Source organism: uncultured Tateyamaria sp., assembly GCF_947503385.1.
Lineage (GTDB): Bacteria > Pseudomonadota > Alphaproteobacteria > Rhodobacterales > Rhodobacteraceae > Tateyamaria.
Map to the genome: position 1 here is coordinate 734,840 of NZ_CANNDO010000001.1, position 111,844 is coordinate 846,683.

Consider the following 111,844-nt stretch of genomic DNA (forward strand, 5'->3'; position numbering starts at 1 on the left):
ATGGGGATCGTGGCCCAGACCCATATCCTAGGCCTGCGCGATAACGTGGCTGGCGCGCGGCTGGACGCCGTACTGGGCCGTGACCCGGCCCGGACCACGACCTTTTGCACCGCGGCTTCCGAAACGCTGGGATACAAGGTGGCCGCCGTGACCGACACGGTGCAGGCATTGGCCCGCAACCCCGACATGGCTTTGCTGATCACACCGCCTGACACCCGCCTCAATCTCGCCCGCACATTGGCGGAGGCGGGTGTTCCGACTTTGATGGAAAAACCGGTGGAACGCGGGCTGGATGGCGCGCGCGCTGTTGTTGCGGCCTATGCGGATTGCGGCGTGCCTTTGGGCCTGTGCTTTCAGCACCGGACGCGCGCGGCAGCTCGGACGTTGAAGGATCGGCTGCACAGCGGCAGCCTCGGCGATGTCGTACACGTGGAGGCGCGTGTGCCGTGGTGGCGCGATCAGGCCTATTACGATGTGCCGGGGCGCGGCACCTATGCCCGCGATGGCGGCGGCGTCATGATCAATCAGGCCATCCACACGCTGGATCTTGCCCTATGGCTGGCCGGGCCAGTCGCGCGGGTGCAGGCGCTGATGCGCACCAGCCCGCTGCACCGGATGGAGGGCGAGGATATCGCCGCCGCTCTCCTGCACTTCCGATCCGGCGCAAGCGGCGTGTTGACCGCCAGCACTGCTGCCTATCCGGGTGCCGCAGAAAGCATCGCAATCACCACAACCAAGGGGCAGGTTCACCTGCAAGGCGATCACATGCAGATCGATCTGACCTCTGGTCACAGCGAGGCAACCGCGCCTGAGGCCAGCACTGGCACCGGGGGTGGGGCCGACCCGATGGCGTTCACCCACGCTTGGCATCAGGCCATGCTGGAGGATTTTGTGACTGCGGCGGCACATGGACGGCCGCCCCTCGCCCCACCGGATGAGGCGCTGCATGTCCACGCGGTGATCGACGCGATGGAACATGCGGCCCGCACCGGTCACATTACGGATGTCGGCGCATGACGCTTGCCTTTGTCGCCCTCGGGCTGGATCACCGCCACATCTACGGCATGACGGAAAACATGATTGCACAAGGTGCGCGCTGTCTCGGGTTCTGGACCGACGGGACACCTCAACCGCTTGCCGGGTATCTTGATCGATTTCCAGATATACGCCGGTTCGATACGTTGGGCGCGGCGTTGGGGGCGGGTGCGGACCTTGCGCTGATTTCGGCCATTCCTGCGGATCGCGCTGACCTTGCGGTCCGCGCCATGCAGTCCGGTCACGATGTGATGACGGACAAGCCGGGCTGTACGAATACAGAGCAACTCGACGCAATCAAAGAGTGCGTGGGCGAGACGGGGCGCATCTGGTCGATCAACTTTTCAGAACGGTTCGAAGTGCCCAGTGTCACCATGGCGGATCAATTGGTGCAGGACGGCGCCATTGGCCGCGTTGTACATACCACTGGCCTTGGCCCGCACCGGTTGAACCGCGCGACGCGGCCCAATTGGTTCTTTGACCGGGCGCGTTATGGCGGCATTCTGACGGATATCGCGTCGCATCAGATTGATCAGTTCCTGCATTTCACAGGCTCTGAAACGGCGGACGTCACGATGGCGCACATTGCCAACCACGCAAACCCTGCCGATCCGGGCCTTCAGGACTTTGGTGAGGTCTCGCTGCGGTCGGACCGGGGGTCCGGCTACATCCGGGTGGATTGGTATACGCCGGATGCACTGCCCAACTGGGGAGATGGGCGGCTGACGTTGCTGGGCACTGACGGCTATATCGAGTTGCGAAAATACGTCGATGTTGGTGGGCGCGCGGGGACGGATCACCTTGTGCTGGTGAACGGAACACGCTGCGAAAACATCGACGCGCGAGATGCAGGCCTGCCCTATTTCGAACGGCTGGTGCGGGACATTGCCCACCGGACCGAAACGGCCATGACGCAGGCGCATTGCTTTAAGGTCGTGGAGCTTGCGTTGCGCGCGCAAGCGATGGCCGAGCGCACGCCATGACCCGTGTCGCGATCCTTGGCGGTGGTATCGGTGCGCAGCATCTGGCCGCGTATGACGCGGTTGCCGGTCTTGACGTGGCGCTGATGGTGGATCAGGACCCCGAACGCCGCACGCAGGTCGCGGCACGAGGCATCGCCACTTCGGACCAGATCGACGCAGCGATGGATGCGGATATCGACCTTGTGGACATCTGCCTGCCCCCACACATGCACGCGCCCGTCGCTTTGCAGGCGCTCGCCGCAGGCAAGCACGTGATCTGTGAAAAACCGCTCGCTACATCGCTTTGGGATGTGGACCGGATCATAGCTGCTGCGACACAAGCGGAGCGACACGTTTTCCCGGTGTTCCAATACCGTTATGGCCCCGCCTTTGATCAACTGGCCGCGCTACAGGCGGCTGGATTGACTGGTGCGCCAGTGGCTGCTGCGCTGGAAACCCACTGGAACCGTGGCGCTGACTACTATGCAGTGCCATGGCGCGGAACATGGGAGGGGGAGCAGGGTGGCGCGGTGTTGGGCCACGCGATCCACGCCCATGACCTGATGTGCCACTGGATGGGGCCGGTGGCGCGCGTACACGCCACGCTGGCCACCCGCGTGAACCCAATTGAAACAGAAGACACCGCCGCGCTCACCTTTGAGCTCGCATGTGGTGCTCTGGCGACCAGTTCTGTCACGCTTGGTGCCGCTGCTGACGAAACGCGCCTGCGCTTTGTCTTTGAGCATCTGACCGCAACGTCGGATACGAACCCCTATGCGCCGGGTGACGGTCCTTGGCGTTTTGTCGCCCGTGACCCCGCCCGTCAGGCTGATGTGGACAGCGTGGTGACGGACGCGGCTATTGGACCCGCCGGGTTCAACGGATTTCTGACCGAAGCTGGCAAGGCCATTTCAGGTCAGCCCAACCACGCCGTGACGCTGGACGACGGGGCGGCCTCAATCGCCTTGGTTACGGCGATCTATGCGGCGGCGCGTTCCGGCGCACCAGTGGACCTGCCCTTGCCCCCGGACCACCCAATGCGTACAGGCTGGCGCCCATGATCGAATGCTGGCGCTGGTTCGGGCCGAACGACCCAACAAGACTTGAGGACCTGCCACAGGTCGGGGCCACAGGCGTGGTGACGGCGCTCCATGACGTCCCGCCGGGAACTGCATGGCCAAGGTCCGACATTCAGGCCCGCAAAGCGATGATCGAGGGCGCAGGCCTGCGCTGGGAGGTCGTGGAAAGCGTCCCGGTTTCCGAGGCGATCAAGACCCAGAGTTCGGGTTGTGCGGCTCACATGGACGCTTACCGCCAAACCCTTGCCGCACTCGCAGCCGAAGGGGTACAAACGGTCTGCTACAACTTCATGCCGATCCTTGATTGGACCCGCACGGAAACCCGCGCTGTGCAACCCCATGGCGGCACCGCCATGCTGTTCGATTTGCCGACATTCGCCGCCTTTGACCTGCACATCCTCGCCCGCGAGGACGCAGCGGCGGACTACACGGAGGAAACGCGCGCGGCTGCCGCCTTGATCCATGCGCAGATGGAGGATGCGGACAAACGCGCGCTGACCAACATGGTCATTGCGGGCCTGCCGGGTGCAAATGATGGCTGGACGCTGGATGACGTGCGCGCGCGGCTCGCCGCCTATGACGACATCACGGCGGACCGGTTGCGCCAGAACCTGATCGACTTTCTCGCCGAAGTGGTGCCAGAGGCCGAACGGCTGGGCATCCGGCTGTGCTGTCACCCGGACGATCCGCCTTTTTCGCTGTTGGGGCTGCCACGGGTCATGTCGTCGACGGATGATTACGCCACTGTGCTGGACGCAGTCCCGTCTGAGGCAAATGGGGCCACGCTGTGCACCGGATCGCTGGGCGTGTCGGCGCGCTTTGACGCGTCCGAATTCGTGGAAAGGCTGGGGCCAAAGATCCATTTTGCCCATCTGCGCAACACGTCTCGGCTGCCCTCTCCGGACCCCGCACGCCCCAGCTTTTTCGAAGCGCCTCACCTCGAAGGAGACACCGATATGGTTGCCACCATCCGGGCCTTGATGGCCGAAGAATCGCGCCGCCGGGCCGAGCGGCGTACAGACCACGCCATACCGATGCGTCCGGACCATGGCCAGGAACTGCTATTTGACCGCACGCGCGACAGCCTGCCGGGGTATCCGCTGATCGGGCGGATGCGTGGGCTGGCAGAGCTGCGCGGGATCATAGCCGCCTGCGCGGTGCAGGCATGATGCGGATCGGTCTTGCCGGTGCAGGCCTTGTGGGCCGCCGCCACCTCGATGCGATGGCGCGGGTGCGGGGTATGGCGCTGTCGGCGGTACTGGATCCGGTCATGGCCGATGACGACCCGCTGCCACGTGTACAATCGCTGGCCGATCTGATCGCGCAAAGCGATGGCATTATCCTCGCCACGCCCAATCACACCCACAGACCAATGGCCGAAGAGGTGCTGCGCGCAGGTCTGCCTGTGCTGGTGGAAAAACCACTGGCCGACACAAGTGACAACGCCCGGCACATTGCAAACACCGCTGCCGAGACGGGGACACCCGTGCTCGTCGGTCACCATCGTCGTCATAACCCACTGATCGCGAAGGCAAAGGAGATCGTGGACAGCGCAGCCTTGGGCGCAATCACGACGGTACATGGCAACTGCTGGCTGCCAAAACCGGACAGTTACTATGATCAGGCGTGGCGGCAGGCGGCGGGGGCCGGTCCATTGTTCATCAACCTGATCCACGATGTCGATGTGCTCATGTATCTCTGCGGCCCGATTGTCGCGGTGCAGGCGTTCGAGGCCAACGCGCAGCGGCAGGCCGCGGCCGAAGAAGTCGTGGCCGCCACGGTGCGCTTTGCCAGTGGCGCGCTTGGAACGCTCAACCTGAGTGATACTGCCCTTGGGCCATGGAGTTGGGAGCTGACCGCAGGTGAGAACCCGGCCTACCCCAAGACTGAGCAAAGCAGTTACCTGATCGGTGGCACACACGGGTCACTGGCGTTGCCAAACTTAACCGTATGGTCACAGGAGAACGGCCCGGATTGGTGGGCACCCATCTCGACCACGCGTTACCCGGTGGACAGTATTGATACGCTTGTGGCGCAGCTGGAACATTTTAGTCAGGTCATCGCCGGACGTGCCCAGCCGCGTGTCAGCGCTCAGGACGGCTTGCGCGCCGTCTCGGTGATCGAGGCGATCAAGCAGGCCGCGCAGACCGGACAGACGGTAACCCTCGAATAAACCTCTCGCATCGCACGTAACTCGTGCTAGCCTGCGGCCATCGCCATAGGGCAGGGGGTGTCTTCTGGACCTGCCCGGCGCCTGCGTATGGCGTGAAACCCCATCCTGAAAACTGAAGAGCCAAAGGAGGCGCGCATGACACAGGTCGGCGTGATCGGCATTGGGGATATGGGCAGCGGGCTGGCCAAGAACCTGATTGCCAATGGATTTGAAACATGGGGTATCGACCTGCTGGCGGCCCGGCAACAGGCTTTTGGCGATATGGGCGGGCGGTCGGCGGCGTCCGTGGCTGATGTGGGACGCAACGCGCAGATTGTTTTCGTCATGGTGATGAAAGGCGCAGAGGCGCATGAGGTGATCCTTGGCTCTGGCGGGTTGGCCGAAACCATGGCGCCGGGGGGCGTTGTCCTGCTGACGGCCACCATCAAACCGTCCGAGGCGCGCGCCATTGGCGACGCGCTGGACGGTCGTGGCCTGCACCTCATCGACAGCCCTGTATCTGGCGGCTATCCCGGCGCGCAGGGCGGCACCCTTACGATGATGGCAGCGGGCACCGACGCGGCGCTGGCGCAGGCCCGACCAGTGATGGAGGCGGTGTCGGCCAGCATCCACCGCGTGGGCACCGCCCCCGGCGACGGGCAGACGGTCAAGGCTTGCCTGCAATCGCTCATCGGCGCGCAATTCTCCGCCACGTTCGAAGCTGCGGCATTGGCGGCCAAGGCGGGCGTGCCGGGTCAGGTGATCCTGGACGTGTTTTCCACCTCATCGGCAGGCTGCGGCGTCGTGAACAACGCGCTGGAAAAGATCATCGACCGGCAATTCGAAGGCACCGGCAGCCACATCAACACCATGCACAAGGACCTGACGATTTCGATGTCGCTGGGCGAGGAACTGGGCGTCCCGCTCCACACCGCAGCCGCTGCCATGCAGGTGTTTCACGCAGGTCGCACGCGATACCCGGACGGCGACAACTGGACCTGCACGCGCGTTATCGAAGAGATCGTGGGCGCAGAGTTGCACCGTAACAGCGCCAAGGTGACCCGATGAAACTGGGCGTGATCTGCGACGGCATCAGCCGCAATCTCGACCATGCAATCGACGTCATGGACGAATTTTACCTTACCTATGCCGAACTGCAATTTGTCTGGGATCACGAGGTTGGCGATCACAGCCGCGAAGACATCCAAAGGATGGATGAGCGCCTGCGCGGGCGTGGCAAACACGTCTCGTGCCTGTCGCGCCACATCTTTGCCGGTATGACATCCGACAACCGCCCCGGAGACGCGTTGCACACGCAGCACATGGACGCGCTGAAACGCGTGATCGACATGGCGCATGTCGTGGGCAGCCCCCTTGTCCGCATCATGACCCAGAAAAAGGAGCAGATCCTGTGGGGCAGTCACGGCGCCGAGAAATGGAACGTGGCCCATGGCGCATGGGACACGGTGGCCCCGATGATCGCTCCGGCCGTGGAACTGGCGCGCGCCGAAGGCGTGAAGCTGGTCGTCGAGACGGGCAATGGCACCATGGTCAATTCCAACTACACCGCGCGAAAGCTGATTGACACGCTGGACGCCAAGGACGTGCTCAAGGTTCTGTGGGACCCGGCCAACAATTGCTGGTGTCACGAACTGGCCTACCCCGATGGATATGCCGAGGTCAAAGATGGCTACCTTGGGCACGTGCATATCAAGGACGTGCAGGTCGATACGCCCCGCGCCACACTTGAGGTGCGCGAGATGGGCAAGGGCCAGCTTGGGCCCCTGTTTCAGCCCATTGCAGATGCGATGCGTGCCGACGGATATGACGGCGTAATCAGCTTTGAATCCGTCTACCATCCGGGAAATGGCGACTTCGAAGCAGGCTTCCGCGCTTCGGTCGGGACGTTCAAGTCCATCTTTGGCCCTTGAACACACTCGCATTTTCGTGTGCAGGTCTGACAATAGCGGAGGGGCGTTCCCATATGCCCCTTCACGCCCATCGCATTAGGCCACGCCCATGACCACGCCCGCACCGCTGCCCGCCCTTGATGACCTGAAGGTCGCTGTGATCGGATTGGGTTATGTGGGCCTGCCGCTTGCGGTCGCGTTCGGAAAACAGCGGGCCACGGTGGGCTTTGACCTCAACACTGATCGCATCACTGCCTTGCGTGCGGGCACTGACACCACGGGCGAGGTTGAGGATATCGCCGCTGCCACGCAGCTGACCTATACCGACACGCTGACCGACATCGCCGATTGTTCGGTCTACATCGTCGCCGTGCCGACCCCCATCGACAACCATCGCCAGCCAAACCTTGCCCCCCTGCTTGCCGCGTCGCGCGACATCGGCAAGGTGCTCAAACGCGGTGATATCGTCATCTTTGAAAGCACAGTCTATCCCGGCGCCACCGAAGAGGACTGCCTGCCGGAGGTAGAGGCGATTTCGGGCCTGACCCGCAACGTGGATTTTTACGCAGGCTACAGCCCCGAACGCATCAATCCCGGCGACAAGACACGGCCCCTGCACAAGATCGTCAAGGTCACCTCTGGCTCCACGCCCGAAGCGGCGGACCTCATCGACGCGCTTTATGGCACCATTATCACCGCAGGCACGCACAAGGCCCCGAGCATCCGCGTGGCCGAAGCCTCCAAGGTGATCGAAAACACCCAACGCGACGTGTCAATTGCGCTCATCAACGAATTGTCGATCATCTTCTCGCATCTCGACATCGACACCAACGCAGTTTTGGACGCGGCCGCGACAAAGTGGAACTTTAACCGGCTGTCTCCGGGCCTTGTCGGAGGCCACTGTATCGGTGTGGACCCTTATTATCTGATCGACCGGTCGATCACCGCAGGCCACATCCCCGACATCATCCGGATGGCGCGCGAAATCAACGACGGCATGGCGCGCCACGCCGTGTCCATCCTGATCAAGAAGATGATCCAGAAAGAGGCGCGTGTGCACGGAGGCCGCGCGCTGGTCCTTGGAGTGACGTTCAAGGAAAACTGTGCCGACACCCGAAACACCAAGGTGGTGGACATGCTGGGAGAACTGGCCAGTTACGGGCTGGACGTTGACCTGTATGACCCGTGGGCCGACGCCGACGAGGTCGCAGCGACCTACAATGTGCGGATGCTGGCGCAATTGCCGGTCATCAGGGGCACGTACGATGCCGTCATTCTTGCCGTGACACATGACGATCTGGTGGCGCTTGGCGTGGACACGCTGCGTCGCCATCTGACGCCAAACGGTGTATTCTTTGACATGAAGGCGGCGTTTGCACCCGAAGACAGCGACCTGCGGCTTTAGGCAGCCCGGCGCGCGGCGGTCAGCAGGGCCTGTGCGGCGGCTTCGCCTGTCTCGACCGCACCTTCGATCAGGCCACCATTGTCTGCCGACAATTCGGCCCCGGCAAAAAACACCCGATTACCCACCGGTATGGACAACTCTGGCAGGCCGTAAGGTGGATGACCTTGCGGCGCGGAACGGTCGGCGTCGGTTGCGGTAAACGGCTCACTTGCCCAGTCTAACAGGTGCAGCGCACGTGGCGTCGCGGCCTCGGTTCCGAACAGGCGGATCAACTGGTCAATTGCGGCGTGTTTCAGCGCCTTTGTGTCCTGACGAAGCATATGGGGCCACGATACAAATCCAAAAACCGCGAAAATGCCTGTGTCCGGATCGCTTTGGTCCGTCACTTCGGCAAGTGGTCCCACATGGCTGATTGCGCTGCCCGACAGACCGGCGTCGCGCCAGAAGGCGCGGTCATACCGCGCCACGACCTTGGCGTGAGCCGCCATCCATGTGGGCCAGCGCGTCATCGCCGCACGCCGGTCTGTGGCCCAATCGGGTGACACCGCCCACGTGGCGAGAATGGGCGCGGGGACGGCCACGATCAGCCGGTCTGGCGTCAGGACCGCGCCATCCGAAAGGGTAACGAGGGGCGGAGCGGTCAGATCCAACCCGGTCACCGGCTGTTCGTATTGGATAGTACCATCGGGCAAATCCTCCGCCAGCCGTGCGGCAAGCGCGCCAATCCCGCCCCGCACACGCGCCGCATCGCCATAGCGTTGCGGGAACGCACCGCGCCTTATCCCGTTCTGCGCCTCATAGACAAAATCGCCTGTCTCGTATTGTGGCAACAGTTCCAGTCCCAGGGTCTGCACCAGCGCGGCCACGCGCGGCTGCATCGCAGGCCAGATCCATGCGGGCCCCAGATCAATGCCATCGCGGGTCAAGGCGCGTCCGCCCAGCCGGTCGCGCGCCTCAATCACTGTCACGTCCTGTCCGGCCCGGTGCAAAACCCGCGCCGCCACCAACCCGGCAATACCGGCCCCGATGACGAGCGCGCCGGTCATTCGCCTGTCATCTGTCCCAGATGCCCGGTCTTGATCCAGAGCCGTGCGCCGTCAGCCCCGGCGCGCAGCGTGACCGATCCGCCCGGCGGCACCCGCAGCCAATCGCGCGGGCCCAGTTCCGTGTCTCCGTCGAGCAACTGCCCCTCCAGCACCAGCACTTCCGCCCCGGATGGTGCGTTCAGCATGTGCGTGATGCCGCCGTCCCATCGTTCAAGCTGCACATGCTCCTGCGCATCCTGAAACAGCGTCGCTTGCGCCACGCCCGCACGTGAGGGATCATCGTGGAGTGTGACGGTATTCATGTCGATGCGCACATGTTCCCGGTCGTCCGGATCGAATTGCCACAGTTTGACAAAGATCGTGGCCCCGGGTTCCGAGGATGGCGTGTGCCGCGACGTGGGCGGGTTGCGCACATAGGTGCCTGCCGGAAAATCGCCTGCTTCGTCCTGAAATACCCCGTCAAGGACGATGTATTCTTCGCCGCCGTCGTGGGTGTGAGGGGCAAAGGCGCTGCCGGGGGCAAACCGGACGATGGTTGTGGCGCGCGCCACCTCGTCCCCGATCCGGTCGAGCATTTTGCGTTCAACCCCAGCAGACGGGGAGGCGCGCCATGGGTTTTCCGCGTCTGCGACGATAACCTTTTTGGTAAAGTCTGCATTCAATTCCATGAGGCGCTCCATTTCAGATGTCTACCAAAAGGTAGGTATTTTTTGATCAACTGCAACAAGAAGTTTGCAGAAGTCAGGAATTAAGACTATATCTCGCCTACTTAATAGAAGGCAAACCTATTGAACACCAAGGCTGCGCTCCTCGACAATGCCGAAACACTTGCCCGCCAGCGCGGGTTCGACGGGTTCAGCTTTGCCGACCTCGAAGCGGCTGTCGGCATCCGCAAGGCCTCGGTCCACTATCATTTCCCGACCAAGGGTGATCTCTCCTTTGCCCTGATGGTGCGCTATGCACAGCTGTTTGCCGATCGTCTTGACGCCATCACGGCCAGCCACAGCACAGCGGCTGCCCGGCTACTGGCCTATCTCGATTTGTATCGCCAAGCGCTCGACGGGGGGCGCAGCCTGTGCCTGTGTGTGGCGCTGAGCGCTACGCAAACGGCGCTGCCCGACACCACGCGTGACACGCTTGACCAATTTCATCACACGGTCACCGCATGGCTCGAAGCGGTGTTCCGCCTTGCCCTGACCGATGGCACGATTGCTGCGGTGTCTGACCCCCGCGCCGAAGCGGCCGCGGCGCTTGCGCAAGTCGAGGGGGCGCAGATCATGGGCCGTGCGGCGCGCGGCCCCGCCGGATTTGAGGCGGCGATTTCCACCTTGCGCGCCCGCGCGCTCTGACGGGAAACCGCCGCCTGAAAATTGTGATGTGCTTTGCGCCCCCGCCTGTGCAAGTCTCGGAACACAAGACTGAATTTGGGACAGATATATGCAAAAAGAAGTTGTTGCGCAGCTTTCCACGCTGCCCGACCGTAGCCCGGCATACGCCATCGTGGGTGAGGTCGATCTGGTGGTTGTCCGTTTTGACGATGAGATTTCCGTGTTCTATGGCCGCTGTCTGCACCGCGGCGCGCTCATGTCAGACGGGTTCGTACGTGGCGACAACCTGATCTGCGGCGTGCACGACTGGGATTACCGCCTCGACAGTGGTGTCAGCGAATACGCCAATGACGAGGCGCTGCCCAAGTTCAAAAGCTGGCTCGACGGCGACGACATCTGCGTGGACGCGGACGAGATCAACGCATGGGGTCACGCTAACCCGCAGCCCTTTAATCGCGACGCCTATCTGGGCCTCTACGCCGACACGTCCCACGGCACCGAGGAAGAGCCGTATAACGGCCTGATCCAGCAATATGCCCGCGACGGCCTGTCGAAAACCGGCCATCACGGCAAGGTCGACGCCATGGGTGTGCCGCGCGACCAACTGCCGGACTGGGACGATATTCAGATCCTCACCGCGCAATTGCACAAGGCCCCGCTGCTGGACGATGACCCTGTTGGCACCGACGTGGTGATTGGCCCGAACGCACAGAAACCCTTGCGGCTCGACATCCCGCTCTTTGTTTCTGACATGTCCTACGGGGCACTGTCCGAACCCGCCAAGCTGGCATTGGCCCGTGGCGCGGAACGCGCTGGCACGGGCATCTGCTCGGGCGAAGGCGGGATGCTGCCCGAGGAGCAGGAGGCCAATTCGAAATATTTCTACGAACTCGCCTCCGCCCGCTTTGGATTCACCTGGGACAAGGTGCAGAAATGTCAGGCCTTCCACTTCAAGGGCGGGCAGGGGGCCAAGACCGGCACTGGCGGACACCTGCCCGGCAACAAGGTCCACGGTAAAATCGCCGAAGTGCGCGGCCTCGATGAAGGGGAGGACGCCATCTCGCCCGCGCGCTTCACCGATTGGACCGATCCCGCGCAGATCAAGGATTTTGCCGACGAAGTCCGTGACCGCACGGGCGGCATTCCCATCGGCTACAAACTCTCCGCGCAGCACATTGAAAAGGATATCGACGCGGCACTTGCCGTGGGTGTCGATTATATCATCCTCGATGGGCGCGGTGGCGGCACCGGCGCCGCGCCGATCATCTTTCGCGACAATATCAGCGTGCCGACCATCCCTGCGCTGGCCCGCGCCCGTGCCCATCTGGACCGGCTGGAGCGGTCCGACGTCTCCCTTGTTATCACCGGCGGGTTGCGCAAACCGGCGGACTTTATCAAAGCGTTGGCGTTGGGTGCAGACGCCATCGCGCTATCCAACTCGGCCATGCAGGCGATTGGCTGTATCGCCATGCGCGCCTGCCACACCAACAACTGTCCCGTGGGCATCGCATCGCAAAAGCCACATTTGGTGAACCGGCTCGTGGTCGAGAAATCGGCCCTGCAACTCGCGAATTTCTTTGAGGCCAGCACCGAACTGATGCAGGTCATGGCCCGCGCCTGCGGCCACGATCACCTTTCCAAGTTTCAGCACGCGGACCTCACCACATGGAAAAAAGACATGTCCGAAGTGGCGGGCATCGCATTCGGAGGTGTCGCATGACCAAAGACCTTGATTGGATTTCCGTAGGCCATACCGGCGATCTGCCCGAAGGGCGTGTGAAAACCGTGACCGCCCGTACGACCTCCATTTGCCTCTCGCATTTTGATGGCAAATGGGCGGCGATGAACAACCACTGCCCGCACCAGCGTGGGCCGCTGGGCGAGGGCTCCATTGAACGCGGTGAAGGTGGCAAATGCTGGATTCGCTGTCCTTGGCACGGCTGGGATTTCGACCCTTTGACGGGCAAACCGCCCGGTGGGCACGAGGACAGCGGTCAGGACATCTACCCGGTCAAGATCGAAGGTGACGAAATTTTTGTGGGTCTCGAACCGGAGCCACCGCACGAACGCACCGTCAGCGACCAGATGGCGGAAAGCATGGTCAACTGGGGCCTCAAACACGTCTTTGGCATGGTGGGGCATTCCAACCTCGGTCTGGCTGACGCGATACGGATGCGCGTTGAGGCGGGTGAACTGAAATATGTCGGCATCCGCCACGAAGGGGCAGCCGCCTTTGCGGCCTCGGCCTATGGTAAGCTCACGGGCCATCCTGCCGGGTGCCTGACCATCGCCGGGCCGGGGGCCACGAATCTGCTCACCGGGCTTTGGGACGCCAAGGTGGACCGCGCGCCGGTGCTGGCGCTGACGGGGCAGGTGCAAACGCAGGTCTTTGGCCCCGGCGCGTTTCAGGACATCGATCTGGCCAGCGCCTTTGACGCGGTCAGCCGGTTCAGCCAAACCGTTCTCAGCACGTCGAACCACAGCGAGCTTGTCTCGCTCGCCATGAAAAATGCGCTGGTTGAACGCGATGTGGCGCACCTGATCTTTCCGGACGACATGCAGACAAACCTGTCGGATGCGCCAGCGTCCAAACCAGAGGGGCGAATGGGGCGGGCCGTGGTCAAACCGTCCGACGATGATGTGGCCGACGCGCTCAAGATGTTGAACAGCGCCAAACGTCCGATCCTCGTGATCGGTCATGGCGCGTGGGACCATATGGGCGCGATCACGGCGCTGGCCGAAACGCTTGGCGCGCCGGTCCTGACGACGTTCAAGGGCAAAGGGTTGATGCCCGATAGCCATCCCAATGCCGCTGGTGTGCTGGGCCGCTCTGGGACCCCCATCGCAAGCTGGTTCATGAACGAGGCTGATCTGATCCTGACCCTCGGCACATCCTTTTCCAACCACACCGGGATCGAGCCGTCAAAACCGATCATCCAAGTGGATTTCGAACGGATGCAACTGGGCAAGTTTCACCCGGTGGATCTGCCTATCTGGTCCGAGATCGGCGCTTTCTGTGATGCTGTTTCGGGCGACATCGAACGGCCCGGCGACGCCCCGGACCAGATCACCGAATTGGCCGACCGTTGGGACATCTGGCGACGCGAGAAACGGTCCCGTATGGAAGAGGAAACGGCCAAGGGCATCCACGCTTACGCGATCTTCGATGCCCTGTCGCGGGTGGCACCGGCGGATGCAATCATTGCAGTGGATGTGGGCAACAACACGTATTCCTTTGGCCGTTACTTTGAGACCAAGGGCCAGCGTGTGCTAATGTCAGGTTACCTCGGCTCGATCGGTTTTGGCTTCCCGGCGGCCATGGGGGCGTGGGCCGCGACGCAGGATTTCGACTGGCTCAAGGGACGCAAGGTGATCTCGATCTCGGGTGATGGTGGGTTTGGCCAATACCCGATGGAACTGACCACGGCTGTGAAATACGGAATGGATATCACCCATGTGCTTTTGCACAATGGCGAGCTTGGCAAGATCACCAAAGAGCAGAAATCCGGCGAATGGCCCGTTTGGGAAACATCGCTACACAACCCGTCCTTTGCGGCGTTCGCCAAGATCTGCGGCGCCCACGGAGAAAAGGTCGTGTCGTCCGATGCCATCGAAGCCGCGTTGCAGAAAGCGTTGCACGTTGATGGCCCGGCCTTGGTGGAAATAATGACGGATGCCGAACTGGTGTAGGACGGGCGGTTTTGCCCAGCCTACGGGTAGCAACTTCGCTCTTTTACATCAGCGCGTTCGGCCTTTGAACGTCTGAACAGCGATCCCTTCGGCCTCCAGAGTGCGCCGGACGCTTGCTGCAATCTGTACGGCTTCAGGCGTATCGCCGTGGCAGCAGATGGTGTCGATGGGCGTCTCAATCCGCTTGCCGCTGTCGGTGATGATAGCCTGCGCCTTGACCATTTCGACCATCCGTTTCCCCGCCAGATCAGCGTCATGGATGACCGCGCCCGGCAACCGCCGGTCCACCAGTGTCGCATCGTCGTTATAGGCGCGGTCTGCGAAAATCTCGGTTGCAAAACGCGCACCAAGACTGCGCGCTGCGCGCTCCTGCGCTGTGGCAGCCAGCACCACGAGGATGCTGTCGGGATGCGCTGACAACGCTGCCTCGTAACAGGCGCGCGCCATATCCTCATCCTCGGACGTCATATTTCCCAATGCGCCGTGCAGCTTGATATGCCGTACTTCGGCCCCCAGCGCTGCCGCCATCCCAAGGCTCGCGCCCACTTGGCACCGGATCGAATTTTGCAACGATGCCAATGGCATCTGGATGCGTCGCCGCCCGAACCCCTGAATATCTGGAAAGCCGGGATGCGTGCCGATGCCCACGCCTTTTTCCAGCGCGATGCCCATGGTCGTGGCCATCACATCGGGATCACCGGCATGTGCCCCACAGGCGATATTGGCGGATGTGACCGTGTTGAGCAGCGCCGCATCGTCGCCCATTTTCCAAGGTCCAAAGCTCTCGCCCATATCGGCGTTCAGATCGACTTGCATGTCCTCATCCTTCATCCATGGCGGAGACGACGCCGCCAACCAGTTGATAACTCAGCAGATCCTGCATGTCCGCCGGGTCGCGCACCAAAGGCGTCACCAGCTTGCGCAGGCTCGCCCATGCGGCATCCGCCCGCGCCTGTATCGCGATTCCCTCGTCCAAGGTGACAAAGGTGAACCGCAGTTCCGCCCCCGCAGGGGCCTGCACCACACGCGGCAAATCGCAGGGCAACACCGTTCCGATGCGCGGATACCCCCCCGTTGTCTGGCTTTCGGCCAGGAGGACGAACGGCGCGCCATCACCCGCGATCTGGATGTCGCCCGGCACAATCACCTCGCTTACCACGCTAAGCTGTTCGGGGTTGGAAAAGCCCTGATCGCTGTCCATGCGCACCCCTTGGCGGTTGGCCCGGGGGTCGCGGTGAAACACAGTGTTTGCAAAGCGCTCGCGCGTATCCGCATCAAAATCGTCGGTTTGCATACTGGGCACGATCCGCACGGTCCCGCCCGCAAAGCGTGCGTCACGCGGCACGGTCATCCCCACCAATCTCGCGCCGGGTCCCACAGGCAGGTCGTCGCCCGCGGCGATCAACGCGCCGAGGCCTGTCGACTGGTGCGTCGCCCGCGCGCCCAGCACCGGTTCGGTCGCGAACCCGCCGCTGACGTGCAGGTAACCATAGGTGCCCTCGCGCGTGGGTCCGATCACCAGCACGCTGCCTGCGGGCAGCGCATGGCTGGCATTCCAAACCACGGCATTGCCATCAATGCTGGCGGTCATCGCGGCTCCGCTCAGGGCGATACTCATGTCTTCGGTCGCTTCGAATGTACCGCCGGTCCCGACCATTTCCAGCACAGCAAGTTCGGGCGATTGGCGCAGCAATGCAGACCCTTCGTGTACTGCCAACAGGTCCGCCGCACCCCCGCGTGTCAGCCCCTTGGCCAAGTATCCGGGCCGCCCGAAATCCTGCACCGCAACGCCGGGGCCGACCTGATGAACGCGCAACCCTCTCACGTCAGCACAGCCCGCTCGGTGCCATCGACGCCGTACGCCTCAAGACGTTCAAGCTCTGCCGAGCTGATATCGGCAAACCGAACCTCGTCCCCCGGGGCCAGCGGAAACGGCTCTTCCGCGCTGGGACGGAAACACCGGAACGCGGATTGCCCGACATGCCGCCACCCGGTCGGCGTGTCCTTGGCGAACAGGCAAATCTGTCGGACCGCCGCGACCACCGCCCCTTGGGGCACGTTCGGCGTCAAACCCACCTGCCGCGGGATGTTCCAATGCGGCGCGAGCGTGCCCAAATAGGGCTGACCGGGGGCAAACCCGATGGTCAGAACCCGCAGCCGTGTGTTGGTCAATTCCGCCAGCGCTTCGGAACGTGTCAGGCCTGCCGCCTCAGCGGCCTCGCCGAATTGCGGGGCGCGGGGGCCATCAAACACCGCCGGAATGGTCCACAGCGTACGCCCGGTTGGCAGAGGTGCGGCCAGCCAATCCCGTTGTGCCAATACCTCTGCGAGGGTGTCGCGCAGCGGGGCAAACCCGTGCACGGCCAGATCGACGCGAAAAAAGGCGGAGACCAACGTGCTGCTGCTCTCTTTGATCTGCGGCAGCGCCAGCGCATCCACTGCCCCGCGAAAGGCAATCGCCGCACGGTTTGCGTCATCCGTTGCCCGGTCACCAAAGGTGACCAACACACCGCCCAGCCCGACAGACCGTATCTTGGGAAACTCCGTCATGGGCACCAGCCTAGACACTCCGCAGGCGTGCGCAATCGCTTAGACAGGCGCACGCAGCCAGCCGTCCTCAAACACCACGTTGCGCACCCCGGCCAAACGTCTGATCCGTTCCAACTCACCTTCCAAAGCCCGCGTGCGCCCCTTGCCCCACCGCACCTTGCGCTCGGGCCACAGCGCGCGGACCCGCAACGTATCCGCGTCGCGATGGGCCTTCATGTCGATGCGCCCGACCAACCGATCCCCCTCCAGCAGGGGAAAAACGTAATAGCCATAGGTCCGTTTCGCCTCCGGTACGAATATCTCGATCCGGTAGTCAAAGCCGAACAGGCGTTGTGCACGGGTCCGGTCGCGCAATGCGGGATCAAATGGGCTAAGGACGCGCAAGCGCGAACACGGCGTGCATTCCAACGCAAGATCGTCCATCAGGTCGGGTTGCGCATAGACGGCCCGTATCGTGCCATCAACGCCGGTCACCTGCGCTTCGATGATGCGGCCATTGGCCCCTGCGCGGGTGCACCAGTCCTTGGCCTCGGCGGGTGAGATATGATCCCAGAACCGTGCCAATTCGCCGGGTGTGGCAAAGCCGAGGCGCGCCAAAGCCTCGCGACAACACCAGTCGATGGTTTCCTCAATATCCGGTGCATTGCCAATCTGAACCCGGTCCAGCGCGCGCTCTGTCAGATCGTAATACTTGCGGAACCCTTCCCGTTTGACCACGGCCAGCGCGCCGCTGCGCCACAGATATTCGAGCGCCGTCTTGGACGGGTGCCAATCCCACCACCCGCCAGAGCCGCGCGCCTCCCCCTCGCCCACATCGGCTGAACAGACCGGCCCCCGTTCGCCGATCATGTCGAGCACATCTTGAAACTTGGCCTCAAAGCCTACGCGCCGCGCGGCGCCCCAACGCTCGCGCAGCCGGGCGGCATCCCGTTCGCGGCGCAAATGCCAGTAGGGATAGTATCCCATGGGGATGACGGCGGCGTCATGTGTCCAGTGTTCGAAGAGCGCCCGTTCCCGCTCATACAGATGCTTTAGCGATTTCGGGCGGTAACGTGGCCTACGCGAAAACAGGATCAGGTCGTGCGCGCGGGCAACGGTGTTGATGCTGTCCAACTGAACAAAGCCCAGCCGTTCAATCAGCACCAGAAGGTCGCGCCCGTGTGCTGTACCTTGAGGCGTTTCGCTCAGGCAGTGGCGATCCAGAAACAACCGCCGCGCCTGTGCGTTGGTCAGACAGGGTTGGCTCACGTCCTCATGGTACGGCGCAACGTGTCGCCGTAGGAAATTTTGGGCGTGAGGGTGATGTGTTTGGGCGTCGGGTCTGCGTCCTGCAGCATCCGGTCGCGGATAATTTCGGCGGCGGCGCGCCCGATCTCAAGGCGGCAGGCATCTGTCGTGGCCAGTTGCCGGGGCAGGCCCTGCAACAACTCGACCCCGTTGAACCCGGCAAGGCCGATCTGGCCAGGCACGTCCACCCCTTTTTCCAGCAGGTACAGCAACCCGCCCGCGCCGATCATGTCATTGGAGTAGTAGAGGAAATCCAGTTCCGGATTTTCGTCCAGCATCGCAGCCGTCATCTCGCGCCCTTTGGCCAGCGCCGAACCGCCGGAATAAAAATCCCGCGCTTCAATCTCAATTCCGGCCTTGGCGAGCCCTTCGGTCAGACCTTCGAAGCGTTTGCGCGCGCGGTGGTCACGCGGCATCGACGTGCCCATGAAGCCGATGCGCGAATAGCCCTGTTTCAGGATCGCCTTGGCCATGTCGAGCCCGGCCTGACGGTGCGAAATCCCCACCATGCTGTCGACCGGATTGCCATCGGTGTCCATAATCTCGACCACTGGAATGCCGGCGTTGGTCAGCATGGCACTGGCCGCATCCGAATGTTCCAGACCCGCGATAATCACACCCGACGGGCGCCACGACAACATCTCGTACAGTACGCGCTCTTCCTTGTCGCGCATGTAGTCCGTGACGCCAAAGACCGGTTGCAGCGGCGTGTCCTCCAACACCTGATTGATGCCGGTCAACACTTCGGGAAACACCATATTGCTCAGCGAGGGCACAATCACCGCGACGAGGTTGACGTGCTGTGATGCCAGAGACCCGGCAATTTGGTTGGGCACGTATCCCAGCGCCTTGGCTGCTTCGAGCACCTTTTGCCGCGTGGCTTCGGACACATCTCCCCGATTTCGCAGCACGCGGCTGACAGTCATTTCGGACACACCCGAGGCGGCAGAGACATCGCGAAGGGTGAGCGGGCGTTGGGGACGTTCTGTCACGTGCAGTCCTTGTTCTCGTTTGTCCGAGTTACCGCCAAAACGCCCGAAACTGCAAGCGCGCGCACGGTCGCACTGGATGCTTATGTGGTGACAAGGGCCGTTGGTGAAAGTAAGTCAGTGCCCAAGCGGCCCCGTGGCTCAACTGGATAGAGCAGCCCCCTCCTAAGGGGCAGGTTGCAGGTTCGAATCCTGCCGGGGTCGCCATTTAGGGCGCGACTTTAGGTGTTTAGAGCCAAGGCAGCCGGACCCACGTGCCGCCCAAGGGGCGTATATTTGCACCGGTTCCGATCTTGAAGCGGGCGAGGCCGGGGGCGTTCACGGTGTCGACGGATCCAAGGTCCAGCCGTACAATTCCATCATGGGCGAACTGATTGCAGGCGTGGGTCAGGATGGCGTTGTGCGATGCACATGCTCGGCCTGTCGGGCTGGTCCAGCCCAAATGGTAAGTTGCGACCATGCCGTGGGTCAAAAACAGCATCGCGGCAATTGGGTCCTTGCCTGACCGCGCGACGAAAACCGATGCGCTCTCGGGCTGCACAGCCGCAAAGGCGTCGAGGACGGCGTGCGGCAAACTGCGGAAGCCCTTGGCGCGTTGTTGGCGCGCGTCTTCGGCCAATAGCCATTGGTGACGCGTCTTGCTGTATCTTTCTTTCTGAATGCGGAATGGCGCGTTCTCGGCACGGCGCAAGGCATTGCGCCATTTGCCCGTCATCCGGGCGCGGCGTGTGTCCGGTGAGCCGTCAAGCGACAGTTCGGCGACATAAGCGGGCGTGTGCGCTTGGACAAAGCCAGCCGCGCGCAATGTCGCGCGGTCGTCCCCGTCACTGTTGATCAGGCGCAGCCCGGAACGGCGGAGCGCGGCCGCCCCCTGCCGGTCAGGTGCGCCGTGCCAGATCGGCCCGCGCATCGCGCATGTCAGCCCAAATCGTCGGATGGTTTGCACTGGCTCTGCGCCGGGCAAGTGCAACACCCGGATGTCGCACCCGATGTGGCGCAAGGCCTCGGCGTAGTGGGGATGTTGTTGAAGGGGCACACATGTCTCACTTTTCATGACGCATTTTAGGACATCTTAAACCTAATCTGTGGTTAACCTCGGCCATGCAAAGCAGACAACCCCCCCGACATACCGTTGCAGGCCAATACGCGCCGCCCTCCAAACCCACTGTGATCGGCGCTGCCATCGTCGCGACATTGGTCACAGCACCTTTTGCGCTTGTGGCGCTGGTGTTCGTTTTGATCTGAAGGCGGCGGGCAGGCCTGCCTCAAACACTGCGCGCATAGGCATTGAAGGTTGCGATTTCTTCAGGCGAGGCGTGTTGACCCGTGAAGCTGAGCAGGTAATCGGGCACAAGGCGCAGCCGTTCCTCAAGGCTTTCGTCCAGTCGCGCGTCCTCGTATCCCATCTGCATGTAGTACAGGACACGTGCCCGCGCTGTGGCGTTCTGCGCGGGGTATCCGTGGCGCGCGAACATGTCTGTCAAAGCGGCGATACGCTGCGCATCGCTGGCATCCAGAATGCCGCGCACCTTATCTGACCGGCGCGCCCAATCACGGATCGCGAAATCCAGTTGGGTGTCATACAGGCGGGTATCGATGTTGCAGCGAAAAACGTTGCAGCACGCCTCGGTTATGGTTGCGGCGGGGGCGTTGGCTTGCCCAATCAGGGCCGCTGTGTTCGTCGCTTGCCAATGGGCCAGCAACGCATCCAGCAGGTCGGTACGGTTTTTGAAATACCAGTAAAAGCTTGAGCGGGAGACTTGCATCTGCATGGCCAGATCGACCACTTTGACCGCCTCGACGCCTTCGGATTTCAACGTGTCCAGCGCAGCGTTCAGCCAATCCTGTCGGGTCACCTTTATGTTGCCCACCAACGGATCTTTGGCCGGATCGTCCCGGTGCAGCAACATCAGCTCACCGGCGGGCAACCGCCCGCAGCCGCACGTCTGGCGATATAGGTCTCCAGCGCCTCCAGCCGGTCATCATTGCCTAGGGGTGGGATAAAATCGCGCAGGATACCCTTCCATATGTCGGTGGCGCGCGTGGTGGCGTCGGCACTGCCCCGTTCTGTCCATGTGCCGAAATTGGCAAAATCAGCCACCACGGGTTCATAAAATTCGGTGGCGTATCGGTCCATCGTGTGGCTGGCCCCGAAAAAATGGCCGCCCGGTTGAACCTCTTCCAACGCCTCAAGCGCGATGTCCGCATCCTCGGCAGAGGTGTCCGCACACAATTCGGCGATCATTTGCAGCACTTCGACATCCGTGACGAGTTTTTCATAAGACACGGTCAGGCCGCCTTCGAGCCAGCCAGCCGCGTGCAATGTCACTGTTGCCCCGGCCATCAGGCATCCCCACGTGCCAAATTGCGTTTCGTTGGCGGCCTGCACATCGCCCAGATTGGCGGCGGACCCAGAGGCACAGCGCCATGGCAGCCCGATATGGCGGGCCAGTTGCCCCGCCGCAAGTGACGCCTTGAAATGCTCGGGCGTGCCAAACACGGGCGCGCCGGATTTCATATCCACGTTCGACGTGAACGTGCCGTAACACACCGGTGCGCCCGGATTGACGAGTTGGCCCAAGGCAATGGCTGCCAGCGCTTCGGCATGGCTCAGCGTCATGGCACCGGCCACGGTGATCGGCGCCATCGCCCCCATGAGGGTGAACGGTGTGATGATCGCCATCTGGCCTGCGCGGGCGAAATCCATGATCCCCAGCGCCATCGGTATATCCAGCTGGCGCGGCGAATTGGTGTTGATGATGGTGTAGCAATGAGCGTGCGCGGCAAATTCCATATCCGAGATGCCGCGAAAATCCCGCAGCATCTCAAAGCTTTCGTCCACCTGCCCGGTCCCGCGTGAATAGATGAACGGCACCTTGTCGGTCAGTTCCATCTGCCCGCGGGTCATGGCGTAATGGCGCAGGTGGATGGGCACGTCCTGTGGCTCGACCAGCGGCGGGATCATGTGCAGCACGTCGAAATGCTGGGTCAGCGTGATCAGTTCACGAAAGGCCTGTTCCGTGCCGGGTCTGCGCCCCCGTTCAAGGTCGGTGGCGTGCGGACAGCCCGCGCCGGGCTGAAACACCATCGACCCCAGTTCCATGACCAGATTGCGGCTTGGGTTGCCTGCGATCAGTGGGAAAGACTTGGGCGCAGAGGCCAGCGCGGATTCCACGATCTCGCGCCCGATGAAAACCATGTCACCTTTGACCGTCGCGCCAGCACCCTCGAAAACGACCCGTGCTTCGGGCAGCAGCACCTTGATCCCCAGCCGCTCCAGCACATCCAGTGCGGCGTCGTGCATCGCTGCGATACGGTCTTCGGGAAACACCGCCATCGGCGGGAATGGGTTGCGCAGATTGTGGTAGTCCACCTGCCGCTTGGCGGCGGGTGGGGCGCCGCGTCCACGTCTGCGTCGTGGCTGATTGGTCATCCCCGCATCGCCTTGCCTGTGGGGTCATAGGGTGAGGGCGCAATCACCCGTGCCGCGCGTTCGACCCCGACCACATGCACCTTCAGATCGGTCCCTTCGGACGCGCAGTCGCTGTCGACCAGCGCCATGGCCAGCGATTTCTGCACCGTGTGGCCGTAGCCACCCGAGGTGACAAACCCGACGCGCCTGTCGCCGCTCCAGATGGGTTCGTAGCCGCTGGCATCCGCATCGACCGCGTCAATCTCCAGCGTGACAAGACGCTGGGCCGCGCCGTTGCCGTCACGCTCGGCCATGGCTGCTGCCTTGCCGACAAAATCCTTGTCCCAGTCGATCCAGCGATCCATGCCGGTCATGCCGGGCGTGTAGGCTTGCGTGAATTCCGCTGACCAGATCCCAAAGCTCTTTTCCAGCCGCAACGACAGCATCGCGTTAAAGCCGTACTCTTGCAGACCAAATGGCTTGCCCGCTTCGAGCAATTGGCGCCGCAGCTTGACGTGATCGCCGTAGCGGCAGTTGATCTCGTAACCCAGCTCACCCGCCACGGACATACGCGCGACACGCGCCCGGACCATGCCCACGTCAAAGTCGCCGCAGCCCATGAATTTCAGCGCGCCGATATCTTGGTGGCACAGTGCTTCCAAAACCTTGCGGGCGTTGGGGCCGGTCAGGCCAAAACCACACATCTCCTCGCCCAGATCGCGCACGGTCACGCCATCGGTCATATGGTCGTCGAACCAGCGCATGTGCCAGGCTCGCAAGTAGTAGCTGCCCATGATCCAATAGGTGCCGTCGCCCCAGTTCAGCACGGTCAGATCACCCTTGAGCCGCCCGTCCGGCCCCAGCATCGGGGCCAGTTTCGCACGCCCCGCAGCGGGCAGTTTCGACGCCATGAGGTGATCCAGCCATGCGGTTGCCTGCGGCCCCGACACTTCGAACCGCGAGAACCCTGTGATGTCGACCATCCCCACATTCTCGCGCGCGTTGCGGCATTCGGCCCCCACGATGTCAAAGGCGTTTGAGCGTTTGAGCGTCAGGTTCTCCTCAAACTCCGGCGACGGCGCAAAGTACAGCGGCGTTTCCAGATCCCAGCTTGAGCCCCAGCGGCAACCGGCGGCAGTCATCGCGTCATGGGCCGGAGCCATCTTCAGGGGCCGTCCGGCGGGCAGTTGTTCGTTCGGGTACGACATCACGAAGCGGCGCGAATAGAACTGGCCGGTGGTTTCCTTGATGTACTGCTTGTTCTCCGCAAACTTGCCATAACGCGCCACGTCCATGCAGTAGACATCCGCCTCCGGCTCGCCCTCGATCATCCATTCCGCAAGCGACTTGCCAACGCCACCGCCCTGAAGGAACCCGGCCATGACCGCGCAGGCCGACCAATAGCCGCGCTTGCCCGGCACCGGCCCCACCAGTGGGTTGCCATCGGGCGAAAAGGTGAAGGCCCCGTTCACCCATGTCTTGATCCCCACATTCTCGGCCGATGGATAGCGGGCAAAGCCCAGCATCAGCTCGTTCTCGATCCGGTCGAGGTCTTCCTGAAACAGCTCCATCCCGTAGTTCCACGGCGCGCCGTCCATGGCCCAGTGCTGGTGCTCGATCTCGTAAATGCCGATCAGAATGCCCTTCTGGTCCTGTCGCATATAGGTGAACCCTTCGAGGTCCACGGTCATGGGCATTTCAAAGTCGTGCGCGGCGACCTCGGGGATCTGATCCGTGATCAGGTAGTGGTGCTTGAGCGGTGACACGGGCAGTTCAATCCCCGCCATGCGCCCCGCCTGCTTGGCCCAGAGACCTGCGGCATTGACCACATGTTCGCAGCGGATGTCACCCTTGTCGGTCTTGACGATCCAGCCGTCATGGACCTGTTCCAGCGCCTCGACCTTGGTGTGTTCAAAAACGCTTGCACCGCGTTTCTTGGCGGCGGTGGCATAGGCGTGGACAGTGCCAGTGGTGTCCACATACCCTTCACGGTCGGCCCACATCGCGCCCAGAACGCCGTCCGTGGACATGATCGGGCAGCGTTCCTGCGCCTGCTGCGGTGTCATCAATTCGCAATCCTCAATCCCGATGGACTGGAACACGCGGTAAGCCGATTGCAGCCATTCCCAGCGTTCGGGCGTGCCCGCCAGTGTCAGACCTCCGGTCATGTGCAGGCCGATGTTCTGGCCACTTTCCTCTTCGATTTCGGACAGAAGGTCGATCGTGTAGGCCTGCAACGCGGCCATGTTGGGATCCGCATTCAGCGCGTGAATGCCGCCCGCCGCGTGCCAGGATGATCCGGCGGTCAGCACTGACCGTTCGATCAGGGCGACATCCGTCCACCCCATTTTGGCCAGATGATACAGCACCGAGGCCCCCACCACGCCGCCACCAATCACGACAACCCTGTACTGATCTTTCATGTCCGTCCCTGTCCCCGATGAGTCGCTTACGGGGCAAGCGTGCAAGCCACTGGACAGCTCTGTCCAGTGCTTTCGCGACATGGGGCCGCCTCGTGGCGACCCCTGGGTGCCACCACGCTCACCCGGCGGGGATCACATTTCCGATCAAGGCCGGGTCAGAGACGGAGGATGCAAATTCGTTCGTTCCGCGGTAGTGCGCGACCACGCTGACCTCGTGGCTGCCCACCACATCCGAAGTGTCCACATGGGCCTGAAATGCGCCGCCGGGCAAAAGGTTGGTGCCGACCCAGAGGGCCGGATCGCCATTCTGAAAGTCCAGCCGCAGCCGCATCCGGCCCACACCAATGGGCGGATCAATGGTGCCGGTCAGCGCAAGGTTCGCACCGTACCACGTGCCCGACACAGTAGACGTTGTGCGACGGCGCAGATGCAGTTTGAACATCGACGCGCCCCACAACTCTTCGGAATGCTCTTCGTGGCGCAGGCAGCGCAGCAGCACGTCCATGTCGCGGCGGCAAGGATCGTCGATCATCTCTTCGTCGAATTCGAACCGCAGATCAAAGACCCGCGTTGAATAGGGCGGAACATCCAATTGCGCCGGGCGCACGCGCAGCCGCGCACCCGGTGGCAGGCCCTCTGGCACAAGGTGCGCGGTTTCGGTGAAGGGTCCATTGTTCGTCACCGAGAACTTGGAGGACAACGTATCGGGCGGGCTGGCATAGGCCACGTCCGTTTCGAATATGTTTTGTTGTGCCCAGTTGTTTGTGATCGTGCCATCCGACACAATAACGTCACCGTCCCTTTCGAACCGCCCGATTTCGGCGCGCCAGCAGACATGCGGGTCCTGCCCCGCCGGGACGTCCCAGCGCACCCGCACCTCGTGCGGACCTGCATCCGCCACGGGCAAAATCTCGTCAATGATTTCATCGTGATAGGGCTCGTTTCCATCCAGTTCACCCCCGCCACCGGGATCGCGCAGATACAGGAAAAACTCGACATTCTGCACGGGATCGTCCCCGAAATTGTGCACCCGAACCACCACGTCATGCGGTTCTGTACCGCTTTGCGGAATGATGATCGTGTCGCCTGCCCCCTGCGGCTGTCCCAGCGGAAAATTGGTCACACCGGATTCCGGGTTGCCGGGATCATCGCCCACATAGTCGATGCCGATATCGGAGCTGCGCCATTCTTCGTCATTGTCGGCAAAGCCGACATCCGCAGCGAGGCCACCGGTCCAGACCACGCGCATATCGTAGACGGGCACAGAGGCACCAGAGAGCGAGATGGTGGCGGACGCGTCCACATGCACCTCGATCCCGTCAAACGGAAACCCCGTGGCGTCCCCCGTGTCAAAGCTGTCGCCGGGTTGCAGGTTGTCGGCCAGCTTGTGCAGCCGTCGCCGGAACCGCAGCAAACCTTTGACCGCGTCATCCGGCACAGTCACCGGATCGCCCGTGTTCGGGTCCGTGTCGGTGATCACCGAGCCATAGCGTTTGTGGTCCCCGTAATCGAGCGCGTTCAAGACGATGACCTGCCCCGGCGCGCCGTTCGGCGCGATGCCAGCCGAAAAATCGGCACCCGGTGCGCGCGCCTCAATCGTATTGAGAATGCCACCCGTGCCACCAAGGTTGCACAACGCAGCCGCGACCACAGGCACGTCGCCGGGCACATTGCCAAGCGCATTCCGTGCGGCATTCGCCTCGTTTCCGGTCCACCATTCCGTCGGCACGAGAACAAAGCGGGTTGTGTCGGTGTCACCTTGCGGCGGCGGCAGAATCTCCAGCCGGTCGGTGTCCTGAAACCATCCCAGCGCCAGCTTGTGATAGGCGCAGAAATGCGGCCAGTTGCCGCCGGACGACCCCATGATGTCCAGCTCTCCGACATAGGCGACAGACGGATCATGCTTGGTCGAACTGTAGAGATCGGCAAGGCCCAAGCTGTGCCCCAGTTCGTGGGCAAAGGTCCGTGCATCCGCTTCGAACCGACTGGTGGAGCCGCCTGCGGGTACATTTGCGTCAAAGCTCTGGAAATTCATGCCGTAGCCGGTTTTGACCGGCGCGCCGATGCCATTCGGGTCCGAGATGTGTTCGCCAAGGCTGGCGACAAAAGCCCTGAGCGATCTGGCTGATCCTTCGGCATCCACAGACCAGCCCGCGCCGCCTGCGGCGGGGGGATCAATGGGAAAGACATAGACGGTGTTGAAACTCTGAAGGTAGTCGCGGAAATCGTGCCAATCGGACTCAACAGGTGCGCCGATATGACCGTTCACAGCCAAAACCATACGACCATAGAGCATTTCGAAGAATGCCGGTTTGTCATCCATCGTATTGCTTTTGTCGGCGGCAAAGGGGCTGCCCTGCTCTACCACGCCAGAAGCAAGCGCCAGCGGATCGGGCCCTGATCCGCCCCCCGGTTGGATGATGCCCACCTGATCTTGCCCATGAGTTTCGGTCAGGCGCAGCCGAACGACGGCCGTCAGGGCATTGCCGCCCCAGGCCAAGTCAATTGATCCGGTGCCCAGAATGGGATCAATCACCGTCCGACTGTCACTGGCCGCCGCTTCGGCATGGTGCATCACCCAAAAGAGATAGGCGGCCACCGCCTCGCGTTCGGTTGTTTCTGCGGCGTTGGATTGTCCGACGGTAAACTCTGCCCAGCCCCGGACAAAAATCATGCGCGAGTCCGTCAACCCAAACGTCGCGTTGAAGTTGATCGCGTTTGCGTCTTCAAAACGCGGAATGGCACCGGGCGCATCGTTGAACCTGATGATGATCGACACGATGCCGAGGCTTCCGGTGCCGATACGGGTCCAGACGACTTCGACGGGGGCAAAGACGGCGCTCGCATTGGACGCGTCGATCATCGTCTGCAACGCTGCGCGCAGTTCTTCGCATTCGGCCTGATACTGGCTGGCAAGGCCGTTCTGGTTGAACACGATCGTCACATCAGACGGTAATGCTCCGGGATCAAAGGCCGTAATCCGGTCATCGTCCGCAGAATCGTAATAGTCGACGTTCCACGGATTGTTTTCCCTGAGCAGGTTCAGCGTCATGCCGTCCTTGAGGTCGAGGAGGATGATCGCAGCCGGAAAGTCGAGGGTGAAATCAAATGGTACACCTTGGCCGTTTTCTGCATTCACAGAGGACAGCGCGGTGATGTCGCGTGTGCTGTCACCGCGAAATCGAAAGCCCGCCGGGCTGCTGCCAAGTGACGGTACGCTGGCCATGCCGCCCGGAACGAAATCCCCCAGATAATAGTCCATGACGGGCCCATCGATTTCGATGGGCCCACCTTGGTAATGCGGCGCACTGTCGAGGCCAAAGACCTCGAAGCTGAGCGCTTGCTGTTCATCGCTGCATTCGTCGAAATAGTCCTGAACCCACGAAATCGGGCCGTTCGGGGCAGGGGCGAACAGGGCATCCCTGTATGCAGCAAGACTGCCGGAAAAATCCTGTGCGCCGTACACCACTGGCACGATGAGGATGGATTTGTCCTCTAGCGCGAATTGCGGCTGGGGTTCGCTGCCAAAGGTCGGGGTGCCCTCGTATATCCGTTCGGAGATGCTGGCCTGCAAGTTGAGATCCGGCACCAGAGCCTGCGGGTTGAATTCCAGTGTAACGATGTCCGACAGGTCGTTGGATATGGCCAACATTCGCGCGGCACGCGGCGCCGCCAACAGCGTTGCGGGTCGGCGCAATGGCATTTCGGTCCGTATCGCAAGGGAACCGGGGTCCAGCTCGCTCACCAGCTTGCCGCGCTTGGTGACAACGACCAGTGCATCGCCGAGCTTGTCCAACCGTTCGATCCGTGAGTGCATGTCGCGGCGGCAATCCGGGCGACCGGGCTCGCAAATGTTGCGTTTGACGATGGTTGTGCCCACTGCCACGTAAAGAAAACATCCGTCTTCCACCCCATCCGATCCGGGATCGCACCAATTGCCATTGGGCCGCTCCGGCGGGCGTCGCCCGGGGTCACGGTCCGGCTGTTCCGGCACGTCGCAGCAACAGCAACCGCATTTCTCGTCCTGCGGGGGCCTGTCCGGGCGCGGACGCTCCGGGCGAGGCTGACCGACGCATCTTCCGTCCGGGTCGATGCGGTGGACCCGTTGCGCCACCGGATCAATAGCCAGAACAGAGCGCCCCTGCACCCGCAACCGCGCCGTGCCATGCGGCACGTTATGCCGCGCTTTGGTCGCGCCGTCCCGGGTGTTGATTTCGTCCAATGTTGCCGGTTCACCCGCGACGCCGGGATACAACACAAGCACGTCCTTGCCGCGCGTCGCCAGCGCCAGCGGCGCACGCGCCAGCTCTGTTATGCGGTGAAATCCGTTCGACACCACACGGTGCAATTCAACCCGGCCTGTCGCGCAATCGACCGCGCAGATCACGCTGCGCTTTGTTTCAGCCAGCGCGAGAATGTCCCCATCGGCCTTCAGGCTGTCCTGAACCTCCAGCATCTGGTCATCGCCATCACCCTCAAGACGCAGGATGTGCAGATGTGAACCATCCGCAACCGCAACCTCCGTGCCGGAGCCAAGCGCGAGAACCGGCAGATCAGCGAGCGGTTTCGACAATTTAATGCGGGAGGGGGGCGCACACTGTTTTACATACATGAAATGTTTTACATACATGAAATTGCTCCGGAAAATCAGGAATTGGCCCGCCAAAACGACAGAGTGGACGCGGCGGATAAAGAAATAGCTTCGAAGGTAATTGATGCTGAGCCTACCACATTTCCCCATGCCGACGAAGCGGCAGGAGCGGCGCGTGCCACCGTGCGCGGCATTCTGCCCAAGTGGCTATTGAGGTCAGTTTATACCGTCATCCAAGTGCTTGCGTTCAACGCCAATGCATCCCCGTGGCCGATGTCGTCACGGTTCGGGGACGCGCAGACCATATTCCACGGCGCGCGTGATGCCACTGCCTGACGACGTCAGGCGGCTATGCAAAAACGTCTGCGAACTGTTCTCTCAGCGCTTTCTTTTGAACCTTGCCCATCGTGTTGCGTGGCAGTTCGGGCAGAACGACCAGCTTTTGCGGTTGCTTGAAACGGGCAAGCGACGTGCCGATGGACGATCTTATGGCATCCAGATCCGGCGTCTGGCCCGGTGCCGCCACCAGAACGCCCACAACGCTTTCGCCGAAATCCGGATGGGGCACGCCGATGACCGCGCTTTCGAGGATGCCGGCTTCGGCGTCCAACAGCAGCTCAATCTCCTTGGGGTAGATATTGTACCCCCCCGAGATGATCAGATCCTTGTTGCGGCCAACAATGCTCAGATAGCCATCGGCATCGATTTGCCCCAAATCACCGGTGATGAAAAACCCATCAGGCCGCAGTTCTTCGGCGGTCTTGTCCGGCATCTGCCAATAGCCCTGAAACACGTTGGGGCCGCGCACCTCGATCTCGCCAATCGCGCCGCGGGGCAGGGTCGCGCCTGTGGTGCTGTCGGTGATTTTCACCTCCACGTCCGGCAATGGGAAACCCACCGTGCCAGCGCGCCGCTCCCCATCATAGGGATTTGACGTGATCATATTGGTCTCGGTCATCCCGTAGCGTTCGAGGATGCGGTGGCCGGTCTGCCGCTCGAACTGAACGTGGGTTTCGGCCAGCAGGGGCGCGCTGCCGGAAATGAACAATCGCATATGCCGCGTCAAAGCGGCGTCAAAGCGGTTGTCGGCCAGCAGCCGCGTGTAAAATGTCGGCACGCCCATCATCGTCGTCGCACGGGGCAGGGCGTCAATCATCTGATCCACGCTGAATTTGGGCAAAAAGATCATCTGCCCCCCGGCCAGCAACGTGATATTGGTCGCCACAAACAGCCCGTGCGTGTGAAAAATCGGCAAAGCGTGGAGCAACACGTCCTGCGCGGTGAAACGCCATTCTGATTGCAGCGCGCGCGCGTTTGACAACAGGTTTTTCTGGCTCAGCATCGCGCCTTTGGATCGACCTGTGGTGCCGGACGTGTAAAGAAGCGCGGCCAGATCGTCTTCGGACCGCGGAACGGTGTCGTAATGCGGCGGGAAGCCCGCCGCTTTGGTGGCAAAAGAGCCGGTTCCATCAGCATCCAGCGTTTCAAGCTGCGCGCGGCACCGGTCCGCGATGGGCAGGATCGCGTCGCGTTTGCCACTGTCGACCAACACGACACGGGCACCGCTGTTTTCCAGAAAATACGCGACCTCGTCCGCAGTGTAGGCCGTGTTGAGCGGCAAGAACACCAACCCGGCCTGCGCACAGGCGGCATAGATGACCAGCGCATGGGGGGATTTGGCAATTTGGACCGCGACGCGGTCGCCGGGTGCCAGGCCCATATCGGTCAAAGCCGCCGCATATTGCGCCGCCATGTCCAAGAATGCCGCGTAAGTCAGGGTCCGTTCGTCCGGCAAGTGCAGGAACACTGTGTCACGTCCGACATGCTGCCCAAACAGGCCGTCATAAAGCGGGTTGGCCATCTCTTGGTTCCCTATTTCGTTGCCGAAACCGATGCACTGAGGGCACGCACCTCGGGCGAGGCGGCGATGGTCTTGTCAGTGACGAATTGTTCGTGGTTGGCGGTGATCTGCGTCAGGTCATAGAGATAATTGACCATGGCGCCGCGCGATTGGCGCATCCCGTTCTCTGACACATCCGCGTCGGCATGGACGGCATGAACCGCCGCGCCGTTGCCCAGATGAAAGCGCGCGACAGGATCGACGGGCAGCTTGTCCGCCCGCTTGGCCGCAAGCAAATAGTGGGCGGCCTGGGCCGTGATGTCCGCATTGCGCAGGGCAGGATCCTGTGCCGTATCCAGCCATCGCGACAGGCCGGGAATGGGCGACAGTGTGACAAAGGTCTGCAATCCCGCCAAGTCACGCGACAGATCCGCAACAACCTGTTTTATCAACGAATTGCCAAAGGAGATGCCCGCAAGCCCGGCCTGACAGTTTGAGATTGAATAAAAGACGGCTGTGTCCGCCTCGTCCGCGTCAATCGGTGCGCGCCCGTCTGCCAACACGGTCTGGACCGAATTGGGCACGCCCTTGGTCAGTGCCACCTCGACAAAGATCAGCGGTTCGTCCGGCATCGCCGGATGGAAAAAGCCAAAGCACCGCCGGTCCGTGGGCTGCAATCGCCGCCTCAGATCGTCCCAACTGCCGATGGCATGGACGGCCTCATACGCGATGATCTTTTCGAGGATTTCGGCAGGGCTGGACCAATTGATCGGTCGCAGCACCAGAAACCCACGGTTGAACCACGACGCAAAGAGGTGTTGGAAATCCACATCAAGCGGCCCAAGTTTCGGGTCCTCGCGCATAAGCCGCAACAGATCCTTGCGCATCGCAACGAGGCGTTCAGTGCCTCCTTGGACTTGGTTCAGCCGCCGCAACAGCTCTTGCCGGTCGGGTTCGCTTGCCATCGCATAGCTGCGGTAGCTGTCTTTGGTCGGCGTCTCTTTGTAGTGCTTGAGGCTTTCGACCACAGCAACGGGATCAATTTCGAGATCATGCAGCATGAATTCGAAAAATGCGCGTTTCTGGTCGTCATCGGCTTGCCCGTAGTGGTGCAGGATCATCCGGGCCAACGTGCTGCCGGACACCTCGCCCTGTGCGCCCAGCAGGTCCTGCGCCAGCTCATGGATATTGCGGCCTTCGGCGTCCGATGTCACGGAGCGCGCAAACCGACGCTCGAACACGGTCGAGATCAGTCCGGCAAAGTAGCTCATATCGCCGTACCCATGACCGCGTTGGGCAACCATGTGGCCAGCCCCGGAAAGATGCACAGCAGGATGATCGCGATGATCATGCAGGCCACAAATGGCAGTGATCCGGCAAGGATGGTCTTGAGAGAAATGTCAGGCGCAATGCCGTTGATGACATACAGGTTAAGGCCCACCGGCGGGGAAATCAGACCGATTTCCATGTTGATGGTCAGGATCACCGCGAACCAGATCGGATCAAACCCGGCTGTGGTGATAATCGGCAGCAGGATTGGGGCGGCCATCAGGATCACGGCCACGGGCGGCAGAAAGAACCCTGCGATCAGCAAGAACACGTTTACCGCGCCCATCAGCACCCAAGGGTTTACGTCCAGCGTACCAATCCAGGCCGCGATGGATTGCGTGATGAACAGGCTCGACAGCATATAGGAAAACACACCGGCAGCGGCGATGATGAACAGGATCATCACACTTTCCTTGGTGCTGTCTCGCAGGACGACCCAAAGGTCCTTGGGGTTCCACAGCTTGTAGATGATCATCGCGATGAGCAAACACAAAAGCGCGCCAACGGCGGCGGTCTCGGACGGGGTCGCAACACCGCCGTACATGGCGTACAGAACGCCGACGATAATGGCCAGAAACGGCAGCACGCGGGGCAGAATTTCCAGCTTTTGCCGCCAAGTGTAGGTGCCATGTGCCAGCAGGGCACGGTCTCCCGACCGCCATGTGGAATAGAGCGACCACACCATGAACAACCCGACCAGCATCAGCCCCGGAATGACACCGGCAAGGAAAAGCCGCCCAATCGATTGTTCGGTGGCGATGCCGTAGACGATCATCGTGACCGAAGGCGGGATCAGGATGCCCAGCGTGCCACCTGCTGCGATGGAACCTGCGGCCACACCGTCAGGGTATCCGCGTTTGCGCATCTCCGGGATGCCCAATTTTCCGATCGCGGCGCAGGTGGCCGGGCTCGATCCGGACATCGCCGCGAACAACGCACAGGCCCCGAGGTTCGAGATGACGAGGCCACCGGGAACGCGTGTCAGCCACCGCTCCAACGCCTCATAGAGGTCGGCGCCGGCGCGGGTCGACGCAATCGACGACCCCATGATGATGAACATAGGAATGGACAGCAGGGCAAAATTGTCCAGCTTGCCAAACAGGATTTCAGGCAGCAGTTCCAGCGACCGCATCCCGTCGAAAATCATGATAAAGCCGGTGGAGACGATCAACAGCCCAAGGGCGACGGACACACCGGAAAAGAGGACAAGAATGGTGCAGACGGCGACGATGGCGCCCAATGTGAGCGGGTCCATTAGACGTCCTCCAGTCCGAACGGTGTTTCGATCTTTAGCAGGATCGCCACCATGTCCGCGATGAGCTGTAGCAGGAACAAGGCGAATCCAACCGGCAGGGCAAGGTATGGTATCCACAGACGGACGCCCCAAACGGTGTCGGATTTCCAGTTCCGTTCCCACGTCAGGTGCCAGAATTCATAGCTGTACCAGAGCATGATCGCGACCATCACAATGGACAGGGACAGCGTGAACATCGCCAGCACAAACCGCGCACGCCTGCCCAGAGCAAGCGGGATCAGGTCTACGTTCACGTGGCCGCGCAACCGCTGCACATAAGGCAGGCCGATCAAGGTGGCACCGATGGCAAGATAGATCACCGCCTCGGTCTGCCACACGGTCGAGCCGTTCAGGACGAACCGGATAAAGATCATCTGGCACGTGATCGCCACAGCCGCGACGATCATCGCAGCCGAGCACCAGCCCGCAAGTGTAGAGAGGGCAGCGACCAGACGCAGGAACGGATTGTTCCCGGTGCGTGCAACCGCCACGGAGCTTTGGCCCGCCATTACGATGTCCTTGAATGAAAATTGGGGGGAAGGGCCGCCGGAGTTTGGCAGCCCTTCGGACGTCAGATTTATTCGACGGCCAGCGCCATATCGAGCAACGCTTGCCCGTCATCCACTTCGGCGACGAATTTCGCGTAGGATGTCTCCTGCGCCAGCGCGCGCCACGCCTCGAAATCTTCGGGCGACATTTGAGCGATCTCGACACCTGCATCGCGGAACACCTGTTCCGACGCCGCGTCCTGCTTCTTTGCTTCTTCGAGATAGAACGCCTGTGCTTTGGCTGACGCGTCCCGCAGCGCTGTTTGCTGTGCTTCGGTCAGACCATCAAAACGCGATTTGTTCATCAAAAGCGGCTGGTACATGAACCAAAGGGCAACGTCGCCCGCCGGAGTGTAGCAGCTGACCTGTTCATAGATGCGGTAAGACACAAAGGACGAAGACGACGTGTTGGCCGCCGTCAGAACACCGGTTTGCATTGCATTGTAGATTTCGGAGGACGCCATCGACGCAATGGACGCACCGGCACCGGCAAGCATCTGTTCGAAGGCCTTGCCTGCGGCGCGGGTCTGTAGGCCTTTTACGTCATCGGGCTTGGTGATGCACTTGTCTTTGCCGACAAACCCACCGGCGAGGTAGCCGTGGACAAGGACCATAACATCGTCATCTGCCATTTTTTCTTCGAGCGCGGCCATGAATGGCGATGCACTCAACCGTGCCGCGTGGTCGTGGTTTTTCACCATGCCGGGCATGAGCGTAAGGTTGTAGGCAGGCTGCTGGCCACCGGCATAGCTGAGCGGCAGTACCGTCATGTCCAACTGTCCGCGGCTGAGCGGACGATATTGTTCACGCGGCTTGAACAGCGATTTCGACCCGAAAATCTGGATTTCAAGGTCGACACCTGCGGCAGCGACCTCATCGGCCACCATTTGCGCCACTTGATGACGCACGTCCTTGTTCGACCACTGATGCGACAGGCGCAGCGTTTCCGCGCTCGCGGCTGATCCAATGGCAAGGCATGCCGCCACTGCGGTGGCGGTAAGTCTGGCAAATTTCATGTTTTCCTCCCTGGGGTGTGAATCAACTGCTTGAGTTGACGCGACGTTGCCCAGCGTTCCATGGCGCGCATATCAAGTCAATCATCTTGTATACAAAAACTCTCCCATTGCATTTATTGGGTCCGGGATAGTACGCTCATCCCATGAACATCAGACGCGCAAATCAAATCGCAAAGACGCTGGAACAATCGGTCGTCGCGGGGGAATTCCGCGATGGCGAGCGGCTGGACGAGTTGAAACTTGCAGAGCAGTTTCATGTCTCGCGCACCCCCATCCGCGAGGCGCTTCAGGTGTTGGTCACATCCGGCATGGCCGAGCAAATTCCACGGCGCGGCGTGTTCATCCGGCAACCCGGACCGGTCGAACTGATGGAAATGTTCGAGACGATGGCAGAACTGGAGGCCGTCTGCGTCCGCCTTGCGGCAACACGTATGACCGACGATGATCTGGATGCGCTGGCACAGGCCAACGAACGCTGCCAGCAAGCAATCAATGACGACGACCCCGACCGGTACTATGCCGAGAATGAGACCTTTCATCAGATTATCTACCGGGGGTCCGCCAACCGTTTTCTGGAAAAGCAGGCCCGCCATCTTCAAAGCCGCCTCAAGGCCTATCGCCGCATCCAGCTCCACTTTCGTGGTCGGCTAAAACAGTCCATGAGTGAGCATTCCGACATCCTGTCAGCGCTCAAAGCCGGAGACGCCGACCGCGCCGCAGAGGTGTTGCGCGACCACGTCGCGATCCAAGGCGAAAAGTTCCACCAGCTTGTTTCCAGCCTCAACCGTTAGGTTTTGCCGAAACGCCCTGACGGGTCGCGCAGGCCCAAATCGCCAGTGGCGGTACAGGCCATGCAGGTTCAGCCCAAGCCGATACCGCGCGACCCATATTCCAGCCAAGCCCGATCCTCTGGCGCAAGCTCCGCGTCCATAATGGCGTCATATGCCGCCAGTTCTCTGTCTGACAATGTGCCGTGCCACTTGCCACTTGTGCCACTGTGAAAGAAGTCGGAATCCGACTTCATGAACCCCTTGCCGCCAGATGGGGCATACCGTTCGGCATGGGCCTTCATGTTGTCAAAAGTCGCGGCCTGAACCAGTTGCTGCATGACCGTGGCAGAATGGCGAATGCCCAGCAGTCCGGCCACTGTTTCGAACGTGCCTGCCAAATCGCGGCTCATGTCGGCATAGTGGAACATCGACACATTGTCCCGGTCCGCCAGCGCGCTGGCGGCCTTGTAATGTCGCAGAATATGCGCCAGCGGCATGGCGTCGCCGTCAAACCCTTCGGGCCCGCCATCAAGGAAACGGCGGAACGTGACACCCTCCTGATCATCCTCGGGATACCACAGGTCAAACCACGGCAATGGGATGTTGCGCAGGTGTTTGCGAAAAGAAAAATGCGCATCGAGCGGATGCCGGAACACGCAAATGTAATGCGCCTGATCGTGCAGCGGCAGACCGTCCATCGGCGTGTGGCTTTTCATGCTGCGCCTGTGGGTCATCGCGTCGAGCCGGTCGGCAATCTCCGGCATCTCGCGGATACGGATGTCGACCCACGGCATTTTGACAGACAGTTCCGTTTCAACATCCGGGTCGCCTGAAAACAGCAGGGCCACGATCGTCTGCATCCACGTCGTGCCGCATTTCGGGGGCGTGACAACGCACACGTCGTCGGGACGGAGGTCAACCATATCCCAGCGCCGGTTGTCGGTCAGAGGGCCAAGGTAGAACTTGCGTTGGGTCATGGCTGATCGCTCCTGCGTGCGCGCATCTTCAGCAGAGGCGGAGCGCGCGCAGAACGCAACGAAAAAGAAACAGCGCCGCCGCCGCGCCAGTCTGCGCGCACCCGAAACCAACCCATCCCTACAAAAAAGCTGGGCCCAGGCCCGTTTTGGAATTGACCCGCAGCAGACTATTCGATTTTGTCCAGCCGATGGTTCCCGGAGGCCGGTGGCTGACGGGATGAAAAGGGAACACGGTGCGGCCTGCCCGCAAGGCACCAAATCCGTGACTGCCCCCGCAACTGTGAGCGGTGAGCGACCCCGATAGGAACCACTGGACGAGACGTTCGGGAAGGTCCGGGAAAGCTGCGACCCGCAAGTCAGGAGACCTGCCATCACCGGCGCATCTGCTGCGTCGGCCTTTCAACTCGATGGAGGCGGGGTGCCTCGTCAGGAGCATATGATGACTAAGCGGATCACACCGCCACGACATGGTTTTGTTTCCGTCTGCCCCCCGCATGGCGGAGGCCTCGATGGAACACAAAATCACGATCTGCACATCCTGTCGGCACAAAGGCACCGAATGCCGCCCCGGCTATGAACTGATCGAGCGTCTGCGCAAGGCCATCGCGCTGGCGGGGGAGACCGTCACCGACGGCTTTGAGGTGTCCGGGGTCGCCTGCATGGCCGGTTGTGATCGACCGTGCACCGTCGCCTATCATGGCACCCGCAAGGCGACCTACCTTTTCGGCGACATTGATCCGGACACCGATATCGACGACCTGCTGTCATTTGCAAGGCAGTACGCGGCCTTGGAGGACGGGTGGTGCACATCTCTGGACCGTCCGGGCAAATTGCGCACGTCAACGCTGGCCCGTGTGCCCGCGGCCATCTTGGCCATCGAAGAGACAAAGGTGCGGGCCTCGTGACCGCAGCACGCCTGACCGTCAAGGACCTGTCATGGTCCCCCAAACGTGGCGGCGATACGCTGCTGCACCGCACCAGTTTCGATCTTGGTGCCGGGCGGGTTCTGGGCATTGTCGGCCCCAACGGTGCGGGCAAGACAACGTTGCTGCGCCTGCTCTACCGCTTTCACCGGCCTGTCACTGGAACGGTCTGTGTTGATGATGTCGACATCTGGACCGTGTCGGCGCGGGCCACGGCGCAACGGGTCGCCGCCGTTCTGCAGGAACAGCCCAGCGATTTTGCCCTGACGGTTGGCGAAATCGTCTCGCTTGGGCGTACGCCGCACCGACAGGGATTTGCCGGAACAGGCGGGGCCCATGACGCCACGGTTGTCCACGCCGCATTGCACCAACTTGATCTGCACGGGCTGGCCCACCGGCATTTGGGCACGCTTTCTGGCGGTGAACGCCAGCGGGTGATGGTGGCCCGCGCCCTCGCGCAAGAGCCGCGCCTGCTCATCCTTGATGAACCGACGAACCACCTGGACATTCGCCATCAGTTGGAGGTGCTTGACCTCATCCGTGGTCTGCCCCTGACCATCGTCACATCGCTGCACGACCTCAATCTGGCGGCGGGCGTTTGCGATGACGTGCTGCTGCTGAAGGGCGGGCGTCCCATCGGATTTGGCCCACCCGCGACCGTGTTGTCCGAGACTGCCGTTTCTGACGCCTTCCGGGTCGATGCCCGACGCGAACGGCTTTTGCCCAGCGATGTAGATCACCTGACATTCCACCTGAACGCCAATCGGAGCTGACCCATGAAAAACACGATCCCGGCCGCCGTCCTGGCCCTGCTGCCAGCGGGCATCGCCGCAGCCGACACAGTTGTAGAAAGCTGTAACCGGACCGTCACTTTTGACGCGCCGCCGCAGCGGGCCGTGTCCCACGATGTGAACCTGACAGAAATGATGCTGGTGCTGGGCCTTGCCGACCGCATGGTTGGCTATACCGGCATCTCAGGGTGGAAGACGCTGGATGAAGGGATGCGCGCCGGGGTGGCGCAGTTGCCGGAACTCTCTGCCAAGTATCCATCCAAAGAGGTGCTTGTCGGTGCCGATGCTGATTTTTTCTTTGCCGGGTGGAACTATGGCATGAAGCTCGGCGGCGAGGTAACGCCAGAGACGTTGGCCCCGTTCGGCATCAAGGTTTACGAGCTGACCGAATCCTGTTCGCACATTATGGAAAAGGACAAGGCCAGCGTGGACGACATGTATGCGGATCTGATGAACCTTGGTCGCATCTTCGACGTCGAGGACCGGGCCGCCGGTTTGGTGGACAGCTACCGCGCCGAACTGGACAGCTTTGGCCGCCAATTGGAAACAGGCGATCCCCTGCGGGTCTTTATCTATGACAGCGGTGAGGACACGCCGTTTACCGCAGGCCGATACGCGATGCCCACGGCGTTGATCGAGGCTGCGGGTGGCGTGAACATCATGGACGACTTTGAAAAAAGCTGGGCCACGGTCACATGGGAAGAGGTGGTTGAACGCAATCCGGAGGTTGTCGTCATCGTCAACTACGGCGATGTCACCGCCGAAGAAAAACGGGCGTTCATGATGTCCAACCCCGCATTTGCCGATCTGGACGCGGTGAAAAACGACCGCTTTGTGACCCTCGAATATGTCGAAGCCACCCCAGGCCCCCGCAACATTCAGGCGATCAAGACATTGGCCCAAGCCTTTTGGGGGCAGTGAACGGATGAACGACACCGCGGCGCATCCGAGCCAGACCAAACGCGCCCGCGCGACCGTTGCGCTGGCGTTGTTTGGACTGGCTGCACTTGCCGTTTCGGTGTCGTTCGCGATTTCTGTCGGGGCGGTTCAGGTGCCGCTATCGACGGTGTGGAGCGTCCTGCTCAACAAGGTTTCGCCGGGTCTGATCGAACAATCCTGGTCGCAGGGGCGCGAGGCCATCGTCTGGGAAATCCGCTTTCCCCGGGCTTTGCTGGCGATGATGGTTGGGGCCGGGCTGGCCATGGTGGGGGCAAGCCTGCAAGCCGTGACACGCAATCCGCTGGCCGATCCGCACCTGTTGGGCATTTCTTCTGGCGGTGCGTTCGGAGCCATCCTTGCGCTGCTGCACACGGGGCTGTTCCTTGGGTTGCTGACGGTTCCGTTTCTGGCCTTTCTGGGGGCTTTGGGCGCAACCGCCATTGTTCTGGTCGTGTCCCGCTTTGCCGAAGCGACCAGTGCAGACCGGCTGGTGTTGGCGGGTGTTGCGGTGTCCTTTATCATCATGTCAGGGGCCAATGTCCTGATCTTCCTTGGTGATCCGCGCGCGACGCATACGGTCGTGTTTTGGATGCTGGGCGGCCTTGGTTTGGCGCAGTGGAGCCAGTTGATCTATCCGTTGGCAATTCTGCTGGTGTGCGGGGTGTGGCTTGTTTCGCGCGCCAGCGCGCTCAATGCGATGACGGTGGGGGACGAAACCGCATCGACGCTTGGCATTCCGGTCGCCCGGTTTCGTCTCACGGTCTTTGTGATCGGGGCGATGATCACGGGGGTGATGGTCGCCTTTTCCGGGATCATCGGATTTGTCGGGCTGATGGTGCCCCATGTGGTGCGGATGTTTGTCGGAGGCGACTACCTGCGGGTCTTGCCGGGGTCGGCTCTGGTGGGGGCCATTTTCCTGCTATGGGCAGACATCGCGGCACGCACTGTCATGGCACCCGAAGACATCCCGATTGGCATCGTCACCGGTCTGGTGGGGGGCGTATTCTTTATCTGGCTGCTGGGACGCAAAAGGGCCACGTGAACCCATGTTGGCGCAGGTCTCGACAGCATTTCCGAGACGGGACCGACCCGTGACCACATCGCGCCAGATGTCCCGCAACTGCACCCGCCACGGCCCGGACTGTCGCCCCGTGCCGGTTCCAAGTTTTCGACTACGCCGCCCAATGGGTCCAAGGTCGCGTCATCCGAAAATCAGCAGGTCCACCGTGTTGTGACAAAGCTGTTCCCGCCGTCGGCATGACCCGTGACGGTGATGCTCTGCGCCACAGACAGCACGATGCGGATATCGCGATTTGCCAGATGCATGACATGGGCGCTGACCCAAGCGTCCCGGTCCGTAATGGCGACCGTCAGGCCCAAGCCAGACAGGTCGATGTGATCCGCACTGGCGCCATAGGCGTGAAAATCTGTGCGTCCGGATGAACGGCAAGCATGTCGCTGTCACGGGGCGTATCCGCCTCTGTGCCGTTGGCATCTGCGCCCATCCTGCCGTCGACACCGCAGCCAGAGGCCGCGTTACAAACGGGCCAAAGCCGGGCAAACCCAACCCGCTGAATACAGGGCCCGACGCGTGCGATACCAGACTTTTGGCACGCGTCGGCGCCGATACGCTGTTGGGTGAGGACGACCTGTCGCTGGCTGACGCGGATACGGGCAGGCCCCCCCCACGCTGAACGCGACCAAGGCGACAATTCATGTCAGCAAATAGATTTGGACGGCGATCGTATTTCGTCCGCCATGCACAGAAAAGACCCAGTCGCGGTTTGGAAAAATTTGGGCGACGCTGTCGGCATTTCCCACCCACAACTGAATTTTGGCCAACGCGGTGAACAGGGCCAGCGTCTTCGACGCCGACCAAACGAATTCGTAAAACAAAAACCCCATCAGAACGCAAAGAGCGTTTCAGGTCGGGCTCAAGCAGATAGCGGTGGAATTGATGCCAAGGCGTCGGGCCCGCGCGGCTCAGATTTTACTTCATCTTGAAGCGCCCAGAGCAGCGATAACTTTGTCGGGCGTCAGCAACCCGCATTCCGCCCCATCGCGATTGCGCCGACCCTTCGGATCAAGACCGACAGATGGCCTTTCAGGGTGTTAAGCCCCCTGTGGCACCGCGCCACCAATACGGCCCGAGGTTGAGCTATTCGGTTGCGCCACAAAAGGTTCAAGCCGTGCGGCATCACCAATGCGCGAACCAAGGCTGTTGGTAAAATCTGCGGAAATGGCTGAATTCTAATGGTCGGAGTGAGAGGATTCGAACCTCCGGCCCCTGCCTCCCGAAGACAGTGCTCTACCAGGCTGAGCTACACTCCGACCGATGCCGCGAATTACTCGGACGTTTCGTCTTTGGCAAGGGGCTTGTCGCGGTGGCGGCCTGACGTCATCAGGTCGCCAATGCGCATGATCGACGGCGTGCCCACGCGGCTGCGGGTGCGCAGCACCGGCGTGTTGTCGGAATTGCCACCACGGCTTTCGCGGAACACGATAAACAGGCCCGACGCGATGATGATCGCCGCGCCCACGCCCGTATAAAGGTCCGGCGTTTCGTCGAAAAACAGCAGTCCATAGCCCGTTGCCCACAGGATTTGTGAATACTGCATGGGGGCAACAATTGCCGCTTCGCCCGTCTGGTAGGCGGCGATGATGAACCGCGCCGCGATCCATGCCATGACCGAAATGACGGCCAGCATCCCCAGATGCTCGATCGGCATCGGTTTGTAGACAAAGGCCAGCGCCGCCCCCATCACGACGAAATTCGCAACCATCGGATATAAGAGCATGACCACTGTCCGCTCTTCCGCGCCGATCTTGCGCACCACGATGGACGCAAAGGCACCGCTGAACGCAGCGAGGATCGCAGCCAAATGGCCCAATGTCAGGTCCGTCTGGCCCGGTCGCAGGACCACCATGACGCCTGCCAGCCCGACCATCACCGCAACCCAGCGCGGCAACCGCACCTTTTCGCCAAGGATCGGGATCGACAACAGAGTGATCAGCAGCGGCGTGGCGAAAAGAATTGCATAGGTTTGTGTCAGTGGCAGCAACGTGAACGCAAAGAACGCAGAAACGCCTGACACGACCGCGCCCACGGTGCGCACAGCCATCCACCACGGGTGCACCGGCAACAGCGTGCCCGGTGTGGCGTCACGCATCAGCATGATCGTGGCCAGCGGAAAGCTGAGCAAAACGCTGAAAAACACGATCTGGACCGGGGAATAGGTCGCACCGAGTGTTTTGATGAACACGTCATGCGTGGAAAACAGGGCAAAGGCGATAAGGGCGAAAATCGCCCCTTTGGCATTGGGAGACATGGCATTTGCCCTGAAGGTTGCGGCCCGCCGTGAATAGCGGGCCTGCGCAGGGAATGTCCACCGGTCCAGCCCGTCAAATAGAAAGCGCGGCCTGCCCAAAAATGAACTGCCACTGGCTGCCATCGGTCATGGTCACCGTGCCGGACCCTGTGGTGGGTGATTGGAAAAATGCGGTGCCAACGCCGCGCAAGCCGTTGTTGCACACGACCGGAAAGCTGACTGTGCTGATATCGGCAAACTTGTCATAGGTGCCGGTGCAGACCGCCGTGCCATTGGTCGCCTGAAAACTGCCACCGTGCAGGAAGGTGTCCGTGGCCGAGCCACGAAAGGTCATCCCATTCTCGCCAATCACCGTCACCGGATAGGCAAGATCGCAGGCGCTGACCGCAAGCATTCCAAGACCGCACAGGGCGGCACGCATCGAAAAAACTGTCACGTCGTATTCCTTTCAGGAGTTATGAACGCTGTTCAAATTTGGCATGAACGACGTTCACAACAAGTAAGGAATACCCGCCGTGACAAATAGGGCGTGATGTGACTGAGACAGATGCGCCTTGGGCGCGGACAGTCTCAAAGCGTCCGCATCATGCGCGTGGCAGACTGAAAACCCAGCAGGCGGCGCAGCGGCCACACCGAATGCGCGCCCATATCTTGGAACCCAAGCCTCAGGTACAGGGCCTTGGCCCGGGTGTTGCTGTCGATAACGTCAAGCTGCACAGCACGGTATCCGCGCGTCTTTGCCATCTCAAAGAGTGCCGCGAACAGGGCCTGTCCGACGCCCTTGCCCCGGGCCTCCGGGGCGACACAGATGCCGTCCATTTGCAGCACGGCGCGCGGCGCCTCACGCTCCAGCATGGCAAGCGGGATCAGGCGCCAGATCGCACCGGTTCCATAAGCGTGCCACAGGTCCGCGACACCACCTGACGAAAACCCCTGACCGTTATGTTTGAACGCCACCATGCCCAACAGGGTGCCATGTTCTGTCGCCGCGATGACCGCATCGGAGTTTATCGTGTCTGTAAAAAAGCGACGGGCCCGGTCATCCGGGCCCATAAGCGTCGTCAATTTGCCCTTGAACGCGTCCCAATAGAGTGCGGCGGCCTGCGCTTCGTATCCGTCAGGCAGGCGCGCGTGCATCTCCATCGGTCAGAGGCTGGCGTCCAAAGCCGCGATGATCGCATCGCCCATTTCCGCAGTGGACAGCGGCGTGCCGCCTTCGGGGCCCATCAGGTCGCCGGTCCGCGCACCAGAGGCCAGCACCGCCTCGATCGCCTGTTCCAGCCGCGTCGCTTCATCACCCTGATCAAAGGAATAGCGCAGCGCCATTGCAAAACTGAGGATGCAAGCGATGGGGTTCGCCTTGCCCTGACCGGCGATATCCGGGGCGGAGCCATGGACGGGCTCGTACATCGCCTTGGGCCGACCATTGGCCATCGGCGCACCCAGCGAGGCCGACGGCAACATGCCGAGGCTTCCGGTCAGCATCGCGGCGCAGTCGGAGAGGATGTCGCCAAACAGGTTGTCGGTCACGATCACATCGAATTGCTTGGGCGCGCGCACCAACTGCATCGCACCATTGTCGGCATACATGTGGCTCAGTTCGACCTCGGGGTAGTCCTTGGCCACATCCGTCACGACCTCGCGCCAGAGAATACCGCTCTCCATCACATTGGCCTTCTCCATCGAGCAGACCTTTTTGTTGCGACGCATCGCAAGCTCGAACGCGGCGCGGGCTGCACGCTCGATCTCGCTTTCGGTATAGCGTTGTGTGTTGATGCCAACGCGTTCGTTGCCTTCCTCGATGATGCCGCGCGGCTCTCCGAAATACACACCGGATGTCAGTTCGCGCACGATCATGATGTCGAGACCGGCCACGATATCCTTTTTCAGCGATGAGAAATCCGCAAGCGCGTCAAAGCACTGGGCGGGGCGCAGGTTGGCGAACAGATCCATTTCCTTACGCAGGCGCAGCAGGCCACGTTCCGGCTTAACGCGGAAATCCAGATCGTCGTATTGCGGGCCGCCCACGGCCCCCAGCAGAACGGCGTCCACCTCCTGAGCCTTGGCCATCGTATCGTCGTGCAGAGGCACGCCATGCGCGTCATAGGCGGCACCCCCCACAAGGTCGGTGGACACGTCGAAAGGCATGTCGCGCTTGTCCCCGAACCAGTCGATGACGCGGGTGACCTGATCCATAACCTCTGGGCCGATACCGTCTCCGGGCAGGATCAAAAGGGTGGGGGTGGACATGCGCGCGCTCCTTCGTTTGTTCGGGATTTCGCCTACTCGGACGGGGCCGGAATGGCAAGGTCCACCCAGACCAACCGGTGGCGGCTGGCGGTGGCTGCAACATCGGCCAGCGCGGTGCCGGGGGCAGGCCACATCACACCGCTGTCCACGACGCGCAGATCGGTCGAGGGCAGCACATAGCTGACCCTCAGATCACCCGGCACCGGGTCGCGCCAATCCACCGTGTCGGTGCCGGAAGAGCCGCTTGGCGTCGTGGCGTGCAGGCGCGGGTCCGCCAGCAGCGCGCGGATCGCCCCCTTGCGGCCCTGCCCGTCCTCGGGGTCGAGGTTGGCATCCCCGGCCAGAACAAAGCGGGCCGTGGGCGCGGTGCCGAATTCCCCGTCCAGTATCATCTGCCACAGGCGGATTTCATCATGGTTGCGGCGACCATTGCGGTCTTCGGGTCCGTCGAACACCGGCGGGGACGCATGAAAGGTCATCAGGCTCACTTGTCCCGCAGGCAGATCAACGGGAACGATCCAATGGCCGGTGGTCGACAGCCGTTGTGCTGCGCGTGCCGCAGCGCTGGGAAAGGGGGTGCCATTCACCTCCGGCAGCAGCGCGCCGGGCACGTCCTCCCACAGCAGGGCGGAAAAATCTTGGACTGCATCGCCCAATATGGGAAAGCGCGACAGCACCGCCATGCCACCTGCCCCGGTGAAACGGCCATAGCCCTGCGCATCCCGAGGCCCACCCAGACGGCCATCGCCGTCCATGTCGAGGTCGGTCGCCATGCCGGTGTTCGGGCGCAGGGCAAAGTGGAACGGATACCCGGCGCGCTCGGCAAAAAGGGCCAGCGCAGCACCGGTCAGGTCGTAGTCAAAGCCTTGCAGGGCGATCACATCCGCATCAGCCTCTGCGAGGATGGCAAGCACCGCCGCGATCTGATCATCCTCACCGCGCGCAATGTCGCGCAGCAACAGGCCCGGACCCTTGCGCGACAATTCAGTATTGAAAGTCGCAAAGCGGTAGGTGTCGGCGGCGGCACCCTGCGCGAACAGAGCGCAGAGCAGGAGGCTCAGGCCGCCTGCAAATCGCCGTCCACGTTGGCATAGGCCCGTTCGCGTTGCTCGCGGATCATCTCGCCGATGCGGTGCATCGCGATGCCGCGCATGATCATGCTGGCGGGAAGAAAGGCCCATGCGGTCATTGTCCAGATCAGCGTTTGCGGGTTGTCCAGCGTGATCGGGTTTAGCAGGTCCGACGCCGCCTTGACCACAGCCGGGATCATAAAGGGCAGCAGGAAGCCAAGCGCGATGTTGATCCGCGCATCCCGGTGCAGCCGGTGCAACACGTCGCCACCCGCCGTCGGGTCAAACAGGGGCATGTTCACCCACACGTTGAACGCCCCGTGGCGCATTGGCCAGCCGAGGATGCGCACGAGGAACAGGAACCCCGTCATCGCGCAAAGCGAACTGAAATAGGCCATGCCCGCTGCGGTCCGCACCGATTGCACCAGCTCCTCTTCGGAACTGTCGGGCAACATCAGCACGACCATGCGCACCGGGCTATAGGGGAAGTCGATGCTGTTGCCGACGATGGTGCCGATTGCGGTCAGCGCCTGCGTCATCGGGGTGGCGTCCACCTTGCCCTTCAGGATGTAGCTCAGAGCAAAGACGGTCACGAACAGCGCCGCAAAGCGCAGCCGGTTGAACGGCGCAGCGTCGCGAAACTCAACGATACTTGGGCTTACGGCGTTATATTCCATAAAGGTCAGCACAGCGGCGATCAGTGCGATCAACACGGTGATCTGCGACGTGTCCATAGACACATCCGGCACCACGAGAGACGGCGTCGCAATCAGCAAAGCCACCAAGATAGCGCGCGCAGTGGCGCTCGTCATACGTGCAATCACGTTTCGATCCCTTCAAACTGGCCAACCACGATACGTCGCCGTGGTTTGTTCCAACTTGATCCCACCGGGTCAGGCGGGTGCCTCAATTTGGCCTTATTTCTGCCTTGATTGACCCGGTCGCTCAAGCCTTGTGGTTAATAAGACTTAAGAGCTGCGGCATTTTGAGGGAGCGTGTGGTGCGTTTGTGCATCATTTCTGAGGCGGGATTCAGGCGCGGCGCAACATGTAGTGGAACGCGCCTGTGTGGGGCATACCGATGGACCAATCAGTCTGCCCCAAATGGGTTAACCGGCTGTCACACCCAAGGCCGCGCTTGGGCGGCCTGCGCTTCATAGGTGTCAATGCTGCCGACTTTTTCCATTGTCAGACCAATATCGTCCAGCCCTTCGAGCAGGCACCGCTTCTTGAACGCGTCCACCTCGAAGGAAAAACTTTCGCCGTCCGATGTCGTCACCGTCTGATTTTCAAGATCAACGGTCATTCGCGCGTTGGCGCCTTTTTCCGCGTCCTTCATCAGCACGTCGACCGCCTCGGCGGGCAGGGCGATGGGCAGGATGCCGTTCTTGAAGCAGTTGTTGTAAAAGATGTCGGCAAAGCTGGTGGAGATCACGCAGCGGATGCCGAAATCCTTGATGGCCCATGGCGCGTGCTCGCGCGAAGAACCGCAGCCGAAATTGTCGCCCGCCACCAGAATTTCCGCTGCGCGGTAGGCATCCTGGTTCAGCACGAAATCGGGGATTTCGTTGCCCTGACGGTCAAACCGCATCTCGTCAAAGAGGTTGGCCCCAAGGCCCGAGCGCTTGATGGTTTTCAGAAACTGTTTCGGGATGATCATATCGGTGTCGATATTCACCAGCGGCATCGGTGCCGCGATCCCTGTGAGTGTCTCAAACTTGTCCATTCCGCACCTCTTGATCCGATCACCGCGGATAAAACACCTCGTTGGCGCCGGTGCAAGTCCTTGTGTCGCGCGGCGCCTCTACTGCGCCCAGCCTGCCAGCATCTTGCAGGCCTGTGACCACGGTGTCTTGCTGTGCATCGCCGCAACCACGTTGTTCATGACGCCAAAAATCGCGCTGTCCGTCGAATCGAGTTTGATGCTGGCCGGGACAAACGGGTTGAGCCGCACAAGGTTGTCCTTGAACAGCGCCTGCGCGATCCGGGTCTGGTTTTCCGCTGACGCGCTGAGCGTCAACTCCAGCAGGCCCGCGGTCGGCGCGATCTCCCCTGCGCCGAACCACTCCAGCACGCCGTAATAATCCGGCCCCCAGTCGTTTGCGTCAGCGTTGGTGATCGCAAGTGGCTGAAGCCCGGTGCCCACAGACAGGATCTGAAGATCACCGATATGTCGTTTGGAATCGGACGCCAGCGCGATTTCGACCGCATTCATCACCGGGTTGTTGGCAAAGGTGCCGCCGTCGGCAAAATACATCGAATGGCCTGCGCTGATCTCGATGGAATGCGGCGGAAAATAGGTGGGCGCGGCGGAGGTGGCCAGCGCCCCGTCCCTCAACTTGAGGCCCAGCGTATCCTGTCCAAACGCATTACCTACGGCATGGTTCGACAGCGTGACAGGACCCCAGTTGCGCAGGTCGGGCTTTGCCGGGTCGCGCGCGTCGGGCGGCAGTTGCATGGCCAGTGCAGCGGTGTTCACCGCCAGCACGAGGTCCTGCGGGATCGAACCAAAGGTGCGATCCTGCACCAGACTGTTTGCAATATCATGGACACCATCGGGGCTGTATTGCGCCGACAGAATACCCGCGCCCCCCGCAAGCCCGAGAGCCTCCAGCAAATCCTCGACCGCGGTGCCGAATTTGGTTGTCGTCAGCTCTTTGAAGATTTTACCCGCATCATGGCGGTAGATGCCGACAATCGTGTCGATCAGCTTTGTCATGTCCTTGCCCTGCGCCCGCCCGTCGGCCAACGCGATAGCAATCAGCCCTCCGGTCGAGGTGCCGGCAAAGCCGTCCACATGATCAAGAAACCCGGTTTTGGCCTGTAAGTCCTGCATGATCCGGGCGCTCAGAAACCCACGGATACCACCGCCATCGCAAGACAGAATATTGAACGTCATGAAATCACACCCCTCAGATAATACCTAACTTAAGGTAGCGGGCGCATCGGCGTGTGTCTTGTGTGAAAACCAAGGCCGCTGGTGCGACGCCGCGCACGCGCCGTCTCGGACGGAGGGTGCCCGCGTTCAGAAAGGTGAACGCGGGCGATGCTGCGTGCCAGCAGTTGCAGACCTTACATCAGGTCGCGCACATCCGTCAGTTTGCCGGTGATCGCAGCCGCCGCAGCCATGCCAGGCGACACAAGATGCGTGCGCCCCTTGTACCCCTGACGGCCCTCAAAGTTGCGGTTGGACGTCGAGGCACAGCGTTCGTCCTCGGCCAGTTGATCGGGGTTCATGGCAAGGCACATGGAACAGCCCGCCAGACGCCATTCAAACCCGGCCTCCTTGAAGATGTCGGCCAGACCTTCTTCTTCGGCCTGCGCGCGCACAAGGCCCGAACCGGGCACAACCATGGCGCGTTTGACCTTGACCTTCTTGCCTTTGAGGATCTCGGCGGCGGCGCGCAGATCCTCGATCCGGCCATTGGTGCAGGAGCCGATAAAAACGGTGTCAATCTCGATCTCGCTCAGCGGCGTGCCCGGCGTCAGACCCATATAGTCAAGCGAGCGCTGGGCCGCGCCGACCTTGCCGCCTTCGAAATCGTCCGCCGACGGCACTTTGGCCGTGATCGGCAGCACGTCCTCGGGCGAGGTGCCCCATGTCACGACCGGCGCGATGTCCTCGCCCTTGATCGTAATGACCTTGTCCCAATGGGCGCCGTCGTCGGAATAGAGCGTTTTCCACCAGTCCATCGCCGCCTCGAACTGTGCGCCTTTCGGGGCGTGCGGACGCCCCTTCACGTAGTCAAACGTCTTTTCGTCGGGTGCAATGAGTCCCGCCCGCGCGCCGCCTTCGATGGCCATGTTACAGACGGTCATCCGTCCTTCCATGCTCAGATCGCGGATCGCTTCGCCGCAATACTCGATCACATAGCCGGTGCCGCCTGCGGTGCCGGTCTCGCCGATGACGGACAGGGTGATATCCTTGGCCGTCACGCCGGGGCGCAGCTTGCCCGTGATCTCGACCTTCATGTTCTTGGATTTCTTCTGGATCAGCGTTTGCGTCGCCAGCACGTGTTCCACTTCGGAGGTGCCAATGCCGTGGGCGAGCGCACCGAATGCGCCATGGGTCGCCGTGTGGCTGTCGCCACAGACCACGGTCATGCCGGGCAGGGTCCAGCCCTGTTCCGGGCCGACGATATGCACAATGCCCTGACGGATGTCAGACACGGGGTAATAGTGAATGCCGAAATCCTTGGCGTTCTTGTCGAGGGCGGCGACCTGAATGGCGCTGTCCTCGGTCATGTTTGCGGGGTCCTCGCGACCGGGCGTGGTGGGCACGTTGTGGTCCGGTACGGCAATGGTCTTGTCGGGCGCGCGCACGGGACGATTTGCCATGCGCAGTCCTTCAAAAGCCTGCGGGCTGGTCACTTCGTGTACCAGATGGCGGTCGATATAAAGCAGGCAGGTGCCGTCTTCGGCCTCGTGGGCCACGTGGGCGTCCCAGATTTTGTCGTAAAGCGTATTGGGGGACATTTGTCCTCTCCCTTTGTCAGCAGGTGTTCGGGTGGATGATCGGGGCGCGGCCCTATAGGCGCGCCAGCACCGTGTGCGTGGCCCCAAAGAAGCGTTCGCGCAGCCGGGCGCGGTCATCCATGTTGATACGGCACGTCATGGCGATGCTGTTAGCGGGATTCCACGGGCCGATCAAGCAAAGCGCCGCGATTGATTGCTGCGGCAGCGCGGTGCATGTTGTGGGGCAAATGGAGCGTACATGAGCAGCCACACCAACGAGACCGGAACAGGCAATGAGGTCGGCAATGCCCTGAACTCCGCCGCCGAAGCGGCCGCCTTGGGTGAACCCGTGGGCGAAAAGGATCTGACCGAAACCGTCCTGTCCGTCGGCCAGATGTTGCTGGCAGAGGGTGAATTGGCGTTGCAGTCTCTGTTGCGCCCGTGGGTGGGCTATCAGTTGCTGATCGCGCTGGGTCTGTTGATCACCGCCCATCTGCTGCGCGCGGTGCTTGGCCCACGTATCCGCAGCTGGATGGCCAGCCGCGAGGGGTGGCCCAAGTGGCGGATGCGGGTGCTGGTCGTGGTGCATCAGCGATTGCGCGCGATTTTCTTTGTGCTGCTTGTCTGGACCGTGGTGCTGGTGATGCGCGAGGTCACGTGGCCCTCGCGGTCCTACGTGCTGGGCCTCATTGCAACGCTGGCCACCGCCTGGCTCATGGTGGTCTTCGCCACACGGCTGATCCGGTCGATGTTTCTGCGCCGTGTCGTGCGGTTCGGAGCGTGGATTTATGTCACGCTCTACGTGCTTGGGATCGTGGAGGAGACGGCGGAAATCCTCGATGCAGCGGCATTCAGCATAGGGGAGGTCCGCCTGTCGCTGCTGCTGCTGGTGCAGGGCGCGGTTGTTATCGGCATCCTGCTGGCGCTTGCACGCTTTGTGACCAAGACGACGTCGAGCCGGGTGCAGGCGAACGAAGACATCTCACCCTCAATGCGGGTGCTGATCGTCAAGGTCGTGCAGATCGTGTTCTACGCCATCGCTTTCTTTGCAGGTGTGCGGGCGCTGGGGATCGACCTGACGGGGCTTGCGGTGCTGTCGGGTGCCATTGGTGTGGGCCTTGGCTTTGGTCTGCAAAAGGTCGTGTCGAACCTCGTGTCGGGCGTCATCATCCTGCTCGACAAGTCGATCAAGCCCGGCGACGTGATCAGTCTGGGCGACACGTTTGGCTGGATTCAGACGCTGGGTGCGCGGTACGCCAGCGTGGTGACGCGGGACGGCAAGGAGTACCTGATCCCAAACGAAGATCTGATCACCAGCCAAGTGGTCAACTGGTCCCACTCCAATGAATTTGTGCGGCTGGATATCTATTTCGGCACCTCCTATGCCTGCGACCCGCACGAGGTGCGGCGCTTGTCGATCGAAGCGGCCAAGGGGGTTGAACGGGTCCTATCTTCGCGTCCGCCGGTCTGCCACATCGTGGGTTTTGGCGACAGCTCGGTCGACTACATCCTGCGGTTCTGGATCACCGACCCCACGGGCGGTCTGACCAATATTCGGGGCAATGTGTATCTGGCCCTGTGGGACGCGTTCCAGGAAAACGGCATCTCGATCCCCTTCCCGCAGCGCGAGGTGCGGATGCTGGGCGACGATCAGCCGGCCTCGGGCGATACCGCTTCGAGCAAGTCACCGGGCTGACAGTCCAGCGCGGCACAGAGCCGGGCCAATGTCTCGAACCGGACACCCTTGACCTTGCCCGATTTCAGCAGGCTCAGGTTCTGTTCCGTGATCCCGATCTGTGCGGCCAGATCGCGGCCCCGCACCTTGCGCAGCGCCATCATTACGTCGAGGCGCACAACGATATGCGTGGTCATACGAAACCCTCGTTTTCGGCAGACAGGCGCGCGGCCTCGGACTGGATCCAGCCAAACAGGGTCATCAACCCTGCCGCCAGCAACAACAGCACCTCGGTGCTGCCGAACCCAATGGCCAGCGACCGCTGGCCCGCCGGGTTGTTCCACGTCAGCGCCGCGATGATGATGGTGTTGCCCAGCACGTGTGCCACTGCCAGCATCAGGAGCCCGGTGCCGATCCTTTGCACGTGTCGCGCGGTCTGCCCGGCAAAAACCTGCCCCCGACCGCAGGCCGTAAGCCAACCGCGCACACACCACAAAATCCACAGAAACAGGCCAAGGCGCAGCGCCTCGACACCAAGCCAGACCATGGTTGGCCCCACATCCGGATCGTCCGGCATCACCTTGATTCCATAAGCCGTCCGCAGCGCCTCTGCATCGGCGCCAGCGCTCGCCAAAACGATCAGCACGGCCAATGGGACAACGCCGATCAGGACCGTGGTCACGGCAGCCAGCACACGCGCCCGACGCGCAATTCGCTCAGTTGTCATCGCAAGTTCCTTTTCCACAGTGTAAAATTACTGTAAAACAATAAAAAATGATTCTAAAGGGAAAAGTTGAATGAGAGAAATCATTCTGGCCTGCGCCATATGTCTCGGGGCTTGTGACGCCCTCGTGCCAAGCACATTGCAGATGCTGCAAGAGTTCGATCCGCTGTCCGCTGACCCGGCGGATATCGCGCTGCGCGTTGAGTTGCCCGATACGGTTGGCATCCTGCCGGGGTCAGGCACGCTGAACCTGCGCGCACAGCACCGCGATGGCACCGAAGTGGGCCGCAGCTTTGCCGTGGCACAAGTGGGTGACGTGCTGCAGGTTGATCCATCGGAACGGGCTGAGCTGCGCCAGGTTCAGGCGCGAATCCGCACATGGGAAGCGGCGGACCCAAATGGCACGCACGGCAGTCTCGGGGTCGATCTCGAACCCTGCCGGACAGGAGCGGACGTGCCGGACGACGCAACATTTTCAATCGGCATCCGGGTTGTGGCGGACGGGCCATTCCTGCCGCTGGTACAAAAGGCACCGCTGACGGACTTGCTGGACAAACAGACAGTTGCCGACATGAGGCGCTGTTCCTGAGCCGGTTTCATTGAAATGTCACCGCCGGGTTGTTACACTGGTGGTATCCCGGCGCCGGGGCAAGCGGCGCGTTGTGTTAGGAGGACAATGTCCTGTCAATTTCTGCTGACGCGGTTCAGACCGCCGATGGAGCCGCGGCGATGAAGGCCGCATCCCACAGTCAAGCCACAAGCGAGACGCTGCTTGAGGCTGTGCTGTCTTCCCTCTCAGACGACAAGGCCGAAGACATCGTGCAGATTGATCTGCGCGGCAAAACGGCGTTTGGCGACTACATGGTGATCTGTTCGGGCCGGTCGTCGCGCCAGGTTGCGGCGATTTCGGAAAAGCTGGCCGAGCGGATCAAGTCCGCGTTCGGGCGCGGCGTCCGGATGGAAGGCAAGGACACGGGCGATTGGGTGCTGATCGACACGGGCGACGTGATCGTCCATGTGTTCCGTCCCGAAGTGCGCGAGTTCTACCAGCTTGAAAAAATGTGGCAGCCCGGGCTGACCACAACCAACTGACGCGGCACTGTGCGCGTCACCATCTGCGCTGTGGGCCGCTTGCGCGGCGGCCCGGAGGCAGATCTCATTTCCGACTATGTGACCCGGTTCGACCGGACCGGGCGGTCCATTGGGCTTGGCCCGGTGACCACCCATGCGGTTGAGGACCGCAAGGGCGGAGGCATCGCCGCCGAAGGCGACCTGCTGCGCCGTGCGATCCCCAAGGGCGCGCTTCTGTGCTGTCTGGACGAGCGGGGGCGTGTGGAACCGTCGCCTGCCTTTGCAAAACGTCTGGCGGGGTGGCGCGATGCGGGGCGCGGCGATGTGGCCTTTGTCATCGGCGGCGCGGACGGGATTGACCCGTCCCTGCGGGACAAAGCGGATCACCTGTTGTCCTTTGGTGCCATGGTCTGGCCGCACATGCTGGTGCGCGTGATGCTGACCGAACAGCTTTACCGCGCCGCATCCATCCTGTCAGGCGGTCCCTACCACCGCGCCTGATCCAATTGCCGCTTGCGCGATACGATTGTTAGGGGGCGCTGCCCCCATCCTTCGGATTCCCCCGGAGTATTTTCAAAGAGAAGAAGGGGTCCCTGTCTCTGTCCCGAAAAAATCCCGGGGGTGAGGCCGCAGGCCGAGGGGGCTGGCCCCCTCGTGTTGCAAGGGTTCAGTCTTGCGGCATGTCCACGACTGTCGTGCTGTCGTTCCAGCCTGCGGGCAGGTCGCGGGCCTGAACCTGTACTTGCTTTGTGCCTGCGGGAATTTGCACGCCGTCGAGGCTTCGGGTGAAGGGTTGTTCGTTCACATGCGGGTGGAACAGCACGCGGACTCCCAATTCATTGCCGTCCATGTCCAGAATGCGCCAACCGTCGGCGTAGTGGTCCCAGCCGGTGTCGGGGTGTCGGATCGTGACCGAGAAGCGGTAGGTGTCGTCGCCCGTGTGCGTGATGGTGACAGTCTCGATCACGGGGGCTTCGGCAAGGGCGGGGCTGGCAAGCAGCAGCAGGGCGGCGAGGTGTTTCATATGCGTTATTTTAGGCGTTTGGGTACGGCTTTGTCGCCTCACGTCTTCGTGCCCAGCAGGATGTTGCGCGATTTGGATGCAAACTCGCGCCGCCAGATCACTGCGAGGGTAAAGACCGTCGCCGCCATCAGCGCCCACGGTCCGGCCAGCCACGCGGCGCAGGCGAGGCCAAAATAGACCGCGCGCAGGCCCCGGTTGAAGGAACGCGCGGCGGCCACGTTGATTTCGGCGGCCTGATCGGCGCGGGGGCTGCAATCGGGGTGGCTGGCGTCGTTGGGCACGGCGGCCATGACCACGGCGGCATAGCCAAAGAGCCTGTTGGCCCAGACGAATTTCAGAAAGGCGTTGGTCAGGAACAGGACAAGCACCACCAGCTTGGCCTCCCACACGAAGGTGGGGGCTTCTGTCAGTACCAGGTCATTGGCGATCCCGGTCAGCCGTTCGGCGTTGCCGATCAGCGCCAGCGTGCCGCCAAGCGCAATGACGGCGGTGGAGGCGAAGAATGCAGTGCCCTGTCGCAGGCTGGCCACGATCTGCGCATCGAAGATGCGCGGTTCGCGGGTGATCATCTGGCGCATCCATTCGCGGCGATACCCGGCCATGATCTGCGAGGTGGAGGGGTGTTTGGCGGTGGCGTGTTCGATCCGCCAGCCGATCGCCAGCCACGCCAGAACAAGCAGGCCGAGGGCGGCGGCATCCAGAGGGGTAAAAAGCGCAAAGCGGTCGAGCCATGTCATGCGCGTTGCATACACTTTGAGGAATCAGATTGCATCCCGGTCAAATTGGTAATATATTTTTACCAATTCTAGGAGGTGCCTCATGCAAATGCCAGACCCTGATCCGCAAATCCTGTCGCGCAAGGCGCGCGTCGTTGCGCGGTTGCGCGACGTGTTGCCGTCTGGTGCGGTCATCGACGATCCGGCGGAAACGCGGGCCTACGAATGTGATGCGCTCACCGCCTACCGGTGCCCGCCCATGGTGGCGGTCCTGCCCGCCTCGACACAGGAGGTGGCGGATGTTCTGCGCATTTGTCATGCCGAAGGCGTACCGGTGGTGCCGCGCGGGTCGGGCACGTCACTGGCGGGCGGCGCATTGCCCACGGCGGATTGCGTGATCCTTGGGGTGGCGCGGATGAACGCGGTGCTGGAGACGGATTACGACAACCGCTTTGTCCGGGTGCAGACGGGGCGCACCAATCTGAGCGTGACGGGCGCTGTGGAAAGCGATGGGTTCTTTTATGCACCCGACCCCTCCAGCCAGTTGGCCTGTGCCATCGCGGGCAACATCGCGATGAATTCGGGCGGGGCGCATTGCCTGAAATACGGGGTCACCACCAACAATCTGATGGGTGTGACGCTGGTGCAGATGGACGGCACCGTGGTCGAATTGGGCGGCGCCCATCTGGATGCGGGCGGGCTGGACCTGCTGGGCGTGATCTGCGGCTCCGAAGGGCAGCTAGGCGTGGTGACTGAAGCCACGTTGCGCATCCTGCACAAACCCGAGGGCGCGCGGCCCGTGCTCATGGGCTTTGACAGTGCCGAAATCGCGGGCGCCTGCGTCGCAGATATCATCAAGGCGGGCGTACTGCCCGTGGCGATTGAGTTCATGGACCGGATGCTAATCGAGGTCTGCGAGGATTTCGCCAAGGCGGATTACCCGATGTGCGAGGCGCTGCTGATTGTGGAGGTCGAAGGCTCGGACGCGGAGATTGACGCGCAACTGGCGCTGATCACGGATATCGCCAAGCGCCACAACCCGGTCGCCCTGCGCGAAAGTGCCGGACCAGAGGAAAGCGCGCGCATCTGGGCGGGCCGCAAGGCGGCGTTTTCGGCGATTGGGCGGGTCAGCGACTATATGTGCCTCGACGGGACGATCCCGGTGTCGGAACTGCCTTACGTGTTGCGCCGTATCGGCGAGATGTCCAAGGAATACGGCCTGCCCGTGGGCAATGTGTTCCATGCGGGCGACGGCAACATGCACCCGCTCATTTGCTACGACGCGAACAAACCTGGCGATCTTGAGACATGCGAGGCGTTTGGCGCGGAGGTGCTCAAGCTGTGCGTCGAGGTTGGCGGCTGTCTGACCGGTGAACACGGTGTGGGGATCGAAAAACGCGATCTCATGTCCGTGCAATATGCGCCAGCCGATCTTGAGGCGCAGATGGCGGTAAAGGATGTGTTTGATCCGGCATGGCTGTTGAACCCGGCCAAGGTCTTTCCTCTGGACGTGTCAGAGGCCCGCAGGGTCGCGGCGCTGGCGGCGGAATAGGCGGGACAGCAAACCGGACCGGGGACCTTGGTGGCCAATCGGCCCTCCGGGGGGGATTTTTTTGGGACAGAGACGATGAGCGGTTTGAAAACGGAACAAGAGATTGCGGACTTTGTGCGCGTTGCCAGTGGGCCCCTGACCATCCGTGGTGGTAGGACGCGGACCCTTGGGCTGGCGGCGCAGGGCGATGTGCTGGACGTGTCCGGGCTGTCGGGCATCACCCTGTATGAGCCGGGCGCGCTCACGCTGGTGGCGCAGGCCGGAACCCCGGTGGCCGAGATCGAGGCGGCACTGGCAGAACAGAACCAGCGCCTTGCCTTTGAACCCACGGATATGACCGGTCTGCTGGGCCGGACGGGGACGTCGACCATTGGTGGGGTGATTGCGGCCAATGCCAGCGGCCCGCGCCGGATACAGGCCGGGGCGGCGCGCGACTTTGCACTGGGCGTACGGTTCGTGGACGGGGCCGGTCAGGTCATCAAGAATGGCGGGCGGGTGATGAAGAATGTCACCGGCTATGATCTGGTCAAACTGATGGCCGGGTCATTCGGCACGCTTGGTGTGTTGACCGAGGTCAGCCTCAAGGTGTTGCCAGCGGTCGAGGCGGAACAGACGCTGGTGCTGCGCGCCTTGTCGGCAGAGCACGCGGTGCGGGCCATGAGTGCGGCACTGGGGTCCCCGTATGAGGTGTCGGGTGCCGCGTGGGTGGACGGTGACGTCTGGCTGCGGCTCGAAGGGTTCACGGCGTCCGTCGCCTACCGCGCAGCGTCGCTGCAAAGCGCGCTGGCGGCCTTTGGCGGCGCGGACGTTGTCGACGACGCGGACTGGACGCAGGTGCGGGATGCCGCGCCGGTACACGGATCGCAGGCGGTCTGGCGCATCTCGGTCAAGCCCAGCGATGGGCCCACGGTTGTAGCAGGGTTGCCCGACGGTGTGCGCAGCCTGATGGATTGGGGCGGGGGGCTTGTCTGGGTCGGCCATGACGCCTCCGAGGCGCTCCACCACGCGCTGCAACATCAGGCGGCCAGCCTTGGCGGGCACGCAACGCTGATCAAAGGCCCAGAGGCCTTGTGCAGCGCCGTGCCTGTGTTCCAGCCGGAACCGGCCCCGGTCGCCGCGCTGAGCGCGCAATTGCGCGCGCGGTTCGATCCGCGCGGTATCCTCAACCCCGGACTGATGGTGGCCTGACAGATGCAAACAACTTTTTCCGACGCGCAGCTGCAAGACCCGCAGATTCAACGGTCGAACGATATTTTGCGCAATTGCGTGCATTGCGGCTTTTGTACCGCAACATGCCCCACCTATCAGGTGCTGGGGGACGAATTGGACAGTCCGCGCGGGCGCATCTACCTGATCAAGGACATGCTCGAAAACGACCGCGACCCCGACGAAAAGGTGGTCAAGCATATTGACCGCTGCCTGAGTTGTCTGGCCTGTATGACCACCTGTCCGTCGGGCGTGCATTACATGCATTTGGTGGATCACGCGCGCGAGTATATCGAAGACCGTTACAAACGGCCCCTCACCGACCGCGCGCTACGCTGGGTGCTGGCGCGTATCCTGCCCTATCCAATGCGGTTCCGGGTGGCGCTGCTGCTGGCCAAGATCGGGCGGCCCTTTGCGCCGCTGATCCCCGATGCGCGGCTGCGTGCGATGCTGGACATGGCGCCGAAACATATCCCCCCCGTCAGCCGCAACGACGACCCGCAAAGTTTCGCGCCCGCGGTGCCGCGCAAAAAGCGTGTGGCGCTGATGACGGGCTGTGCGCAAAAGGCACTGAACACCGACATCAACGACGCCACGATCCGGCTGCTGACGCGGCTGGGCTGCGAAGTGGTGGTGGCCGAAGGGGCCGGGTGCTGCGGCGCGCTGACCCATCACATGGGCAAAACGGCGGAAAGCCATGGCACCGCCGCGCGCAACATCCGCGCCTGGGTGGCTGAAATGGACGGCGACGGGCTGGATGCGATTGTCATCAACACCTCGGGCTGCGGCACGACGGTCAAGGACTATGGGCACATGTTCCGCACCACCGATCTGGCGGAAGACGCGGCGCGCGTCGCTGGCATCGCCATGGATGTGAGCGAGGTGCTGATGCAGCTTGACCTGCCCGACGGCGGCCCGCAGGACCTGACAATCGCCTATCACGCGGCGTGTTCCCTCCAGCACGGCCAGCAGATCAAGACCTATCCCAAGGACCTGCTCAAGCGCGCCGGGTATCGGGTGGTCGAACCGGCAGACAGCCATCTTTGTTGTGGTTCTGCGGGGACTTACAACCTGATGCAGCCCGAGATTTCGGCGCAGCTGAAGGACCGCAAGGTGCGCACGCTCGAGGCGACCAAGCCGGACATTATCGCCGCCGGAAACATCGGCTGCATGATGCAGATCGGGTCCGCTGCGGGTGTGCCCGTGGTGCACACGGTTGAACTGCTGGACTGGGCCACAGGCGGGCCGCGGCCGGCTGCGTTGGACCGGGCGCAATCCGACGTGCCAATTTTGCGATAAATTTGCGGATTGCCCTAATTTTGCCGCCATTCACCTGTAGCTAACCAGAGACAGTTTGGTTCCGGGGATTTTGAACACGATGCGGCGATGGATGGCCCTTTCGCTCATGGCGCTTGTTGTGACGTCGACGGCCTTTGCACAAGATTCAAAGCTGCGCCGCCTTGCCTCAGGAATCGAGGCCAGCGAGTGGGAAGCGGTTGGGCGTCTCAATCTTGGCGAAACGGGCTTTTGTACCGGCGCGCTGATCGCAGACGATATGGTCCTGACCGCAGGACATTGCCTGTTCGACAAAGAGACCGGCGAACGCATTCCCACCGACCAGATCGAATTTCTTGCCGGGTGGCGCGATGGACGCGCCTCGGCCTACCGGTCGGTCAAACAGGCCGTGCTGCATCCCGATTATGACCGCGATGAACTGACCCGCGCGGCGCAAATGCGCTATGATCTGGCGCTGCTGCGGCTGGACCATCCGATCCGCGACGGGCGGATCAAACCCTTTGCCACGGCCACCCGTCCGCGCCGTGGCGCGCATGTCGCCCTTGTCAGCTACGGCAAAGGGCGGGCCGAAGCGCCGTCGATGCAGGACATGTGCCGCGTCATCGGCCAGCAGGATGGTGTGCTTGTCACCTCCTGTTCGGTTGAATTCGGCAGTTCCGGCGCGCCGATTTTCGTGATCGACCGGGGAGACGTGCACATCGTGTCCGTGGTGTCGGCCAAGGCCGAGGTGGACGGGCAGGCGGTGTCGCTGGGCACCTCGCTGGGCACGCCGCTGGCGCAGTTGCAGGCCGAACTTGTCGCTCAGGCGCAACAGGGCAACGTCCGCGTGGGAGCCCCGCGCAAGGACACCGGCGCAAAGTTCGTCAAACCATGAGGGCGCTGATCGCTGCCCTGTGCCTTGGCCTGTCCGGCATGGCGTCGGCCCAGACCACCGATCTGCGCGCGCTCGACACCGACTATGCTGCCGCCAGTTGGAAGGCCGTGGGTCGGATCGACTTTGGCCGTGGCGCGTTCTGCTCCGGCACGCTGATTGCCCCCGACCTCGTCCTGACGGCGGCGCATTGCCTCTACCGTCCCGGCTCGGACCAGCTTTGGCCCACGGACAATATCCGCTTTCACGCGGGTCTGCGCGATGGCCGCGCGGTGGCCAGCCGCCCGGCGCGCGCCGCCGCCGCCCACGCCCGCTTTGCCCCGACAGAGCCGCTCTCGGCTGAAAACGTGGCCTATGACGTCGCGCTGATCCGGTTGGCAGAGCCGATCCCCACCTATGACGTGCCGCCGTTCTACGTGCATGACGACCGCATCCGCCCGGGGTCGGTCAGCGTCGTGTCCTACGGCAAGGGCCGCGCCAACGCGCAGTCACGGCAAAAGGAATGCCAGATGCTGGCCCGGCAGGGCGATGCGATGATCTTTGACTGCGACGTCACCTTTGGCTCATCCGGCGCGCCGGTGTTCTCGCACCTCAACGGGCGCGGGCGCATCATGGCAGTGATCTCGGGCATGATCTCGATCGGCGGGCAAAAGCGGTCCGTGGGCATGGTCCTGCCCGACCGCGTGACCGAACTGAAACAGCAATTGCGGATGCAGGTCCCCACACCCGCAGCCAAGGTGCGCCGCATCACCGTTGGCGGTGGCGGCAACCGCAGCGGCCTCGGGGCCAAGTTCGTCAAACCCTGACGCGGGGGGGGTCTTGAACCGCCCGAAATCCTACCCACATGAACAGCATCGGATGCCCAGCAGGGGTCCGACCATAGCAACCCAAGCAGGCCTGTCCACGTTGGAAGGTCTGCCGTTAATCGCTCAAAAGATGAGGATGACATGCGTACATACGACTTTGCACCGCTTTACCGCGCAACCGTTGGTTTCGACCAGATCGCCGACCTGATGGACCGGGTCCTGACGACGGACACGAACACCAACAGCTACCCGCCCTACAATATCGAAAAGACAGACGATGATGCCTACCGCATCTCGGTTGCCGTTGCCGGGTTCTCGGACGCGGACCTGAATGTTGAGGTCAAGGAAAAGTCGCTCGTGATCTCGGCCAAAAAGGCGGATGAAGAGAACAAATCCTACCTCCATCGCGGCATCGCAACCCGCGCGTTTGAACGCCGCTTCCACCTTGCGGACCATGTGGTCGTGACCGGTGCCTCCCATGTGGACGGTATGCTGCACATCGACCTCGTGCGCGAAGTGCCCGAAGCGCTGAAACCCCGCCGGATCGAGATTGCCAGCCAAAAGGCAATCGAAACCGACGTGGTCGAGGCCAAGGCCGTCAATTAAGGTCTGACCTCCCCGACCTCCTCCCCCCGGTCGGGTGGCCCCGGATCGCACGCGCGGTCCGGGGTTTTTCATGTTCACGTATCGTGATCGGGGTGCTGGTACGACACGACAGATGCGTTCCAATCGTCGTCCGCGTCGCGCAGGTCGGCGGGCTTTTCCGGCAGCGCCGCCAGTCCGGCAAAGCACCTGCGCTGATACCGGGCATTCACCTGCACCTGCGGTTGCGCTGCGTCCGGGTCATCCAGCGCGCCCACCGCAATCTCTATATGACCGTCAAATTCATAGGTCAGGGGGGTGCCGCAATCCTTGCAGAACCCACGCCAGTTCCTGTCCGAACTGCGAAAGATCGACGGCGCGCCGCGCGTCCACGTCACGTCCCGCGCCTCGATCAATGTGGCAAAGAGGTTGCCAAAGGCTTTCTGGCACATCCGGCAATGGCAAATGCTGGCCGGGCCGGGCGCGCCGATGGAAAACCGTACCGCGCCACATTGACAGCCGCCTGTCATCGCTTGTGCCGTCATGCTCTGTGCCCCCTCGCAATGACCCCAGCATAGCGTCGGGCGGGGCGCGATCAATCGCCTGACGTCACCGGGCCGCCGCCATCGCCAGCCCATCCGCCACCGCCGTGAACACGTCGGCAAAGCTGTGGCGCGCGTGGGGGAATTGCGCCTGCATCGTGCCCGACACCAACCCCATCAGGCTCGACCCGCCCACATAGATCACCTGATCAATGTCCCGTGGCGCACAGCCTGCCATCTCCAGCCCCTCCTGCACGCCGCGCTCAAGCTGTGCGGCAAACGGTGCCAGCACCGCGTCCAGCCGTGCCGCACCCAGCGGTGCGGTCAGCCCGGTTTCGACGGTGCTCAGGTCAATGACGGCGTCGCCCGCATCCGTGTTGGCCGCGATCTTGCCCGCCTCCACGGCAAAGGCCACATCGTGGCCCAAACAATGTTCCAGCACCGTGGCCAGCCGCGCCAACCGCTCCGGCGCTTCGGCCTGCCGGACCATGGCCTGCACGTCGCGCAGGGTCTTGGCGGTATACAGAAACGGGATTTTTTCCCATGTGGCCATATCGTGAAAAATGGCCTTGGGCGCGGGCAGGGTGCCGGGACCAATCGCGTTGCGCAGGGGCGACCCCATCCCCATCAGTGGCATCACCTGCGCGATGCTGATCGCCCGGTCGAAATCCGTGCCGCCGATGCGCACCCCGTGATTGGCAAGGATACGCACACCCTGATTGCCGGTTCGGAACACCGAAAAATCCGATGTCCCGCCACCGATATCGACGATCAGCCCGGTTGCGCCGGGATGATCCAGCGCGCCTGCGGCAATGGCCGCCGCCTCCGGCTCGGGCAGGAAATCGACATGCGCAAACCCGGCAGCGCGATAGCAGGCGCGCAGGTCCGCCTCGGCTTGCGCCTCACGCGGGTCATCCGTGCCATGAAACACCACCGGTCGCCCCGATACTGCGTGGTCAAAGGGGTGGCCTGCCTCGGCCTCCGCGCGGGCCTTCAGATGCGCCAGAAACCGCGCGATGATCTCGACAAAGGTCACGCGTTCGTTCAGGAGTTGCCGCTTTTCATGCATCAGGCCCGTGCCCAGCACCCGCTTGAGCGCGCGCATGAACCGGCCTTCGGCCCCTGTCAGCAGGGCGTCATTCGCCGCGTGCCCCATCAGCATCTCGCGCGCGTCAAAGTCAAAAAATACCGCCGTCGGCAGCGTGGTTTCGCCCGGTGCCAACGTGACCAGATGCGGTGCGCCATCCCGCAGGTATCCCGCCGCCGAATTGGACGTGCCAAAGTCGATGCCCAAAGCCTGTGCCATGTCCCGCGTCCCAAAGCCGAAAGGCGCCGCACCTAGGCCACGCACCCAGCCGCGTCAAGGCCGCGCGTGGTTGACGGCGCAGCATGGCCCGCCGATAGTTCCGGCAGACAACAAAAAGATAGTTCAAGGGATTGGAATTGGGTCATGGCCGACGAAAACAAGCTGCTGATGTTCTTTGCCGAGGCGATTGCGGGGATCAGCGATGACATCCCCTTTCCCGCAGGATCTCCCCACGCGCTGATGCTGTTCGCCAGTGCGCCGAATTTTGTCGAAGGGCAGGACATCGCCGTGGGCGGGGCCACCGAGATGGGGTGGCTCGAGGTCAAGGTGGTCAAGGCCGGCGAGATCAAGGAAGGGCCGATGAGTATCGACGAAGAGGCGCTGCGCCTCGCCGCCGAAGACGCGGTGGAATACGGGTTGGGCCTTGTGGTCTATGACAGCGAACTGCCGCCCGAGGGGCTCAAGCTGACGCCCGGGATCGGCGTGCAGCCGGATCAGGTCTGACGCAGAATTCGAACAGATCACCCCGGACATAACCGGCCAAGCCCGCGGCATGGCCGATTGGCCAACTCAGGTTGGTTCAAGGCGCGTCAGACGTGCGGCGTCTCGCCTGCCAACACCTGCCGCATCCAGCCGGTGTCGATATTGCCGCCGCACAGGATCACGCCCACGCGCTTGCCGCGCATGGCCTCGCGTTCCTGCATCAGCCCGGCCAGCGGGGCTGCGCCAGCCCCTTCGGCCACGTTATGCGTGGCGGTAAAGTAAAGCCGGATCGCGTCGGCCACCGCGTCGTCGCTGACCGCGACGATCCGCTCGGCCCCCTTGGAATAGATGTCGAACGCCTCTTGCACCGGCACCCGCACCGCCATCCCGTCGGCAAAGGTGTTGGCGGAGTTCGTCTCGACCAGTCGTCCCGCCTCCACCGACAGTTTGGCCGTTTGCGCGCGGTCTGACACCACGCCCACAACCTTGGTCTTCAGCCCCAGCGCATCGCGCGCCATGATCGTTCCGCAAATGCCCGATCCGCAGCCAATGGGCACGTACACCGTGTCGAGGTCGGGCTGCGCCGTGAACAACTCATAGGCATAGGTCGCCACACCGCGCACCAGTTCCGGGTGATAGGGCGGCACGATAAACAACCCCTGTTCGCGGGCCACACGGTACGCCTCCAGCCGGGCGGTATCGAAATCGTCACCATGTTCCACCAGTTCCGCGCCAAAGGCACGCATGGCCGCGTTCTTTTCCACTGAATTGCCGCGCGGCACATAGACCAGCGCCCGCAGGCCAGCGCCGGTCGCAGCCCATGCCTGTCCCTGCCCGTGATTGCCCCGCGTCGCGGTGCAGATGCCCGGCACATCCGGATGCGTGCGCACCAGCCAGTCCATAAAGGTCAACGCGCCGCGCACCTTGAACGCGCCCGTGGGCGTGTGGTTCTCGTGTTTCACCCAGACCTCGGCCTCCGTCGCAGCGCTCAACAGCGGCCAGTGGTGCTGCGGCGTGGGGGCCATGCGGGCATGGACAAAATCGGCGGCGGTCTCAAGATCAGAGCGTGTCAGCATGGCCCGCATCTCAATGAGAAACGCAGGCCCCCGTCAACCACATCAGGCGGCAAAGCCCAGCTTGGACACGTGAATTTCAAATGTCGGATGCATCTCGGCCCCCACGACGCCCTCGCGGTGGTGCCGGTAGATCGCCCGCCAATAGGGTTGCACGACCACACCTTCGTCCTGCATGATCTTTTGCAGCTTGGCCATGACCTCGGACCGCTTGGCGGCATCGGCAATCGACATCGCCTCGGCCAGCAGGGCGTCGAACTCCGCGTTGGCAAAGGCGCTTTCGTTCCACGCCTCGCCCGACCGGTAGGCCAGCGCCAGCACCTGCACACCCAAGGGCCGCTGTGCCCAGTCGGTCGTGGACAGCGGATATTTGGCCCAGTCGTTCCAAAAGGTCGACCCCGGCAGCACCGTGCGCTTCACCGGAATGCCCGCGTCCCGCAGCATCGCGGCAGCGGCGTCCGTGGTGTCCTTGCGCCAATTGTCGTCGATGGAAATCAGGTCATGCTCAAAATCAGCCATGCCTGCCTCTTCCATCAGCGCCTTTGCGCCCGCAGGGTCAAAGACGGGCGGCGGCAATTCCGCATATTCCGGGTGGATGGGCGACACATGATGGTTTTCGCCCACACGCCCGTTCCCGGAAAAGCCCAGTTCCAGCAGGACGGCATTGTCGATCGCCATCGCCAGCGCCCGGCGCACCCGCACATCGGCATAGGGTTTGACCCCGTTCACCTCAGCCACCTGATTGGGCCGGATCACCACCGTGTTTGCGGTGATCGCGTCGGATTTGGTCCACCCGATATCGTCGAAAATCTCGATAAACTCGCCCAGCGATTCATAGATCATATCGACCTCTTCGGAATCGACCGCTGTCAGGATAGAGGATTGATCGGTGCCGTAATCAAGGAACTCAATCCGGTTCAGATACGCCCCTTCGCCCCACCAGCTATGGTCCGGGTTCTTCTCCAGCACGGCGCGCACGCCGACCTCGAACTCCGCTGGCATATACGGCCCGGTGCCAATCGGATCGCTCAACGGGTCGCCACCAAAGCTCTGGTGTACAATCGCCGCCGGATAGTCGGAAAACCCGGCAATCAGCGTGATGTCGGGCTGGTTCAGCACCAGTTGTACCGTGGCATCGTCCACAACCGTGATCGCACCCGCACGGGAAGAGCCTGTGGCCTCATCGACCAGCGACGCCATGCGCGACGCCATGGAATTGCCCTCGACCGCCTTTTCGCACCAGCGCGTGATGTTGAACGCCACATCCGCAGCGGTAAAGGCGTCGCCATTGCTCCACGTCACGCCGGGGCGCACTTTGAGCGTATATTCGGTGGCGTCTTCGTTGATCTCCCAGCCTTCGAGCAGGGCAGGTTCAAAACTGCCATCAATCTGATATTCCACCAGATATTCCAGATACCCACGGGTGAAATTCGACATTTGCGGCCAGTCATAGGTGCGCGGATCCTTCAGCGCCTTGACCGTGGATTCGATGCGCATCGTGCCGCCCGCAGCGGCATGACCTGCCGCACGCACCGGGCGGGTCAGACCCAGCAGCCCATAGGCCGCCGCCGCGCTGACACCCAGCGACGTCGCGCGGGTCAGGAATTCGCGCCGTGACATGGTTCCGTCAGCCACTTCGGCGGCATAGGCGCGGGCGGCGTGGTGTACTGTCTGTGGCATGATTATCTCGTTGGCTTGGGCAATCGGGCGGGCACCCGTCCGTGCCGGGGTGGCAGCCTGCGCGCAACAGGCCTTTGGTTCAAAAGTAGCTCAAAAACGACGCATTCAATTGAAAACGACATGCGCAGACCCGCGCAAGCGCCAATCGCGTCCCGGATCGGCCTCTGTGTTTGCCCTGCCTGATTTTGTGGCGGTTGCCCTGTCGCGACGTGAAACGGGCGGCCCTGCAAGGCCGCCCGAATGGTCTGGTTCAAACGCGGGTGCGCCTGCGGTCAGGGGCCACCGTCCGGCAGCTTGATCCCGCCATCGCCCGCCCGTTCGACCGACGGGCTGTCTTCCAGCGCAAAAGGATGGGTGCGCACCGCGTCCTGCGCCCATGTGCGACCGTCGACCGTGCTTGTCCCGATCTCGCCCGCGGCCAGACGGGCCACTTGCGGCGCCGATGCGCTGGTGCCCGAACCGCGCACCCATGACCCGCTGCGCGAGCCTGCGGAATAGACACCGCGCAGGACCCAACTGTCGTCGCCTCTGGCGGCAAGGTCCGGCCCCTCGCGGGGCGGCGGCGTCATATGGGGTGACGGGTTCAGCGGACCGGCGGCGGAATAATCCGACAGCACCGCTTCCTGTTCTGTATAGGCGGCCACGACGATGGGCGACGGGCCACAGGAAAAACCGCTGATCGTGGTCGAACGCCGGACCGGACAATCGGTGCCGGGCGGATCGACCGGCAGTGGCGCGCCAAAAGGCCCAAACCGCACATAGTCCGGGTTGTCAAAGAACGCCTGCCGCCCGCCGGGTCCGTGTCCGGGCAAGGTGTCGTCCCGGTCCACCCAGATGTGGATCGGATCGTCCCCCGCCGGGGCACGGCGGCGCACCTTGATTGTCCAGATACCGGCAGGAGCCAGATCGCTGATCTCTTCCACGCTGGCCGTGGGCGTGATCGACAGGGTCACCAGACCGCGCTGGGTTGTGCCGCCGACATATCGGTACGCCAGCCACGCCACGCGCGCGCCGTTGTCATTGGTGATTTCTGCCGCCTGACCCGGTTGTGCCTTGATCGAAATGGTGCTGGTGCCAAACGGCGACCGCACCTTGATCTTGGCAAAGTTGGGCGGGTTGGTGGGGCCGCTGCTGGGCATCCAGAACTGCACGTGGGTGGGTGTCGTGTCATCCGGCAGCACCACCAGATCCAGCTTGATCCGTGTGTCGGTCAGGCCGCGCCCGTTCACCGCGTGCAGGCGGGACAGGTTGGCGTTGCCCGCAGGCAGGGTCAGCCACGCCTTTTGCGGCTGCTCGGCGCAGGCCTGTGCATCAGGCCCGAAATACCGCTCGAACATGGTGGCATAGATGCCGGTGCCGTCATGCGGTCCTTCGAGGTTGCCGTAGGAAAAATTGAACACCACCGGCGCCAGCCCGCCATCGGGCAGACGGAACCGGCGCGCCTGTTTCACCAGAATGTGGAACGACAGGTACACCAGCGGCAACAGGTCCACACCGGACGTGTCCTTGACCACCCGTGACGGCAAGGCGGCACAGATGATCGGACGATCATCCACGCCACCGGACATCTCGTGCCCGGCCCCCAGCCCCATCACATGCGTTCCGTGCGACGCCCTGTTGGCGACGGTGGAAAACACGTCTTCGGCAAGGTTCACCTGACCCGAGCGGGTGTAAAACAGCTCTTCGTCCAGCACGCCGTTATAGGTGCAATCGGTCAGCAACGCGTTGATGTCGTCCCGTTCCAGCGTCCGCCCGATGCTTGTCGGCGAGGCGGGCAGGGGCACCGCGTCAAAGATCTGCGCGAAATAGACCCGGCTTGAGGTCGGCCCCGAGCGAAACAGGTCATGCGCAATGCCCATGCCGTCATCCACAAAGGCCTGCACAACCGTGCCCGCCGCCACGTCGATATCGCTCAGCGGAGCACTTTGCGCGTCGGGGTTCAGAAACATCTCGTCGATAATGCCACCCACGCGCAGCGTGGCCACACCCAGATCGCTGCGGTCATCGTTCAGATACTGGACCAAGTCGGTTGTCGCGAACACGGTCACCGGCTGAAACGGTAAAACCACCGACCGGTCGTCGCTGTCATACGCCGCCGGAACTATCAGAAAGGTGTCATAGTCCCTCTCCCTGATCCTATCCACGAACTGGTCGATGCTGATCCCGTCCAATTCGATCAGAACCGACCACCACACCGTCTCGGACCGCACCACCGACTGAATGCCAGCGGCGTTGAGCCTGAAGAAGGTGACGTGATCGACAATTGTCTCGGGGTCGAACCCGTTGTCGTCCTTATGCTGTGCCATGCCGCGACCTATTCACAGTCACACGGACCAAAGTCCTGCCATTCAGCCAGCGCCTTGCCCCACAGCCACGCCAGCGCGGGGGCGGCGTCGATCTTGTTATCGGTGCGGACCTTCGAGGTGGCCCAGACCTTGCCGTTGGTCTCGGCGGTCTCGGCCTGTTTGTCGCCGTCCGGGTCGTACAGCTTGTGCCAGTCGAAATCCTGCGTGGCATCGAAATTCGGACCGTCAAAGGTGGACGACACCCAGTTGCCACCGCAGCACATGGAATAGAAGTGCTCGGCCAGCGTCAGGCCCAACTGCTCGCCCGCGACGCTGTCCACGGGGAAATGCACGCCCGCAACAGTCCGGTTCGTGGCGATCCGCGCGGCCTGCCGCATCAGCATGGTGCCCCACAGCGCCCGGTCATTATATTGCGGCGCGCCACTTTCCATCAGCAGCTTCCACAGGACGCGCGCCATGACGAACACTTCGGTCGAATGCCCCGAGGGCAGCGAGCCATGGGTGGGGGTCGGGATCATCGGCTGCACCTGCGGCGAGAACTCGATCGGTCGCTTAACCGCCAGCGCGTATTTGACCCGCTGGATCACCGGAAAGGCAAAGCCCAGCGCCGTCATCAGCAACTCCATCGTGTAGGGCGTGCGCTGCTGGTCCATAAACTGGATCGAGGAGAAAAACGCCATCGGCACACCCACCTGGCTCAGCACTTCGGCCCCGCGGTCGGGGCGGATGCGGGCATATCCCAGCACCAGTTTCAACTGCTGCGACAGTTGCGTGACCGTCGGGCGGGTCATCGTGACCATCGGCTCAAGGCAGAGCTTGCGCGTGGCGCCGCCATTGTCCTCGATCTTGCGCCACACCGTGGCCACCGGCAGGCATGGGTCGTCCATGTTCACGGTGATATCGACCGTCGGGCCCAGTTCGGCCTGATACACCGCTCCGCGCACCCGGCGCGACAGCCGCGACAGGTTGCGCACATCATTGCCCGCGCCAATCACGGGCTTCTGAATGTCGCCCATGCGCGCGCCCACGATGCCGTCGCGGTTGGTGATAAGCGCTTCTGTCGTCAAAGGCGATTTGCCGCCCCCGCCGCCCAACGCATCATTACCGCTCAGCGCGTCCAGCGCATCCAGAGCGTCCAACGCATCAAGTGCGTCCAATGCGTCCAGCGCATCCTCCCGACCAATACCCATAAATATCTCCCATTCTGAAAGTGTCTGACGGCTAGTCTGGAATACCCACGCTTCTCAGTTTCTCAGCCGCGGATTGACCCAGCTCGTACCCCGAGCTGGGTGAATTTCTAAGCCAGTTGCTCACGCGCATCGACGGGTGCAGGCGCAGCAACTCCGTCGCAGTCTTCTGCGCATCCTCAATCTGCCCGGCACCCACCTGCGCAATGACCAGCGTGCGCAGCGTGGACACATGCGTCCGGTTCAACCGCAACGACTCCTTGGCCAGTGTCACGGCCCGGCTGTAGTCCTTGGCCGCGATGTTCGCCGCCGAGGCTTGGGCGAGGAAAAAGAACCGATGCGGGTGCAGCGGCGACAGATGCAAGGCGCGTTCAGTGTCGCGCTTGCCCTCTTCGCCGTGGTCCTGAATGGCAAGGAACATGCCGCGCAACCCAAGGCCACGCGCGTCATTGGGGTTGAGCGCCAAAGCCGCGTCATAGCGGCTCCGGGCTTCGTCCAGCCGGTGTTTGAGATGCGCCAGCACCTGACCCTCGCACACCAGCGCCAGCGTGTGGTTGGGGTCGATGTCCAGCGCGCGCGCGGTGAAATCCAGCGCGGTCTGCGCTTCCTGCTGCGGATCGTCGGCCCAGCCCTGCACCGTGCGCAAGACGTGCCACCGCGCCAGCCACGCCAGCGGGGTGGGATGGTTCGGCGCGTTGGAAATCACGTAATCCAGATAGTTTTGCGCCCGGTCGAAATCCGTCAGATCAAACCGGTGCATCAGCCCCACGGCCCCATGCAGCACGCTGAACAGCTTGAGGTCGCTCAGCGGTGCGGACCGCGCCCGGCGCACCTCGTTGATCATGATGGCCCGGCGGACATGGATCACGATCTCGTCGATGTTTTCCGCCTCGGACAGCCATGCTTCGGCGCGCAACGCCACCCGGTCCGACCACAGGACCAACTGCGAATCCGCCTCGGCAAACTCCAGCATCAGGATGATCGTCTCGCCCATCTCCAGCACGCTGCCCGACAGGATGAAATCCGCGTTCAGCAGCCGCCCGGCGTCGCGCGCGCCGCCGTGGTTCGACAAATCCAGCGTCGACAGGCGCGAGATCACGTTCATGTCCTCGGACCGGCTGATCGCCCGCGCGATCTCGTCGCCAAGGAACATGCTCATCATCGACCCGTTGCTGCTGCCCGGCTGCGCGCGGAACGGCAGCACCGCCAGCGTGGGCAGTACGTCGCGCGGGTCCAGTTGCGGCATGATCGACGGGCCGGTCGCCTGGGTGGCCGGGTCCTGCCAGTCCGACACCCGGCGGGCGGATGCGGGCGCGTCACCCGGCAGGGCTTGCAGTGGCCCGGCGGTGGGCGCGGGCGAGACCGGTGCAACGGCCTCTCCGTGCAGCATGTAGCCGCGCTTTGGCACCGTCTTGAGGATTTCGCGTTTGGTGTCGCCAATGGCCCGGCGGATATCGGAAATGCACTGCGTCAGGCTGTCATCGGTCACGGCCACGTCCGGCCAGACCTCTGCAATCAGGTCGTCACGCGGCGTCAGCTGGCCCAGATGGTCCACCAGATGCCGCAACACCAATGCGGATTGCGACCGCAGCAATACTTCGTCACCAGACGCCGTGACGATACGTTCCGTCCCGACCTGATATGTCGCATCGCCAAGTCGGATATGACCCAAAGCCGAGCTCATGTGTCCTGACGCAAACACCTTCCCCAATGCGTCGCTGATCGCATCCACCTGCACCACGCCTTTCCCGTCAAAGGCGCTGGGCTTGCTCGCAATCAGCGTTCCAATAGGCTGATTTCTAACGGCAAGACCGGAACTCGTGGATAACGGCAGCGACTGTTTACCATCGTCACAGTAGTGGTCATTTTCCGATCCCGATAGCAAAAACATCACTGGACCTGCCGCAGAAACAGGGCTGTGTCCTTGGCGCTTACGCAGCTCAGGGAATCGAGGGTGATGGATTGCATTGTGCGCACCGACCGAGCCGCGATCACGATGTCGTCGGACCCTTCGCAAAACGCCATGGGCAGGACGGCGTCACTGACCAGAATGCCCATCATGGATGGGCAGCCCAGCCGGGTCATCACCAGCCAGCCCGACGCGCCGATGCGTGCCTGCGATACACTGCCTTCGGGACCGGAGGCCGGGAACAGCGCCACGATATCGGTCAACTCCTCGACCTGCACCAGAACGGAATCGATTTGCGGCAGCACCGGCGAAAAGCATTTGGGATCGGACCAGTGGCGGCTGATCCCAAAGGTGATCGCGTCACCCACTGACGTGCAGAACAGCCAATGCGTCGTCATCCGGCTGTTCGATCCACCGCTGAGCGCGGTGCAGCTATACGTGGCACCCACGTGCAGATCGCCCGAAACCTCCGCCCGGTCGACAACCAGCGTGTGATAGGCCTGCCCCGCGAAATGCCCAGACTCGTAGCGCCCCACGCCGCCACGCGCCACGGCATCCACCTCCAGCGCAAGACCCTGGTAATACGGGAAGATGCTGATTTCGCTCAATTCTTCGACCTGGACTGTCATCATTGTGACGTCTTCCAATGCATCCAGCGCGACCTCGTACCAAAAATTTAAACCATTATCATGTGTCGCAGACTGGCCCATAGCCGCCCGGAATGACCGAAGTCTTTCCGAAATTTATCCGAAAATGCGCACGCCCCCGACCGTCGCGGGTTTCGTGGAAACTTCGCCCGGTTTTCGGGACTCGATTCAACCATCGCGGGCACCATCATCCCCGGAAGCGCACCAATTTACGGGGATGTTTCCAGATCAATAGCGCTCCTTTTTGAGCGTCAATTTTCAAGACAGAAAATTTGAGGAACTCAACATGACACACGATATCGCACCGATCAAACAGGCGTATTACAATGCCTTGGCGAAAAAGGCGGATGGCCCGGTCCAAGCGGCTCTGAACGTCCAGAACTGGTCGCCCGTCGACAGCGCTGGCATGGGCGACCTGTACTGGTACTGGAACAACGCGGCGATCTTCAACACGGACACGTGGAACCAGTTCAACAACGTCATGCAATACAATGACGACGGCTACCTCCAGATCACCGACGGGGCCGCGCTGAACACCGGTCTGTTCAACCTCTACACCGCCATGGCCTATGAACTGACGGCAGCGGACCAGACCACGCTGAACCAAGCCAATACGCAGGCCGCCGGTATCCTGAACACCGTCGTGGGGGATTACACGTCGATGTTCGGCGCCATTCCTGCGGCCAACAGCGCCACCGCCTCGGCCAAGCTCAGCTACATCACGGACAAAATCATGTCCTGGGGCGACAGCGGGCTGACGCTGGCCACCTTCCGGCAGTCGACCAATCCAACCTCGCTTCTGCCCAACGCGCCGCTGGGCACAAGCAAGCTGATCAGCGACTTTATGACGTATCTGTCGCAAACGGCGGCGGCGGCCACGGTGCAGAACGCGGTCAACTCCTACAACAACCAGATCCGCCTCTGCGCGCTCAACCTGTCGCCCACACCGGCACAGGTCAAAGCAGGCTGGATGTCGGCCGCCGATGTCAACGGCACCGCGTCGATCCTGCCCTACCTGTCCATCGCCGAAGCGACCAGCACCATCCAGAACGGCCTGAGCGGTTCGCAAGGCTTTTCGGTCAGCATGTCGGTGACGCAGGTCGATCAGAACACGACCAGCGTGTCGGTCGAAGGCGGCGCAGGCGCGTCCGGCTGGATCGGCTGGTTCGGTCTGGGCGGTGGCGCATCGGCGGAATACAACGCCTTTTCGTTCGACAGCAGTGTGACACAGGTCGACATCAGCCTTGAATTTACGGGCGTGACCAAATTCACACCGCAACTGTCCGCCAGCGCCTTTGACATCGGCACCGGCACCGGATGGTGGAACCCCACCCTGATCAAGGATGCCGCAAACCACGACAGCAGCGTCAGCGGCGTGGCCTTCACCACACCGCAGCACTACAACTTTGCCAATAATGGCGACTTTGGCGTGCTGGACGTGCTGGCGATCTGCGACATCCCGACGATCACCATGGTGTTCCACAATGCCGACGAAAAATCGTTCCAGTCGCATTTCTCGCAGGAATCGCACTGGAGCGTCAGCTTCCTCGGCATTCCGCTGGGTGGCGGGTCGCAAAGCTACACCAGCTCCGTCTACAAATACGACAAGACGGCGGGCACCGTGACCGTGACAATGACGCCTCCGCCCTCTGTCATTCCGGGCAACCTGCTGACCTCGCAGGCCTACGTCATCGGGGCAGATTGCGCATGGCCCGGCGCAAAGTAAGCTAAAGGCGCAGGCCCACCCGGCGATCCAGCACGGTCGCCGGGTGGTTTTTGCTATGGTCTGATCCCAACATATCGCATGGTCGGACCCAAGGCAGACCCATGTCAGACCCCTATGGCGCATTCAAACAGACGCTCGTGTCCGCCCTCAACGCATCGGCACGCAACGCGCTCGACCCGCCCGTGGCGGGTGGCCTGCTGGGCGCGCCTGTCGCCGCAGATCACAGCGGCATTGACGACTTCCTGCCCGTGGACGCCTCTGGCGTGGGGGATTTTCCGTGGCAGTGGAACGACTTTGAAAACTTCAACGCCGAGACGTGGAATTACCTCAACACCATCGCCGCCAAGTCGGATCAGGGCTTTGTGTCTTTCACCGCCGGGCTGACCACGTGGTATTACAACGTCATCAGCGCCACCGCCTATCTGTGGACAGAGGACGACCACAAAACCGTGGACGCCCATCTGGCCAAGGCCCGCGCGGTGCAACAGGACATCGTGTCGGCCTATGTGGTCATGGCGCAACCCATCTTGCCGCAGGACCGCACCGCTGCGGCTGCCGCGCTGGGCGTGACCAGCCTCAGCGCGCTCAGCTACGTGGTCGATTACCGCATCGCCTATCAGTGGAGCGGGCGCGAGGCCGCAGGCCTGCCGCCGCTCACCTCGTCGCAAATCCGCGACGCGGACCTGTCGGCGCTGTTTGAACACGCGCCCGCCGGGGCGCGCGACAGGCTGCTGCCGCTGCTGCATAACGCCCTGACATACGAGGCCGCATGGGCTGCCGCTATCGACGTGTTGTGGAACCGGTCGCGCGCCATCCGTGATGCGGCCAACAACGCCCACGACCCCAGCGCCGCGAACAAAAGCGGGCGCATGATCTTTTGGCCCGATGGCCGGGCCGAGACCAAGCATGAATTTCATGTCGCGCCCTCGACAAACGACATCCGCGCGCATCTGTCCTCAGCTGATACGTTGCAGGTGTCGTTTTCTGCGGCGCAGGCTGCGGGGGATCAGGCCACTGTGGCCGTGCCGGGCGGGGCGGTGTCGCATGTGCCTGCCGATGTTCTGTCGCTCAAGCCCAAATCCGGTGCGCCGCGCGGGCTGTTTGCCCATGACGGCACCGGCGACAGGGCGGACATCCACATCATCTACCACGGCCCTGCCGAAATCTCGGTGTCTGCGGCGCAGTTCGATCCCGCGACGGCAACCGGCTGGTATTTTGAACACCCGATCACGCAGGCGGCGACCAATCTGGTGCAGAACGTGCCCTCCGGCTACCAGTTTCAGGTGCCGATTGCCGTCGATGATGACAGCTGGGCTGAATTCGGGCTGCTCAGCACGCTGCTGGTCTGTCGCAAGGTCGAGATCAAGGTGGTCTACCCCAAGGGCGATCTGACCCGGCTGGCTGCCAGCGTGCCGCAATCCCCCGGCGGCTCTGTCGCGCTGATGGGCAAGACGCATCTCAAAAGCACGTCGGATCAGCCCGTGACCGCGCGGATCGAAGCGGATCAGGCGACAGGTGCGCCCGCCATGGTCCTGTCGGCAGGCCCGCCCGGTGTCACCGGCACCCCCGGCCCGCGGGTCCATGTGATCGGGGCCAAGCTGTCGCATCCCTTCCCGGATATCGAGCCGCTGACCGCCCCCGCGTCCGCGCCGCAGATTGCGTTGATGTCCAAACGCGCGCCGCATTCATATCTGTTGTCACAATTGGCGGGTGACGGTGGCGGCGCGGGTAGTGGCGGCGCGGGTGGCGGCGCAGGTGCGCCGCTCCTGAACATCGCGGATGTCATGGACCTGCTCGATCCCGGTGCTGATCTCGTCGCGGCCTATGAGCGGGTCTTTGGCAATATTGACGCGGCCCGGTTGCAGGCCACGGGCACCACGACCAAGCTCGACTTTGTGCTGACCCACGTCTTTGGCCACGAATGGAGCGGTCGTGCAGCGGACCAGCCGCCCTTGTCGGTGGACGCGATGCGCGCTGCGCCGAACCTGCGGGCCGCCTTCCCGGATATGCCGCTCGAAGGGGCCGAAATCCTGACCGAACTGCACCAGTATCTGAGCGAAAAGACCTGACCTCGCGCGCCCCTGCCGGGCAGGCGGGGCAGGGCCGTGGCGGTGGTCAAACCTTAATGAATGGTAAAACCGCCGCTGTAAGCCATTGATTTCTCGTCCCAGCATCGGTGTCCCATGCTGGGACACAAGCGTGGTCAGACGCTCATGCAGATATATTTCATCTCAAGGAATTCCTCGATCCCGTGATGCGATCCCTCACGGCCCAGCCCCGATTGCTTGACCCCGCCAAAGGGCGCAACCTCGGTCGAAATGATGCCCGTATTGACCCCCACAATCCCGTATTCAAGCGCCTCGGCCACCTTGTAGACCCGGCTCAGATCGCCCGCATAGAAATAGGCGGCAAGGCCAAAAATCGTGTCATTCGCCATCTCGATCACCTGATCGACGTCATCGAATTTGAAAAGCGGGGCAAGCGGGCCAAACGTCTCCTCGTGGGCGACTTTCATGTCCTGCGTGACCCCGGTCACGATGGTGGGCTGCAAAAACCCGCCGCCCAGTTCGTGGGCCGCCCCGCCGGTCAAAACCGCGCCCCCATGTTCCACCACATCCTCAAGGTGGTTCTGTACTTTCTCGACCGCCTGTTCCGAGATCAGCGGCCCGGTGGTCACGCCGTCCTCGAACCCGTCCCCGACCTTGAGATTTTCCACCGCCACCTTCAGCTTGGCCGCGAAAGCGTCATAGACGCCTGCCTGCACATAGATCCGGTTGGCGCAGACACAGGTCTGGCCCGCATTGCGAAACTTGCACATCATCGCGCCATCGACGGCCGCGTCCAGATCGGCGTCATCAAACACGATAAAGGGCGCATTGCCGCCCAGCTCCATCGAACATTTCATGACCTGATCGGCGGCCTGCTTCAGCAGGATACGACCCACTTGGGTGGAGCCGGTAAAGGTCAGTTTGGACACCGCCGGATTCTCGCAGAACTCCTTGCCCGTCTCCGACGCGTTCGAGGTGGTCACCACCTGAAAGATGCCCGCGGGCAGCTCCGCCCGTTCGGCCAGCACCCCCAACGCAATCGCCGACAGGGGCGTCAGTTCGGCAGGCCGCGCGACAAAGGCGCACCCGGCAGCCAAGGCAGGCGCCGCCTTGCGGGTTATCATCGCATTGGGAAAGTTCCATGGCGTGATCGAAGCCGCAACGCCGATCGGCTGCTTGATCACCAAGATGCGCTTGTCCCGCTGGTGGCCGGGGATCGTCTCGCCATAGACGCGTTTGGCCTCTTCGGCGAAAAATTCGATGAACGACGCGCCATAGCCGATCTCGCCCTTGGCCTCGGCCAGCGGTTTGCCCTGTTCGGCGGTCAGGATGGTGCCCAGATCGTCCACGTTCTCCATCATCAGGTCGAACCAGCGCCGCAGCACGGCGGCACGCTCCTTGCCGGTCCAGCTGGCCCACTCCTTTTGTGCGGCCTTGGCCCCTGCGATGGCTTCGGCCACCTGCGCGCGGCTCAGGTCGGCCACCTGCGCGATCACGTCGCCGCGCGCCGGGTTCGTGACGTCAAAAGTGCCGTCATCCCCATCCACCCAGCCGCCGTTCACAAACGCGCGGGTTTCAAGCAGCGACGGATCGGAGAGCATGGATTTCAGGTCGGTGATCTGGTCGAGCATGGCATGTCCTTTCGGGTCTGGCGCATCTGAACCAAGCGCGGTTACGCTTGTCCAGCACCAAACGACCGGAGGCGATCATGCCAGATCTCGACGACGCCTATGCCAACGGCGCCTACATTGACGGGGCCGAAGGCTTTCCGCCGCGCTGGCAGGCGCAGGCCGCAGCCTATCGCGCAGCACGAGGGGACCGGGCGCGGCTGGCGGTCAGCTATGGCCCATCCGAGCGGATGGCCTACGATCTGTTCCAGCCCGAAGGCCCCTCGCACGGCACGCTGATCTTTGTGCATGGCGGCTATTGGCTCAAGTTTCACCGGCATGACTGGTCCCACCTTGCCGCCGGTGCCAATGCGCGCGGCTGGTCGGTTGCGATGCCGTCCTATGATCTTGTGCCCCGTGTCAGCATCGCGGGGATTACCCAACAGATTGCCCAAGCGGTGACGCATATCGCGGCCAATACCTCTGGCCCGATCAGCCTCGCGGGGCATTCCGCTGGCGGTCATCTGGTGTCGCGGATGCTGGCACCCGGTATGCTGCATCGTGACGTTATGGCGTGCCTGACCTGCGTGGTGCCGATTTCACCGGTCAGCGATCTCGAACCGCTGATCCGCACCTCGATGAATGCTGATTTTGCGCTCGACACGGCCATGGCCCGCGCCGAAAGCCCGGTGCATCAGCCCACGCCCGACGTGCCGGTGACCGTGCGCGTGGGGGCCGACGAACGGCCCGTGTTTCTGGATCAGGCGCAGTGGTTGGCGCAGGCGTGGGGTGCTGCGCATGATGTCGTGGAGGGCCTGCACCATTTTGACATCATCGATGCCTTGCAGGACGACACCAGCGCCCTGATCCACAGCCTGACTAGCGTAACGCGCTAGGCGCGCAGGCGCGGCCCTTCAGGCATTGGCGGACCTTTTTGATGGTCGCCCTGTCGGGCGCGCTGAACACGTAGCCGCCACAGGGGCCACTGCCGAGCGTGTAGGCGTCACCGTCCTTGCGCAGAAAGGCCAGAACCTTGCCCGGCGTGGCCCCGCCGCACCAATGCGCGGCGCACTCGACCCTTAGCGTCAGATCGGTGGCAAAGGGCGCGTCTGCCCCGCGCCGCACCATCGCCAGCCCGTCGAATGTGGCGGGGATGGTGGTGTCTTTGGGCAGGTCATCAGGGTTTTTGAGACGCGCCAGAGGCAGCGCGTTTTCGTCAAAATCCAACGTGCCGATCACCGGAATATAGGACGCATCGGATCTGTCCGCCTGCAGGTACGCATCCGTTACGCCCCATGGCAGGCAGGACAACGCTTGGCCCAGCGACGGCATTACACACAGGCAAAGCGCCAGCATACGCATCACAAATGCCCCTCGAACTCGGCCAGCACCTGCATATAGACGTCGCGCTTGAACGGCACGATGGCGTCGGGCAGGTCGGCGGGCGGCATCCAGCGCCACGACGAAAACTCCGGGTCGTCAGTGTCGATGTTGATCTGATCGTCCGAGCCGAGAAACCGCAGCAGGAAATATTTTTGCTCCTGCCCGCGAAACCGCCCCTTCCACAGTTTGGGGATCAGGTCATGGGGCAGTTCGTAGGGCAACCAGCCATCCGTTTCGGCAACAACCTCCACGAGGTCAGCAGTGATCCCGGTTTCTTCTTCCAGCTCGCGCAGGGCGGCGGCGCGGGCGTCCTCGCCCTTGTCGATGCCGCCTTGGGGCATTTGCCACGCATCTTTGTAGCGGTCCTTGCGCTGGCCGACCCAAACATGGCCATCCGCGTTCAGGACCATGACGCCCACATTGCGGCGGTAGGGCAGTTTGGCGATGTCATCGGGTGTCATATCAGCGTCTTTTCCATCTCGGCCCGCGACAGGATTTCTCCCCGCCGCTCAATGTCTTGGTGCCGGATAACATGAAAGCCCGCCTGCGCAAATGCGGGCTGCGCCATGAGGCTGGCATGGGTCCAGAGACGGCGGGCACCCTGATCGCGCGCCGATCCTTCCAAGGTGGTCATCAACGCGCCAAAGATGCCGCGCCGCTGCGCGCCGCCACGGACATAGGCGAAATCCACATAGCCGCCATCGCCCAACGTCACAAAGCCCAGCAGCGCGCCCGCCTCCTCCGCGACCCAAATCTGCTGATCCCCGAGCCGTGCGGCCCATGTCGGCCCGGATGGGGCGCGCGGCACCCATGCGGCCCGCTGCGCCGCGGTGTAAAGGCTGGGCCCGTTATGAACCGCATCCCACATGACCGCACCCAGCGCATCGGCCTCGCCCGTCTGCGCTTGCCTGACGTGTACCATTGCGAAATCTCCCTCTGACGCCGCGTTGCACGTGACATCGCGCGCTCTATACCTGACACCAAGAGCAAAGACCCGTCGGGAGGACATTATGACAGCCTATCCAAACATGCTTGCGCCGCTGGACCTTGGGTTCACCACGCTCAAGAACCGCGTCCTGATGGGCTCCATGCACACCGGTCTCGAAGAGACCAAGGACTGGAACCGGGTGGCGGAGTTCTACGCCGAACGGGCGCGGGGCGAGGTGGCGCTGATGGTCACTGGCGGGATCGGGCCGAACCTCGAAGGGTCCGTGCTGCCCGGAGCCGCGATGATGACCACGGACGAGGACGTGGCGAACCATTCCATCGTCACCCAGCGCGTGCACGCGGCCGGTGGCAAGATCGCCATGCAAATCCTCCATGCGGGCCGCTATGCCTACGGGCCGATGTGCGTGGCCCCGTCGCCGGTGAAATCCCCCATTTCGCCCTTCCCGCCCAAGGAACTGGACGAAGAGGGCATCGAAAAACAGATCAGCGACATCGTCGCCACCGCGGTGCGGGCCCGCGCAGCGGGCTATGACGGGGTCGAAATCATGGGCTCCGAAGGGTACTTTATCAACCAGTTCCTCGTGACCCACACCAACAAGCGGACCGACCGCTGGGGCGGCAGCTACGAAAACCGGATGCGCCTGCCCATCGAGATCGTGCGCCGCACCCGCGAGGCCGTGGGCGAAGACTTCATCATCATCTACCGGCTGTCGATGATCGACCTTGTGCCTAACGGATCGACCCATGACGAGGTGGTGCAACTGGCGCAGGAGATCGAAAAAGCCGGTGCCACCATCATCAACACCGGCATCGGCTGGCACGAGGCGCGCATTCCGACCATTGCCACATCTGTGCCGCGCGCCGCCTTTGCCTGGGTCACGAAAAAGCTGATGGGCAAGGTCAACATCCCCGTCATCACCTCCAACCGCATCAACACGCCCGACGTGGCCGAAGAGGTGCTGAGCACCGGCTGCGCCGACATGGTGTCGATGGCGCGGCCCATGCTGGCGGACGCGGATTTTGTGAAAAAGGCGATGGACGGGCAGGCGGGTCACATCGCGCCCTGCATCGCCTGCAATCAGGCGTGCCTTGACCACACCTTCTCGGGCAAGATCAGTTCGTGCCTCGTCAACCCGCGCGCCTGTTACGAGACGGAACTGACCATAACCCCTGCCGAGACGGTGAAAACCGTGGCCGTCGTGGGGGCCGGACCCGCGGGCCTGTCCACGGCCATCACGGCGGCACAGCGGGGTCACGCCGTGACCCTGATCGACCGCGCGTCCGAGATTGGCGGCCAGCTAAACCTGGCCAAACAGGTGCCCGGCAAGGAAGAATTCTGGGGCCTTGTCGACTGGTTCCGCACCATGGTCGCCGACGCGCGCGTCACCTTGCGCCTCGAAACCGAGGCGACGCCCGAGATGCTCAAGGACTTTGACGAGGTGATCATTGCCACCGGTGTGCTGCCGCGCGATCCCGAAATTCCGGGACAGGACGCGGACAACGTGCATTCCTATATCGACGTGCTGACCAAGGCGGCGACGCCCGGCAAACGCGTGGCTGTGATCGGCGCGGGCGGCATTGGCTTTGACGTGTCCGAATACCTCGTGCACGAAGGCGAAAGCCCGACCGAAAACCTGCCCGAATGGATGACCGAATGGGGCGTGACCGACCCCGCCGACCATCGGGGCGGCCTCGCACCGCAAGGCCCGCAACCCGAAGCGCCCGCACGCAATGTCACGCTGCTGCAACGCAAGGCCGAGAAACACGGCAAGCGGCTGGGCAAGACCACCGGCTGGATTCACCGCGCAGCGCTCAAGATGAAAGACGTCGAATTTGTCGGTGGCGTGAACTACGAACGCATCGACAAAGACGGGCTGCATGTCAGCTTTGGCGAGGCGCGCGAAAACCCGACGACGATCCCTGCGGACGATATCGTGCTTTGCGCAGGGCAGTTGCCCAACCGCAGCCTTGCCGACGCGCTTGAGGCGGCGGGCAAGACCTGCCACGTGATCGGCGGTGCGGATGTCGCGGCGGAACTGGACGCGAAACGCGCCATTGATCAGGGCACGCGGCTGGCCGCGACACTGTAGTTGCGGATACGGGGTGCCGCGGATAGCGTCCGACCATGCCAATCTGTGCCTTTGATATCGACGACACCGGACAGGCCGCCCCGGCGGGCACAGGCCCTGTAACGTCCGGCTACCGCTGGCTGCATTTCGATCTGGCGGACCCGGACCTGCCTGCCTTTCTGTCCGACCATGTGGCCGACATCCCTGCGGCAGGCCTTCTGGCACCCGAAACGCGGCCGCGTTGCGACCCTTACGCGGATGGGCTGATCCTGAACCTGCGGGGCGTCAATATGAACAACGATGGCCCGGTGGACCAGATGGTCGCCGTGCGCATCTGGGTGACCAAAACGCTGTTGATCACGGTACAGGCCCGCCACGTCGTCGCCGTGGACGAATTGCGGCACGAGGCCGAGGCCGGCGCCGCACCAGCCAATGCGCTGACAATGGTGGGTCAGTTGGCGCGCCGTCTGATGCGACGCGTGCGCGATACGGTCTTTGACCTCAGCGACCGGGTCGACGTGATGGAGGATACGGTTGTCGATGATGACGCCCCGTTGCCGCACGAACTGGCCGAAGAGCGCCGAATGGCCATCCGTCTGCGCCGTTATCTTGGGCCGCAGCGCGACGCGCTGGACGCGCTGGTGCTGACCGACAGCGCGCTGATGACCGACCGCCTGCGCGCGCAAATGCGCGAACAGGCCAACCTCGCCAAACTCGCGGTCGAAGAACTGGACGCGCTGGTCGCCCGCATGACCGCCGTGCAGGATCACCACACCGCGCAGGCCGCGCTCAAGCAGGGCCACAATGGCTATGTCCTGTCCATCGTGGCGGCGGTGTTCCTGCCGCTGGGATTCATCACCGGATTGTTCGGCGTGAATGTCGCGGGGATGCCCGGGGTCGGAACCCCGTGGGCCTTTGCCGCGCTCTGTGCTGCGATGGTGGTGATTTCAGTCGCCGCATTGTGGTTGATGCGGCGGCTCAAATGGATCTGACCGGCGTCACTCGACCGTGATCGTGATCACGTCGCTGGTGATCGGGGTGGCGTGCGGCACGTGGTTCAGGTCCCCCATCACCAGCTGCATCGTGTGCTGGCCGGGATCAAGGTCCAGCGTCACCTGCGTCTGACCACCGCCAAAGTGGATGTGGTTTTCATCGGCGGGCAGGCCGTATTCAAGCTCTTCCGCGCCGTCGGGACCATCGCCCAGCGGCGGGCGGTTCAGCAACAGGTGGTGGTGGCCGGTATTCTCGCGCTCGGTGCCCGCAGGGGCCACGCCCATGTTCTCAAGTCCAAAGACCACCGTCACCGGAGAGCTGACTGTCGCGCCATCCTCAAGGTTCACAAAATAGACGCGGGCGCCGTCCGGCGCGGGTGTGCCTTGTGCAAAAACGGCGGAAGCCAGCCCAAGAGCCGCGCACAGGCCGATCACGAATTTTTTCATTTCCCATTTCCTCCGAAACATGGTGGTTTGCCCCAAGGTAACACGTCGAGGGCAGTTTTATTCGCACAACTGCAAAAGATTCCGTCAGCGAGGTTCGGGACGGCATGAGCGCGGTCTTTCCGCGCCTGTGGCGCTATTCCGTGGCGCTCACCGGACGACGTGACTGGGCCGACGATCTGGCCCAGACAACCTGCCTGCGCGCGCTGGACAAGGCCGACCAGTTCGAGGCGGGCACACATCTGGACCGCTGGATGTTCCGCATGGCCCAACGCATCTGGCTGAACGAACTGCGATCGCGCAAGGTGCGCACCGGTGGCGGCCTCGTTCCGGTCGAAGAAATCGACCTTCCGGATAAATCTCCTGCCGCAGATACGAATATTCTCGCCCGTGACGTGTTGAACAGAGTGAACGCCTTACCCGAGGCACAACGTCACTCCGTCTTCCTCGTCTACGTGGAAGGCTATAGCTACAAGGAAGCGGCCGAGATTATGGACATCCCCATCGGCACCGTCATGAGCCGCCTGGCCGCCGCCCGCAAACGGCTGGGCGAGGACATGGCGGATGCCAAAGGTCAAACATCATGACCCAGACACACACATTCACGGACGAAGAGCTGACCGCCTTTCTCGACGGTGAGGCGGACGACGCGCTGGCCACTGCCATAGGTGAGGCGCTGGAAACCGACACGGCTCTGGGTGAACGGCTGGCGTCGCTCGACATTCCGATGGCCGAACTGGCCGAGGCGTATAACGCGCTGCTTGATGATGCGCCGCCCATGCCCGCATTGCCCGCCGCACCCTCCGCCGCAGATGCCGCACCGCGGTTCGGCTGGGGCTGGGGCATCGGCACCTTCGGCACGGGGATCGCCGCCGGACTGGCCATGGCGCTGTTCACCGGCTTTGGCCAGCCGCAGCCTGCGCCGCCTCCGGGCTGGGCGGCCTTTGTTGCCTCCTACCAATCGCTCTATACGCCGGAAACGCTGGCGTCTGTGACCACGACCGACGCCGAGCGCGCCGCACAATTGCAAACCGTATCCGCTGCGCTGGGCCTCGACCTCACGTCGCTGCCCGATGCAGAAGGTCTGACCTTCAAACGGGCGCAGGTGCTGGGCTTTAACGGCAAGCCGCTGGTGCAACTGGCCTACCAACGTGCCGACGGCACGCCGGTGGCGCTGTGCATCATCCCGGCAGGCCCCGACGGCAAACCGGTGAGCATGGGCGCGGCACAGGGCATGGAACTGGCGCGCTGGAACACGCCCGGCTACGGCTTTCTGCTGATCGGAGGCCAGGACCAGGCGCCGCTACAGACCGAAGCCGACACGTTCCAAAGCTGGAGCGTCGGCGACACCATCTGATTGCAGGATCACAGGCCCCGGTCGTTTCCGTGCCTTCAACGATCCCTACAATCATCCCGATATTATCCCATCCCTGCCCCGATCCTGCCCAGATTGGTCGGCATACCTGCACCTCGAGTAGATTAACGAAAGGGCCGGCAATGGACCGCCTCACAGAAATGGAAGCCTTCGCCACCGTGGTTGACCAAGGTGGTTTCACCGACGCGGCCAAAAAGATGGGGATTTCCAAATCCGCCGTCTCCAAACACGTCTCGTCGCTGGAGGCTCGTCTGGGTGCGCGCCTGCTGAACCGGACCACACGCCGGGTCAGCCCGACCGAGATTGGACTTGCCTATTATGACCGCGCCCGCCGCGTGCTGAATGACGCAGGCGAGGCTGACGCGCTGGTCACCTCAATGCAATCCGCGCCTTCGGGGCTGCTGCGCATCTCCGTGGCCACGGATTTCGGCGTCAATCACCTGTCACCGGCGCTGTCGGAATTCCTTGAGGATTTCCCCGACATCACCGTCAATATGGTGCTGAACAACCGCTACGTCGAACTCATCTCCGAAGGGTTCGACATGGCCGTGCGCATCGGCGAACTCGAAGACAGCACGCTGCGCGCCCGCAAGCTGACCGAGACGACGAAACGCATGATCGCCAGCCCCGAATATTTCCAGAAATTCGGACGGCCCGAAAAGATCGACGATCTGAACGAACACAAACTGCTGCACTATTCCAACCAATCGTCGGGCAATGTGTGGAAACTCACCGCACCGTCGGGCGAAAAACGTCAGGTGCGCACCGCTGGCTGGCTCAGCGTTAATGACGGGCAGTCACTGCTGAACGCGGCCATTTCGGGCCTCGGCATCGCCTATCTGCCCAGCTTCCTCTATGCCGACGCGATGGAAAAGGGCTTGGTGCAGGACGCCATCCCCGATCTGCCGATGGAAACCCAAGGCATCTACGCCGTTTACCCACCGGGCCGGTTCACCCAGCCCAAGGTGCGTGCCTTCATCGACTTCCTCGTGCACGCTTTCGCGGACAAGGGTCCGTCAGACTGGTAACGACCTTCCAACCAACCTCCCCTCGGTTGACCTGCCCCGGTGTGCCTCTGCGCATCGGGGCATTTTTTGCTGTCCTCCACCGCCGGTCCGCACCGGCAAACAGGGGATGATGCAGGATAATGCTTGGCTTGACGCGCCGCCGCCCTAATTGGCCTATCAGGCGCAATGGCCTGTCGCGACACAGCCATCGGCTTTTCCGGGCGCCGGACGACAAGATCAACGCAAGGTTTCACCCTCATCCTGTGTAGCCGAGCGCTGAGAGGAGAGACTATGACCAAGGTGATCACCCGCTATTTCGACAACGCCGAGGCGGCCCGCAAGGCACGCAAAGAACTCTTGTATATCAAGCGTTTGAACCGGCGGATCGTTCATTTGTTCGAAGCGGAAACCGGCAGTGCCGACGCTCTGGAGGCGGCTGGCGTCGCATCCGCAACGGCCAAGGCCTATGCAGATCGTCTGGCCAAGGGCGGCGCGGTGCTGCTGGTGCGCGCGGGCCACAAGCCGCTCAGCGTGGCGCAGACGTCACGCGATGTTATGGCGGATATGGGTGCGGCGGACCTTGGCGATCTGGTCGAAGAGGTCGAATACAAGGACAAGGTCGAACGCGGCCTGAACGTGCTGCGTGACCATCCGCTGATGCTGTCGCGCCCACGCGATCCCGAAGCAACGAATTTCTACATGGCCGATTGGCCGATCCCGCTCATCAATCGGAAAAAGCCGTTTACGATGGCGGTGTTCCCGCCGCACGCGCGGATGGCCAATTGGCCCATCCCGCTCATCAATCGGCGCAAACCCTACACCAAATCCATCTTTTCGCGCCATGCCCGCATGGCCAATTTCCCGATCCCGCTGATCAGCAAGCGCACGCCCAAGGACAAGTTTGCCTTTCCACGGCACGCACGGATGGCGGATTTCCCGATCCCGCTGATCAGTCGCCGCAAGCCCTATACCGGCACCATGATCGGGCGTCACACGCGCATGGCCAACTGGCCGTTCCCGCATCTGATCAACGGCAAAACGGGCACCAACGCCCTGATGCCCGGCGGGCCACGGATGGCGAATTTCCCAATCCCGCTGCTGAGTGATCGTGAACCCTATACGGGTTCGGCCTTTTCGCGCCATGCCCGGATGGCCAATTTCCCGATCCCGCTGATCAGCAAGCGTACGCCCAAGGACAAGTTTGCCTTTCCACGGCACGCACGTATGGCCGATTTCATCCTGCCGCTGGTGATCAAGGGTGGGGACAGAAAACGTTCGGGCAAATCGGGCGGGTTTTCCTTTTCGGAGATGTTGGGCATTCCGACCCTGTCCCGGCGCTGAACAGTATGACAGCTGATCCGGCCCCGTTTGGTTTGCCACCACCGGGGCCGCATTGCCGTCGTGGCGGCGTCATGTGCCGTCGCGCACCACAATCACCTCGACCCGCCGGTTTTGTTCCCGTCCTTCTTCCGTGAGGTTTGATGCGCGTGGGGCAAGGTATCCCATGCCCGCCGCTTCCACCCGCGCAGGGTCCACGCCATAGGTCTGGGTCAGCCGGGTGCGCACCGCCGCCGCGCGGGCCCGCGAGACGCTGATATTGGCATCCAGTCCGCCCACGGTATCCGTGTGACCGACCACCGCAATTTGCAGGTTGGGACGCTCTTCCATCAGCGCGGCAAGGTCCGTCATCTCGGGCGACGGGATGTCTGACAGGGTGGTTGTGCCCACGGCAAATTCGATGCTTGTCATCACCGCAGACCCGGTGCGCAGCAACCGTTCGACAAAATCGGTGGGTGGTGGCGCGGGCGTGTCGACCACCCTGTCCCCGGTCAGCGGTACAGGCCGCGCCTCTGCCGTCTCACCCGCCGCGATGATCTGGAGGTAGCCCGCGCTCTGCGCGGCACTGGCCAGCAGCATGACCGCCGCAGCCCCGTCCGCGCTGCGCGCGGTGACAAAGTGATAGGCCCGGATGTTCACATACATGTTGGGCGCGGGCAGCACCTCTATGGCAAAGCGGAAATCGAACCCGCCACAGCTGTCCTGATCACAATCGAGGATCACCTCGTAGCCCGCCGCCTGTACCTGTTCGCGCAAAGGTGCCAGCAATTGCAGCGGCGTCAGCGCCTGACTGGGCACGCGGTAGGTGCTGCGCTGCACGGGTCCTTCGAACGTGGCCGTCTCCAGCCCCTGATCGCCAAACGGGGCCACCGGCACCGCCACTTGCGCCAGCGCGCTGTCGCGGGACGCGGTCTGGCGCGCACCGGGCGGCAGTTCCAGCTCCAGCGCAAGGCCCTGCGTGGCCGCCAGCAGCGTCAGCGCGCGGATCGCGGTGCGCAGCACCGCCTTACCTGGCCTGCCCGTGATACGCGGCGTTGGGTTGCATCGCGGTGGCCGATGCAACCCGGTTCGACATGTTGAAAAACGCAGCCACATTGGCCAGATCCCAGATATCCCGGTCGCTCAATCCGTGGTCGCGCAGGGCCTGCCGGTCGGTCTCTTCGATCGTGGCCGAGGCCAGCGTGATCTTTTCGGCAAAGCCCAGCATCGCCCGCACCCGCGCGTCCACATCCGCCACGCGCCAATTGGTGACCAGCGCCTCGCCCAGCAACGGATCGCCCGACAGCTGCCGCACGGCAGCGCCATGCGCCACAAGGCAATAATGGCACCGGTTCGTGGCCGACACGACCACCGCCACCATCTCGCGCTCCAGCTTGCTCAGCCCGCTGGGGGCCAGCATCAGATCGTTGTAAAGCGCCGTAAAGGCGTTCAGCTTGTCGATGTCGAACGCATGTGCGCGCAGCACATTTGGCACAAATCCCAGCTTTTCGTCGCAAATGTCGAAATAGCGCTGCGTGGCCTCGGGCAGCGGGTCCACCATCGGCAGATCAAGGGCTGTGGGCAGATCGGTCATGTGTCCTCCGGGTGAATGCGATAATGATAGCCGGTCAAGGCCGAAAAACCCAACCGCTGATAGAGCGCGTTGGCCGGGCCATTTGCCGCTGTGCACAAAACCGCCAACCGGTCCGCCCCCTGTTCCGCCGCCCAAAAGGCCGCGCGCCGCATGATCCACTGCGCCACGCCCTTGCGCCGCTGATGCGGCAGCACCTCGACCGCGTGCGCCATCGCGATACCGCCGTGCAACGCGACAAACCCCGCGCCAGCGGGCTTGTCCGCGTGGCGGGCAAGAATACCCGTTTTCACCGCCGCACGGTGCATCACATCCAGCCGTGCAGGCCCGATGCCGCCGGTCTCCCAAATCTCGGCCATAATGGCGAGCGGTTCCCATATCGCAAAGGCGGTCACCCGCGGGATCGGCACATCCGTCAGCAATTCCACCGGCGCAACATACAGGTTCACCGGATCAATCACCTCATAGCCGCGATCGGCCAGTTGCCGGTCCAGCGCAGCCTCGTCCGGGCGCAGCATGAACAGCCGGGGCTGATCCAGCGCCAGCATGGCGGCTTCGGCGGTTGCAATGTCATCGGCGGTGACGGGCGCCTCTGCCGTTGCCGCCGACACCCGCTTGCCCCCGCCTGCACCGTCGCGAATGGTCCACGGGCCTTCGCGCATGGTGCGTGCGGGCGGCCACGTCGCCTCGATCGCATCCAAAAGCGGCGCCGGATCGGTCATTCGGCAAAGGTCACGGACAGCGCGGCAATGGCCGCGTCCACCTGTGCCGCATCCACGCCCCGGATCACCACATTGGACCCATAGCGCCCGTCCTTTTGAAACGGATAGGACCCGATGCTGAGGGCGGGATGGGCCTCGGCCAGCTCACCCAGAGGTCCGGCAATATCACCCTCTCCCCGCTCGATCCGCAAGGTCCGCGACACCAGCGGCTGGCCCCCCGTCAGCGTCGGCAACACGCTGGCCACCATCGCCTGAAACACCGACGGCACACCGGCCATCACATGCACATTCCCCAAGCTGAAACCCGGTGCCGCCGACACCGGATTGTCGATCAGGCCCGCACCGTCGGGAATGCGCGCCATGCGCAGGCGTGCCGCGTTCAATTCGGTGCCCGCCCGTTCGTAATGCGCCGCCAGAATGGCGCGCGCATCTTCGCGCACGTCAATCGTCGCGCCAAAGGCGTCGGCAATGCAATCCGCCGTGATATCGTCATGGGTCGGGCCAATCCCGCCCGAGGTAAACACCGTGTCATACAGCTCCGACAGCACCTGCACCGCCAGAATAATGGCCGCACGATCGTCGCTGACCACGCGCACTTCTTTCAGGTCAATGCCCGCCTCGGTCAGTTTGCCTGCGAGGTAATGCATGTTGGCATCCCGCGTGCGGCCTGACAGGATCTCATCTCCGATGACCAGCATCGCAGCGGTGGGGTTGGACATGCTGGCCTCCTTGAGCATATGCCCCACGAGGTATAGGCCCGCCCCCATGCGCTTTCAAACCGAACTTGTCCCCGCCACACTCATCCGTCGCTACAAACGCTTTCTCGCGGACTGCACGCTGCCGGACGGGCGCGCGGTGACGGCCCATTGCGCCAATCCGGGCTCCATGATGGGGCTGGCGGAACCCGGTATGCGCATCTGGCTTGAGCCGAATGACGACCCCAGGAAAAAGCTGAAATACGGCTGGCGTCTGGTCGACCATGGGGACGGGCACTTTACCGGCGTCGACACCTCTGTGCCCAACCGCGCCCTGCGCGCCGCGTTCGAGGCGCGGACCGTGCCGGGCTTTGACGGATACAGCACCGTCAGGCCGGAACAGAAATACGGCCAGAACAGTCGCATCGACTTTCTGTTGCAGGGCGACAGTGTGCCGGACGCCTATGTCGAGGTCAAATCCGTCACCCTGTCCCGGCAAAACGGCCTTGCCGAATTTCCCGACAGTGTCACCGCCCGCGGGGCCAAACATCTTGGCGAACTGGCGGGTATGGCGGCGGCGGGCCACCGCGCTGTTATGCTCTATCTGGTGCAGCGCACGGACTGCACCCGCTTTGCGCTGGCGGCGGATATCGACCCGGCCTACGCCACCGCCTATGCGGCGGCAACAGAGGCGGGGGTGGACACGATCTGCCTAGGGACCCATATCACGCCCCAAGGGGTCACCGTATCCGGGCCTCTGGATGTGGTGATTTGACAACTGGTGGCGTCACGCGCCGCAGTGCACTATATGCCCGAAAGACACGCGCAAAACGATGGAGCGCCCCGTGAAGCACGAAAGCCGCGGCCGCCTGACCAAGGACGGCATCCGCATTTACGAAGCCTCGGACTTTGCCGGTATGCACGCGGCAGGGGCGCTGGCGGCTGGCATTCTGGACGCGATGAGCGATCACGTCTTTCCCGGCCAGACCACGGGCCGCATTGACGAGATCATCACCCAGATGGTCGAGGATGCAGGCGCGAAATCCGCCACGATTGGTTACAAGGGCTATCAGCACGCCAGCTGCATCAGCGTGAACCACGTGGTGTGTCACGGCATTCCGGGTGACAAGCTGCTCAAGGATGGGGACATCCTGAATATCGACGTGACCGTGATCGTGGATGGCTGGTTTGGCGACACGTCGCGGATGTACGTGGCGGGCAAACTGCCCCGCAAGGCCGAACGCCTGATCGAAGTCACCCATGACGCGCTCATGCGCGGCATCGAGACGGTGAAACCGGGCAACACATTTGGCGACATCGGCTATGCAATCCAGAGCTTTGTGGAAAGTCACCGCATGTCCGTGGTGCGCGATTTTTGCGGTCACGGGCTGGGGCAGGTGTTCCACGCGCCGCCCAATGTGCTGCATTACGGTCGTCCCGGCACCGGTGCCGTGCTGGAACCCGGCATGTTCTTCACCATTGAACCGATGGTGAACCTTGGCCGCCCCGAGACCAAGACGCTGGCCGATGACTGGACCGCCGTCACCCGTGACAAATCCCTGTCGGCGCAGTTCGAACACTCCGTCGGGGTAACCGAGGACGGCGTCGACATCTTTACCCTGTCGCCCGCAGGCACGTTCCACCCGACCTACAGCCGCTAGGACCGGACCGCCGCGCCGGGCGGACCCGCCCGGCAAGTGTCCGCTGCTTTGCGCCGCACCCCCTCAACACGGTTGATCTTGAGCGTCATCCTTCGCACGGTTTGATGTGCAATTTTCGCACGCGCGTCTGCGCCGTTTTGATCAAACCGTATTTGAGGATGTATTTCATGCCATCAGACCGTCCCCTGTCCGACATGTCCCCCGTTACCTTCAGGATGCACGTCAAACGCCTGCGGGCCCGCTATGGCGGACCGCCCGACGTCATCAGGCAGGCGGATTTCGATGACCTCGACGATCTTGTCGATTTCTTCAAACACCACGACGCGGCAGAAGATGTGCAGATCACCGCCGCCGATATGTCGGCCCAGCTCAACGCCATCGCCCGCAGCACGCCTGCGCCAAAGCGCATGACCAACGCCATGGCCGCCCGGCTTGCCCTGCAAAAGGCCGAAGACCGTCGCAAACCCAAACGCACCTCGCCCAAACCCAAACCCAAATCCAAGCCCAAGGCCAAAGCCACGTCCAAACCCACATCCAAACCGGCCTCAGGCGGTCCCCGGCGCACCACGCCCGCGCCCAAATTCTCCGACCTCGTGCAACCCGGCCTGTATCTCGGCGCGGACCCGTTCCAACAGATCAACAGCCGCCCCGTCGGCACCGAGATCGACCCAAACACGCCGAAATTCCGCCGCCAGCGCGTGGGCGTCGGCAAATGCACCGGCAACAAGCTCAAGGCGGTCAAGCGCGCCTATCTCAACGCCTATTGCCTCGTCGAAGGGGCCCGGCGCGAGGTGCAGGCCATCGCCCGCAACCCGGATGCGCGCATCCTCTGGCACGCCTCCACCCGCTATCCCGAAGCGTCGCTGGCGCACTGGTTCGGCGCCGATTACAGCCCCGCCCAGATGAACCGGATGCTGACCAAAATCGAAGCGATCCTGTCCGAATGGTCGCTTGCCTTCTGCGCGGGGTTCCGGGGCCTTCTGCCCGTATTCATCCGCTGCAAATCCGTGGGCGGGGTGGGCGACGGCACCGTTGCGCGCCATCTGGTCAAGAACACGATCGAACTGATGCCGATCTACTTCAACCGCTCGCGCAACCAGCAAACCGTGACCCTGCTGCACGAGATGGGCCACCGCTCCACCGCGCTGCTGAAACCGCGCGACGAACGCCACGACCTGTGTTCCGGCGGCTGGAACCGCAAGGAAAACATGTGCTACCGCGACCGCGACGACGTGGACAAAAACAACAAGGTCTTTCTGATCGGCAATCCACGCCTGCTGGCCGAAGCGGCGGAAACCGGGAACACAGGCGCCCGCAAGACCGCGCTCAACAATATCGACAATTACGTCTGCTACATGTGGAACCGCCAGCGCGACCACGGCCTGAACCAGATGTACCTGCTCTCGCCGGGTGCCAAGGCACCGCCGCGCCCCGCAGGTGCCAGCAAACCCGCGTCCTAGGCCGCCGCACCCAGCGTGGCGATCAATTGGATCGCAACATACAGCGTCCCAAGCGAGCCACAGGTAAAGCCCAGAATGCGGATGAACGGGACGCCGGTGTAATACAGCAGCACAAAAGCCGCCCGACCCAGCACGATCACCGCGCAGGCCACCAGCACGCCGGGGGCCTCAAGCCCCGCCAAGGCCGCCCCGGCCAGAACCGGCACGATATAGGCCGCCGATTCAACTTGGTTCTGATAGGCGCGCTGAATCCGCAACCCCAGCGCAGTCTTTTCGATGATGGGCCGGTTCGATGAAAACCCGTAGCCAAACCCTTGGGTGACATAGCCATAGACAATTTCGATGGTCAGCGCGGTCATGGTCACCAACGCAAAAATCACAAGTGCGAACGTGGGGGTCATAGGTCGTCTTTCTTGGTCAGGGTCAGGGTCAGTGTCAGGTGAGTGATGGCGGCGTCTAGCCCGGCAGCCGGTCGATCCAGTCGCGCAGCGCGCGGCCAATGGCGTCGGGATGATCTTCCTGCACGAAATGCACACCGGGTCCCAAAAACACGTCTTCGAGGTTCGCGGCGTTCGCCTTGACATATTCCACCACCGGCGGTGGCATCAGCGCGCCGGGGGCCACGTGCAGCATCAGCTTGGGCATGTCCGTGGCATAAAGCCACGCACCATTGGCCGTAATGACGTCCGCCGTGTCCGCAGGCTCCCCCGCGATGGGGATCTGGCGGGGCCAGACCAGCGTCGGCTTGCGGCTGGCGGGCGTGGGAAAGGGCGCGCGGTAATGTTCCATCACCGCATCGGACAGCGGCGTGACAACCGCCAGCTTGCCCAGCACTTCTTCGACGAAAAAGTTGCCCTGCAACACGGCCTGTTCGCCCGCAGGGGACCGCAGCATCGCAAACAACTGCGCACTGGGTTCGCCCATGGCCTCAAGGCTGGGGGCAGGCAGGCCGGGCGGAATGCCCGCCTCCATGAACGCGACGGCCCTGACGTTGTTCTCGTTCAGCCGCGCATAGCGCATCCCCAAAACGGACCCCCAGTCATGGATGACCAGCGTGATATCCCGCAGCCCCAGCGCGTCGATAAAACCGTCCAGATAGGCGGCGTGATCCGCGAATGTATAGTCGATGTCCGGTTTGTCACTGTCGCCCATGCCGATCAGATCAACGGCAATGGCGCGGTGCGTGTCGGTGACATAGGGGATGATATTGCGCCACAGATAGGACGATGTGGGGTTGCCGTGCAGGAACAGCACAACAGGCCCGGTACCCTCGTCCACATAGGTCATGCTGGACCCGTTCACCGCGACGCTCTTTTTCTCGAAGGGCATATCGGCAGAGGGGGTGCCGCCCGCGGCCAGCGCAGGCAGGGCTGCGGTCAGGGCCAATGCTGCGGCTGATCCTTGCAAAAGGGTGCGGCGGGTTGTGCGCTCTGTCATGGTCTGCTCCTTGTCTGATGCAAAGGCCGCTCTGGCGGCCATGTCGGCAACAGGCGTACCACTGCAATTTCGCAACATCACGACGCATGTTTGCAACATTTTGGTGCGATTTTGCGAAGGCCCGGCGTCGCCACGGGCCAGACACCGCAGGTCCGGCCTCTGCAAAACTCTGTCTCGACCAAGCGGCATACTGGCTGCGCCGCTGGGCTCACGCCTCAATGGTTTTCATCCAGCAGGGGGGTTCACGCTGCCCAAAAAACACGCGGCACCCATGACCAGCCTCCGCCATAGGGCCGGACACATGGCGCGTGCGCGGCCCGTCTTTCCCAAGTTCCACGGCCAAGCGCATATCTATGGCGGGCACATGTTCGACCGGATTATCGCCATCAATCGCAATGACTTACGACCGTGCGGCGCGGCCAAGGGATGCGGCCCGCACAGGGCGTGCTGCCATCGTCCGAAACGGCAAAGCGACACAGCCATCGCCCGGCATTTGGCCTTGCGGTAAAAACAGGGGGCGGGGCCGCCTGATCGGTCGAACCTTGGACCATCTTCGTGAGGTCCGCGCCGGTCGACGATCACAACAGGCCATTGTGGGCAACCTGTTATCGCATCTCGCTACAGCCGCCCGCGCAGACGATCCTTGTTGCGGCGCAACACGTCCTCGGCAAACCGCATGAACGCCTGCACCCGTGCCGTGCGCCGCAAATCGTTGTGGGTCAGCAACCAGATATCCCGGCTTTTGACCGGCGCGCGGGTCCCGGCCCGCTGCAAACCGGGATCAGCATCCCCAAAAAGGCAGGGCAGGATCGACAGGCCAAGGCCACGCCGCGCAGCGGCCTGCTGGCTGGGGATTGTGGGAAAGACGCCCCAGACCGGGTTGCCCGGATATTCCGACGCCGACACCCATTCCGGCGCGCCCTGCGTCGCGTGCCCCCAGCCAAGCCAGCGGTAGGTGGCAGGGTCCCGCGCCAGATAATCCGGCGTGGCATAGGCGGCCTCGGTATAGGCAAACAGCCGTTTGCCGACCAGCGTATCGGGCGGATTGTTGTCCAGCCGTACCGCGAAATCCGCTTCGCGCCGGGCCACATCCCGGATCGTGAGCGAGGTGTCAAAACGCAGTTCGATGGACGGGTGCGCCGCCACGAAGCGGTCCAGTTCCGGAAGGAACAGCGCGTTCAGCAGCGGCTCGGGCATCGTTACCGTCAGCGGCCCGGCCAGTTCGTCGTCCAGCCCGGCAATGTGCCGCTCCACGTCGATCAGCGCCTCGCCAAAGGTTTCGGCCACGCCAAACAGACGTTCACCGGCAGAGGTCAGCATCAGGCCATCAGGTGTGCGATTGAACAGGTTGGTGCCAAGGCTGGCCTCCAGCGCCTCGACGCGCCGCCCGACCGTTGTGTGATGCACCCCCAGCGCGTAACCCGCCGCCCGGACGGTCTTGTGCCGCACAACCGCGCGCAGGGTTTTGATGTCTTCCCAGTCCAAGGGGTCTCCGCGTTTTTGTGCCAAGCTGCGGGGTCAGGCTACGGGAGAATGCGCAGTGGCACCAGCGTGGCGGTGGCGCAGGCGATGGGGGGCGTTTTTTGCGTGGTGGGGTGTGGTGGCTGGTGGTGGCGCCTCGTGGTGCGGATGGGGCAGAAGATTAACGATTGGTAAAACCGTCTCTGTAAGCCATTGATTTTTGGTGGGTCAGGGCGTGTCCCATGCTGGGACACCTGACGCGCCCAGCCGTTCCAACAGGGTGACATGGACCCCGCCAAAGCGCCGCTGATCCAGCGGGCCAAAGCCGTCCGGCGGGGTTTGAAACCCCTCCTCCTCCCAGACCACCACAGCCCCGGGCACCATCCAAGGCCGGGCCGAAATCAGCGCCCGCTCCCCCATACCCTGCCCATAGGGCGGGTCGAGGAACACAAGGTCAAACGGCGCGCTCGGGCAGGGACCCAGACGGGTCGCATCCCCCCGGATCAGCGTGGCCTCCTCAGCCTGTAGCTTGGTCAGATTTTCGGAAATCAGCCGCTGCCCCACGCGCCCCTTCTCGACCAGAACAGCAGAAGCCGCGCCGCGCGACAGCGCCTCCAGCCCCAAAGCGCCCGTGCCGGCAAACAGGTCCAGAACCCGCGCGCCCTCGACAACGCCGCGATGATCCAGCATCGAAAACAGGCTCTCCCGGACACGGTCCGGCGTGGGCCGCAAATGCGCGCCCGCATCCCCCTTGCCCACGGCGGCAAGCCGCATCCCACGCCAGCGGCCCGCGATGATCCTCACCTGAGCAGCGCCTTGAGGTCGCCCGTCGGGTCCGCGACCACCGCCGGATCAGCAGTCTTGCCCGCCTCAATCAGCCGCTTGCCGATCATATAGCCCCGCGGATCATTGGCCGCATCCACCGCCAGAAGGCGATCACCGGCATAGTACCAAAACGATTTTGCCGCCCCGCCATCCCGCACGATCACTCGGTCATAGTCGGTGTTCAGCCCCGCGATTTGCAGCTTCACGTCATATTGGTCCGACCAGAACCAAGGCCGCGCGACATAATCCTGCGCGGCCCCGGTGATGTTGGCGGCCACGCATTCGGCCTGGTCTATCGCGTGGGGGACGCTTTCCAATCGGATGCGCGTGCCGCCATACGGGAAAGACGCGCAATCCCCCGCCGCCCACACGCTGGACACCGAGGTGCGGCCCCGCGCGTCCACAGCGATACCATTGTCGAGGGCAAGGCCCGCAGACTCTGCGAGGGTCGTGGCGGGCGCGATACCGACGCCTGCGATCACGAAATCCACCGCGATCTCTGTCCCGTCGCTCAGGTCCGCCCCGGTCACCCGCGTCTCGCCAGTCAGACGGCGCAGGCCCACGCCTTCGCGGATATCGACGCCGTGGGATGCGTGCAGCGCGCGGAAGTAGTCGCTGGTTTCAGGTGCTGCCACACGTTGCAGGATGCGGTCTGCCATTTCGACCAGCACCACCTCCAGACCTTTCTTGGCGGCGACCGCCGCCGCCTCCAGTCCGATATAGCCACCGCCCACGATCAGCACGCGCCGTCCGGGCCGGAATTCCGGCTCCATCGCGTCTGCGTCGCCAAGGTCACGCATGACGTAGACGCCGTCCAGATCACCACCAATCGACGCGGGCAAGCGCCGCGGGACTGATCCGGTGGTCAGCACCAGATCATCGTACCCAAGCACCTCATCGCCGATGGACACGGTCCGCGCCGTGGTGTCGATCCCGGTCGCCCATGTGTTCAGACGCAAGTCGATGTTCTGGTCGGCATAGTAGCTCTCGGGGCGCAGAAACAGACGCTCCAGCGTCATGTCGCCCAGCAGATAGGCCTTGGACAGTGGCGGGCGTTGATAGGGGGGCACCGCTTCGGCCCCGATCAGCGTGATGCCGCCATCAAACCCGAGGCCGCGCAGCTTGGCCACACAGGACGCGCCCGCCTGTCCGGCCCCAATCACCACCACATGTCCCATGAATTGCACCTTTCGCTCGCCTCGCGCCACGGCGCAGCCTATATCGCAGGGGAACGCAGACGCAATTCCAAGAAAGGCGCAAATCCATGGCAATTTCCCAAGGCGATACCCTCCCCGAGGCAACACTGGTCGAGATGGGGGCAGAAGGCCCTGCGCCGGTTGCGCTGAGCGACAAGACCAAGGGCCGCAAGGTCGTCATCTTTGCCGTGCCCGGCGCGTACACGCCCACGTGCCATTCGGCGCATGTGCCCAGCTTTGTGCGCACCAAGGATCAGTTTGACGCCAAAGGCGTGGACGAGATTATCTGCGTCTCGGTCAACGACCCCTTTGTGATGAAAGCGTGGGGCGAGGCGACCGGGGCTGCCGCCGCTGGCATTACCATGCTGGGCGATGCCGACAGCAGCTTTACCAAGGCGATCGGCATGGATTTCGACGCGCCGCCCGCTGGGTTGATGGGCCGGTCCAAGCGCTATGCGATGCTCGTGGATGACGGCACGGTGACGGTGTTCCAAGCCGAGGAAAATCCCGGCGTGTGCGAAGTGTCGGGTGGCGAGGCGCTGCTGGCGTCGATGTGATGTCTGTCCGGGCGGGCCCCGTGTGACGCACGGGCCTGCCCGGCCCAAATCAGTACAGACCCGCGACCTTGCCCCTGAGCTTGGTCAATGCGGCCACCGTGTCGATGGTGGGGGTTGGCGTCCCGGTTAAAGCGCCGAGTTCCTGAACAGACGTGACAAGCGCGTCAATCTCCATGGGGCGCCCCATATCCAGATCTTGCCACATGGAGGTGCGATGCGCCCCGACGGCGGCACCCCCATCAATCCGGCGATCCACGTCGATGGGAAATTTCACGCCCAGCTTTTCCGCAATCTCCTGTGCCTCGACCATCATGCCCCGCGCCACGGCGCGTGTACCCGGATCGGTGCAGAGTATATCGAGTGTCGCATGTGTCAGGGCCGAGATCGGATTAAACGACAGGTTTCCCCACAGCTTGATCCAGATTTCGTCGCGGATGCGGGGCCGCACGGGGGCTTTCAGCCCGGCGGCTGACAGCGCCTTGGACAGGGCCAGCGCGCGGTCAGATTTGGACCCGTCCGGTTCGCCCAAAGAAAAGCGATTGCCTTCGATATGTTTGATCACGCCCGGTTCGGTCACCTCTGCCGCGGGGTAGACCACGCAGCCCAGCACCTTGTCCGGGCCAAACCCGTCCCATTGGGCACCGCCGGGATCGACGCTGTCGATGCGCGTCCCATCCAGCGGCCCACCATGCTTGTGAAAATACCACCACGGCACGCCATTCACACCACTGACGATGGTTGTGTCCGGGCCGATCAGAGGCTGCATCGCACCCACAACCCCCGGCACTGAATGCGCCTTGAGCGTAACGATCACATAGTCCTGTGGGCCAAGGTCCGACGGCGTGTCCGATGCGGTGACAGGCACCGTGACCGGGTCCTGCCCGTCCTCGTGCAGTGTCAGCCCGCTGGCCTGCATCGCCGCCAGATGCGGACCGCGCGCCACAAGGCTCACATCCGCGCCCGCCTGCGCCAGCTTGACGCCCATGTAGCCGCCGATGGCACCTGCGCCAAAGATGCAGATTTTCATCGTCTACGCCTCCACCAGACCAAGTTTTTCGGCCATGCCAATCCGCTGGATTTTGCCCGTGGCCCCTTTGGGGATCTCGTCGAGGATAACAATTGCGGACGGCACCTTGAACTTTGCCAGCCGATCGGCGGCAAAGTCCTGAATGCCGCGTTGTGTCAGGTCCGAGCCGTCGGACAGAACAACGGCGGCGGCGATATCCTCACCCAGCTTGTCGTGCGGCACGGCAAAGCAAACGACCTGCGCAATGTCGGGATGGCTGAGCAGGGTGGCGTCAACCTCAAGCGGGCTGATCTTTTCTCCGCCGCGATTGATGATCTCCTTGAGCCGCCCTGTGAGCCGCAAATAACCCGCGTTGTCGAACGCCCCCTGATCGCCGGTGCGGAACCACCGCTTGCCCTCTGCGTCAAAGAAATTGTCGGCGTTGGCCTTGGGATTGCTTTCATAACCCAGGGTAACGTTTGGCCCGCTGATCACGATTTCGCCTGTGTCGATCGACGGCAACAGGGTGTTGTCGGTCTCAGCGGCGATACGCACCTCGGGGCCTGCCGCGACGCCGACCGATCCAGGGACTTGCGCGGCTGGTGGCAACGGGTTCGAGCACATCTGATGCGTCGCTTCGGTCATGCCATATGCCTCGATCACAGGGGCACCGAAGGTGGTCACCAATTCCTCCATCACCGGTGCGGGCAGGGAGGCAGAGGAGGACCGCAGGAACCGAAGCCGTGCGTTTTCGATGATGTCCGTATTGCGCCCCGCCCGCGCAAGGATCGCCTGATGCATGGTCGGTACGGCGGTGTACCACGTCGGGTCCACGTCCTTGAGCTGGCCGAAGAACCGCAGGGCGTTGAAGCCGGGCGCACAGCAGATTTCGCCCCCCGCCGCCATCGTGGCTGAGACAGCGGCAATCAGGCCGTGGATGTGAAACAGCGGCATGACGCTCAGGCACCGGTCCTCGGGCGTCAGCGCAAGCGATGCGCGGATGTTGCGGGCTGAGGCGGCGACATTGGACTGGGTCAGCGGTACAATTTTCGGGCGCGACGTGGTGCCAGAGGTGTGCAGGATCAGCGCCACGTCGTCCGCCTCGGGCAGTGCGGTGTCAGCCGGATCAAACCCGGTGTCGCCGGACAGCGTGAATGCACCAGCAGGTGTGGTTGGGTCAAAGGACAGGCGCAAAATGGCGATCCCAAGGGCCGTGGCTGCGCGGATCGCGGGGCCGTCATCATCCGCCGCAGTGATCAGTGCCTTGGCCTTCAAATCTTCGAGGTAGAAGCCGTATTCGTCTTCCTTGTAGGCCGGGTTCAGCGGGGCCGTCGTCGCCACCTGCGCCACCGTCAGAAAGGCGGTGGCCATTTCCGGCCCGTTGGGCAGCACGATCGCCACCCGGTCACCACGTCCGATGCCAAGGCCGTGCAGCGTCGTTTCCACCTCTGCCGACAACGCGCGCAGGCCGCCATAGGTCAGCCATGGCCGGTCCGGTGCGCCGATGGCCTGTGCGTCACCGGGATGCCCTGCGATGAGGGCCGATAGAGTGTTGGACATGCCGTGCTCCGCTGTTGTGACAGATCAAGTTGTTGTTTTGGCCGTTCAAGTAACGCGCACTGTCAGACTGCCAAGTCCCGCGACGCGCATCACCATGACGTCGCCCCTGTCCACCGGGCCGACGCCAGCGGGTGTTCCGGTCAGGATGACGTCCCCCGCAGCCAGTTCAAAATACCTGCTGAGATATGCGATCATTTCAGGCACTTTCCAAATCATCTGGTCCAGATTGCCTTGTTGTCGCGTCTCACCGTTCACGGTCAGCGTCAGGGACCCTTGGGTCAGATGACCAACGGCAGAGGCGGGGTGAACAGGCCCGCATGGCGCGGAACGTTCAAAGGCTTTGCCGATCTCCCATGGGCGGCCCATCTTCTTCATCTCGGTTTGCAGGTCGCGCCGGGTCATATCCAGCGACAGACCGTAGCCATAGACATGATCCAGCGCATCCCCGACCGCGATGTCGCTGCCACCTGATTTCAGTGCGGCATACATCTCTGCCTCGTGATGGACGTCTGTGCTGTGCGGCGGATAGGGGAACGCACCTGACGGATCGAGATTGTCAGGGTTCTTCTGAAAGAAAAACGGAGGTTCGCGGTCGGGGTCGTGGCCCATTTCGATGGCGTGGGCAGCGTAGTTGCGCCCGATGCAATAGACGCGCCGGACCGGAAACAGAGCGTCGGTGCCGACGATGGGCAGGGCCACGGGATCGGGCGTGGCGATGATGTAATCGGGCATGTGCGTCTCTGATCCGGTAATGGGTTGTGCTTTGGGTAGCCCACAGGGACCGGTATGACCAGACGGTTGGCACCAGCGCAAACGGCTGGAGACGTAGGCGTATCGCCAACAGACGAAAGCGCATGGATTGCGCACAGTCTACCGCATAGCGACGGATCAGCCGCCTGCCAGCTTGTCCATTTTGCGCGCCAGTTTCGCGTCCAGCGCGCTCAGGCCGCCCACATCGTGGGTGGTCAATGTCACGTCGACGGTCTTGTAGACGTTGGACCATTCGGGGTGATGGTCCCATTTCTCCGCCCAGATTGCCACGCGGGTCATCCAGCCAAAGGCCTCCACAAAATTGTCGAACTCAAACGATTTGTGGATCGCATCGCGCCCGTCCACCAGCGCCCAGCCGGTGGCCATCAACGGATCAAGCAGCGGGCCGCGTGTCTCTTCGCTCAGTTTCTCGGTCATTGCTGTTCCTCGATCTGTGTCTTGCGGAAAGGGCCGTAGTCGGTGAGGACCTCGATTTCTTCTTCGATGGCGTCGCGTTCTGCTTCAAGATAGCGCGCAATGGCGTCGGCGAAACCCGGATCGGCGACCCAGTGCAGCGAATGGGTCTGTGTCGGCAAGTACCCGCGCGCCAGCTTGTGTTCGCCCTGCGCGCCTGCCTCGACCCGTTTGAGGCCGCGCGCAATGGCGATGTCGATGGCTTGGTAGTAACATAGCTCAAAGTGCAGGCAGGGGTGGTGTTCCACGCAGCCCCAATAGCGGCCAAACAGCGTCTCGCGCCCGACAAAGTTCAGCGCCCCCGCCACATAGCACCCGCCCCGTTCCGCCAAAACCAGCGCCATGTCGTCGCGCAGCACGTCCTGTGCGATGTCAAAGAACCGGCGGGTGAGGTACGGCGTGCCCCATTTGCGGGCACCGGTGTCCTGATAGAATTCCCAGAACGCGTCCCAGTGTTCGGGTTGCAGATCATCGCCGGAAAACGTGTGGATCACCCCACCAAAGTCCTGCGCCTGCCTGCGTTCTTTGCGGATATTCTTGCGCTTGCGGCTGGTGAGGCCGGTCAGGAAGGCGTCGAAATCGGCGTATTCGTCATTCAGCCAGTGAAATTGTTGCGTGGTGCGGGGCAACAGGCCCATTTCCGCACCTGCGTGCCGTTCCTCTTCGGTGCAAAACGTGATGTGCAGCGAACTGAGCCGGTTCTGTTCGCCCAGTTGCACGGCACCTTGTACCAGTGCGGCGCGGCCCGCTTCGGGAAAGTCGGGATGCGTCAGCAGACGCCTCCCGGTGGCGGGCGTGTGGGGCACGGCAATCTGAAGTTTGGGATAGTACCGCCCGCCTGCACGCTCAAAGGCGTGGGCCCAGTTGTGGTCAAAGATATATTCGCCCTGACTGTGCCCCTTGGCGTACATGGGTGCCACGGCGATGGTTTGCCCGCTGACGACAGCTTGCAGATATTGGGGCTGCCAACCGGTGCCCGGTCCGACGGAATTGCTGTCTTCCAGCGCCTTGAGAAACCGGTAGGTCGTGAACGGATCAAGGGGTGGCCCGCCATCCGACACCTCGGGGCAGGCGCAAGCGTCCCACGCCTTTTGCCCGATTTCGGCAATCTTGGGCAGGACGCGAATTTCGATCTCGTGCGCGGACAAGGGGAATTCCTGTTTGGGGCCAGAGCGTTTGAATGTGTGCCGTACCGCGCCCAGTTCAACCGGGATGCGCGGCCATATACCCCTCAAAGGTCACATTCTCTGCCATCAGGCGCGCCTGTGCCTCTGCTTCAGGCGATTTGATGGTCCAGCACAAAATCCGCGCGCCTTTTTGCTTTAGGTCGGCCACACGGGGGCGATCAAGATCCGTTGCCTCGTGGCTGATGAAACACGCGCCGACGCGGTCGTAATCCGGAATATCGCGCAAGCGATTGCACACTGCCGCGCTTAGGGCCCACGCAGCGGGATCGTAGGCGCTGGTGACCAGACCGCGCGGGATGTCCGGACACAGCTCTGCCATGCGCGCCATGCAATGTGGGTTGAACGACATAAGGGCCACAGGCCCCTCATAGCCGGCCAGTGCGTGAGTCACCGCGACCTCAAGCGGGCCACCGCCCGGTCCCATCGCGCCATCCTGATCCTTGAGCTCGATCAGCAGCGGGACGCAGCCACCCACAAGGGTCAGCACCTCTTCGAGAGTTGGGATGCCTTCGTCTCCACCGATAAGGCGCGTGTCGGACAATTGCGCGGCGGTCTGCACGGCAACCGGTCCCGCGCCTTCGGCCAGCCGCTCAAGACTGTAGTCGTGGAACACCATGGCCGCGCCGTCGACGCTCAGTTGCAAGTCAATCTCGATGCCGTAGCCATGTGCGATGGCCGCCCGAATGGCGGCGCGGCTGTTTTCGGGCCGCCCATCGGTGACATCATGCAAGGCCCGGTGGGCCAATGGAATGTCGATAAAGGCTTGGGGGAGGGTCATTTGACTTGAAAGATGCCTTCGATCTCGACCGCGACACCCAATGGGAGCGACGCCGCCGATACTGCGGACCGGCTGTGGCGTCCGGCGTCGCCAAGGGCGTCGACAAGGAAATCGGACGCGCCGTTGATCACCTGTGGCTGGTGCGTGAAATCGGCGGTGGAGTTCACGAAGCCAGTCAGCTTGATAACCCGCACCAGCCGGTCAATATCGCCGTCGCAGGCGGCCTTGACCTGCGCCAGCAGGCTGATGGCGCAGGTGCGCGCAGCGTCTGCTCCGGCCTCGACCTCCATGTCTTCACCCAGCTTGCCCGTGATCAGCCCGTCCGGCCCGTTGGAGATTTGGCCGGAGACATAGACGATATCGCCCACCTTCACGAACGGCACATAGTTTGCGGCGGGCGCAGGGGCGTCGGGCAGGGTGACGCCCAGTTCGGACAGACGGGATGAGATGGACATGGGGGCTACTCCTTTGGCGGTTTGTGCGGACGCTAGACCGCGCCCGCCCACAAGGAAAGCCCTACTGCACGGGGAAGTAATCCTCGCAGTCGCCGTCGCGGTACACGTCCGCCGTACAGCAATGGAGACCGCCGCCAAAGGCATAGGCGTCGCGCAGTTCGACCTCGACCACTTCCATGCCCAGTTTGTCCATCTGTTCGGCCTGATAGACTTCGGATTTTTCGACGCAGACGGTCTTAGGGTCGAGCACCAGCACATTCATACTGAGCCATGTGGAGGAATAGCACAGCGGTGGCGGCGTGTTGTGTGCAGGCTGCGCTGCATCCACGATCTCCCAGCCGTTTGCTTCGAACATGCCGCGCTGATCTTCGGGCAGGCGACGTTGCGGGTTGTTCAGGATCAAACCGGGCCGCAGCGGCGTGAATGTTGCGTCGATGTGGATCGGGTACGGGTCGCCGGGAAAGTTCACCGTATGCACCCGGTGGTCGGGGAAGTGGCGACGCAGCCATTCAATCCCCTTGAGGTTTGTGGTGAACCCGTGTTGGACAACCAGATCCTTGCCAAAGCGCAGCACGTCGGCGGCGTCGAACAGCGGTTCTTCTTCTGTGGTGACAAAGAATTTCTCAGCCGCCCATTGCAGCCGTTTTTCCACGCCGATTTTTTCGCTGAGGTAGTCAGGGTGATAATCCGCATCCGTCAGGCGCGGTTTTGGCGCGGCCTCGTGGCGGAAATTCGGGTCCTCCTCCCAATAGCGTTGCAGCAGGGGGCGGTAGTTCAGGTATTCAAACCAGCGGCAGCGATAGGACATCGTTGCCTCCAGCATCTCGTGCCCGACGGTCAGCAGCACGTCTCGCGGCGGCATACATCCGAATTGGCTGTCGGTGTGAAAATCCGGTGTGGTGACGGGCTTGGCATGATCGATGCTGTCGGGCCGGTCCACCCGTACCCCGCGTGCGCGCAACTGATTGGCAAAATTGTCCAACAGCTCATTCGCGCGGTCGATGGTGTCCTGCGGGCGGCGGCCCCACTGGCCGCGCATGTCGCTGTCTTCTGGCACCTTGGCGTCCAGCGCGGGTTCTTCGGGCGGGATGTGGCAATCGTCTGCCCGCCCCACGATCACGTGGCGCAATGTGTCCCATTCATTCCAGCTTTTGACCTGTGTGCGGTCTGGTGACCAATCCGACATGCGTGCCTCCCCCTCTATGCCGCCCGCCAGATTGCGCATGATGGAAGCAGAGGCAAGAGCGCCCGTCAGAAATAGCTCTCGCTCAGAAAGAGATACACAGCCGCCGCCGCACCGGCGTAGATCAGGATCACCGATTGCAATCTGCCGCGCCGGTCAAGATCCGGTTGCGCCGCAATCACGCCCAGCACGCCATACCAAACCGCCCACAACACGGCGCAGGTGGGGAGAATAAGCGTGAAAAAGGATTCGTCCGTCAGACCGTTCAAAAACAACAAACCCAATGCCGGGACCAGCGGCATCCCGCCCCAGAACATGACTGGCGTGAACAACATCAGCCCGGCAGCCATCACAGCGCGGCGCAGGTTGATGGGCAATAACGCGGATTTCAACCGTGGAATGCCGGCACGCGCCAGCGTCATCAGCCACCCCGCACCATAGCCGGTCAACAGGGACAGGATAGCCGATACGGCTGGGTGGGCTCCGGTGATCCAGTAGCGATTGCTGAGCCATCCGGGTTCGTGGAAAGCGAGGTATGCCAGCCAGATCAACCCGGCGAGTGGCTGCGCAATCCAGTGCAAGGTTCTGTGCGATGTGTAGGAATTTTGCTTGGACATGATTGTTCCTCCGCAAAGGTCAGCGGGCCGCCCCAAAGTGGAGGGCGGCCCGGAGGGTTATGCAGCGTCTTTGACGTCGCCCACATATTCCGACAGCAGTTTTTCGGTCTTGGCCTCTTCGATCTTGTTCACGCGGTCTTGGCGCAACTGGTTGTCAAAGCGGTACTTCACAAAGTTCACGAGGCTCAGCGTCAGCATCAGGATGCCGATGCCCCAGTACCCTTTGGTGGCAAGTGGCACTTCGGTCGACAGCCACAGGGACAGGCCGAGCATGACATATGCGATGGCCACGCCTGCGCCGTTGACGAACATGATGAGCGAGTTGTCGGTTTGGGGGTGTTGCATTTTGTTTCTCCGTTCTGAGGTCTGAATTTGCTTGGGTGTTGGGGGTTATGTGTTCAGGCGGGACAGGACGTCCGCAGCCGTGACCTTGGTGGCGGCGCCGAAACCGGCGGCGGCCATACGGTCCTCAAGACCAGTGTGGTTTAGCCCTGCATTGATGTCGGCAAGGATCTGCGCCTGCTCCAGCGGGTCATCCTTGCCGATGACGCGGTCGATCAGATCCTGCGCCTCGTCCGCCGACGACGCGCCCTGCAACGTGGTGTTCAATCTCGATTGCATGGTTTGTTCCCGGCGCATGGCGCGCGCCTGCATCGCACCCTGTTTGAGGTCGATGACCCGACGGTGCCCGGCCTCCACCGATGTCTGTAGCCGCGCCACCTGCGTCTCAAGCCGGTCTAGAGTGCCCTGACGGACCGTGCATTCATTCTCCATCTCGGCGATCGCTACGGCGGCCTCCTGCGCCAGACTGTCCTGACCGTCATCCAAGGCGGCGCGGGCGCGGTCCATCATCGACGCGATGCGCGTGCGCAGCATATCAAGCAGCTTTTGCTCGGACCTTTTGCGCTGGATCAAGCTGGCCAGCGTGTGTTTTGCGGCGGCGACCTGCGCGTCGGTTTCACGAATTTTCTGGTCGATCAGCTCGATGGCGTAAACATCGCGCAACCTGTCTTCGGCGCGGGCATTGGCACCGGCAAACAGGGTCCGGAACGTGGTAAGCATTGGTTTCTCCTCTCCATGAACATCGTTCACGAAAAGAGATAGGAGAGATGTGAACGATGTTCAAGAAAAAAGTTGAACACTGTTCAGAACGGTGTGTTTCCAGTTGCAGAACGCAGGATCAAGGCAATCATATTGCGGATCTGATCCCTCGGTACGCCGGAGATGCGGTTTTCGAGACCCAGCAGGACGATGCCGTGAATGGATGAAAACAGCGCGCGGGTCATCAACGTGACCTCTTCGGCACTCATCTTGGGGAAACATTCCTGCACCGGTCCGTCAATGTAACTGAACAGGCGGCCCAGTTCCTCAAGATACCAATCCGGCACGTCCATATCGGTCGACATTTGAAGATCAAAGAGCGCGCGCCACAGGCGCGGGTGGGCCGCAGCATAGTCGAGATAGGCATAAGACATGACCACTAGCCGCTCCGTGGGCGGCAGCCCGACCTGTTCGTTCAATGCGGCGGCGACGAACTGGCCCAGCTTGCGAAAGGTCCGGCCATTCACGGCGATGATGATATCCTCAAGGTCGCCAAAGACGTTGTATATGGCTCCGACCGAACAGCCTGCCGCTTGCGCCAGTGGGCGCGCTTTGATTGCGGCGATGCCATTTGCCTCAATCTCTGCCTCGGCAAGGTCGATCAGCGTGTCACGCAGTGCCTTGCGGCGTGTTTCGGCGGCTTTGGCCATGGCTCGGCTCCCTGAACTCTGTTCAAATGCCTAACCTGCGCGCTGACACGAGAAAACCCCACAGCTGCGCTTTTCATTGGCATACGCATTTGCAACACTTTGCGGGAATTCCGGGGGTAGCGGATGTAAATCCCCGTTACATTGCTTATATGTGCTGCAACGCATTGATAAAGAGGGAGAGTTTGATGGCTGATTTTGACACACAGGTGCGGGAATCTCAGGCGCAGGTGGAAGAGGCTCAGGCAAAAATTGCAGAACTCACCAGTCGCATCGAAGTCGCGCGCGACAAGATGAAGTCGGGAACGGACATTTCGCTGGATATCGAGAACGCCTCGCTTGACGACGTTCACGCCCATACGGAACTGATGAACGCCAACATTGCCGAACTGATCATGGGGCTGGACGATGTGACCTCTGCGTTTTCCAAGGACTTTGACGAAATCCGGTCCAAAACCGGTTGGGAAAGCTTTGTTGGTGTCTTTGCCAAGGCCAAGGCGGAATCAATGCGTCAGGAACGCATCCGAACCGCCTCCATTGATGACAAACTGCAAGACCTGATCAGCAAGTCCGACGTTATCGTCCAACTGCTCGAAGGGCAGCTTGCCGTGCTCGAAGAGCAAAAGACCAAGGTCGAGGGCAACCTGACCGAAACACTGGATGAACGTGAATTCACTGTGCAGGAGCTGTCGTCCCTGCAAGAGGAGATCAAGGCGATGGACCCCAAGATCATCGCACTGGAAAACAAGATCGCCTCCGAAACCGATGCCGCGGCGCGCACCGCGCTGGAAACCGAACTGGCCGAACTGAACAAATCCTACAACGAGATGGTGCAGGACGAGCAAGTCAAAGTGGCCAAGTCCCAGACCCTCGAACGCTATATCGAAAAGGGCAAGACTTGGGTGGACTCGCTCCAGAACCAGGCCGCGACCCAGATGGTGCTGATCAACAAGTTGCAGACCGACACCAAACAGCGCGTGGTACTTTATGATGCGCTGACCAAATCGCTGAAAACCGCGCAGCAACAGGACGTCGCCCACCGCATCAACGAGATCGGTGTGAAAACGGACCAAGAGGCGCAAACCGCCATGGCTGGCATCGGTGCCGCCACGAACCAGCGGATGGCGGATATGCTTGAGGCGCACGAGGACCAGATGGTCTTTGCCCGCGACGTGCTGGAGCAGAAGGCAAAGGCCGATGAACGCTTTGCCCGCCGTTTTGCTGATATCGTCGAGAAACACGACGCCAACGCCTATGGTGGTTAAGCGATGAAGCTGGGTTTTGCCGCCATCGGCGTGTCTATCGTCAGCCTGCTGGCCACTCTCGCCTTTGGCGCGCCCGCTTGGGTGAATGCGGTCGGGTTCTTTTGCGGGATCGTGGGGCTGTATCTGCTGACCAAAGGGCGCAAGAGCGGGTGAAGGACCGTTTGCAACAGCAACCGCTGACTGCGTCCCCTGCCGGGGACAGCGCCCGTCGCCACGGCTGGGTTCTGCTCTTTGCACATGACAGACAGGGCGGAC

The 111,844-nt window shown here is 62.5% G+C and carries 112 protein-coding genes, 2 tRNA genes and 1 riboswitch (1 of these 115 only partly in view); of the genes, 45 read left to right on the forward strand and 69 right to left on the reverse strand.

Features of this window, described 5'->3' with window-relative positions; all coding sequences use genetic code 11:
• The 8 genes from Q1A85_RS03585 to Q1A85_RS03620 form a co-directional block, all read left to right on the forward strand.
• On the forward strand, positions 1 to 1,017 hold the 3' portion of the coding sequence (locus tag Q1A85_RS03585) for a Gfo/Idh/MocA family oxidoreductase (RefSeq protein WP_299685152.1). The gene continues 21 nt to the left of window position 1, outside the view; the window shows 1,017 of its 1,038 coding nt (coding positions 22–1,038); the start codon falls outside the window, past its left edge; it ends in the stop codon at positions 1,015 to 1,017.
• Entirely contained in the window at positions 1,014 to 2,018 is a 1,005-nt protein-coding gene (locus tag Q1A85_RS03590; protein WP_299685155.1) for a Gfo/Idh/MocA family oxidoreductase, read from the forward strand. The genes Q1A85_RS03585 and Q1A85_RS03590 overlap by 4 nt, the downstream gene beginning before the upstream one ends.
• Entirely contained in the window at positions 2,015 to 3,058 is a 1,044-nt protein-coding gene (locus tag Q1A85_RS03595) for a Gfo/Idh/MocA family oxidoreductase (RefSeq protein WP_299685158.1), read from the forward strand. The genes Q1A85_RS03590 and Q1A85_RS03595 overlap by 4 nt, the downstream gene beginning before the upstream one ends.
• Complete coding sequence (gene uxuA / locus Q1A85_RS03600; RefSeq protein WP_299685160.1) at positions 3,055 to 4,245, forward strand: mannonate dehydratase; 1,191 nt, start codon at positions 3,055 to 3,057, stop codon at positions 4,243 to 4,245. Before Q1A85_RS03595 ends, uxuA begins: the two co-directional genes overlap by 4 nt.
• Positions 4,242 to 5,249 (forward strand): Gfo/Idh/MocA family oxidoreductase, encoded by a 1,008-nt coding sequence (locus Q1A85_RS03605; RefSeq protein ID WP_299685162.1) that lies wholly within the window; start codon positions 4,242 to 4,244, stop codon positions 5,247 to 5,249. The genes uxuA and Q1A85_RS03605 overlap by 4 nt, the downstream gene beginning before the upstream one ends.
• Before the next feature lie 135 nt (positions 5,250 to 5,384).
• Positions 5,385 to 6,296, forward strand: coding sequence for an NAD(P)-dependent oxidoreductase (locus Q1A85_RS03610; protein ID WP_299685164.1), 912 nt, complete (start codon positions 5,385 to 5,387; stop codon positions 6,294 to 6,296).
• Positions 6,293 to 7,159: a sugar phosphate isomerase/epimerase family protein gene (locus Q1A85_RS03615; RefSeq protein WP_299685166.1), complete on the forward strand. Its 867-nt coding sequence runs from the start codon at positions 6,293 to 6,295 to the stop codon at positions 7,157 to 7,159. Before Q1A85_RS03610 ends, Q1A85_RS03615 begins: the two co-directional genes overlap by 4 nt.
• Positions 7,160 to 7,247: 88 nt before the next feature.
• Positions 7,248 to 8,543 carry a nucleotide sugar dehydrogenase gene (locus Q1A85_RS03620; RefSeq protein WP_299685168.1) on the forward strand — a complete coding sequence of 432 codons (1,296 nt, stop codon included), beginning with the start codon at positions 7,248 to 7,250 and terminating at the stop codon, positions 8,541 to 8,543.
• On the opposite strand, the gene Q1A85_RS03625 is transcribed toward Q1A85_RS03620, so the two are convergent.
• A complete protein-coding gene (locus tag Q1A85_RS03625) occupies positions 8,540 to 9,589 on the reverse strand; it encodes an NAD(P)/FAD-dependent oxidoreductase (RefSeq protein ID WP_299685170.1) in 1,050 nt (349 codons plus the stop codon). The two genes, Q1A85_RS03620 and Q1A85_RS03625, sit on opposite strands and share 4 nt — an antisense overlap.
• Complete coding sequence (locus tag Q1A85_RS03630; RefSeq protein ID WP_299685172.1) at positions 9,586 to 10,257, reverse strand: cupin domain-containing protein; 672 nt, start codon at positions 10,255 to 10,257, stop codon at positions 9,586 to 9,588. The genes Q1A85_RS03625 and Q1A85_RS03630 overlap by 4 nt, the downstream gene beginning before the upstream one ends.
• Positions 10,258 to 10,377: 120 nt before the next feature.
• On the opposite strand from Q1A85_RS03630, the gene Q1A85_RS03635 reads away from it, so the two are divergent.
• The 3 genes from Q1A85_RS03635 (at position 10,378) to Q1A85_RS03645 (ending at position 14,607) form a co-directional block, all read left to right on the forward strand.
• The gene (locus Q1A85_RS03635) at positions 10,378 to 10,938 is read left to right on the forward strand and encodes a TetR/AcrR family transcriptional regulator (RefSeq protein ID WP_299685174.1); all 561 of its coding nucleotides are present in this window, start codon (positions 10,378 to 10,380) and stop codon (positions 10,936 to 10,938) included.
• 88 nt (positions 10,939 to 11,026) lie between these two features.
• Positions 11,027 to 12,637, forward strand: coding sequence for a glutamate synthase-related protein (locus tag Q1A85_RS03640; protein WP_299685176.1), 1,611 nt, complete (start codon positions 11,027 to 11,029; stop codon positions 12,635 to 12,637).
• Positions 12,634 to 14,607: a thiamine pyrophosphate-dependent enzyme gene (locus tag Q1A85_RS03645; protein ID WP_299685178.1), complete on the forward strand. Its 1,974-nt coding sequence runs from the start codon at positions 12,634 to 12,636 to the stop codon at positions 14,605 to 14,607. The genes Q1A85_RS03640 and Q1A85_RS03645 overlap by 4 nt, the downstream gene beginning before the upstream one ends.
• Positions 14,608 to 14,655: 48 nt before the next feature.
• Here the strand turns inward: Q1A85_RS03645 and Q1A85_RS03650 are convergent, their stop codons facing one another.
• The 5 genes from Q1A85_RS03650 to Q1A85_RS03670 are packed head-to-tail and all read right to left on the reverse strand — an operon-like array spanning position 14,656 to position 19,436.
• The gene (locus Q1A85_RS03650) at positions 14,656 to 15,423 is read right to left on the reverse strand and encodes a 5-oxoprolinase subunit PxpA (protein ID WP_299685180.1); all 768 of its coding nucleotides are present in this window, start codon (positions 15,421 to 15,423) and stop codon (positions 14,656 to 14,658) included.
• A gap of 4 nt (positions 15,424 to 15,427) precedes the next feature.
• Positions 15,428 to 16,432 carry a biotin-dependent carboxyltransferase family protein gene (locus Q1A85_RS03655; RefSeq protein ID WP_299685183.1) on the reverse strand — a complete coding sequence of 335 codons (1,005 nt, stop codon included), beginning with the start codon at positions 16,430 to 16,432 and terminating at the stop codon, positions 15,428 to 15,430.
• On the reverse strand, positions 16,429 to 17,157 hold the full coding sequence (locus tag Q1A85_RS03660) for a carboxyltransferase domain-containing protein (protein WP_299685185.1): 729 nt from the start codon (positions 17,155 to 17,157) through the stop codon (positions 16,429 to 16,431). The genes Q1A85_RS03655 and Q1A85_RS03660 overlap by 4 nt, the downstream gene beginning before the upstream one ends.
• 39 nt (positions 17,158 to 17,196) lie before the next feature.
• Positions 17,197 to 18,405 carry a crosslink repair DNA glycosylase YcaQ family protein gene (locus Q1A85_RS03665; protein WP_299685187.1) on the reverse strand — a complete coding sequence of 403 codons (1,209 nt, stop codon included), beginning with the start codon at positions 18,403 to 18,405 and terminating at the stop codon, positions 17,197 to 17,199.
• Positions 18,402 to 19,436, reverse strand: a complete 1,035-nt coding sequence (locus Q1A85_RS03670) for a LacI family DNA-binding transcriptional regulator (protein WP_299685189.1) — start codon at positions 19,434 to 19,436, stop codon at positions 18,402 to 18,404. Before Q1A85_RS03670 ends, Q1A85_RS03665 begins: the two co-directional genes overlap by 4 nt.
• Positions 19,437 to 19,563: 127 nt before the next feature.
• Here Q1A85_RS03670 and Q1A85_RS03675 point away from each other — a divergent pair.
• Positions 19,564 to 19,640: transfer RNA gene (locus Q1A85_RS03675), tRNA-Arg, on the forward strand.
• 22 nt (positions 19,641 to 19,662) lie between these two features.
• Here Q1A85_RS03675 and Q1A85_RS03680 read toward each other — a convergent pair.
• The 5 genes from Q1A85_RS03680 to Q1A85_RS03700 form a co-directional block, all read right to left on the reverse strand.
• Positions 19,663 to 20,469 (reverse strand): GNAT family N-acetyltransferase, encoded by an 807-nt coding sequence (locus tag Q1A85_RS03680; RefSeq protein ID WP_299685191.1) that lies wholly within the window; start codon positions 20,467 to 20,469, stop codon positions 19,663 to 19,665.
• Positions 20,470 to 20,698: 229 nt separating this feature from the next.
• Positions 20,699 to 21,343 carry a TetR/AcrR family transcriptional regulator gene (locus tag Q1A85_RS03685; protein WP_299685193.1) on the reverse strand — a complete coding sequence of 215 codons (645 nt, stop codon included), beginning with the start codon at positions 21,341 to 21,343 and terminating at the stop codon, positions 20,699 to 20,701.
• Positions 21,343 to 22,866 (reverse strand): trimethylamine methyltransferase family protein, encoded by a 1,524-nt coding sequence (locus tag Q1A85_RS03690; protein ID WP_299685195.1) that lies wholly within the window; start codon positions 22,864 to 22,866, stop codon positions 21,343 to 21,345. Before Q1A85_RS03690 ends, Q1A85_RS03685 begins: the two co-directional genes overlap by 1 nt.
• On the reverse strand, positions 22,863 to 25,268 hold the full coding sequence (locus tag Q1A85_RS03695; RefSeq protein ID WP_299685197.1) for an FAD-dependent oxidoreductase: 2,406 nt from the start codon (positions 25,266 to 25,268) through the stop codon (positions 22,863 to 22,865). The genes Q1A85_RS03690 and Q1A85_RS03695 overlap by 4 nt, the downstream gene beginning before the upstream one ends.
• A gap of 118 nt (positions 25,269 to 25,386) precedes the next feature.
• The gene (locus tag Q1A85_RS03700; protein ID WP_299685199.1) at positions 25,387 to 29,841 is read right to left on the reverse strand and encodes a hypothetical protein; all 4,455 of its coding nucleotides are present in this window, start codon (positions 29,839 to 29,841) and stop codon (positions 25,387 to 25,389) included.
• Between the two features lie 42 nt (positions 29,842 to 29,883).
• On the opposite strand from Q1A85_RS03700, the gene Q1A85_RS03705 reads away from it, so the two are divergent.
• Positions 29,884 to 30,195, forward strand: a complete 312-nt coding sequence (locus Q1A85_RS03705) for a hypothetical protein (protein ID WP_299685201.1) — start codon at positions 29,884 to 29,886, stop codon at positions 30,193 to 30,195.
• Between the two features lie 13 nt (positions 30,196 to 30,208).
• Here Q1A85_RS03705 and Q1A85_RS03710 read toward each other — a convergent pair whose 3' ends face one another.
• The 5 genes from Q1A85_RS03710 to dctP form a co-directional block, all read right to left on the reverse strand.
• Positions 30,209 to 31,720 (reverse strand): malonyl-CoA synthase, encoded by a 1,512-nt coding sequence (locus tag Q1A85_RS03710; protein WP_299685203.1) that lies wholly within the window; start codon positions 31,718 to 31,720, stop codon positions 30,209 to 30,211.
• An 11-nt stretch (positions 31,721 to 31,731) separates the two neighbouring features.
• Positions 31,732 to 32,970: a malonyl-CoA decarboxylase gene (locus Q1A85_RS03715; protein ID WP_299685205.1), complete on the reverse strand. Its 1,239-nt coding sequence runs from the start codon at positions 32,968 to 32,970 to the stop codon at positions 31,732 to 31,734.
• Positions 32,967 to 34,283, reverse strand: a complete 1,317-nt coding sequence (locus Q1A85_RS03720) for a TRAP transporter large permease (protein WP_299685207.1) — start codon at positions 34,281 to 34,283, stop codon at positions 32,967 to 32,969. Before Q1A85_RS03720 ends, Q1A85_RS03715 begins: the two co-directional genes overlap by 4 nt.
• Complete coding sequence (locus Q1A85_RS03725; protein ID WP_299685209.1) at positions 34,283 to 34,831, reverse strand: TRAP transporter small permease; 549 nt, start codon at positions 34,829 to 34,831, stop codon at positions 34,283 to 34,285. The genes Q1A85_RS03720 and Q1A85_RS03725 overlap by 1 nt, the downstream gene beginning before the upstream one ends.
• A 68-nt stretch (positions 34,832 to 34,899) precedes the next feature.
• Entirely contained in the window at positions 34,900 to 35,886 is a 987-nt protein-coding gene (dctP, locus tag Q1A85_RS03730; protein ID WP_299685211.1) for a TRAP transporter substrate-binding protein DctP, read from the reverse strand.
• A 143-nt stretch (positions 35,887 to 36,029) separates the two neighbouring features.
• Here dctP and Q1A85_RS03735 point away from each other — a divergent pair, with 143 nt between their 5' ends.
• Entirely contained in the window at positions 36,030 to 36,677 is a 648-nt protein-coding gene (locus Q1A85_RS03735; protein WP_299685213.1) for a GntR family transcriptional regulator, read from the forward strand.
• 68 nt (positions 36,678 to 36,745) lie between these two features.
• Here Q1A85_RS03735 and Q1A85_RS03740 read toward each other — a convergent pair whose 3' ends face one another.
• Positions 36,746 to 37,633, reverse strand: a complete 888-nt coding sequence (locus Q1A85_RS03740) for a sulfotransferase domain-containing protein (protein ID WP_299685215.1) — start codon at positions 37,631 to 37,633, stop codon at positions 36,746 to 36,748.
• A 172-nt stretch (positions 37,634 to 37,805) separates the two neighbouring features.
• Positions 37,806 to 38,021, forward strand: a riboswitch (cobalamin riboswitch).
• A gap of 121 nt (positions 38,022 to 38,142) precedes the next feature.
• Between Q1A85_RS03740 and Q1A85_RS03745 the strand changes: the two genes are divergently transcribed.
• Genes Q1A85_RS03745 through Q1A85_RS03760 form a run of 4 tightly spaced genes read left to right on the forward strand, consistent with a single transcriptional unit; the run spans position 38,143 to position 41,328 of the window.
• On the forward strand, positions 38,143 to 38,538 hold the full coding sequence (locus tag Q1A85_RS03745) for a DUF1636 domain-containing protein (protein WP_299685217.1): 396 nt from the start codon (positions 38,143 to 38,145) through the stop codon (positions 38,536 to 38,538).
• Positions 38,535 to 39,329 (forward strand): ABC transporter ATP-binding protein, encoded by a 795-nt coding sequence (locus Q1A85_RS03750; protein WP_299685219.1) that lies wholly within the window; start codon positions 38,535 to 38,537, stop codon positions 39,327 to 39,329. The genes Q1A85_RS03745 and Q1A85_RS03750 overlap by 4 nt, the downstream gene beginning before the upstream one ends.
• Positions 39,330 to 39,332: 3 nt before the next feature.
• Complete coding sequence (locus Q1A85_RS03755) at positions 39,333 to 40,268, forward strand: ABC transporter substrate-binding protein (protein ID WP_299685221.1); 936 nt, start codon at positions 39,333 to 39,335, stop codon at positions 40,266 to 40,268.
• A gap of 4 nt (positions 40,269 to 40,272) precedes the next feature.
• A complete protein-coding gene (locus tag Q1A85_RS03760) occupies positions 40,273 to 41,328 on the forward strand; it encodes an iron ABC transporter permease (protein WP_299685223.1) in 1,056 nt (351 codons plus the stop codon).
• A 170-nt stretch (positions 41,329 to 41,498) separates the two neighbouring features.
• Here Q1A85_RS03760 and Q1A85_RS03765 read toward each other — a convergent pair whose 3' ends face one another.
• From Q1A85_RS03765 to leuC, 13 genes are all read right to left on the reverse strand, one after another.
• Positions 41,499 to 41,666 (reverse strand): hypothetical protein, encoded by a 168-nt coding sequence (locus Q1A85_RS03765; protein WP_299685225.1) that lies wholly within the window; start codon positions 41,664 to 41,666, stop codon positions 41,499 to 41,501.
• Positions 41,657 to 41,791: a hypothetical protein gene (locus Q1A85_RS03770; RefSeq protein ID WP_299685227.1), complete on the reverse strand. Its 135-nt coding sequence runs from the start codon at positions 41,789 to 41,791 to the stop codon at positions 41,657 to 41,659. The genes Q1A85_RS03765 and Q1A85_RS03770 overlap by 10 nt, the downstream gene beginning before the upstream one ends.
• A 208-nt stretch (positions 41,792 to 41,999) precedes the next feature.
• Positions 42,000 to 42,191, reverse strand: coding sequence for a hypothetical protein (locus Q1A85_RS03775; protein ID WP_299685229.1), 192 nt, complete (start codon positions 42,189 to 42,191; stop codon positions 42,000 to 42,002).
• Positions 42,192 to 42,540: 349 nt separating this feature from the next.
• Positions 42,541 to 42,617: transfer RNA gene (locus Q1A85_RS03780), tRNA-Pro, on the reverse strand.
• Between the two features lie 14 nt (positions 42,618 to 42,631).
• Positions 42,632 to 43,615, reverse strand: a complete 984-nt coding sequence (locus tag Q1A85_RS03785; protein ID WP_299685231.1) for a DMT family transporter — start codon at positions 43,613 to 43,615, stop codon at positions 42,632 to 42,634.
• Between the two features lie 73 nt (positions 43,616 to 43,688).
• Entirely contained in the window at positions 43,689 to 44,051 is a 363-nt protein-coding gene (locus Q1A85_RS03790) for a hypothetical protein (protein ID WP_299685233.1), read from the reverse strand.
• A 134-nt stretch (positions 44,052 to 44,185) separates the two neighbouring features.
• On the reverse strand, positions 44,186 to 44,758 hold the full coding sequence (locus Q1A85_RS03795; protein WP_299685235.1) for a GNAT family N-acetyltransferase: 573 nt from the start codon (positions 44,756 to 44,758) through the stop codon (positions 44,186 to 44,188).
• Positions 44,759 to 44,761: 3 nt separating this feature from the next.
• Positions 44,762 to 45,865 (reverse strand): 3-isopropylmalate dehydrogenase, encoded by a 1,104-nt coding sequence (gene leuB / locus Q1A85_RS03800; RefSeq protein WP_299685237.1) that lies wholly within the window; start codon positions 45,863 to 45,865, stop codon positions 44,762 to 44,764.
• A gap of 32 nt (positions 45,866 to 45,897) precedes the next feature.
• Complete coding sequence (locus Q1A85_RS03805; RefSeq protein ID WP_366140563.1) at positions 45,898 to 46,926, reverse strand: endonuclease/exonuclease/phosphatase family protein; 1,029 nt, start codon at positions 46,924 to 46,926, stop codon at positions 45,898 to 45,900.
• Entirely contained in the window at positions 46,923 to 47,759 is an 837-nt protein-coding gene (locus tag Q1A85_RS03810) for a hypothetical protein (protein WP_299685240.1), read from the reverse strand. The genes Q1A85_RS03805 and Q1A85_RS03810 overlap by 4 nt, the downstream gene beginning before the upstream one ends.
• Before the next feature lie 295 nt (positions 47,760 to 48,054).
• On the reverse strand, positions 48,055 to 48,660 hold the full coding sequence (leuD, locus tag Q1A85_RS03815; protein ID WP_299685243.1) for a 3-isopropylmalate dehydratase small subunit: 606 nt from the start codon (positions 48,658 to 48,660) through the stop codon (positions 48,055 to 48,057).
• A gap of 78 nt (positions 48,661 to 48,738) precedes the next feature.
• A complete protein-coding gene (locus Q1A85_RS03820) occupies positions 48,739 to 49,833 on the reverse strand; it encodes a patatin-like phospholipase family protein (RefSeq protein WP_299685246.1) in 1,095 nt (364 codons plus the stop codon).
• Positions 49,834 to 50,006: 173 nt separating this feature from the next.
• Positions 50,007 to 51,410: a 3-isopropylmalate dehydratase large subunit gene (gene leuC / locus Q1A85_RS03825; protein WP_299685248.1), complete on the reverse strand. Its 1,404-nt coding sequence runs from the start codon at positions 51,408 to 51,410 to the stop codon at positions 50,007 to 50,009.
• A 238-nt stretch (positions 51,411 to 51,648) separates the two neighbouring features.
• Here leuC and Q1A85_RS03830 point away from each other — a divergent pair, with 238 nt between their 5' ends.
• On the forward strand, positions 51,649 to 53,085 hold the full coding sequence (locus Q1A85_RS03830; protein ID WP_299685251.1) for a mechanosensitive ion channel domain-containing protein: 1,437 nt from the start codon (positions 51,649 to 51,651) through the stop codon (positions 53,083 to 53,085).
• Here the strand turns inward: Q1A85_RS03830 and Q1A85_RS03835 are convergent.
• Together Q1A85_RS03835 and Q1A85_RS03840 are read right to left on the reverse strand one after the other, a co-directional pair.
• Entirely contained in the window at positions 53,040 to 53,261 is a 222-nt protein-coding gene (locus Q1A85_RS03835; RefSeq protein WP_299685254.1) for a helix-turn-helix transcriptional regulator, read from the reverse strand. The two genes, Q1A85_RS03830 and Q1A85_RS03835, sit on opposite strands and share 46 nt — an antisense overlap.
• On the reverse strand, positions 53,258 to 53,791 hold the full coding sequence (locus tag Q1A85_RS03840) for a DUF2975 domain-containing protein (protein WP_299685257.1): 534 nt from the start codon (positions 53,789 to 53,791) through the stop codon (positions 53,258 to 53,260). Before Q1A85_RS03840 ends, Q1A85_RS03835 begins: the two co-directional genes overlap by 4 nt.
• A gap of 70 nt (positions 53,792 to 53,861) precedes the next feature.
• Between Q1A85_RS03840 and Q1A85_RS03845 the strand changes: the two genes are divergently transcribed.
• The 3 genes from Q1A85_RS03845 (at position 53,862) to rlmH (ending at position 55,360) form a co-directional block, all read left to right on the forward strand.
• On the forward strand, positions 53,862 to 54,377 hold the full coding sequence (locus Q1A85_RS03845; protein WP_299685301.1) for a hypothetical protein: 516 nt from the start codon (positions 53,862 to 53,864) through the stop codon (positions 54,375 to 54,377).
• Positions 54,378 to 54,517: 140 nt separating this feature from the next.
• Positions 54,518 to 54,880, forward strand: a complete 363-nt coding sequence (gene rsfS / locus Q1A85_RS03850; RefSeq protein ID WP_299685304.1) for a ribosome silencing factor — start codon at positions 54,518 to 54,520, stop codon at positions 54,878 to 54,880.
• 9 nt (positions 54,881 to 54,889) lie between these two features.
• Positions 54,890 to 55,360: a 23S rRNA (pseudouridine(1915)-N(3))-methyltransferase RlmH gene (gene rlmH / locus Q1A85_RS03855; RefSeq protein WP_299685307.1), complete on the forward strand. Its 471-nt coding sequence runs from the start codon at positions 54,890 to 54,892 to the stop codon at positions 55,358 to 55,360.
• 166 nt (positions 55,361 to 55,526) lie between these two features.
• Here rlmH and Q1A85_RS03860 read toward each other — a convergent pair whose 3' ends face one another.
• Positions 55,527 to 55,883 carry a hypothetical protein gene (locus tag Q1A85_RS03860; RefSeq protein WP_299685309.1) on the reverse strand — a complete coding sequence of 119 codons (357 nt, stop codon included), beginning with the start codon at positions 55,881 to 55,883 and terminating at the stop codon, positions 55,527 to 55,529.
• A 38-nt stretch (positions 55,884 to 55,921) separates the two neighbouring features.
• The gene (locus Q1A85_RS03865; protein WP_299685312.1) at positions 55,922 to 56,620 is read right to left on the reverse strand and encodes a DUF599 domain-containing protein; all 699 of its coding nucleotides are present in this window, start codon (positions 56,618 to 56,620) and stop codon (positions 55,922 to 55,924) included.
• A gap of 82 nt (positions 56,621 to 56,702) precedes the next feature.
• On the opposite strand from Q1A85_RS03865, the gene Q1A85_RS03870 reads away from it, so the two are divergent.
• From Q1A85_RS03870 to Q1A85_RS03895, 6 genes are all read left to right on the forward strand, one after another.
• Positions 56,703 to 58,151, forward strand: coding sequence for an FAD-linked oxidase C-terminal domain-containing protein (locus Q1A85_RS03870; RefSeq protein ID WP_299685315.1), 1,449 nt, complete (start codon positions 56,703 to 56,705; stop codon positions 58,149 to 58,151).
• A gap of 75 nt (positions 58,152 to 58,226) precedes the next feature.
• Positions 58,227 to 59,339 carry a glycolate oxidase subunit GlcE gene (gene glcE, locus Q1A85_RS03875; RefSeq protein WP_299685318.1) on the forward strand — a complete coding sequence of 371 codons (1,113 nt, stop codon included), beginning with the start codon at positions 58,227 to 58,229 and terminating at the stop codon, positions 59,337 to 59,339.
• Between the two features lie 3 nt (positions 59,340 to 59,342).
• Positions 59,343 to 60,656 (forward strand): glycolate oxidase subunit GlcF, encoded by a 1,314-nt coding sequence (gene glcF / locus Q1A85_RS03880; RefSeq protein ID WP_299685321.1) that lies wholly within the window; start codon positions 59,343 to 59,345, stop codon positions 60,654 to 60,656.
• A gap of 91 nt (positions 60,657 to 60,747) precedes the next feature.
• Positions 60,748 to 61,527, forward strand: coding sequence for a trypsin-like serine protease (locus Q1A85_RS03885; protein ID WP_299685324.1), 780 nt, complete (start codon positions 60,748 to 60,750; stop codon positions 61,525 to 61,527).
• Entirely contained in the window at positions 61,524 to 62,330 is an 807-nt protein-coding gene (locus Q1A85_RS03890; protein WP_299685326.1) for a trypsin-like peptidase domain-containing protein, read from the forward strand. The genes Q1A85_RS03885 and Q1A85_RS03890 overlap by 4 nt, the downstream gene beginning before the upstream one ends.
• A gap of 141 nt (positions 62,331 to 62,471) precedes the next feature.
• Complete coding sequence (locus Q1A85_RS03895; RefSeq protein ID WP_299685328.1) at positions 62,472 to 62,936, forward strand: Hsp20 family protein; 465 nt, start codon at positions 62,472 to 62,474, stop codon at positions 62,934 to 62,936.
• 74 nt (positions 62,937 to 63,010) lie between these two features.
• On the opposite strand, the gene Q1A85_RS03900 is transcribed toward Q1A85_RS03895, so the two are convergent.
• Positions 63,011 to 63,457, reverse strand: a complete 447-nt coding sequence (locus Q1A85_RS03900) for a GFA family protein (RefSeq protein ID WP_299685331.1) — start codon at positions 63,455 to 63,457, stop codon at positions 63,011 to 63,013.
• Between the two features lie 64 nt (positions 63,458 to 63,521).
• Entirely contained in the window at positions 63,522 to 64,760 is a 1,239-nt protein-coding gene (locus Q1A85_RS03905; protein ID WP_299685334.1) for an Hsp70 family protein, read from the reverse strand.
• Between the two features lie 144 nt (positions 64,761 to 64,904).
• Between Q1A85_RS03905 and Q1A85_RS03910 the strand changes: the two genes are divergently transcribed.
• Positions 64,905 to 65,264 carry a hypothetical protein gene (locus Q1A85_RS03910; protein ID WP_299685338.1) on the forward strand — a complete coding sequence of 120 codons (360 nt, stop codon included), beginning with the start codon at positions 64,905 to 64,907 and terminating at the stop codon, positions 65,262 to 65,264.
• A gap of 86 nt (positions 65,265 to 65,350) precedes the next feature.
• On the opposite strand, the gene Q1A85_RS03915 is transcribed toward Q1A85_RS03910, so the two are convergent.
• The 6 genes from Q1A85_RS03915 to Q1A85_RS03940 all read right to left on the reverse strand — a co-directional run bounded on the left by Q1A85_RS03915 (position 65,351) and on the right by Q1A85_RS03940 (position 74,030).
• Positions 65,351 to 66,319, reverse strand: a complete 969-nt coding sequence (locus Q1A85_RS03915) for a threonine dehydratase (RefSeq protein ID WP_299685341.1) — start codon at positions 66,317 to 66,319, stop codon at positions 65,351 to 65,353.
• A 42-nt stretch (positions 66,320 to 66,361) separates the two neighbouring features.
• A complete protein-coding gene (locus tag Q1A85_RS03920) occupies positions 66,362 to 67,996 on the reverse strand; it encodes an ABC transporter substrate-binding protein (protein WP_299685344.1) in 1,635 nt (544 codons plus the stop codon).
• 272 nt (positions 67,997 to 68,268) lie between these two features.
• Complete coding sequence (locus tag Q1A85_RS03925; protein WP_299685347.1) at positions 68,269 to 70,302, reverse strand: S8 family serine peptidase; 2,034 nt, start codon at positions 70,300 to 70,302, stop codon at positions 68,269 to 68,271.
• Positions 70,303 to 70,310: 8 nt separating this feature from the next.
• Positions 70,311 to 71,492: a phosphatase PAP2 family protein gene (locus Q1A85_RS03930; RefSeq protein ID WP_299685350.1), complete on the reverse strand. Its 1,182-nt coding sequence runs from the start codon at positions 71,490 to 71,492 to the stop codon at positions 70,311 to 70,313.
• A 31-nt stretch (positions 71,493 to 71,523) separates the two neighbouring features.
• Positions 71,524 to 73,380 (reverse strand): winged helix-turn-helix domain-containing protein, encoded by a 1,857-nt coding sequence (locus Q1A85_RS03935; protein WP_299685353.1) that lies wholly within the window; start codon positions 73,378 to 73,380, stop codon positions 71,524 to 71,526.
• Positions 73,380 to 74,030 carry a hypothetical protein gene (locus tag Q1A85_RS03940; protein WP_299685356.1) on the reverse strand — a complete coding sequence of 217 codons (651 nt, stop codon included), beginning with the start codon at positions 74,028 to 74,030 and terminating at the stop codon, positions 73,380 to 73,382. Before Q1A85_RS03940 ends, Q1A85_RS03935 begins: the two co-directional genes overlap by 1 nt.
• A 301-nt stretch (positions 74,031 to 74,331) precedes the next feature.
• On the opposite strand from Q1A85_RS03940, the gene Q1A85_RS03945 reads away from it, so the two are divergent.
• Positions 74,332 to 75,771, forward strand: a complete 1,440-nt coding sequence (locus Q1A85_RS03945) for a hypothetical protein (protein WP_299685359.1) — start codon at positions 74,332 to 74,334, stop codon at positions 75,769 to 75,771.
• 101 nt (positions 75,772 to 75,872) lie between these two features.
• Positions 75,873 to 77,840, forward strand: a complete 1,968-nt coding sequence (locus Q1A85_RS03950) for a hypothetical protein (protein WP_299685362.1) — start codon at positions 75,873 to 75,875, stop codon at positions 77,838 to 77,840.
• Positions 77,841 to 77,974: 134 nt separating this feature from the next.
• Here the strand turns inward: Q1A85_RS03950 and Q1A85_RS03955 are convergent, their stop codons facing one another.
• Positions 77,975 to 79,450, reverse strand: coding sequence for an NAD-dependent succinate-semialdehyde dehydrogenase (locus Q1A85_RS03955; protein ID WP_299685365.1), 1,476 nt, complete (start codon positions 79,448 to 79,450; stop codon positions 77,975 to 77,977).
• 77 nt (positions 79,451 to 79,527) lie between these two features.
• Here Q1A85_RS03955 and Q1A85_RS03960 point away from each other — a divergent pair, with 77 nt between their 5' ends.
• Positions 79,528 to 80,322: an alpha/beta hydrolase gene (locus tag Q1A85_RS03960; RefSeq protein ID WP_299685368.1), complete on the forward strand. Its 795-nt coding sequence runs from the start codon at positions 79,528 to 79,530 to the stop codon at positions 80,320 to 80,322.
• On the opposite strand, the gene Q1A85_RS03965 is transcribed toward Q1A85_RS03960, so the two are convergent.
• From Q1A85_RS03965 to Q1A85_RS03975, 3 genes are read right to left on the reverse strand one after another with little or no spacing between them, the layout of a single operon-like run.
• A complete protein-coding gene (locus Q1A85_RS03965) occupies positions 80,306 to 80,791 on the reverse strand; it encodes a hypothetical protein (RefSeq protein WP_299685371.1) in 486 nt (161 codons plus the stop codon). The genes Q1A85_RS03960 and Q1A85_RS03965 overlap by 17 nt on opposite strands.
• Positions 80,788 to 81,270, reverse strand: a complete 483-nt coding sequence (locus Q1A85_RS03970; protein ID WP_299685374.1) for an RNA pyrophosphohydrolase — start codon at positions 81,268 to 81,270, stop codon at positions 80,788 to 80,790. The genes Q1A85_RS03965 and Q1A85_RS03970 overlap by 4 nt, the downstream gene beginning before the upstream one ends.
• Positions 81,267 to 81,731, reverse strand: coding sequence for a GNAT family N-acetyltransferase (locus Q1A85_RS03975; protein WP_299685377.1), 465 nt, complete (start codon positions 81,729 to 81,731; stop codon positions 81,267 to 81,269). The genes Q1A85_RS03970 and Q1A85_RS03975 overlap by 4 nt, the downstream gene beginning before the upstream one ends.
• 88 nt (positions 81,732 to 81,819) lie before the next feature.
• On the opposite strand from Q1A85_RS03975, the gene Q1A85_RS03980 reads away from it, so the two are divergent.
• Together Q1A85_RS03980 and Q1A85_RS03985 are read left to right on the forward strand one after the other, a co-directional pair.
• Positions 81,820 to 83,847 carry an NADPH-dependent 2,4-dienoyl-CoA reductase gene (locus tag Q1A85_RS03980; protein WP_299685380.1) on the forward strand — a complete coding sequence of 676 codons (2,028 nt, stop codon included), beginning with the start codon at positions 81,820 to 81,822 and terminating at the stop codon, positions 83,845 to 83,847.
• Positions 83,848 to 83,882: 35 nt separating this feature from the next.
• Entirely contained in the window at positions 83,883 to 84,818 is a 936-nt protein-coding gene (locus tag Q1A85_RS03985; RefSeq protein WP_299685383.1) for a CorA family divalent cation transporter, read from the forward strand.
• A 6-nt stretch (positions 84,819 to 84,824) separates the two neighbouring features.
• On the opposite strand, the gene Q1A85_RS03990 is transcribed toward Q1A85_RS03985, so the two are convergent.
• Positions 84,825 to 85,265, reverse strand: a complete 441-nt coding sequence (locus Q1A85_RS03990; RefSeq protein ID WP_299685386.1) for a DUF4399 domain-containing protein — start codon at positions 85,263 to 85,265, stop codon at positions 84,825 to 84,827.
• Between the two features lie 104 nt (positions 85,266 to 85,369).
• Between Q1A85_RS03990 and Q1A85_RS03995 the strand changes: the two genes are divergently transcribed.
• The 4 genes from Q1A85_RS03995 (at position 85,370) to Q1A85_RS04010 (ending at position 88,985) form a co-directional block, all read left to right on the forward strand.
• Positions 85,370 to 85,849, forward strand: a complete 480-nt coding sequence (locus Q1A85_RS03995; RefSeq protein ID WP_299685389.1) for an RNA polymerase sigma factor — start codon at positions 85,370 to 85,372, stop codon at positions 85,847 to 85,849.
• Positions 85,846 to 86,619, forward strand: a complete 774-nt coding sequence (locus Q1A85_RS04000; RefSeq protein WP_299685392.1) for a hypothetical protein — start codon at positions 85,846 to 85,848, stop codon at positions 86,617 to 86,619. Before Q1A85_RS03995 ends, Q1A85_RS04000 begins: the two co-directional genes overlap by 4 nt.
• Before the next feature lie 140 nt (positions 86,620 to 86,759).
• Positions 86,760 to 87,665, forward strand: coding sequence for a LysR family transcriptional regulator (locus Q1A85_RS04005; RefSeq protein WP_299685395.1), 906 nt, complete (start codon positions 86,760 to 86,762; stop codon positions 87,663 to 87,665).
• Between the two features lie 270 nt (positions 87,666 to 87,935).
• A complete protein-coding gene (locus Q1A85_RS04010; protein ID WP_299685398.1) occupies positions 87,936 to 88,985 on the forward strand; it encodes a PucR family transcriptional regulator in 1,050 nt (349 codons plus the stop codon).
• Between the two features lie 69 nt (positions 88,986 to 89,054).
• Here the strand turns inward: Q1A85_RS04010 and Q1A85_RS04015 are convergent, their stop codons facing one another.
• From Q1A85_RS04015 to Q1A85_RS04030, 4 genes are read right to left on the reverse strand one after another with little or no spacing between them, the layout of a single operon-like run.
• Positions 89,055 to 89,984, reverse strand: a complete 930-nt coding sequence (locus tag Q1A85_RS04015; RefSeq protein ID WP_299685400.1) for an OmpA family protein — start codon at positions 89,982 to 89,984, stop codon at positions 89,055 to 89,057.
• 4 nt (positions 89,985 to 89,988) lie between these two features.
• A complete protein-coding gene (locus Q1A85_RS04020) occupies positions 89,989 to 90,555 on the reverse strand; it encodes a peroxidase-related enzyme (protein WP_299685403.1) in 567 nt (188 codons plus the stop codon).
• Entirely contained in the window at positions 90,552 to 91,274 is a 723-nt protein-coding gene (locus tag Q1A85_RS04025) for a GNAT family N-acetyltransferase (protein ID WP_299685406.1), read from the reverse strand. The genes Q1A85_RS04020 and Q1A85_RS04025 overlap by 4 nt, the downstream gene beginning before the upstream one ends.
• Positions 91,271 to 91,993 (reverse strand): molybdopterin-binding protein, encoded by a 723-nt coding sequence (locus Q1A85_RS04030; RefSeq protein ID WP_299685409.1) that lies wholly within the window; start codon positions 91,991 to 91,993, stop codon positions 91,271 to 91,273. The genes Q1A85_RS04025 and Q1A85_RS04030 overlap by 4 nt, the downstream gene beginning before the upstream one ends.
• 46 nt (positions 91,994 to 92,039) lie before the next feature.
• Between Q1A85_RS04030 and sfsA the strand changes: the two genes are divergently transcribed.
• The 3 genes from sfsA (at position 92,040) to Q1A85_RS04045 (ending at position 95,090) form a co-directional block, all read left to right on the forward strand.
• Complete coding sequence (gene sfsA / locus Q1A85_RS04035) at positions 92,040 to 92,744, forward strand: DNA/RNA nuclease SfsA (RefSeq protein WP_299685412.1); 705 nt, start codon at positions 92,040 to 92,042, stop codon at positions 92,742 to 92,744.
• A 58-nt stretch (positions 92,745 to 92,802) separates the two neighbouring features.
• A complete protein-coding gene (map, locus tag Q1A85_RS04040; RefSeq protein ID WP_299685415.1) occupies positions 92,803 to 93,630 on the forward strand; it encodes a type I methionyl aminopeptidase in 828 nt (275 codons plus the stop codon).
• Between the two features lie 167 nt (positions 93,631 to 93,797).
• A complete protein-coding gene (locus Q1A85_RS04045; protein ID WP_299685418.1) occupies positions 93,798 to 95,090 on the forward strand; it encodes a hypothetical protein in 1,293 nt (430 codons plus the stop codon).
• Here the strand turns inward: Q1A85_RS04045 and Q1A85_RS04050 are convergent.
• Positions 95,087 to 95,491 carry an MAPEG family protein gene (locus tag Q1A85_RS04050; protein ID WP_299685420.1) on the reverse strand — a complete coding sequence of 135 codons (405 nt, stop codon included), beginning with the start codon at positions 95,489 to 95,491 and terminating at the stop codon, positions 95,087 to 95,089. The genes Q1A85_RS04045 and Q1A85_RS04050 overlap by 4 nt on opposite strands.
• A 55-nt stretch (positions 95,492 to 95,546) precedes the next feature.
• Positions 95,547 to 96,527 carry a haloalkane dehalogenase gene (locus tag Q1A85_RS04055; protein WP_299685423.1) on the reverse strand — a complete coding sequence of 327 codons (981 nt, stop codon included), beginning with the start codon at positions 96,525 to 96,527 and terminating at the stop codon, positions 95,547 to 95,549.
• 271 nt (positions 96,528 to 96,798) lie between these two features.
• On the opposite strand from Q1A85_RS04055, the gene Q1A85_RS04060 reads away from it, so the two are divergent.
• Positions 96,799 to 97,035, forward strand: a complete 237-nt coding sequence (locus tag Q1A85_RS04060) for a hypothetical protein (protein WP_299685426.1) — start codon at positions 96,799 to 96,801, stop codon at positions 97,033 to 97,035.
• A 110-nt stretch (positions 97,036 to 97,145) separates the two neighbouring features.
• Here Q1A85_RS04060 and Q1A85_RS04065 read toward each other — a convergent pair whose 3' ends face one another.
• The 3 genes from Q1A85_RS04065 to Q1A85_RS04075 form a co-directional block, all read right to left on the reverse strand.
• On the reverse strand, positions 97,146 to 98,012 hold the full coding sequence (locus Q1A85_RS04065; protein ID WP_299685429.1) for a LysR family transcriptional regulator: 867 nt from the start codon (positions 98,010 to 98,012) through the stop codon (positions 97,146 to 97,148).
• Positions 98,013 to 98,216: 204 nt separating this feature from the next.
• Entirely contained in the window at positions 98,217 to 98,792 is a 576-nt protein-coding gene (gene rsmD, locus Q1A85_RS04070) for a 16S rRNA (guanine(966)-N(2))-methyltransferase RsmD (protein ID WP_299685433.1), read from the reverse strand.
• Positions 98,789 to 99,991: an FAD/NAD(P)-binding oxidoreductase gene (locus tag Q1A85_RS04075; protein ID WP_299685436.1), complete on the reverse strand. Its 1,203-nt coding sequence runs from the start codon at positions 99,989 to 99,991 to the stop codon at positions 98,789 to 98,791. Before Q1A85_RS04075 ends, rsmD begins: the two co-directional genes overlap by 4 nt.
• 86 nt (positions 99,992 to 100,077) lie before the next feature.
• Here Q1A85_RS04075 and Q1A85_RS04080 point away from each other — a divergent pair, with 86 nt between their 5' ends.
• Positions 100,078 to 100,566: a peroxiredoxin gene (locus tag Q1A85_RS04080; protein ID WP_299685439.1), complete on the forward strand. Its 489-nt coding sequence runs from the start codon at positions 100,078 to 100,080 to the stop codon at positions 100,564 to 100,566.
• A gap of 49 nt (positions 100,567 to 100,615) precedes the next feature.
• Here the strand turns inward: Q1A85_RS04080 and Q1A85_RS04085 are convergent, their stop codons facing one another.
• The 12 genes from Q1A85_RS04085 to Q1A85_RS04140 all read right to left on the reverse strand — a co-directional run bounded on the left by Q1A85_RS04085 (position 100,616) and on the right by Q1A85_RS04140 (position 110,327).
• Positions 100,616 to 101,593 carry a 2-dehydropantoate 2-reductase gene (locus Q1A85_RS04085; protein ID WP_299685442.1) on the reverse strand — a complete coding sequence of 326 codons (978 nt, stop codon included), beginning with the start codon at positions 101,591 to 101,593 and terminating at the stop codon, positions 100,616 to 100,618.
• A 3-nt stretch (positions 101,594 to 101,596) separates the two neighbouring features.
• Positions 101,597 to 103,132: an acyl--CoA ligase gene (locus Q1A85_RS04090; protein ID WP_299685445.1), complete on the reverse strand. Its 1,536-nt coding sequence runs from the start codon at positions 103,130 to 103,132 to the stop codon at positions 101,597 to 101,599.
• A gap of 45 nt (positions 103,133 to 103,177) precedes the next feature.
• Entirely contained in the window at positions 103,178 to 103,864 is a 687-nt protein-coding gene (locus tag Q1A85_RS04095; protein WP_299685448.1) for a fumarylacetoacetate hydrolase family protein, read from the reverse strand.
• 156 nt (positions 103,865 to 104,020) lie between these two features.
• Complete coding sequence (locus Q1A85_RS04100; protein ID WP_299685451.1) at positions 104,021 to 104,320, reverse strand: 4a-hydroxytetrahydrobiopterin dehydratase; 300 nt, start codon at positions 104,318 to 104,320, stop codon at positions 104,021 to 104,023.
• Entirely contained in the window at positions 104,317 to 105,504 is a 1,188-nt protein-coding gene (locus Q1A85_RS04105) for a GNAT family N-acetyltransferase (protein ID WP_299685454.1), read from the reverse strand. Before Q1A85_RS04105 ends, Q1A85_RS04100 begins: the two co-directional genes overlap by 4 nt.
• Before the next feature lie 55 nt (positions 105,505 to 105,559).
• Positions 105,560 to 106,321 (reverse strand): glycerophosphodiester phosphodiesterase family protein, encoded by a 762-nt coding sequence (locus Q1A85_RS04110; protein ID WP_299685457.1) that lies wholly within the window; start codon positions 106,319 to 106,321, stop codon positions 105,560 to 105,562.
• Entirely contained in the window at positions 106,318 to 106,776 is a 459-nt protein-coding gene (locus Q1A85_RS04115) for a RidA family protein (RefSeq protein WP_299685460.1), read from the reverse strand. Before Q1A85_RS04115 ends, Q1A85_RS04110 begins: the two co-directional genes overlap by 4 nt.
• Before the next feature lie 61 nt (positions 106,777 to 106,837).
• Positions 106,838 to 107,962, reverse strand: a complete 1,125-nt coding sequence (locus tag Q1A85_RS04120; protein ID WP_299685463.1) for a serine/threonine protein kinase — start codon at positions 107,960 to 107,962, stop codon at positions 106,838 to 106,840.
• A 65-nt stretch (positions 107,963 to 108,027) separates the two neighbouring features.
• On the reverse strand, positions 108,028 to 108,576 hold the full coding sequence (locus Q1A85_RS04125; RefSeq protein ID WP_299685466.1) for a hypothetical protein: 549 nt from the start codon (positions 108,574 to 108,576) through the stop codon (positions 108,028 to 108,030).
• Between the two features lie 57 nt (positions 108,577 to 108,633).
• The gene (locus Q1A85_RS04130; protein ID WP_299685469.1) at positions 108,634 to 108,921 is read right to left on the reverse strand and encodes a hypothetical protein; all 288 of its coding nucleotides are present in this window, start codon (positions 108,919 to 108,921) and stop codon (positions 108,634 to 108,636) included.
• Positions 108,922 to 108,966: 45 nt separating this feature from the next.
• On the reverse strand, positions 108,967 to 109,638 hold the full coding sequence (locus Q1A85_RS04135) for a PspA/IM30 family protein (protein ID WP_299685472.1): 672 nt from the start codon (positions 109,636 to 109,638) through the stop codon (positions 108,967 to 108,969).
• An 83-nt stretch (positions 109,639 to 109,721) separates the two neighbouring features.
• Positions 109,722 to 110,327 (reverse strand): TetR/AcrR family transcriptional regulator, encoded by a 606-nt coding sequence (locus Q1A85_RS04140; protein ID WP_299685475.1) that lies wholly within the window; start codon positions 110,325 to 110,327, stop codon positions 109,722 to 109,724.
• Between the two features lie 185 nt (positions 110,328 to 110,512).
• Here Q1A85_RS04140 and Q1A85_RS04145 point away from each other — a divergent pair, with 185 nt between their 5' ends.
• Entirely contained in the window at positions 110,513 to 111,589 is a 1,077-nt protein-coding gene (locus tag Q1A85_RS04145; protein WP_299685479.1) for a hypothetical protein, read from the forward strand.
• Between the two features lie 3 nt (positions 111,590 to 111,592).
• Positions 111,593 to 111,742 carry a hypothetical protein gene (locus Q1A85_RS04150; RefSeq protein ID WP_299685482.1) on the forward strand — a complete coding sequence of 50 codons (150 nt, stop codon included), beginning with the start codon at positions 111,593 to 111,595 and terminating at the stop codon, positions 111,740 to 111,742.
• Positions 111,743 to 111,844: the final 102 nt, after the last annotated feature.

What these genes read in the sequence shown, in the direction of transcription:
- Q1A85_RS03590 (WP_299685155.1), top strand. Translation starts at nt 1,014, where the DNA reads ATGACGCTTGCCTTTGTCGCCCTCGGGCTGGATCACCGCCACATCTAC.
- Q1A85_RS03595 (WP_299685158.1), top strand. Translation starts at nt 2,015, where the DNA reads ATGACCCGTGTCGCGATCCTTGGCGGTGGTATCGGTGCGCAGCATCTG.
- uxuA (WP_299685160.1), top strand. Translation starts at nt 3,055, where the DNA reads ATGATCGAATGCTGGCGCTGGTTCGGGCCGAACGACCCAACAAGACTT.
- Q1A85_RS03605 (WP_299685162.1), top strand. Translation starts at nt 4,242, where the DNA reads ATGATGCGGATCGGTCTTGCCGGTGCAGGCCTTGTGGGCCGCCGCCAC.
- Q1A85_RS03610 (WP_299685164.1), top strand. Translation starts at nt 5,385, where the DNA reads ATGACACAGGTCGGCGTGATCGGCATTGGGGATATGGGCAGCGGGCTG.
- Q1A85_RS03615 (WP_299685166.1), top strand. Translation starts at nt 6,293, where the DNA reads ATGAAACTGGGCGTGATCTGCGACGGCATCAGCCGCAATCTCGACCAT.
- Q1A85_RS03620 (WP_299685168.1), top strand. Translation starts at nt 7,248, where the DNA reads ATGACCACGCCCGCACCGCTGCCCGCCCTTGATGACCTGAAGGTCGCT.
- Q1A85_RS03625 (WP_299685170.1), bottom strand. Translation starts at nt 9,589, where the DNA reads ATGACCGGCGCGCTCGTCATCGGGGCCGGTATTGCCGGGTTGGTGGCG.
- Q1A85_RS03630 (WP_299685172.1), bottom strand. Translation starts at nt 10,257, where the DNA reads ATGGAATTGAATGCAGACTTTACCAAAAAGGTTATCGTCGCAGACGCG.
- Q1A85_RS03640 (WP_299685176.1), top strand. Translation starts at nt 11,027, where the DNA reads ATGCAAAAAGAAGTTGTTGCGCAGCTTTCCACGCTGCCCGACCGTAGC.
- Q1A85_RS03645 (WP_299685178.1), top strand. Translation starts at nt 12,634, where the DNA reads ATGACCAAAGACCTTGATTGGATTTCCGTAGGCCATACCGGCGATCTG.
- Q1A85_RS03650 (WP_299685180.1), bottom strand. Translation starts at nt 15,423, where the DNA reads ATGCAAGTCGATCTGAACGCCGATATGGGCGAGAGCTTTGGACCTTGG.
- Q1A85_RS03660 (WP_299685185.1), bottom strand. Translation starts at nt 17,157, where the DNA reads ATGACGGAGTTTCCCAAGATACGGTCTGTCGGGCTGGGCGGTGTGTTG.
- Q1A85_RS03685 (WP_299685193.1), bottom strand. Translation starts at nt 21,343, where the DNA reads ATGTTGCTGCACCGGGACGATCCGGCCAAAGATCCGTTGGTGGGCAAC.
- Q1A85_RS03690 (WP_299685195.1), bottom strand. Translation starts at nt 22,866, where the DNA reads ATGACCAATCAGCCACGACGCAGACGTGGACGCGGCGCCCCACCCGCC.
- Q1A85_RS03695 (WP_299685197.1), bottom strand. Translation starts at nt 25,268, where the DNA reads ATGAAAGATCAGTACAGGGTTGTCGTGATTGGTGGCGGCGTGGTGGGG.
- Q1A85_RS03705 (WP_299685201.1), top strand. Translation starts at nt 29,884, where the DNA reads ATGTTTTACATACATGAAATTGCTCCGGAAAATCAGGAATTGGCCCGC.
- Q1A85_RS03710 (WP_299685203.1), bottom strand. Translation starts at nt 31,720, where the DNA reads ATGGCCAACCCGCTTTATGACGGCCTGTTTGGGCAGCATGTCGGACGT.
- Q1A85_RS03715 (WP_299685205.1), bottom strand. Translation starts at nt 32,970, where the DNA reads ATGAGCTACTTTGCCGGACTGATCTCGACCGTGTTCGAGCGTCGGTTT.
- Q1A85_RS03720 (WP_299685207.1), bottom strand. Translation starts at nt 34,283, where the DNA reads ATGGACCCGCTCACATTGGGCGCCATCGTCGCCGTCTGCACCATTCTT.
- Q1A85_RS03725 (WP_299685209.1), bottom strand. Translation starts at nt 34,831, where the DNA reads ATGGCGGGCCAAAGCTCCGTGGCGGTTGCACGCACCGGGAACAATCCG.
- dctP (WP_299685211.1), bottom strand. Translation starts at nt 35,886, where the DNA reads ATGAAATTTGCCAGACTTACCGCCACCGCAGTGGCGGCATGCCTTGCC.
- Q1A85_RS03735 (WP_299685213.1), top strand. Translation starts at nt 36,030, where the DNA reads ATGAACATCAGACGCGCAAATCAAATCGCAAAGACGCTGGAACAATCG.
- Q1A85_RS03740 (WP_299685215.1), bottom strand. Translation starts at nt 37,633, where the DNA reads ATGACCCAACGCAAGTTCTACCTTGGCCCTCTGACCGACAACCGGCGC.
- Q1A85_RS03745 (WP_299685217.1), top strand. Translation starts at nt 38,143, where the DNA reads ATGGAACACAAAATCACGATCTGCACATCCTGTCGGCACAAAGGCACC.
- Q1A85_RS03755 (WP_299685221.1), top strand. Translation starts at nt 39,333, where the DNA reads ATGAAAAACACGATCCCGGCCGCCGTCCTGGCCCTGCTGCCAGCGGGC.
- Q1A85_RS03760 (WP_299685223.1), top strand. Translation starts at nt 40,273, where the DNA reads ATGAACGACACCGCGGCGCATCCGAGCCAGACCAAACGCGCCCGCGCG.
- Q1A85_RS03770 (WP_299685227.1), bottom strand. Translation starts at nt 41,791, where the DNA reads ATGGGCGCAGATGCCAACGGCACAGAGGCGGATACGCCCCGTGACAGC.
- Q1A85_RS03775 (WP_299685229.1), bottom strand. Translation starts at nt 42,191, where the DNA reads ATGGGGTTTTTGTTTTACGAATTCGTTTGGTCGGCGTCGAAGACGCTG.
- Q1A85_RS03785 (WP_299685231.1), bottom strand. Translation starts at nt 43,615, where the DNA reads ATGTCTCCCAATGCCAAAGGGGCGATTTTCGCCCTTATCGCCTTTGCC.
- Q1A85_RS03795 (WP_299685235.1), bottom strand. Translation starts at nt 44,758, where the DNA reads ATGGAGATGCACGCGCGCCTGCCTGACGGATACGAAGCGCAGGCCGCC.
- leuB (WP_299685237.1), bottom strand. Translation starts at nt 45,865, where the DNA reads ATGTCCACCCCCACCCTTTTGATCCTGCCCGGAGACGGTATCGGCCCA.
- leuD (WP_299685243.1), bottom strand. Translation starts at nt 48,660, where the DNA reads ATGGACAAGTTTGAGACACTCACAGGGATCGCGGCACCGATGCCGCTG.
- Q1A85_RS03820 (WP_299685246.1), bottom strand. Translation starts at nt 49,833, where the DNA reads ATGACGTTCAATATTCTGTCTTGCGATGGCGGTGGTATCCGTGGGTTT.
- leuC (WP_299685248.1), bottom strand. Translation starts at nt 51,410, where the DNA reads ATGTCCCCCAATACGCTTTACGACAAAATCTGGGACGCCCACGTGGCC.
- Q1A85_RS03830 (WP_299685251.1), top strand. Translation starts at nt 51,649, where the DNA reads ATGAGCAGCCACACCAACGAGACCGGAACAGGCAATGAGGTCGGCAAT.
- Q1A85_RS03835 (WP_299685254.1), bottom strand. Translation starts at nt 53,261, where the DNA reads ATGACCACGCATATCGTTGTGCGCCTCGACGTAATGATGGCGCTGCGC.
- Q1A85_RS03840 (WP_299685257.1), bottom strand. Translation starts at nt 53,791, where the DNA reads ATGACAACTGAGCGAATTGCGCGTCGGGCGCGTGTGCTGGCTGCCGTG.
- Q1A85_RS03845 (WP_299685301.1), top strand. Translation starts at nt 53,862, where the DNA reads ATGAGAGAAATCATTCTGGCCTGCGCCATATGTCTCGGGGCTTGTGAC.
- rsfS (WP_299685304.1), top strand. Translation starts at nt 54,518, where the DNA reads ATGAAGGCCGCATCCCACAGTCAAGCCACAAGCGAGACGCTGCTTGAG.
- Q1A85_RS03860 (WP_299685309.1), bottom strand. Translation starts at nt 55,883, where the DNA reads ATGAAACACCTCGCCGCCCTGCTGCTGCTTGCCAGCCCCGCCCTTGCC.
- Q1A85_RS03865 (WP_299685312.1), bottom strand. Translation starts at nt 56,620, where the DNA reads ATGACATGGCTCGACCGCTTTGCGCTTTTTACCCCTCTGGATGCCGCC.
- Q1A85_RS03870 (WP_299685315.1), top strand. Translation starts at nt 56,703, where the DNA reads ATGCAAATGCCAGACCCTGATCCGCAAATCCTGTCGCGCAAGGCGCGC.
- glcE (WP_299685318.1), top strand. Translation starts at nt 58,227, where the DNA reads ATGAGCGGTTTGAAAACGGAACAAGAGATTGCGGACTTTGTGCGCGTT.
- glcF (WP_299685321.1), top strand. Translation starts at nt 59,343, where the DNA reads ATGCAAACAACTTTTTCCGACGCGCAGCTGCAAGACCCGCAGATTCAA.
- Q1A85_RS03885 (WP_299685324.1), top strand. Translation starts at nt 60,748, where the DNA reads ATGGCCCTTTCGCTCATGGCGCTTGTTGTGACGTCGACGGCCTTTGCA.
- Q1A85_RS03890 (WP_299685326.1), top strand. Translation starts at nt 61,524, where the DNA reads ATGAGGGCGCTGATCGCTGCCCTGTGCCTTGGCCTGTCCGGCATGGCG.
- Q1A85_RS03895 (WP_299685328.1), top strand. Translation starts at nt 62,472, where the DNA reads ATGCGTACATACGACTTTGCACCGCTTTACCGCGCAACCGTTGGTTTC.
- Q1A85_RS03900 (WP_299685331.1), bottom strand. Translation starts at nt 63,457, where the DNA reads ATGACGGCACAAGCGATGACAGGCGGCTGTCAATGTGGCGCGGTACGG.
- Q1A85_RS03905 (WP_299685334.1), bottom strand. Translation starts at nt 64,760, where the DNA reads ATGGCACAGGCTTTGGGCATCGACTTTGGCACGTCCAATTCGGCGGCG.
- Q1A85_RS03910 (WP_299685338.1), top strand. Translation starts at nt 64,905, where the DNA reads ATGGCCGACGAAAACAAGCTGCTGATGTTCTTTGCCGAGGCGATTGCG.
- Q1A85_RS03915 (WP_299685341.1), bottom strand. Translation starts at nt 66,319, where the DNA reads ATGCTGACACGCTCTGATCTTGAGACCGCCGCCGATTTTGTCCATGCC.
- Q1A85_RS03920 (WP_299685344.1), bottom strand. Translation starts at nt 67,996, where the DNA reads ATGCCACAGACAGTACACCACGCCGCCCGCGCCTATGCCGCCGAAGTG.
- Q1A85_RS03925 (WP_299685347.1), bottom strand. Translation starts at nt 70,302, where the DNA reads ATGGCACAGCATAAGGACGACAACGGGTTCGACCCCGAGACAATTGTC.
- Q1A85_RS03930 (WP_299685350.1), bottom strand. Translation starts at nt 71,492, where the DNA reads ATGGGTATTGGTCGGGAGGATGCGCTGGACGCATTGGACGCACTTGAT.
- Q1A85_RS03935 (WP_299685353.1), bottom strand. Translation starts at nt 73,380, where the DNA reads ATGTTTTTGCTATCGGGATCGGAAAATGACCACTACTGTGACGATGGT.
- Q1A85_RS03940 (WP_299685356.1), bottom strand. Translation starts at nt 74,030, where the DNA reads ATGATGACAGTCCAGGTCGAAGAATTGAGCGAAATCAGCATCTTCCCG.
- Q1A85_RS03945 (WP_299685359.1), top strand. Translation starts at nt 74,332, where the DNA reads ATGACACACGATATCGCACCGATCAAACAGGCGTATTACAATGCCTTG.
- Q1A85_RS03950 (WP_299685362.1), top strand. Translation starts at nt 75,873, where the DNA reads ATGTCAGACCCCTATGGCGCATTCAAACAGACGCTCGTGTCCGCCCTC.
- Q1A85_RS03955 (WP_299685365.1), bottom strand. Translation starts at nt 79,450, where the DNA reads ATGCTCGACCAGATCACCGACCTGAAATCCATGCTCTCCGATCCGTCG.
- Q1A85_RS03960 (WP_299685368.1), top strand. Translation starts at nt 79,528, where the DNA reads ATGCCAGATCTCGACGACGCCTATGCCAACGGCGCCTACATTGACGGG.
- Q1A85_RS03970 (WP_299685374.1), bottom strand. Translation starts at nt 81,270, where the DNA reads ATGACACCCGATGACATCGCCAAACTGCCCTACCGCCGCAATGTGGGC.
- Q1A85_RS03975 (WP_299685377.1), bottom strand. Translation starts at nt 81,731, where the DNA reads ATGGTACACGTCAGGCAAGCGCAGACGGGCGAGGCCGATGCGCTGGGT.
- Q1A85_RS03980 (WP_299685380.1), top strand. Translation starts at nt 81,820, where the DNA reads ATGACAGCCTATCCAAACATGCTTGCGCCGCTGGACCTTGGGTTCACC.
- Q1A85_RS03985 (WP_299685383.1), top strand. Translation starts at nt 83,883, where the DNA reads ATGCCAATCTGTGCCTTTGATATCGACGACACCGGACAGGCCGCCCCG.
- Q1A85_RS03990 (WP_299685386.1), bottom strand. Translation starts at nt 85,265, where the DNA reads ATGAAAAAATTCGTGATCGGCCTGTGCGCGGCTCTTGGGCTGGCTTCC.
- Q1A85_RS03995 (WP_299685389.1), top strand. Translation starts at nt 85,370, where the DNA reads ATGAGCGCGGTCTTTCCGCGCCTGTGGCGCTATTCCGTGGCGCTCACC.
- Q1A85_RS04000 (WP_299685392.1), top strand. Translation starts at nt 85,846, where the DNA reads ATGACCCAGACACACACATTCACGGACGAAGAGCTGACCGCCTTTCTC.
- Q1A85_RS04005 (WP_299685395.1), top strand. Translation starts at nt 86,760, where the DNA reads ATGGACCGCCTCACAGAAATGGAAGCCTTCGCCACCGTGGTTGACCAA.
- Q1A85_RS04010 (WP_299685398.1), top strand. Translation starts at nt 87,936, where the DNA reads ATGACCAAGGTGATCACCCGCTATTTCGACAACGCCGAGGCGGCCCGC.
- Q1A85_RS04020 (WP_299685403.1), bottom strand. Translation starts at nt 90,555, where the DNA reads ATGACCGATCTGCCCACAGCCCTTGATCTGCCGATGGTGGACCCGCTG.
- Q1A85_RS04025 (WP_299685406.1), bottom strand. Translation starts at nt 91,274, where the DNA reads ATGACCGATCCGGCGCCGCTTTTGGATGCGATCGAGGCGACGTGGCCG.
- Q1A85_RS04030 (WP_299685409.1), bottom strand. Translation starts at nt 91,993, where the DNA reads ATGTCCAACCCCACCGCTGCGATGCTGGTCATCGGAGATGAGATCCTG.
- sfsA (WP_299685412.1), top strand. Translation starts at nt 92,040, where the DNA reads ATGCGCTTTCAAACCGAACTTGTCCCCGCCACACTCATCCGTCGCTAC.
- map (WP_299685415.1), top strand. Translation starts at nt 92,803, where the DNA reads ATGGAGCGCCCCGTGAAGCACGAAAGCCGCGGCCGCCTGACCAAGGAC.
- Q1A85_RS04045 (WP_299685418.1), top strand. Translation starts at nt 93,798, where the DNA reads ATGCCATCAGACCGTCCCCTGTCCGACATGTCCCCCGTTACCTTCAGG.
- Q1A85_RS04050 (WP_299685420.1), bottom strand. Translation starts at nt 95,491, where the DNA reads ATGACCCCCACGTTCGCACTTGTGATTTTTGCGTTGGTGACCATGACC.
- Q1A85_RS04055 (WP_299685423.1), bottom strand. Translation starts at nt 96,527, where the DNA reads ATGACAGAGCGCACAACCCGCCGCACCCTTTTGCAAGGATCAGCCGCA.
- Q1A85_RS04060 (WP_299685426.1), top strand. Translation starts at nt 96,799, where the DNA reads ATGACCAGCCTCCGCCATAGGGCCGGACACATGGCGCGTGCGCGGCCC.
- Q1A85_RS04075 (WP_299685436.1), bottom strand. Translation starts at nt 99,991, where the DNA reads ATGGGACATGTGGTGGTGATTGGGGCCGGACAGGCGGGCGCGTCCTGT.
- Q1A85_RS04080 (WP_299685439.1), top strand. Translation starts at nt 100,078, where the DNA reads ATGGCAATTTCCCAAGGCGATACCCTCCCCGAGGCAACACTGGTCGAG.
- Q1A85_RS04085 (WP_299685442.1), bottom strand. Translation starts at nt 101,593, where the DNA reads ATGAAAATCTGCATCTTTGGCGCAGGTGCCATCGGCGGCTACATGGGC.
- Q1A85_RS04090 (WP_299685445.1), bottom strand. Translation starts at nt 103,132, where the DNA reads ATGTCCAACACTCTATCGGCCCTCATCGCAGGGCATCCCGGTGACGCA.
- Q1A85_RS04095 (WP_299685448.1), bottom strand. Translation starts at nt 103,864, where the DNA reads ATGCCCGATTACATCATCGCCACGCCCGATCCCGTGGCCCTGCCCATC.
- Q1A85_RS04100 (WP_299685451.1), bottom strand. Translation starts at nt 104,320, where the DNA reads ATGACCGAGAAACTGAGCGAAGAGACACGCGGCCCGCTGCTTGATCCG.
- Q1A85_RS04110 (WP_299685457.1), bottom strand. Translation starts at nt 106,321, where the DNA reads ATGACCCTCCCCCAAGCCTTTATCGACATTCCATTGGCCCACCGGGCC.
- Q1A85_RS04115 (WP_299685460.1), bottom strand. Translation starts at nt 106,776, where the DNA reads ATGTCCATCTCATCCCGTCTGTCCGAACTGGGCGTCACCCTGCCCGAC.
- Q1A85_RS04120 (WP_299685463.1), bottom strand. Translation starts at nt 107,962, where the DNA reads ATGTCGGATTGGTCACCAGACCGCACACAGGTCAAAAGCTGGAATGAA.
- Q1A85_RS04125 (WP_299685466.1), bottom strand. Translation starts at nt 108,576, where the DNA reads ATGTCCAAGCAAAATTCCTACACATCGCACAGAACCTTGCACTGGATT.
- Q1A85_RS04130 (WP_299685469.1), bottom strand. Translation starts at nt 108,921, where the DNA reads ATGCAACACCCCCAAACCGACAACTCGCTCATCATGTTCGTCAACGGC.
- Q1A85_RS04135 (WP_299685472.1), bottom strand. Translation starts at nt 109,638, where the DNA reads ATGCTTACCACGTTCCGGACCCTGTTTGCCGGTGCCAATGCCCGCGCC.
- Q1A85_RS04140 (WP_299685475.1), bottom strand. Translation starts at nt 110,327, where the DNA reads ATGGCCAAAGCCGCCGAAACACGCCGCAAGGCACTGCGTGACACGCTG.
- Q1A85_RS04145 (WP_299685479.1), top strand. Translation starts at nt 110,513, where the DNA reads ATGGCTGATTTTGACACACAGGTGCGGGAATCTCAGGCGCAGGTGGAA.
- Q1A85_RS04150 (WP_299685482.1), top strand. Translation starts at nt 111,593, where the DNA reads ATGAAGCTGGGTTTTGCCGCCATCGGCGTGTCTATCGTCAGCCTGCTG.